The following is a 115343-nucleotide window of genomic DNA, read 5'->3' as shown; positions in this document are numbered from 1 at the left end:
GCCGAAACCCTGGCCGTATTTTTGGTCGAGACGCTGGCGTCGGTCGATGTGATGGTCCATCAGTTGGTGGATCATTTGGAGGGTGAGTCGCGTTATGCCTTGCTGGGCATTTCCAACAGCATCATGGTGGCGGAGATCACGGCGAACCGGGTGCTGGATAAAGTTGAGCCTACCTAGGTAATCGCTGTTCAGTGGAGAGGGAGTTTGTCGGAAGCCCGCATCGACCCGCTTAGCAGCGAAGTGGCCTCAACCTATGGGCCTGCTGCGCAGTCCAACGGGGCGGTGCGGCGGTCCGACAAGCCCCCTCGCCACAGGTTGCTCATCGTTTGATCTATCTATTTTCATAAAAACGGGACGCTCAGCGTCCCTTTTTTTACTGTTGGCCTGGCTCGCACTAGCTTGCCCACGGGATTTATTCCCGAAGCACCTTTTCCATGGATTTGCCTTTGGCAAGTTCATCAACAAGCTTGTCCAACTGGCGGATTCGTTTCATCAGCGGATCTTCAACATCCTCCACACGGATACCGCAGACCACACCTTTGATGAGGCCGCTGTTTGGATGCATCTCTGGCGCCTGAGCGAAGAAGGCTTCGAAGTCGACCTTCAGCGTGAGCTGTTGCAATAGACCCGCCTGGTCGTAGCCCGTGAGCCAGCAAATGACGCGGTCAACTTCCTCTTGTGTACGCCCCTTGCGCTTGGCTTTTTCTACGTACATTGGATAAACCGCCGCAAAGGGTGTCGAGAAGATTCGATGTCCGGACATCTGCGTTTCTCCTGGTGCGGCTCGGTTTGATCTAGCCTTGAGTTAAATCACGCGGGAGAAAAACACCATGCCCCTCGCTCTCAGAAATCTGTCGGCCCTTACTTTGGGTGTCTTTTTTTGCATGGCCGCGTGCGGTCAAGGGGAAGCAGACATCAATCACCCACCGGCAATACTCCCGTTGGAGTCTGAGGCGGTGCCAAAGCTCATCGTCTATCCACCGCTGGCCGAGCCGCTCGCCCGTGGTGTTGTCATTATCCAGTATCGAACAGAGCACGCCAGGATCATGCCGGTATTTGGCAAGACGGCTGCTGATGTATCACCACGCCTCGGTCACCTTCACGTGACCGTCGACGATAGGGAGGGGACATGGGCGCACACCAGTGAAGACCCGATTATCTTGGTTGGACTCAAACCCGGCACGCATAAGGTTCTTCTTGAAGTGGCCGACCCGACTCACAAAATCCTCACCAGTACGATAGTGAGTTTTATAGTTCCGGAGAAGAAACCAACGGACGCCCCCCACATTGACGATAGTCACGCAGTAAAACCATAACTGTTGAGTGTTCATGGCTAACTACTGTGGTGTGATTAGCCCCGGATTTCTTAGACACATCTGACTGACTGCTCTTGGCTGTGGATTCAACCGGCCCGATGCGCTTGGCTATCGGTTCAGGAGAGGTGCCAGCAATGCACACATACCGCGCCAGTGCGAACCCTCCCAGTAAATCCGTTGGCAGGCGTCGCAGCGCAGAAAGCGCGAATAGAGGGCGCCAATGCGTGGCGGCACCTGCGGCCGAGCCAGTTCCGGGCTGATCTCGTGCAGCGGCAGGTTGCAATGAAGGCACAGGCTGAATGGCCTCGCGCTGCGCGCCAGGTCGAGGCGCTCATACAATTCGCGCAACTGCAGCGACGGTTTCAGGGCATGCACGTAACAGCCATGGCTGATGATCCGCCGCTTGAGCAGTTCGCGGTCGCGGGTTAGCACGATGCGTCCTTGCTGTGCAGCGATCTCGGCGATCTCGCTATCCTCGAAGCCATTGTCGTAGAGGGTATCGAAGCCGCTCATGCGCAGCAGACTGGCCAGCCCGCCAAGGTGCGCATCAGCGACAAAGCGCAGCACTCGCAAAGGTTGCGCACGAACCTTCAGCATCGGGCTGATGTCCAGCGTTTCGAACTTGGGATACACCGCCAGCCGGTCACTGTCGAAGATCACCCGCTCGAAGCCCACCGACTCGCCGTTGAGCAGCACCAGTTCGACCTCGGTGTGCGGTATCCCGAGCGCCTCGATCATGTGCTTGACCGTCGCCCCTTGCGCGCACTTGCAGGTAAAGGACTGCCGCCGCCGTTCGGCCGGCAGGAAATCGTTGAGCTCCTCGTAGAAGCGAAAGGTTGCACTGGTCATGTTGAACAGTATAGGCAGGGCTGCAAGTTGAGCGCCTAAAATGGGGGTTGAGTGGAAAGGTGGTCTGTCGCTTCCTGCGATTATCTTGGGGCGCTTGGTTCGGGACTACGCTAAAGCCATGCGGGTCGTCGATCAATGGTGACCCACTGTTCGCGCTGTGTCCGTCCTTGGAGCGCCCAATGCCGCCCATCACCACGCGCCTGGTGGCGCTGTTTGTTCTTTGCCTGACCTTTGAAGTGCCAGCCCAGACCGACGCCTGCCCAGCTGGCGAGACACGAGTATGCCTGGACAGCTGCATCTGCCTCCCAGCCGGGGGACAGCTTGAGGGTCTCTACCAGCTCGCGGCACCTGCCTTGGCGCTGTGGTTGACCCAAGCCCGCGCTGAAGCAGCCAACGCCGACATCCAACCCATTCCACCGCACATCCGGGAGCAACTGCTGCGCTGGTACGACCCCAGCGTCCTCGATACCGCGCGCTACAAAGTCAGCGACAACGGCCAATTCAGCGCCGCCACTGCCATGCTGCAAAACCCCGATATCGGCGCCGTGACGCTGATCGACATCATCCTCTTCCGGGATGCTCAATCCGCAGAAGAGAACGTCATGCTCTGGGCTCACGAATTAAAGCATGTGCAGCAGTATCAGGAATGGGGGGTAGAAGGATTTGCCCGGCGGTATACACAAGATTTCAATGCTGTGGAGGCGCCGGCTTATGCCATACAGGCTGAGGTCAGACGGGTGGTGCGGGAGTGACTGACTGTAAAAAGGTGACGGAAAAATAGATCCGTCCCCTTTTTTAAAGTTCTGTAACGGTCAACTGTGGATGAACGTCCAGAGATCGGTATTCAGTTTGTCGATAGCGGCTTTAAAGTCCTTGGTGGTGATTGACTGCTTGTCGTTCTCTAGCTGAGTGCCAAATACCTTGCGCACCACTTTGGCCATTGTCTGATTGGTTTTCGCGTCAATGAACTCGGCTTCGATGAACAGATTAGTGTCTTGATCCCGGTGACCGGTGGCTGCCTGTGTCGCTCCGACAACGGCCGCGATCGGCATAACTTCATACCACTTCATGCCTTCGTTCGAAGCGCTGACGCCAGTGATTGCCGCACGCAGGATCAGCGGGTGTGACCCGGCCGGTGCAGCGGCCGCGCTAGACGCCCTCCGGTATTTTTGGCCCAGCACGCTTTTGGCCTTCCTGGACATGTAGTTCTGCAAGTCGGCCAGAGTCTGCTGATTGACCTGCTCATTGGGTTTCGGCGCGGGATAAAACTCCAGCGTTCTGAACGCGATGGTGTCATAAGCATTCGGGTTCCACGACGGGCTCACCCAGCGCATTGCCTTCTCACCCGTGGCGGTGGTCACTTCTTCCAGGTTGTTGTAGTTGGACAAGAAACCGGAGTACTGCTCGCGCTCAGTGACTTGGGAGGTGCAACCGCCGAGTACCAGGCTGGCCAGTGCGACGCCGACAAACAACTTATGGGCCAAGGTCATAGTGGCTTCACTCCACGATTAAGTCGGGTTCCGTCAACAGAAAATCAGAAACGCCAGGTCATGTTTCCAGTCACGGCTTGAATCCAGGCGTTGTCGAACTGACCGCAGATTTGATTGCCCGTTGTGGGCTTGGTCTGCTCCACCGGCATGTCGCCGAGCCAGTCATGGCCCAACTGATGTTGATGTCGGTGTCCTTACCCAGAGCATAGGTGGCTCCTGTAGCAATGCGCCAGGTTTGGCCGATGCTGTCCGTTACGAAGGACAGCAATCGACTGTGGATTCAGCACGCGGTGCTAGACTTTCCGGTTGATCAGCCGTGAGAACCCGGTATGAACGATGAAAAAAACGACGCGATTCAAAGGGCGAAACCTGACAGCGGAACTCGTCGCTTGTGTTGAGCGGTTTGAGCCCGATCCTGGACCCGAACCGGGCACGACCGAACACACCAAAGCAGAGTTTGACGCGATGGTGGAGGCACTTTTACGTGAATACAAACCGGAAGATCTTTGGATCTTTGCTTATGGCTCACTGATATGGAATCCGGAGTTCGAATTTGTGGAGAGCCGTGGCGCCACCGCCTATGGGTGGCATCGGTCGTTCTGCCTGAAACTTACTCGCTGGCGCGGCACACGCGAGTTGCCTGCCCTGATGTTGGCCCTCGACCGCGGTGGAAGCTGCAACGGGTTGGCATACCGGCTTCCAGCGCAAGATCACTTCAAACAACTGGGACTGTTAATGTTCCGGGAAATTGACGCAAACCCACCGACCAATGTTCCGCGCTGGATTTCGGTTAAAACCGAGACTGGGATATTGCGTGCATTAGCCTTTGTCGCAGCACGCGACGGAATGGCCTATGCAGGCAAGTTGCCAATGGAAAAGGTTGCACATGTGTTGGCTCGCGCAGCCGGGCATTGGGGCTCGGCAGCCCAATACCTATTCCGGACCGTGACAATGCTGAAAGAGCATGGCATTCGTGACCGTAATATGTGGCGCATACAAAGCCTGGTCGCACAGGAAATCGAAGAGTTGGGAAAGAAAGGGGACGAATTTATTATTCCGTCCCTTTTTGGAAAATAAATCCGTCCATTTTTTACTCCTTTTTTTCTTTTTTACCTTACGTATCTCTCCACCGATCGGCGAGAATTGCTGCGCGAAGACGAGGGTTAGCGCAACGCGCTGGCTCTTCTTTCTACAATCCTGAAACTCAAGCGTACGGATGTTCCCTGTTGTTCATGGCGGGTCAGACTGGCTTCTCCACCAAAACTTTCCATGATCTGCTTCACCATAATCAGCCCTATGCCTAGCCTGCCTTGCTTAGTGGTGTAGAAGGTTTTGAACGCCATCATTTCTTGTTGCCGTGACGTTCCATTCCCGGTGTCACCGATGATGAGATGCAGCCATTGATGGGTTTCATCCACATAAGCCTGGATGGATAATTTTCCCCCGCCCTGCATTGCCTCTATTGCATTGGCAATGACGCTATTGAGAATTTGAGAAAGCAAAAGTGGATTACTGATGATTCGGAGGGCGGGCTCATTCTTGAACTCGACCTGGATTCTTGACTGAGCCAATTGCGCGCTGAAGCCGGCCAAAGTGGCGTGTACCACAATCATCGGTTCCACCAGTTCTGCCTCTCCACGGATCGGTCGCAAGCACAGCAGCAATTCGTGCACCCACTGCGACATCCGATCCACTTGGTTGACAATATCGTCGATATTCTTCTTGGAAGGTTGGCCGTCCATTTCACTCGCCAATTCCGCGCTGGAGCGGATGCAGGCAAGTGGATTACGCAGACTATGAGCGACCGCCGTGGACATTTCGACCAAGCCCACGTAGGTCTTGTTGGCGACGAGCTGGGCTTCCTGTGACGCCAGCTGAATCGATGCCCGTCGAACAATCCAATACAACCCGAAGTAAAGGATCAGACCGCCCGCCGCCGTAGACAGCCAGATTATCCAGTGGCCACGATTGAGTCGTTCGATTAGATCGACCGGTTCCTTGTAAATTTCCACCACTGCCAGAGTATTCCCCAGATCATCTACCAGGGGGATGTAGCTCTCGATGAAGAACATTTTGGGAGCGAGCAAAAATTGCTGTTCTGGACGGCGTTCATCAGCGTTGCTGTATTTGGTGGAAATTCGGCCTTTCGAGTTGAATGCCGCTTCAAGTGGTTCGTCGTTCAGAATTTTTTGTCCGATAAGCTGCGGATTGGTCGACCACATCACTGTCCGAAGAGGGGAGTAGATGCTAATCAGGAGTGAGTCCGGGAGGTACGAAAGGTGGTCGAGGAACTCGGAGCGGGCACGGTGTCTGTTCAGCGACATTTCTTCCGACAACACTCCATTTTGGGTGGCTGCCAAAACGTCGCCCATCCGCATCCCGGCCAACTCGTGGTGACGTATCTCACCCAGGGCGATGGTCTGGATAAATTGCGCTGACAACAGGGCGTCGCGCTCCAGGCTTTCGATGACCAGGAAACGGGTCGACACTGACCCCAGCCCGATGGCTATCGCGCTGATCAGGATGAAGCTGATGATCGAAAACCATCGCAGGAGGTTGGGTGGTTTTGTCGGCGAAATTGAGTCGGCCGCTCCTCGATCAAGGCGTCTGAAAAAAGCTGAATTTGGCTGCATGGGGAGTGTCCTTATTCATGCTGCTCGTCCGGTTGTAGCAGCTCGAACAACTCAATGAGTTCTGGATGAATACCCAGCATTCTCTGTGCCAAAAACCTCAGACGTACATAACGTAGGGTAAGGCAGGCAGTAATCGTTCTGTTTAGTGCCTGAGACGGAGCAGACGGAGTTTTCCAGGCATTCGTCAGCGCGAAAGCAAACGCATTCCTGGGGAAATAGAACCAACTCTGGGGACAATCCCCCTGTGAAGGGTGATGTCAGGGGCGTCTATAGAAACCAGTAAGCTGTTTTGGGGTGAGAGCGACGCTGGTCAGTGCCAGCGTATGGCCGATTGCTGCGTGTTACGAAGGACTTCCTCTCGAGGCACACCCCGTTCCTTGAGGCAGGCCTGAGCATCAGAGCCCGCATGCCGGGCCCTGATCGTCGAGCTGCGTAAAAGATAAACCCCCGAATCATTTAGCCAATCCGTCGCGTTAACGCGTTAGCCAGATTGTGCGCTAGCTTCGGTTCATTCCGGCGTTGTGGCCAGGAGGAGGGATCGGCGTGATTGACGATTCCTCCTCCTGGAGTCCATGCCGATGATCAGGCTTGCGCCGCACTCATCCCGGCAGTGGCCGTGGATTTTTTGCGCACCGCTTGATAAAGCAGGCTGGACACCATGAAGCCCACTATGGCCAGTACGCTCATCAGGCTGAAGACATAGTTGTAACCCTGTTGACCGGGGAAGTGGTCGAGGATCGCGCCATAGATGACGTAGGCAAACATGCCGGGTGCATAACCGATCAGGCAACCGATGCCGAAGGCCGAGCCGGTGATGTGCTGGGGAATGCCGACTTCACCCATGGGGGCCCAGAACACGCCGCGCATGGAGAACACGATCAGGGCGAAGGACAGGGTGGCGGCCATGCCCGCATAGATGAAGCCCGGGCTTTTCGGAATCAGCATGATCACGCCCATCAGCGGCAACAGCGCCAGGAATGCCCACTTCAGGTAGCGGCTGGTGCTCTTGAACTGCTTGTCGGCAATGAAACCGCCGGCAGGCCCGCCGAGGATCTTCAGGAAGTACTGGTTGATGATGCCGTAGGCGCCCACCAACGCCACGGGCAACCCATACATTTCCTTGAGGTAGGGAATGAAATAGGTCAGGCCGCAGTAGACGATGTAGACCATGAACACGTTGAGGCTGACCAGCCAGATGCCTGGAACCTTGATCGCTTCCATCAGGTTCGCCAGACCATTCTTCGGCTTGGCCGCCGACTGCGCGTTGCCGCCCTTGAGCAGGAACCAGGTCAGGGTGCCGGCCAGAATGTCGATGACCGAGTAGAACAGGATCGCCGACTTCAGGCCGGTTTCGCCCGAACCCATGGCGACGAACACGCCCAGGGCGGAAAAGGCCACCAGTGTATCCACCACGCCACGCCCGCCTTCGAGCAGGCCGAACAACCGGCCTTGCTCCTGATCGTCACCCAGGTTGCGGATGGCTTTGAGCAGCGATGGCCAGAACAGGCAGTCGGCACAAATCGCCAACAGACTGAACACGATCAGCAAATTGCTGAAGGGCGGAAAGGTCGCCAGGTACAACCCCAGGCAACCGGTCCCGATCAGGCCGAGGGGGATCAGTTTGCGCGTGTCGTAGCGATCGGCGAGCAGGCCGCCAAGCACAAACAGTGCGGTAGCGATAATCGCGTTGGCACTCAGCAGCATACCGATTTCAGTGTGGCTCAAACCCATGAATTCCTGCATGGGTACATAGAAGGCGTCCTTGAGGTTCGCCAGCTTGTAGATGGTGCCACCACCGAGGATGAGGATCAGGAATCTGAGCCATTTGGCCTTGTTTTGAGTTGTCATTATTGTTCTCCGGGCGTAATCGGGTCGTCAGGTTCAGGCGTTGGAAGGGCTGGCCAGGGTCAGTTCGGCCAAGGTGCGAAATTCGGCCAGCAGGCTTCGGACATAGGCGACCTGGTTGTTCGCCCAGCGGTGTTCATCGGCCAGCATTCGCTCAAGCGAGTAGCCGTTCGGGAGCGGCGTTTCGCTCATCTCCCGGTAAGCAATGAAGGGATCGGCCGCCTCAAGGCTCTGGCGGAAGGCCGGGGCCACGTAGTGGTTTTCCTGCTCGAGAATGAATGCGATCACCTGCGGGGTTGCTTCGCCCAGCATCAACAGTTCGAACAGCATGCGGGCGCTGGGCAGATCGTCCTCGTCGCTGCCCTGCAATACGCCGTAATGGCCGAAGCCGTTTTGTTCGGGGACGATGCGCACACCCTTGAGGTGAGTCTGGCGGATGTGCGGCGCCAGGTTGCGCAGGGCCTGCAGGGGCTGTTCGCAGGCATTGATCATGTTGCCGAAGTCGAACAGGGCATGCAGACGAGGGTGGTTGAGGCGGTTGAGCAGTTGCGCGATTTCGCCGCTCTTGAGTTCCTCATGCTGCTCGAAGTCAAAGTACAGGTTGTGCTCGTCGGCCTGCTGCGCGAGGTAGTGCAGGTCGGTCTCGATCACGTCCATGACCCGCGACAGCGTGCCCTCGTAACGTGAGTAAACACGGATGTTGCGCACCCCCAGAGTCCTGGCGATGGCGATTACCTGATCGACATCCTTTTTCAGCGTACTGCTGATTTCCAGGTGCACATCCAGCCCCAGCGCTTTGGCCTTGGCGGCAAACGCCTGGAGCTGCGCGGGTGACATTTGGCTCAGGCTGTTTTCCTCGCCGTCGAGCAAGTGCAGGCTCAGGCCTTGCAGCTCGTGGCGATAGGCGAAGTCCAGCAGGTCGGCAGGGGTGACACGACCGTGGGTGAGGTTGGTCAGTAGCGGGTAGGCGTGGGCAAACAGGCGCAATTGCCCGAGACGCTCAAGCAACCGCCGGGCCAGTGCGTCCGTCAGCACGGGAACAGCCCCGTCTTCGACCACCTTATGGCTCAGCAAGGCGTTGAATCGTTCCTGGATCTTATTGTTCATTAGAGTCGTTCCTGGTTCAGACACCGGGTCTACCGGCGCAGCCTTTATCGCGCCAGTCAGGAACTCTCGATAGATCCACTATCAGTTATTTGATAAGACCACTTGCCTCGCATTCAGTGGTCGGCGGCAGATAACCCAATGCGCGCAAGGCCCGGGCCAGCGCCTCGACACGCTCCCGGGCCTGGTTTTCAGGCGTGCCGGCAAAGCCGATCAACAGGGCCGGCGGCAGGGCATGCTTGATGCGGTAGTCGCTCAAGGCGTAGGTGTGGATGTTGTGCCGGGCCAATTGCCGGGCGATGTCAGTGTCACTGAGTTCGGGGGGCAGCCAGGCGATCAGGTGCATGCCAGCATCCGCCGGAGTGATCCTGAAGAAGCTGCCAATCTGCTTTTCAAGCTGTTCGATCAATGCCTGCTGGCGCGCCTTGTACAGCGCACGCATGCGGCGGATGTGCCCCAGAAAATGGCCTTCGCCCATGAAGTCCGCCGTTGTCGCCTGAAGCAGTGTGGGCGGACTGCGATCCATGACCGCGCGCAGGGTACAAAAGGGTTCGACCAGGGCCTGCGGCAGAATCACGTAACCCAGTCTCAGTGACGGAAAGAGCACTTTGCTGAACGTTCCGACGTAGATCACCCGGGCCATCTGGTCCATGGCATACAGCGCCGGGAGGAGGCGGCCACTGTAGCGAAACTCACTGTCGCAATCGTCCTCGATGATCCAGCTCTGATGCTGCGCAGCCCAGTCGATGAGTGCCTGGCGCCGCGCATAACTCAGGGTGACACCCAAAGGATGTTGGCGCGAAGGCGTGCAAAACACCAGGCGGGCATCAGGGCACTCGGTCAGGCCTTGCTGGACATCGATCCCCTGTTCATCGATACGCAACGCAACCACCTGAGCCCCCTGGGCCTGCAACGCAATGCGCGCGGCGATGTGCCCCGGGTCCTCCATCCAGACGCTGTCCTGCGGATTGAGCAGCAGCATGCCCAGCAGGTTGAACGCTTGCTGCGCGCCGGAAACAATCACCACTTGCCCGGCATTGCAGTCGATACCACGCGCATCGAATACGTACTCGGCAATCGCTGTGCGAAACGCCTGCAAGCCTTGCAACTCGCCATAACCCAGAATGGCCTTGGTTGGCTTGAGCAGATGACGGTTCATCAGACGCCGCCAGATCGCCTGCGGGAAGGCGTCATAAGTGCTGTGGCTGGGCAGGAAGGAAGTCGGGGTCGCGGGGTCCCAGTCGGCATAGGACACCCCGCGAAAATGATCGCTGCGCAGCGACAACATCGACTGGCTCAGGTCGGACAGGCGCGGTGGCTGGCGCGGTTGCTCGTCTTCGATACCCCGGCTTTCCCACTCAGTGCCGACATACGTACCGGCGCCAGTGCGCGAGGCCAGGAAACCTTCGGCAATCAGCTGATCGAACGCATTGAGAATAGTGATCCGCGACAACCCCAACTCGTTGCTCAAGGTCCGGGTCGACGGCAGGCGCACGCCCCCCTGGATTCTGCCGTTGAGTATCTGTTTGCGAATCTGCAGATACAGTTGACGGTACAGGGGAATGGCACTGGCACGGTCAAGCTCGATAGCCGACAGCAGCAAACCTGCGGGGGATTTCATGACATGCTCGTTTGGGGGAGATGGGGTTTGACCTGGGAACTGTCAGGTTACGGAGAGGGAAGGGTATCGAGTGGTACCTGATAAGTCATCTGTCGGGGGGGATGTCCGGCCAGATGATTCTCAGATTTATTTTTCCGTCCCCCCCGCCTGACTACGGGCTGTTCATGATTTTCAGCGGCGCTGATGAGTAACGGCTGCTCCGTGCTGCTGAAACACTCAGGCTTCATCTACCACGTGATTGCGCAGCAAGCCGATGCCTTCTATTTCGACCTCGCACACGTCTCCTGCTTTCATGTAAAGCGCCGGCTGGCGGGTGAACCCGACTCCCGGCGGTGTGCCGGTCACAATGACGTCGCCTGCCTGGAGCGTGAGCGCTTCGCTCAATAAGGCAATCAACGTGGCGGCATCGAAGATCATGTCGTCGGTGGAAGCGTCTTGCACAATCGTGCCGTTCAACCGGGTCTGTACGCGCAACCCCTTGCCGCCTGCTGGCACCTCGTCAGGGGTGACGAGATAGGGACCGAAAGCGCCCGTGCCGTCGAAGTTCTTCCCAACCGTCCATTGCGCACCCTTCATCTGGTAATCGCGCACGGAGCCATCGTTAAACACCGAAAAACCCGCAATGTGTTCAAGCGCTTTTTCCTGGGCGATGTGGCGTCCCGGCTTGCCGATCACGACGACGAGCTCACCTTCAAAGTCAAATTGTTCCGAGGCTTTTGGCCGCACCAGAGGCGCGCCGCTACCGATCAAACTTGACTGAAAGCGGGCGAAAACAGCTGGATAGGTGGGGGGCTGGAATCCGCCTTCTTTTGCATGCTCCAGATAGTTCAAGCCAATGCAAATGATCTTGCCCGGACGTTGCAACGGCGGCAGCACTTCAATGTCTGCAGCGCTGAATGCGTGCCCATCCAACAGACACCGTCCGGCGGCCTGAAGCAATTCGTCACCTTGCTCGATCAAGGTTTCCAAGGTTCCGGGGTAGGCATTTTCATCCTCCAGACAACCGCGCAACTGTCCTTTTGCATCCACAACTCCCAAACCTTGCTTGCCGCCCGACTTGAATACTTGAAATCGCATGCTTCTTTCCTCAATTTCTTTGCTTGAGTGCTATCAGCGGTCCTCGCGACCTGCTTCACCAATTGACCGCCTTACCTGCCAGCCCAGCTTACGTACCGTTCCCGAGAGAATTACTCCTTGCCCATGACCGCCTTGTAGATGGATCGCTTGGGCGCTCCCATTACTCGTCTCACCATTGGCTCGAAGGTACTCAGCGGATAAATCTCGCCGTCTGGATCGAAGGCCGGGCTGTCGTATTTATCGATAAACTCTACCGTACGCTCATAATGCGGATGGCTCTTGAACCGGTCACGCATGTTGCGATCCATGCCGAGGTAGTGAAAGAAATTGTTCCCCTGAAAAATGCCGTGATGCTCAATCATCCACATGTTAGCTTCGGATACGAAAGGCTTAAGGATCGCCGCCGCGACTTCGGGGTGGTTGTACGAGCCCAGCGTATCGCCGATATCGTGCAGCAGGGCGCACACCACATACTCTTCGTCGCGTCCGTCTTTCAAGGCCAATGTGGCGCTCTGCAGGCAGTGGCTGTAACGGTCGATTGGAAAACCGCTGAAGTCGCCTTCCAGAAGCTTCAGGTGCACCAGCACGCGCTCAGGCAGTCCGCTGAAGAATTTTGCTGCCTGGGGTTTGATGATCTCCCAGTCTTCCTGAGTGCTGTCCTGCATGCGTTTGAATGTCGCCAGTTTCGTCATGAGAACCTTCAATTCTGATGTGCCGTGTGGGATTGCCATCTGGATACGCACCAGATGGCTTACGGTTCATTTCATTTAAATCACAGCCCCGCCATTGGGACTTATCACCTGTCCCACAAAGTAATGGTCTCCCGCCAGGTACGTCGCCATGGATGCATATTCCTCCATCTGGCCAAAACGCCCCGCAGGAATCATCTGCCAAAATCTGTTCCTGGCTTCTTCACCGATGGAATCGAGATATTCCTCGAAGAAGGGCGTCGACACGCCTCCCGGCGCCAGCGCGTTGACGAGTATGTTGGCTCCGGCCACTTCTGCAGCGACCGACTTGGTGAACGCAATAACGGCCCCCTTGGTGGCGCAGTAGTGGGGGCTGTGCAGGCTGATGGTGGAGAAGCCCGCGATGGAGGCCAGGTTAATGATCCTGCCGTACTGCTGCGCTTCCATCAGCTTGAGGGCTTCGCGGGTGCAGTAAAACATGCCATGCACATTGACATCCCAGTAGCGGAGCCAGTCCTCATCGGTGATTTGGCTAGTGAAGCCGAGGGATTGACGAGGCACTGGCGTGGTCATGTAGGCATAGTGCTTGTTGCGTCGCTCCGCGTCGGCTTTTCCGGTGGGTGCGACCGCTGCGTTGTTCACCAGAATATGCAGCGTGCCAAAACGTTCAACGGCGCTGGCAAACATCGCTGCCACCTCACGGCTCGATGTGATGTCGCAGCGCAGCGCCATACAGGCTGCGCCCGTTTCTTCCACTTTTTGCCGGGTTTCTTCCAGGGCAGGCAGGTCAATATCGCAGATAACAATGTCCGCGCCGGCCCTGGCCAAGTCGACCGCGATGGTGCCGCCAAGACCGCGGCCTGCACCGGTGATCAGGGCGATGCGGCCAGCGAGCTTGCCTTGTGTTCTGTCACTTGTCGCATGTTCGGTGTGTTGTGAGTGCTGTGACGACTGCATGGCGTTCTCCTGCGTTTAGGTACGATCAATTCTTCAGCGCGTATTCGCGGCCATGCCTCAGGCAGGGCGGCGCATGAGACTGTAGCTCTGGGCCGTGGGGCCGCCGTCGGGCATGCTCGCCAGGAACAAGGCCATCGGCGTCACCTCTTGGGGAGACTTGAACCACTCCCCGGGGGGGATGGCCGCGTCGCGGGTCATGTCGGTCTTGACCGGGCCAGGAATGAGTTCGTTAACGCTGATGTTGTATTCATGCAGTTCCAGCGCCAGCGATTGAGTGAGCATCCACATGCCGCTCTTGGAACAGGAATAAGCCGAAAATCCAGGCGTAGGGCGATAGCGTTGACCGGAGCCGACCATGATGATCTTGCCGGCGCCACGCTTACGTAGATGCGGGATAGCGGCATGTGCCGTGTAGTAAGCACCGGTCAGATTGATGTCGATCGTCTTGCGCCACAACTCAGGGTCACTGTCTGCGATCCGACGTTGCTCGGTGGCGACACCGGCATTGGCGACCACAATATCGACTCCACCATATTCATCGCTGGCGCGCTGAAATAAAGAGACCAGCGAAGCGTAGTCACCCACGTCAGCGGCATGAGCAAGCGCCTGCCCGCCCGCTTTCTTGATCAGAGTGGCTGTTTCTGCGATTTCCACGTGGCTGCGAGCGCTGCATACCACGGCAGCGCCAGCCTTTGCATAAGCAATGGCAATGCCGCGACCGATGCCACGACCGGCACCGGTAATGATGGCGACCTTACCCTCGAGCGGGTTGGGATTGGTTTGGATCATGGTCTATTCCCTTATTGCCGTTAGGATGAAGATTCAAAAGAATTGCTGCGGGTTATCCGTCTCGAAACGGCGCAGATCGCGCCCGTAGTTGGCCCTCGCGCAAGCAAATGCCAGCGCGGCGGCGATGGAAATCAGCGGAATCCATTGCAAGGCCCCTAGCAAGCCAATCCGATCGGCCAGTACACCGGTCAGGTAGGGGCCTGGCGCACCACCAAGCAGATTGTTGGCCAACACGAGCGTGGCAATGGCCGTCGCATGAATGGATGTGTGCACCAAGTTGGTCACCACGGCGCCAGCGGGACCATAGCTACCGCCTGCGAAAAAGACGCCAACGGCGATCAAGGAGAATTGTGCTGCGCCCGGGGGCAAGCGCATGGCGATCATCAGCAAGACACAGGCTCCCAGACAGAGCTTGATCGCCAGCGTCAGTTGCTTCTCAGGCGCGGCGCGCCCGGATCTGTCGGCGAAGGCTCCGCACACGGCCATGCCGATCCCGGCGACAATCAAAAGCAAAGCCGCTGCCAGTGCCGACTTGTCCAGAACCATCCCGTAGTAGCGGTTAATGTAGCTCGGCATCCAGGCGATGATGGCGTACACGATAAACAGCTGCAGGCCACTGGCGACATAGGTGAAAACCAGCGTAGGAGCGCCAAATAAGGCTTTGGCGATCTTGCGCAGTAGCTTGCGATCCATTTTGCTCAGACGGCCCGCACCACTCACTCCTTCCAACGAATGCGTCTGCACATGTCGGGCAACGCGGGCTTCGGTAATGGTCAATGCGTAGACCAGCACCAGCAGCAATCCGAAGAGGGCCATGGCAATGAAGGCAGCCCGCCAGCCAAAGTGGCTGGCCAACACCCCACCTGCAGCCATGCCCAGCACCGAACCGAACATGCCGGCAGCAGTGAATGCGCCGGTCAGGGTGGCGCGCATGGCCGGGGGGAAAATACTCAGGATGATCGCGAGACCGACGCTTCCGTAACCGGCCTCACCCAGCCCCACGAAAAAACGCGCGGTCAGCATATGGCCATAGTGTTGCGCGAATCCGCACCCCAAGGTGGCGAGGCTCCAGAACAGAACCATTAGCACGACACATCTAACGCGTCCCAAGCGGTCGGCCAGCACTGCAATCGGGACAGCCAACAAACCAACCATCAGGCCGACAATACCGCTGAGCAAACCGAGCTGGGCATCGGTCAGGGCCCATTCGGTTTTCAGCTGGGGAAACACAGCGCTGAGCACTTGCCGTGACATGTAATCTGACAACATCAGGCCGAAGATGATGGCAAATACCAGCCAGGCATAGGCGCGCGAGGGTGAAGCCTCCAACGCGAGGCCTGCTTTGGCAAACGAAGCGACAGATTCTTCTTGCATGGGTGTGCCCTCTTGGTCTGTACAACGGGTACGGGAGATCAGATGGGGCTGATGGTGCCGGGGTGTTTCAGCAGGGCTGATCGCCGATGATGGTGGCGCGGTCCATCTTGCGATGGCAGGGCGGGTAATCCATCACGGCGTAATGCTGGGTCGAGCGGTTATCCCAGATCGCCACGCTGTTTTTCTTCCAGCGCCAGCGCACCTGGTACTCGGGGATGTAAGCCTGGCTGATCAGGTACTGCAAAAGGTCACCGCCGCTCCTGTTGTAATCCTGGCCATAACGCACCCGCGCCTTGGTGTGGTAATTCACGAAGTGCGTTGTGAAAGCATTGACGAACAGGATCTTTTCACCGGTTTCCGGATGCGTGCGCACCACTGGGTGTTCGGCATCTGGAAACTGGGTCTTCAGCGCGTGGCGCTTATCCTTCGGCATGGCGGCACCGAAGCTGGACTCGATGCTATGGCTGGCAATCAAGTCGGCAATCCTCGCCTTGACGTCATCCGGCAGCTTCTCGTAGGCCAGCGCCATGTTGGCCCACAGGGTGTCGCCACCGACCGGGGGGCATTCCACGCAGCGCAGTACGGCACCAAAGGGCGGGGCTTCGCGCCAGGTAGCGTCGGTGTGCCAGCAGTTCTCGTAGCGGTCGATCGGGTGGTCCGGGGTTTTGTAAATTTGCACCAGCCCCGGCACCTCCGCATGAGTGGGGGCCACCGGGTGATCTTCAAGGTGGCCGAAGCGGCGCGCAAAAGCCGCATGTTCGGTGCTAGTGATGTCCTGATCGCGCAGAAAGAGCACGCGATGCTTGATCAAGGCTTCACGGATGGTTGCGAACAAACCATCGTCATGCACCGCGTCACGCAAATTGACATCGATCAGCTCGGCACCGATGGCACAGTTCAATTGTTCGACTCTCATGTGCGCCGCACTCCTTAGATGACGAAGATCGAGGAGCCGGTAGTCTTGCGCGCTTCCAGATCGCGGTGCGCCTGTGCCGCGTCCTCCAGCGTGTAGCGCTGGTTGATCTCGATCTTGATGCGGCCCGCGCCTACATGGCCAAACAGCTCGCCGGCCAGATCCGCCTTCTCGGCCGGGTCGGCAATGTAGTCGGCCAATGCTGGACGCGTCAGATAGGGTGAGCCCTTGGTGGCGAGGATTTGCGGATCGAAATTCGAGATGGTTCCGGAAGTGAAGCCTAGGCAGACCACCAGGCCGCGCCGCTTGACGGAATCGAGAGAGGCACTGAAGGTGCTCTTGCCAACGCTGTCGATGACGACGTTCACGCCAACACCATCGGTCATTTCTCGCACGCGCCTGGCCACATCTTCATGGCTGTAATTGATGGTGTGATCGCACCCATGGGCACGTGCGATGGTCGCCTTTTCATCGGTTGAAACGGTGCCGATGACGGTCAAGCCCAACAGCTTGGCCCACTGCGAGACGATCAGGCCGACGCCGCCGGCGGCAGCATGCAAAAGAATGGTGTCGCCCGGCTTGAAGTCGTAGATGCGACGCATCAGATAGGACGAGGTCAGGCCGCGCATGGTCATGGCGGCAGCGGTTTGACAGCTGATCGCTTCGGGCAACTTGATCAAGGGCGCAGCCGGAATCAAGCGCTCTGTGCTGTAGGCACCCAGCGTGTTCAAAAAGCCAGTGTAGGTAACACGATCGCCTACAGAGACATTGGTCACGCCTTCGCCGACGGCATCGACCACGCCGGCGGCTTCGACACCCATGCCGGCGGGTAGCGGAATCGGGTACAGGCCACTGCGGAAATAGGTGTCGGCGAAATTCAATCCGACCGCTTCATGGCGCAGCCGAACCTGACCAGGACCCGGATCACCGACTTCCACTCTCTCCCAGCGCAGGACTTGCGGGCCGCCTGTTTCATGCATGCGTATGGCGTGGGGCACATTAATTCTCCTTGATTCAATTCGTACGGCGCGCTGACTTCACTTCATCGCAGTGTCATCGCAGTGCAGGAAAAGTATCGGTGAATGAATGTGTGCGAATTTGATATTTTGGGGCGAAGACTTTACATTTTGGGGCACTAGAGGAAATCTCGATGCCGACCTTAATTAGAAGCTCAAGCCTGACAAACTTTATTGAGGTTGCCCGCGCAGCGGGTTTGGACCCTTATCGTCAGTTGCGAAAAGCTGGTCTCAGCACATCAGCGTTACTGGATCCGGACATCAAGATCCCGGCGAAGTCGGTGATGCGCCTGCTGGAGGAATCGGCTCAGGATTCAGGAGTCGAAGACTTCGGCCTGCGCATGGGCGAAACGCGCCAACTGGAAAACCTCGGGCCATTGGCGATTGCCCTGCGCGAGGAAGCCACGCTGCGCGAAGCGTTGGGATCCGTCGCGCGCCACCTTGTGCTGTATAACGAATCGATGGATTTGTGCATCGAGGAATTGGACGGCGTGGCGCTCCTCAGGCTGCAAGTGATACACGGTGCGCGCGGATCTCTACGGCAATCAATCGAGATCGTCATTTGCACGTTGTACCGCATACTCAAACTGTTCCTTGGGGCAAGCTGGAAGCCAAGAAGTGTCTGCTTCGAGCATAAGGCGCCTGCCAGCCTGGCCACGCACAGGCGCGTGTTTGGTACGTCAATCCTGTTCAATCAGGACTTCGACGGTATTGTGGTGACGCAAACCGATTTCGATACAACGATCTCCTCGTATGACCCCGTTCTGGCATGGCATGCCCGCGACTTCTTGAATGCGAAACTGGCGCAGTCTGATGTGACGATGCCAGACAAGGTCAGAAAGCTGGTATTCGCCCTGCTACCGAAAGGAGAGTGTGTTGCCGAGCGCGTGGCCGAACAACTGGGTATGGACCGCAAGACCGTGCACCGCCATCTGGCCAGTCACGGCCAGAATTACTCCTCCATCGTCGACGCAGTTCGTGTCGACCTGGTGATTCAATATGTCGAAAACAGAGAACGGCCGCTGTCTGATATGGCGACGTTGCTGGGCTTTTCGTCCTTGAGTGCCTTTTCTCGATGGTTCTCGAACCGGTTCGGCTGCAGTGTGTCGAGGTGGCGCCGCGAAAAGTGCCAGTCGGTTTGAACCTTATTCAGGACGGGACAGGGGCCGCAAAAAGGGGACAGATTTATTTTCTAAGCCTTTTATAGCGCATAGCGCTTGTGCCTGCCCAAATCGGGGCAGTGGTCATTATTGTTTTCAAAAACCGACATGTAGGTGTCGGTTACAAATAAGTTGTCGTTTATAGACATCTCTCGCGTATGTGCTACGAATGTGCACGACGTCGATGAGCGCAAGCTCAAACTCAAGCGTTTTCCTTATGGCTCCCGCCCTGCAAACCCTCAGCTTAGAGACATTGAGTGATGTCGTTTTTGGATCCACTAAAACTTATGTAATTGGGTATGACCTTTGCAGGTTGAATAGGAACAAACCCACCAACTTTTGGATGGGAGAATAAAAAGAGCCTCTGCCTGAGGCCATTCACACGCTTTGTGTGAGGAGATACCGCGATGACGTCGTTCAACTCCGGGGCCCAACCCCAGAACCGTGCGCCTCAATCCATCGGCTTTCTGCTGCTGGACAATTTCACGCTGATTTCTCTGGCGTCCGCAGTCGAACCCCTGCGCATGGCCAACCAGTTGTCCGGTCGCGAACTGTATCGCTGGACCACCCTCACCGTCGATGGCGGCCAGGTCTGGGCCAGTGATGGCCTGCAAATCACCCCTGACGCTTCCATGCACAAAGCACCGCCAATGGACACGATCATCGTTTGCGGTGGCGTCGGCATTCAGCGCACCGTTACCCGTGAACACGTATCCTGGCTGCAAAGCCAGGCCCGCAAGGCCTGCCGACTCGGTGCGGTCTGCACCGGCAGTTGGGCTCTGGCCTGCGCCGGCCTGCTGGACGGTTTTGATTGCAGCGTGCACTGGGAATGCCTGGCCTCGATGCAGGAAGCCTTCCCGCGTGTGGTCATGAGCACGCGCTTGTTCACCCTGGACCGTAACCGTTTCACCAGTTCCGGCGGCACCGCGCCACTGGACATGATGCTGCACCTGATCAGCCGCGATCACGGCCGTGAACTGTCCGCCGCAATCTCGGAGATGTTTGTCTACGAACGTATCCGCAACGAACAAGATCACCAGCGCGTGCCGCTCAAGCACATGCTCGGGACCAATCAGCCGAAGTTGCAGGAAATCGTTGCGCTGATGGAAGCCAACCTCGAAGAGCCGATCGACCTGGACGAACTGGCGGTGTATGTCACTGTGTCGCGACGTCAGCTGGAGCGACTGTTCCAGAAGTATCTGCACTGCTCGCCGTCGCGTTACTACCTGAAACTGCGTCTGGTCCGTGCGCGACAGTTGCTCAAGCAAACGCCGATGTCGATCATCGAAGTGGCTTCGATCTGTGGCTTCGTGTCCACGCCGCACTTCTCCAAGTGCTACCGCGAATACTTCGGCATTCCGCCGCGTGACGAGCGCGTCGGTTCCAATACCACGCAACAGGTGGCGATGATACCGCTGCCGCAAGCATTGGTGCTCTCGCCGTTGGCCGGTTCGATGTCAGCTTTGAGCCAGGCACGTAACGAGTCAACCTTTGCCAGCGTTCGTCTATAAATCTTCACCCCTATCCTGCGAAAGCGTAACGTTCGCAGGATAGGGGAATGCGCTTCATTTTAGTGTTGCGCTGAGGCAGGACTTACTCGACGGCTTTAACCATGTCCTCGATGACCTTTTTAGCGTCGCCAAACACCATCATGGTCTTGTCCAGGTAGAACAGCTCGTTGTCCAGGCCGGCATAGCCGCTGGCCATCGAGCGCTTGTTGACGATGATGGTCTTGGCCTTGAACGCTTCGAGAATCGGCATGCCGGCAATCGGCGATTTTGGATCGTTCTTCGCGGCCGGGTTGACCACGTCGTTGGCGCCCAATACCAGCACCACGTCGGCCTGGCCGAACTCGGAGTTGATGTCTTCCATCTCGAACACCTGGTCGTAAGGCACTTCGGCCTCGGCGAGCAATACGTTCATGTGCCCCGGCATCCGACCGGCGACCGGGTGGATCGCATACTTCACGGTCACGCCGCGATGGGTCAGCTTCTCGGTCAGCTCTTTCAGCGCGTGCTGTGCCCGTGCGACCGCCAGGCCGTAACCCGGAACGATGATCACGGTGTCGGCGTTGGTCAGCAGGAATGTGGCGTCGTCAGCCGAACCGGATTTTACCGGGCGGGCTTCTTTCGAGCCAGCAGGGCCTGCCGCATCTGCGGTGTTGCCGAAACCACCGAGCAGTACGTTGAAGAACGAACGGTTCATCGCCTTACACATGATGTACGAGAGGATCGCACCGGACGAACCCACCAGCGAACCCGCAATGATCAGCATCGAGTTGTTCAGCGAGAAACCGATGCCGGCCGCTGCCCAGCCGGAGTAGCTGTTGAGCATCGACACCACGACGGGCATGTCCGCGCCGCCGATCGGGATGATGATCAGCACGCCCATGATGAAGGCCAGGGCCAGCATCAAGGCGAAGGCGCTGAGGTCGCCGGTCAGCATGAAGGTAATGCCCAGGCCCAGGGTAGCCACGCCCAGCAGCAGGTTCAGTTTGTGTTGACCGGTGAACTGTACCGGTGCGCCCTGGAACAGGCGGAACTTGTACTTGCCGGAGAGCTTGCCGAAAGCGATAACCGAACCGGAGAAGGTGATTGCACCGATCGCCGCACCGAGGAACAGTTCCAGACGGTTACCGGCCGGGATCGCGTCACCCAGTTGCTGGACGATGCCCAGGGATTGCGGCTCGACCACCGCTGCAATGGCGATGAACACCGCAGCCAGACCGATCATGCTGTGCATGAAGGCGACCAGCTCGGGCATCTTGGTCATTTCAACGCGTTTGGCCATGATCGAACCGACAGTGCCGCCGATCAGCAGGCCGACGATCACGTAGACGATACCGTCGTGGGCCCCGCCTTGTCCAAAAGAGAGCGCGCCGAGCTTGTAGATCAGGCCCACGCTGGTAAGGATCGCCAGGCCCATGCCGAGCATGCCGAACAGGTTGCCGCGACGCGACGTGGTTGGGTGCGAGAGGCCCTTGAGCGCCTGGATGAAGCAGACCGAGGCGATCAAATACAGGGAAGTAACCAGGTTCATGCTCATGCTTGCTGCACCTCAGCCTTGATTGCTTCGGTCTTGGCTGCCGGAGCTTTGGCCGCTTTTTTCTTGAACATTTCCAGCATGCGCCGGGTCACCAGGAAGCCACCAAACACGTTGACCGCGGCCAGGGCCACGGCCAGGGTACCCATGGTCTTGCCCAGCGGGGTCACGGTGAGGGCGGCGGCGAGCATGGCGCCGACGATCACGATGGCCGAGATGGCGTTAGTGACCGCCATCAGCGGTGTGTGTAGCGCAGGTGTCACGTTCCAGACCACGTGGTAGCCGACATAGATGGCCAGCACGAAGATGATCAGGTTGTAGATACCGTGAGAGATCAGCATGTCTTCCATTGTTTTATCCTCAGCCGTTCTTGCGCACGATCTGGCCGTCGCGGCACATCAGGCACGCGGCGACGATATCGTCTTCAAGGTTGATCACCAGTTGTCCTTCTTTATCGAACAACAGTTTCATGAAGTCCAGCAGGTTGCGTGCATACAGTGCCGAAGCGTCTGCCGCGACCGCGCCGGCCAGGTTGGTCGGGCCGCAAATGGTCACGCCATTCTCGACTACCACTTGATCCGCCACGGTCAACGGGCAGTTGCCGCCCTGAGCTGCTGCGAGGTCGATGACCACCGACCCGGCTTCATCTGCGCCACGGTTTCCGCGCTTAGCAGCGTCGGTGCCTTGCGGCCCGGGATCAGTGCAGTAGTGATGACGATGTCAGCCTGCTTGGCGCGTTCGTGCACGGCCAGGGCCTGACGTTGCATCCAGCTGGCCGGCATTGGTCGCGCGTAACCGCCGACACCGACGGCACATTCGCGCTCTTCATCGGTCTCGTAAGGCACGTCGACGAACTTGGCGCCGAGGGATTCGATCTGCTCTTTTACTGCAGGACGCACATCGGACGCTTCGATCACTGCACCCAGACGTTTCGCCGTAGCAATGGCCTGCAACCCAGCCACACCGGCGCCGAGAATCAGCACGCGCGCCGCTTTCACGGTGCCCGCAGCGGTCATCAGCATCGGCATGAAGCGCGGATAGTGGTGAGCGGCCAGCAACACGGCTTTATAACCGGCGATGTTCGCCTGAGAGGACAGCACATCCAGGCTCTGCGCGCGGGAGGTGCGTGGCGCGGCCTCCAGCGCGAAGGCGGTAATGCCGCACTCGGCCAGTTTGGCGATGGTTTCATTGCTGAACGGATTGAGCATGCCCACCACAACGGTGCCGCTTTTAATCAGCGTCAGCTCGCTGTCGCTGGGAGCGACCACCTTGAGAATCAGCTCGGCACCAAACGCATCGTTGGCGCTGCCAATCGTTGCGCCTGCCGCTTCATAAGCACTGTCGACAACGCTGGCATGAATGCCGGCGCCGCTTTGCACAGTGACCTTATGACCCTGGCCGATCAGCTTCTTGATGGTTTCCGGGGTTGCAGCAACCCGTGTTTCACCCGTCTGGGTTTCGAGAGGAACACCAAAGTGCACGTCAAATCTCCTGCGTGATCTTATTGAGTAAACCCAGGCACTTCGGATGAATGGGGCGGCAGGGACGTCCTATCAGCACGATTGCGCCAAATCGGAACGATCAATCATTCGAACACTGGCAAAAGTCGATTCGTTTCGAGCTTGGTCGAGCGCTGTCAGTTGTTTAGTTGATGACTGCTGCGTAGCCGCAAGCGTTGCCGGTTTGCGACTCATTTCAGAGCCGGAACGCTCGTCGCTTGGTGGAACACCAAAGTACTCGCGATAGCATTTGGAAAAGTGTGGTGTGGACACAAAACCGCATACATACGCCAACTCTATGATCGACAATGATGTTTGCTTAAGCAGTTGTCGCGCTCGAATAAGACGTAACCTTAAGTAGTAGCGTGACGGCGTACAGTGAAGGTATTTCTGAAATAGCCGTTCTAGCTGTCGACGTGACAGATCAACGTATTCTGCAAGGTTATCCAGGTCGATCGATTCCTCGAGATTGGCCTCCATCAACGCGACGATCTCTTGCAGCTTAGGCTGATGAGTTCCCAGCACATGCCTAAGCGGAACGCGCTGATGGTCCTGTTCGTTGCGTATGCGCTCGTAAACAAACATCTCAGAGATGGCTGCGGATAATTCACGACCATGATCGCGACCAATCAGGTGCAGCATCATGTCCAGCGGCGCTGTTCCCCCGGAGCTTGTGAATCGGTTTCGGTCGAGGGTGAAGAGACTCGCGCTGATGCTGACTCGTGGAAACGCCTCCTGCATGGCGGCCAAAAATTCCCAATGCACGCTGCACTCGTAGCCGTCGAGCAGCCCGGCTTTTGCGAGCGCCCAGCTACCGGTGCACACACCTCCCAACCGTCTGGATTGACGCGCCAAGGCTTGCAGCCAGGTAATGTGCTCGCGGGTAATCACGCTCTGGATTCCAACACCACCGCACACGATTACAGTGTCCGCCACCAATGGATTGTTCCACGAAGCATCTGGGGTAATCGGCACGCCGTCACTGGCCCAGACAGGCTCTCCATCGGGGCTGAACGTATGCCAGCGATATAGCTCTCGCCCCGACAACTGATTGGCCATGCGCAGTGGCTCTACTGCGGACGCCAGGGAAATAAGTGTGAATTTATCCAACAGCAGGAAACCAACGGATTGAGTCGTACCGTCGGACACGGTGGAGTTCGATGACATCGTGGTCATGTCCTCACAAAGAGCGATTACGGCCTGAGACGCAGGAGCTTGTAATACCCCCCAGCCTTGGCGTAGGGAGTATTAGGTTTGGCGCAAATACCTCCTTGGTTTTATCCCACTGACGTCACACTCGCAGCCTGCGCAGGGTGACGCGACGTCACAAGGCCGATAAAGGAAATCGCCAGCGCCAGTCCAATGGTTGTGCTGACTTCGGTACGGTGCTCTGGTGTGATCATCATGACTGCCAGCGCTGCGCAAATGAACACAATCACCAGCCACGTCAGCCATGGAAACAGCCACATGCGAAAGGTCAGCTCAACGTTCTGCCGATGCAACATCCGGCGCATGCGCAGCTGCGACACTGCAATGGCCAGGTACACCAGCAAGGCAATCGCGCCGGAGCTGGCCAGCAGGAAGTCAAACAGCCCGGCGGGCATGAAGTAGCTCCACACGGTGATCGCCGCGCCCAGCACGGTGCTGGCGATGACCGCTGCCCGCGGCACGCCTTCGGAGGAGGTCGCCTTCAGTGCCTTCGGCGCATCGCCACGACGGCCCAGCGAGTACAGCATGCGCGAAGCAATGTAGATCGAGGAATTCATGCAACTGGCCACGGCGATCAGCACCACCACGTCCACCATGAACTTGGCGTGGGGAATGTTCATGATCTCCAGTGCCCGCTGGTAGGAGCCTACCTGGGCGAGCAGCGGATCGTTCCAGGGCACCACGGAGATAACCACGAAAATCGACAACAGGTAGAACACGCCGATGCGCCAAATCACCGAACGCGTGGCCTTGGCAATGTTCTGCGAGGGATTGTCGGATTCGGCAGCGGCGATGGTCACTGCCTCGGTCCCGATGAAGCTGAACATGATGGTGATGAAGGCGCCCACCACCGCCGACAGGCCGTTGGGGGCGAATCCGCCGTGTTCGGCCATCAGGCCACTCAAGCCGCTGACCTCCCGTTCGGGCACCCAGCCCATCAACACGGCAAAACCCACGCCGATGAAACCGATGATCGCCACCACCTTGGCCATGGCGAACCAGAATTCGAATTCGCCGTACTTGGAGACACTGAACAGATTGGTGATCACTAACGCAATGATCGACACCAGGGCGAACAGCCAGGCATCGATCTGGGGAAACCACTGGTTCAACACATGGCCGGCGGCCAGTGCTTCGATAGGAATCACAAGTACCCAGAACCACCAGTACAGCCAACCGATGGTGAAGCCTGCCCAACGACCTATTGCCTGGTCGGCATAGGTGGAGAACGAGCCTGTGTCCGGGTTGGCCACCGCCATTTCACCGAGCATACGCATGACCAGAACGACGAGCAGGCCTGAGAATAGGTACGCCAACAGGACTGCTGGGCCAGCAGCTGCAATGGCATGTCCTGAGCCAACGAATAAACCGGCGCCGATAATCCCGGCGATTGACAGCATTGTTACGTGACGAGGCTTGAAGCCCTGCGCCAATTGGCCATTCGAATCCTTGGAGCTCGGGCTGATCATTGGTTTTTTTTCTCTGCTGATCGACATTTAAGCGAATTGATGGGGGCAACGGATCATCATCGTTTCCTGCTGCCGCTTCCTAAAAGTGGCACCCTTCAAACGCTGCAGTTCTTATCAAACCCATCGTCGTGATGTGGTTATTTCTATGAAAAGACGCGCCACCTTACCCGGCTTGTTCGACAATTCAGTTGCCTGTTCACGCCGCCTCCTTGCCTGATATCGACACGTGCCAATTTAGCGTTCACAGCGAAAACCAAATGGTCACGAAATGGCCAGGCGCAATCATTTTGTTTTTTGAGGATTCTGCTACAGCAGCAACGGATGGGGATAAGTTGGAAGGTTTAAACGGGCGAGAAGGTTTCGGGACGAGGGCCGCGAGATCTCTCTGGGAAGAGCGGATTGGATGATTGCTGCCTATCGCGACCGGCTGAAAACGACCCACAGCAGACGGTCACGACCGACCGCTTATGGCTGTGGATTCAACCGGTCGACGCAACAGATTGGCTAAATCGTTCAGCGGGCGTTTAGTAATTTAGTGTTTTTCGAGGGCATCTGCCGCCCGCGCGGTTGAGTTCACTGACAGCTAGCCACTTGGTAGCCGATCGACGAGGAAATCCACTAAAGTCTTCACCCTTCGGATCGGCGTGCCAATGGTAGTGACCTAAAGAAGCGACTAAATGTTGTGTTGGATCTCCAGCATCTTGAACGTCACTTTTCCGCCCTCGGTGGGATAGCCGGTGTTGTCCTGCACATACGCACCCGCTTTGAAATACAGTGGTTTGGTCTTCCAGCTCGGGTCGATGGTGGTTCTCCAGTTGTATCCTGCTGCGCTGATGCCCAGAGCGCCCTTCGGGCTGAGGTGGATCTGGTAGGAAAAGTTGCGGTCGAGCGGCACACCCGTCGCAATGGTAATGACCTGGCCCTCTTCATCGTCGGGGCGCATGCGCACCTTGACGACAATGTTTCCAGTCGAAGTCGACGTTTTGTATTGGTATTCCAGCTTCACCATGGGGCTGTTGCTGTCCTTGTTGTGAATCTGACCAATCACGATCTTGCCGGTGCTGGGCACCTGATTGACGGTCAGACTCGCCCGCAGAATGTTATCCGCCGCTGAATACTGCCAGTTGCGCAGCGTTCCATCGCTATAGGTTTCCCGCAACTCAGTGCGCGGGTAAATAGCGTTGGCCGTCCTGGAGCCGGTCACAGGTGCCCAGAAGGAAAGGGTAGCGGCTTCAGAACTGAAATACTGGTCCTTGAAGCCTTGCGCCAGTCGAGGCGTTTCTATGGTAGCCGGTGGGCTGCCTTCAGGGATGCTTAAATTCCAGGTGGCGAGGTCGATCATGTCAATAATCCTGTATGCGGGGAATGTTGCGGCCACAGTTGCGCTCGAACCGACGCTATTGAGCTGTGTCAATTGGGTCTGCTGATTAGGAAACCCGTATGGCGGTAGATTGACGTCAAATGTTCGTCGAGGTGGTTGTTGCAGGCTTTGTGCCTACGGGGGGCACCGTTAGTCGGCTATTTTGGGAGTTGATGGAACTAATCCGGGTTGCTTAACAGCTGCAGCGAAGGGAGCTAAGCCATCAGCGGTGGACGGGTCGGCTAGGATGAGTGCATGCACTGGACGAAGAACACGCTCAGAAGCCGGTTCTGAATAACCGGCACGCCGCGCCATAAAGACAGGAGACTGCTCATGAGCCACCGAAGCAATTTTGCGCTGTTGAGCTTTGATCCGGCGTTTGAGTCGTTGCGCAATGGCCTTTCGGTCGCTCAGCAGATTGACGACACACTCTGGGTGGCGAACGACGAAACCACGAGCCTGGAACGCCTGCAAATCCAGGATGCTGCGCCCGGCGACGTCGTAAGGTGCGATGAGCACCAATCGTTTCAGCTCCTGGAGTATTTGGATCTGCCCCTGACGAAGCAAGACGCCGAGATCGATATAGAGGGGTTGGCCTATACCCATGACAGTGGTTACCTCTGGTTGGTGGGCTCCCATAAGCTGAAGCGAAAGAAGGCCGAGGCCGGCACTCCTGCACAGAAGAATATCAAGCGCCTATCGACGGTAGAGGCGCAGGGCAATCGCTTTCTGCTGGCCCGCATCCCTGTGGTCCGACAGAACGACGGCTATGCACTCGCCAGAAAGGTGGACGCCGATGGACGTACGGCGGCGCAGCTACATGGCAACGAGGTCAGTAACGACCTGACCACGGCCATTGCTGAAGATCCTCAACTACGCGACTTCCTGAGTATCCCGGGTAAAGACAACGGCTTCGATATCGAAGGGTTGGTGGTGATTGGCTCGCGTCTTCTGCTAGGGCTACGTGGACCGGTCCTTCGCGGCTGGGCTGTGTTACTGGAGATAGAACCTGAGCTGAACGACGCCTCGACTGACACGCTGGTGCTTAAGAAGATCGGTCCGGATGGGCGCCGCTATCGCAAGCACTTCTTCGCGCTAAATGGTCTGGGCTTGCGTGACCTGTGCACTAGCGGTGACGATCTGCTGATCCTGGCGGGTCCCACCATGGACCAGGATGGTCCGGTAACGGTCTTCCGCTGGCGCGGCGGTTTCGCGTCCGACGAGGAAAGCGTGGTCTTTACGGATCAATTGGAGAAGGTGCTGGAGGTGCCTTTTGGGCAAGGCAATGATCACGCTGAGGGCATGTGTTTGTTCGAATCGGGCGAGCAGCTTGGGGAGGTCCTGCTGATCCTCTACGACTCTGCGGCGCAGAGTCGTAAACACGGCGATACGGATGTGGAAGGGGACCTGTTCATCCTGAATTAGCCACGCACCTCGACGTCAACGCGGCCTGTAGATCAGTTTGCCTGGGCTGCTGGTCGCCACCCTCGGACTATCAGCACTGGCCCTGCAGTTTGAGTCGGTCTTCATCGCGGTGAAATGGCTCGGCGTTGCCTTTATCCTGTTCATCGCCTGGTACTTATGGTCAAAGAACACCGAACAAATGCAGGCACCTCCAAAGCGCTCAGCAGGCCGGGCCTTCTCGCCGGAGCCGTGCTGACGCTGAGTAATTTAAAGCCGTCGTTTTTTTCGGCGCGGGTTTGCCCCATGCATTTGATCTGACGGCTCTGTCCTGGCCAGAAGTCATCTTCATTACCGCGCTCGGCATCAGGATCGATCTCACCGTCCAATTGACTTACCTCGTTACCTCGTTACCGCGTCGCGAATCTAGCGGGCCATCCAGTCACCGAAGACAATGAAGCGTCTGAATAGAACGTCAGCAGGTGTCATGACGGGCCGCAATTCGGCTCTTGAACCGTTGTGGAACACCATCCACGACACGGTCTGCGGCACGCTGGCGCAGGGTACGGAGCTTGATTTTCGCTTCCTTTTACCCGTTCGCTGTATGCAGAACATCGGTGCTGGCTTCGGCGCTACTTGACCTCCTCAACTTCATAATTCACATAACCGAACTCGTTGCTGCGAGCCGCCATGTATTTGCCGTTTTGCTCGAATACTGTGGCCTCGAAGGGTGTGCCGCCGAGTGTTGTCACTAGATGCCCGTCCTTGATTTCATATTTGGCCGGCACGCCAAACTGGCCGTCATGCAGCATGTTCAGGTATTCCCCTTGCGCAGGCGGCTTGCCATCGATGCTGGTGACCAGGCGTTGGCCTCCGGTGCCATAGACGACCTCGAACGTCTGGCCGGTGACGGTATTGCGCACCTTGATGGTTTTGCCCACCACGTAGGCTTGCAACTGCTCATTAGTGAGCGCTTTGGCGCCTTCGGTTTTCAGCTGATCGATGGTTTTGCCAGCAGCGACAAGCTTGCTGTCCTCAACTGTCGGCGTGTACCAGATCGGCGAAGTCCACGCACGTTCCTGGACGGTGGCAGAGACGTCGGCCGGCGGCGGTACTTGCAACTTGGCCGCGTCATAGGTGCTCCAGCGCGGGGTCGGAATCTGTAGCACGCGAGCGTAGTAGAACGCGTGCTGGGCCGGATCGAAATCCGGATCGAGCCAAACTTTTTTCAGCTCGGTGGCACCAATGGTATTGGTGTAAGTCGCCTTGGAAACATCGACCGTCGAGCCCACTGGCGGGAGCTTGCCGGTGGCCTGGTCCGGTTGGCGATCCCCGGACCAGGCGACGTCGTAGATCTTCTCGAAGGTCTGGCCGTTTTTGGTCCAGCCCTTGATGATCTGGATTCGGTCAAGGTTGCCATCGTCGGCATCCTTGACCGCCCACACCACGAAGGAAGGCGCCTGTTTATCCAGTTTTGCCGGCAAATCGCCGCCCATGGGAACGCCCTTGGCATAGGCAGCATGCACCCAGTCTTTGTCGTTCCACAAACTGCTGTCGAAGCCCCAGCCACCAAACATGCGTACCGGGATGCGCACGCCGCTGGTGCCATAGACTTCTTTACGCTTCATGGCATCGAAGATCGATTCACGGGTGTTTTCTTCAGCCCACACGCCGGCCAAACCGGACGTGCTGGTTTGCAGGGCCACCATGCCCGAGTTCTGTTTACCGGAAATACGCGCTGCTGGGGTGCTGTCGGTAAAACCGTGGGAGCCGAAGTTGTTGTTCTGCGCATAGGGGATCACCCCGTTGTGCGAATCGCTGGCGCCGACCACACCCATTTTGTACGGGTTGTATCCGCGGGCTTCCTGTAAGGCCATGCCGTTTTGCCAGGCTTGCCTGATGTAACTGCCATTGAGTTTCGACGTGCTGTTGTCGATGCCAAGCAGGAAGCTCATGATTTCATAATTGGCAAATTCGTCGGTCGGCGACAGCTCGGGGTGGGTTTCGGAGGTGCCCTTGACCTGGTGAATTTCGGTGAGGGATTCATTACGCATCCGCGTTTGCGCCCAGGCCGCGTCGATGGGGCGGCCACGCTCATCTACGTCCACCGGAAACATCAGACCGTTGCTGAGGTTGGCATTGTGGGAGATTGCCAATACTTCGTTGCCCTTTTTGCGTTGATCGTCCATCCAGCCCCACAAGTCCTCCGGTTTGTCCGAATCGAGAGCCGTGAAGGGCAGGTCTGGCACTTTCTTCGAGTCACGGAAAAACACATTGCGGTGCATGTTTTGATTGTTGGGGGCTGAGGTCCATTCATAGGCGACAAACGTGGTGAACTTGCCGGGCTTGTAGTACTTGTCGGCGATGGCGATGTTCTGCTGCCAGATGTTGCCGGCAACCTTCGGATCAATCAGCTCTTTGATGGGATGGCTCAAGCTGCCCGCGATCCATTTGAACACCCGGTTGAAATCTTCCGGGGTTTTGACAATCAGCTTTTGCGCGATGGGCAGTTTGCTGAAGTCTGACTTTGGATCGTTGGCCAGGGCGATCACGCCCACGTATTCCGAGTGGTCGGTCACGCCATGGAAATCCAGCGGGCGACCCTTGAGTTGCACTTCAAACCCCATTGGATGCTTGACCGGCATTCCAAGTGAGTATTGGTACGCCTGCTCGGGATCGACTTGGTGGTTGCCGATCAGGTAGGCATCAATCGACCAGGAGCTGTGCGAGTGCGTCTGGCCAAAGTAAACCTCGCGATCCGGGTTGCCCTCTGCCAATGCCAGCGCGCTGACAGTTAACGCGGCGCAACCGAGCAGTGTTGGCGTGGTGAAGTGTGTAGGGCTTTTCATATTCCACGTCTCCGGAATACGGCAATGACAGGGTGCAACTCAGGGCAAGAAACTCGAGACTCTTTCGAAAAACCAGAAGGCAGCCAGCGTACCCAACCCGTAAGAAGCAATCGGTCGGGCATACAGGACTGCGGGCCTTGGCAGTCGACAACGCAGCAACAGTGCGCGCAGGCTCAACGCGACGGCGACGAACATCAGTTGGCCGATCTCGACGCCGACATTGAAGGTGAGCAGCGCCAGCGGCAGATCGCGTTGCGGCAAACCGATTTCCGCCAGCGCACCGGCAAAACCGAAGCCATGCAACAAGCCAAAACAGAACGCCACCACCCATGGCCACTGAAGGGTGAAACTGGTTTCGTCACGGTTCTTGCGGGCGATTTCCACTGCCAGCAACAAAATGCTCAGCGCAATCGTCGCTTCCACCGGAGGGCCGGGCAGCCGCACTGCACCCAGTGTAGCGAGTGCCAGGGTGATGGAATGGGCGAGGGTGAATGCGGTGATGGTCTTCACCAGCATCCAGCCATTACCCACCAGCAGCAGGAGACCGAAGACGAACAGCAGGTGATCGAAGCCCCCCAGGATGTGTTGGATGCCATGGACCAGAAATGCACCGGCCACCGAGAATGCTCCCGGCGTAGCCGCGATCTCTATCCAGGGTTGCGCAGGATGGACGAGGGTGGTCGTCAAGCTGCCGTCCAGGCGCGAGACACGCACCAGCACATCGGTGATGCTCGCTTGCAGGCCGATGAATTCAATACGTTGTCCGACCAGGCCTAAGGGACCGGCATCAATGACCCGACGCTCGATCAGTGAATCGTTCAGTTCGCTTTCCACGGGCTCAACGACAATACGCACACCTTCGGCAAACCGGAGCGCAATCGGCAATCGCATGCCTGAAAGCACCGGCGTGCGCCACAGTACGTCATAGCGCCCGGCGGCCGTTTCGTTGAGTTCCAGGTAAGCGGGGCGCGACTCATGGGCGATGGCCGTCAGACTCATGAACCAGAGCACCAACAGCAGCCATACCGTGCGCCCCATCACGGCCGCTCCGTGTGAGTGGCGGCAATCACACCGGCGAAAGCAGGTATCATCACCACGACCTCATAGCGTGCTTTCAGTGCATCGAAATTCGCGCGTTTCGATGCGCTGCGTTGTTCGGACAACCAATCGGATTTGACCTGCTGGGCCACGGTTTCGAAGGGTGGAGGAGGTGATTTGGCCAGCGCATCAATCCACACCAGATGCCAGCCAAAACCCGACTCCACAGGCCCCACCCAACTACCCGGCGTGTGCTTGAACAATGAAATGGCGAACGTTGAACCAAAGACCCGCGCCACCTGATCCTGGGATTGTTCTGAGTAGGCGTTTTTAAACATAAAGGCATCGCCTTCACCACTGTTCTTGTCAGACAGCCCACTTAGTGCGGACTGAGCCTGCGCTTGCGCATCCGCACCACGTTTGTCCAAAGCGAAAAACAAATGATGGAAGGTCAAAAGTGGCAGCGGGGCGTATTGGTCCTGATGCTGGTTGTACCAGGCCTCAAGTACACCGGGTGCCGGTTCGCGAAGTGACGCTACATCCTCGGCGAGGAAATCCATTTTTTGCGCCAGTCGGCGGCGAATAATAGTGTCGTCTTTATCCAGGCCAAGTTTCAGTGCTTCGCGATAGAGGATTTCCTCTTTCACATATTCCTCAATCAGGCCCTGTAACTGTTGCTCCGATGCGGGTCGTTGCCATCGTGCCAGCCAGGAAATCGCGATCCGCTGAACAACTTCAGGGGTGATTTCGATGCGTTGCGGATCTTGATTAAGGGTTGAGCGGTGTAAACCTCCGTACAGCACAAAGAGTGCAAAACCGGCAATTAGAAAGTGTAATAGCGGCTGGCGAAGGCATCGTTTGATTAATGAAAGTCGAGATTCTTTCGCTTCGCAGACGCTTAAGTTCATGACTTCTTGCCCCACGCTATACTGCGAATAGTTTTCGCGGCCGAGTGGAGTATTGCTGCTGCACCGGAACTTTCCACCAAGGCTAATCACGATAAGCACTAAGGCTTAGTAGCAATCGGATTAACCATTTCCCCAGGACCGTCCAGTCTTGCACCTATACAGCCCGGAACGGAGCGCCCATATGATGAAAGGACTGCTTGTTTTCGCCGCGATCATCGAGGCAGCCACTGGCGTGGCGCTGATACTTGTCCCGTCGCTGGTCGGGCAACTTCTGCTTGGCATCGAACTCACGGGCGTCATCGTCCCCCTGGCCGGCATCGCCCTCATCGCATTGGCCATCACCTGCTGGCCCGGACCAGCAATGCTCGGGATGTTGATCTATAACGCAGCCGCTACGCTTTATCTCGCCTACGTTGGTATCTCGGGGGAATCGAGTGGGGTTTTATTGTGGCCAGTGGTCGTCTTGCACGGGATCATGACGATACTTTTGATTCGAGCAATGACAAGCCAGACGAGGAACTCACAGACGTAGTCAACGCTTGGCCATATGTGTTTTCAGACGCCGGCACATCCTGCGGTTTTAAGGGGCAGGCTCATCTACTCCTTGTCGGTTGCAGTACTCCTGATGATTCGAAGCCAGGGCAACAGTTCAACGACTGCTTTTGGCCGATTCTGTTGAAAAAGTCGGTCTGCCCAAACTGCCTGATCATTGACTGGTGAAAACGCCTTTTCTGCACGCTGCTACGTGAAATCCGAGTCCGGAAGCCTCTGCCAAAAGTAAAGATTTCAATCTCGGACGCGTACTTTTCTGATGCGCAAACCATGGCCGACTGTTTTCAACAGAATCGGCCGATAGCAGTCTGTCGTCAGCAGTTATTTATGGCCAGTCTTTCCTGAGAGCCGCGAGGAGCGAAAGACAGTAACGTTCGCAGTACCTCACGGCTGACCTAGGTTGTTTTCAGAAACGGCGCTTAACAAACTTCTCTAATAGCGGTGAGGTCGGGGGCAAAGGTCACGGCACTCATCACTTGGAAGCAAGCGCAGTGTTTCCCCGTACCTGTTGGGTATCCGCGGCCGTCTGGCGACCCACCTTGAACCATGCGGCGTACAACGCCGGGACGAAGAAAATCGTCAGCAGCGTCGCCACAGTGAGGCCACCCATGATCGCGATCGCCATCGGCCCCCAAAAGACGCTACGTGTGAGCGGGACCATTGCGAGCACGGTGGCCAGTGCCGTCAGCATTACCGGTCGCGCTCGGTGAATGGCGGCATCCAGCACAGCATTCCACGGGGCACGCCCCTCGGCGATTTCGATTTGTACCTGATCGATCAGGATCACCGCGTTTCGCATGATCATGCCACCCAGAGCGATGATGCCCAGGATCGCGACGAAGCCCAGCGGCGATTGAAACACCAGAAGCGCGGGCACCACACCGATCAGGCCCAGCGGTGCGGTCAGCAGCACCATCCACATGCGGGAAAAGTTCTGCAATTGCAGCATGAGTAACAGCAGGATGGTGATCAGCATCAGCGGTGCCACCGCGAGTAGCGCCTTGTTGGCCTTGTCGCTTTCCTCAACCGCTCCACCCACATCGATGCGGTAACCGGTCGGCAGCTTGGCTTCGATGTCCTTAAGCAACGGCTGGATTTCCTGCGTCACCGATACACCTTGCTCTCCATCCTTCACGTCGGCACGCACAGTGATCGCCATGTCGCGGTTACGGCGCCACAGTACCGGCTCTTCCAGTTCAGAGCGCACCTGTGCGACTTGCGACAACGGCACCACCGTGCCCTGGCGTGTGTAAAGGTTGATGTTTTTCAGTGTGTCGAGGTTCAAGCGTTCCTCCGGTACGGCACGGGCTACGATGTCGATCAGGTCCTCGCGCTCCCGCAGTTGCGACAGGGTTGCGCCGTTCATCACGGTCTGGGTCGCCAGCGACACGTCGGCCGGGGTGAGGCCAAGCGCGCTCGCCTTGTCCTGATCAAGCTCCACTTTCAGCGTACGTACCGGGTCGTTCCAGTCGAGCTGGAGGTCGCGCACCTTCGGGTTGGACGCAACCACCTTCTCCACATCGCGGGCGATCTTGCGCACCACCTGGGTATCGGGGCCTACCACGCGGAACTGCACCGGGTAGCCGACAGGTGGCCCCAACTCGAGGCGGGTCACGCGCACCCACGCCTGCGGGAATTGTTGGTCGTCCGAGGCCACCAGCCGCGCACGTACCCGCTCGCGTGCATCCAGGTCCTTGGTCATCACAACGAACTGGGCAAATCCCGGATTCGGCAGCTCGGGGTTGAGCGAGAGATAGAAGCGCGGTGCGCCGGCGCCGGTGTAGGCGGTATAGAAACGCACGTCCTCGTCCTTCGCCAGGATCTCCTCCATGCGCTTGACCTGCTCGGTCGTCGCGGAAAACGAGGCGCCTTCCTTGACGCGCAGGTCAATGACCAGTTCAGGACGCGAACTGTTGGGGAAGAATTGCTGCGGCACTAGCTTGATACAGGCCAGAGTAAGCACCAGAGCGCCAAACGTCGCACCGATGACCACCCAGCGGCGCTCGATGGCCGCGTCGATCAGGCGTCGCAGGCTGCGGTAGAACTTCGTGTCGTACATATCACCATGCTGGTGCTTGCCCAAGTCGTTGGGCAGCATCTTGACCGCCAGATATGGCGTGAAGATGCCGGAGCAGATCCACGAGAACAGCACCGCGGCGCCGACGATCCAGAAGATGCCGCCCGCGTACTCGCCGGTGGTGGACTTCGAGAGGCCGATCGGCAGGAAGCCCACGACGGTGATGAGTGCGCCGGTCAGGCGCGGCATGGCGGTGGACTGATAGGAAAAGGCGGCCGCCTTCACGCGGTCCATGCCGGTTTCCATCTTCGCCACCATCATCTCGATGGCGATGATGGCGTCATCCACCAGCAGTCCCAACGCGATAATCAGTGAGCCGAGCGAGATACGCTCCAGGTTCCAGCCCATCGCCAGCATCACCAGCGCCACGCCGCCCAGCACCAGCGGCACCGTGGTTGCGACCACGAGGCCGGCGCGCCAGCCCAGGCTGGCCAGACTTACCGCGATCACGATGATCAGCGCCTCGGCCAGCGCTCGCCCGAAGTCCAGGATTGCATCTTTCACCGTGGTTGGCTGGTCAGCCACCAGCTCCAGCTCCACGCCGTGCGGAAGTTCTGACTGGATCTTGGCGACTGCCGTGTCCATCGCCTTGCCAAGGTCCACGATGTTGCCATCGCTGGTCATTGTGATACCGAGCATCAGCACTGGTTGGCCGTTGTGGCGGACCGTGTAGGTCGGCGGATCCTCGAAGCCACGTGTAACGGTCGCGATGTCGCCGAGCTTGATCAGCCGGCCGCCCGCGGAGATGGGCACATTGCGGATAGCCTCTTCGCTGGCGAATTGGCCACTCACGCGCACCATGACGCGGTCGCCACGGGTGTCAATCTGGCCTGCGGGCAACATCGCGTTCTGGCTCTTGAGACTTTCGGCGATGGCCAGCGGTGTAATGCCCAGTGCTGCCAGGCGCTCGTGCGAGAACTCGACGTAGACCCGCTTGGCTTGCTTGCCGATGAGATCGATCTTCTTGACCATCGGCACCTTCAGCATCTGGCGCTTGATATCCTCGGCCGCGTCCGACAGGTCGGCGTGGCCTATGCCGTCGCCTTCGACAGCGTACATCAGGCCATACACGTCGCCGTACTCGTCGTTCAGGATCGGGCCGATCACGCCGTCAGGCATCTCCAAGCTCAAGTCGTTGAGTTTTTTGCGCGCCTGGTACCAGGCCTCGCGCTGGTCAGCCTTGGAGGTGCCGCCGCGCACGGTGAGCGTCATGCCAGCGTAGCCTTGCCGCGCGTAGGTGACCACTTTCTCGAAGTTGTCGATCTGCTCGAACTTTTTCTCCATGCGGTTGAGGACCTGGTCCTGCAACTGCTGGGCGGTAGCGCCCGGCCAGATGACCATGGCGGTCATGGAGGGCACGGAAAAGTTCGGATCCTCGAGCTGGCCGAGGCGGGTGAAGCTGAAGGCGCCAGCCACCGCGACAATGAGGAGCATGAACAGGACGATGGCGCGATGGCGCAGCGCCCAGTCGGTGAGGTTGAAATTGTTCATCGGGTGGCCTGCTGCGTGGTGTTCGCGTCAACAATCGCTGCGCCGGGAAGCGCGACCTTCAGTCCGGATGCCATCTTCTGCACCCCGGCGGTGACGACCAATACTCCGGCCTGCGGCCCAGAGACGAGCACCTCATCGTTGCGATAGCCCAACACCGCCACAGGCACCAGTTCGACAGTGCCCACCGGATTCTTGCCCTCGGGCGTGACCACCCACAGCGCCGGCTGGCCGCCGGTTTGCGTCAGTGCCGTCGCCGGCACTGCTGCCACCGAGACACTAGTCATCTCGCGCTCGGCCATAACCGTGGCAGTGGCGCCGAGCGGCAGCGCCTGCACCGGCTTGAGCCGGGCGCGATAGGTGCGCGTCTGCGTTGCAGCCTGCGGCGACAGCTCGCGCAGGGTGACATCGAAGGTCTCGTTCGGCGCACTGGCCAGCGAGGCTTTGAAACGCGCCTCCTTGAAGGTGGACAGCTGATCCTCGGGCACATCAATGACGATCTCGGATTCGTCCGGATTCGCAACCGAGATCACTGGCTGACCCTCCGCCACGACCTGTCCCGCTTCGATGCGTACCGCCGTAACCACGCCGCTACGGGAGGCGCGCAGTACGGTGTACTTGAGCCGGTTGCGTGCGAGCTCAAGTTTTCGCGCCTCGGCCTCGGCGGTCGCGCGCGTGGTCTGGGCATTGGTATGCGCACGCTCATCGTCGGCCGCGCTGACTGAGCCATCAGCCTTCAGGGCCGTCAGGCGTTGGCGATCCGATTCCGCCTGACGCGTCTGCTCCACGGCAGCAGCCCACTGCTGTTGCGACGCTTCCTCCGCGAGACGGTAGTCGCTGTCGTCCAGCACAGCCAGTATGTCGCCTTCGTGCACCGTCTGACCTACATCAACTTTGCGCTGGGCAACCTTGCCGCCCACCCGAAAGGACTGCTCGACTTCGTGCCGCGACTGCACGGTGCCCACGTAGCGACTGACGTCGCGGGCATTGTCGTAGTTGATTTCAACGGTACGTACCGCTCTGGGGGCCGGCACGGACGGCTGGTCCGGGCTGCACGCGCAAAGCATCACGGCGACGGCCAAGGCGCCGGCCGCAGTAAGGGAATTCTTCAAGACGGTTCCTCTTTGGAAAACGACAAATACTCAGGAAAGTGGTGGCCGGTCGGTTTTAGCGGACGCGGTTGAGTTGGCGGGTTGTTCGAACACCTGCCAGCCCCCGCCCAGTGCTTTGTAAAGCTGCACGCTGTCGAGCAGCAGTCGGGTGTTGCTTTCGTTGGCACTCAGGCGTGCAGTCAGACGTGCACGCTGCGAATCCAGCAGAGGCAACAGGTCGATCTGCCCGCGGTTATAGAGCGATTGAGCGCGATTCTGTGCCGTCTCCGCAGACGCGGCGGCCAATTGCAGCGACCCGGAACGGCGGCGTTCCTGCGCAAGCGTGACGAGGGCGTTTTCCACATCCTCGAGCGCCCGCACGATGCCGTCTTCGGCGCGCAGCAGCGCCTCTTGTTGAGCACTTTCAGCCGCTTCGTTGATCGCTTGCGTGCGCCCGGCATTGAAGAGCGGCATCGCCAGCAGGCCCGCGACGTTAGTGAAGCGCGCAACGCCAAGATCGGCACCGTTCAGGCTCAGGCCCTGGCGGCCAAAGGACGCGCCGAGGAAGAGTTGCGGGAACCACTCAGCTTTCGCTTGTTGGCGACGTGCATTGGCGGCGTCGAGCTGTGCCATCAGCACCAGTACATCAGGTCGGCGTTGCAGCAACTCGGCGGGCTGCCCGGGCTTGGCCAGGGGTACGTCGGCCAAGTCTGCGATCGAAGGCTGGATGTTTATGGTGTTGAAAGACTGGTCGGCGATCAGCACCGCGATACGGTGGCGTGCCACCGCCACTTGGGTTTCCAGCGGCGGAATCTGCGCCCGCGCCGACAAGGCGTCGGTTTGTGCGCGTTCGACGTCGAATGCGGATGCCAGCCCCACCTGTTGACGCGCGGTAACCAAGCGCAGCGTTTCATCCTGCATCGCCGAGATTGCGCGCAGCGTCGCGACCTGGCGCTGTGCACCGACCAGTGTGAAATAGTTGCTGACGACATCGCTCATCACCAGCAGGCGTACTCCTCGCATGCTGTGTTCCGCGGCTAGCGCATCGGCGTCTGCCGCCGCCGCGCCGGCTCGCAGACGGCCGCTCAGATCGAGTTCCCACGAGACGTCCAGACCCACATTGGCGGTCTTGATATCCGGATAGCCCTGTTTTACGGCCGAGTTGAAGCCGCTGCTGCGGTCGCTGCCGGAGACGGATGCGCCGACGCTCGGGAGCAGCCAGGACTGGCTGACCGTTTCTCCGGCTCGCGCTGCACGCAAGCGTTCGGCGGCAATCTTGACGTCGCGGTTCTCACGCGCGGCTCGGCGCACCAGATCCGTTAGCAACGGGTCGTGGTAGACCTCCCACCAAGCTGCCTCGGGCTCCATCTCGGAGGCCGTACTCGCGGCAAAGTGGCTCGGTACGTCGACCGATGGCTTGACGACCGGCGTGGAGCAACCGGAAAGGACGATCGAAGTGAAAAGAGCTGCCGCCATGGCGAACCCAATCGAGCACTTGGTCCGTTGCAAGGTTATCCCACCGGCATGGCGGGGCAGCGGAGGGGGGGTGGAAAGTTGCGGCATTAGAAATGGACTCGTGTAGTTCGAGGTGGCGTCAGCGTAGGGGGACCGTGTACGCAAAGTCGTCAGCGAACCGTCACCGTTCGGTCGCCATGCGCTCTGTATGTCGTTGCCGGAAAGGATCATTTGCTGTCGCTTTCTATTGCCTGCTCACCGGCTGCTGATGTCAGATCCGCGCCAATTGACTCCAGCAACTCTTCGGCGGACGAGAACTCGCGCTGACGCCCGGTCACCAGGTTTTCGAGCCGGCCCTTCAGGGCGTCCGGCTCGGCATCACTGCGCAACTTGACGACGTATGAACGGCGGCTCGGGTATTTGGATTCAGGGTTAAGGCTCATCGCAGACCTGGGGATCGAGAAAGTTCGATGCCAGCGTAAGCCGCCCCCCGGGAGAAGTCGTAAGCGAAAGGTCAGAGTTTGGTCGGGACAGCACCCACAAAACTGAGACGGTGACCAGCGGAACGCTGGTGGTCACGCGGTTTTAGCCACGCTGAGTGGGCGCGATATCAGTTCACCAGGCGATGAAGGATACGCCGTCGCTTCAAGTCGACTTAGCAGCCAGAAGCAGTGAGTGCGCACGTTTCACCAGTTCGGTTCCGTTAGTTTCGGGCAATTGGTCAATCAGCTTCACCAATGCCAGGTGATCTTCGGTTGTAGCGTCGTGATGCTCACTCAGCTCGACCATTGCGAGCAGCTCCAGCCACGATGCTTCCTGGGCGCGTGCCTCCTCAATCGCACGCCGCACCGCCACACTGCTGGCATCCGACCGACCCTGAGCTCGCGCGATCGCGGCCTCCAGCAGCAACAGCTGCGGCAGGTATACGCGTTCGCCCAATTCCTCTCCCACTCGGAGGGCTCCTTGCAATTCAACGTGCGCAGCGTCGTAATCGCCAGCCAGTAGCAGCGCCTCGGCGGCGTAGCCAAGTACTTCGCTGGCACCGGAGCGCATACCGAGTCCGGTGTGTTCCTCGTAGGCCTCACGGATGTGCCGGTAGCCGTCGTGGGGGGCACCGTTGCGCGCGTCGGCCCAGCCGCGCCACCAGCGGCAAGCCGTGCGCCCGAGCGCGAGCGAATATTCATCGACGAGCTTCTGCATGTCGTCAGCCAGCGCCGCCACCCGCACAGGGTTTCCCAGTCGTACCTCGATCAACACCTCCTGCCAGGTAGCGACCAGCCATGTCATAGGTTGTTCAAGCGTATGCGCGCGGGTTCGTGCTTGCTGCAAATGGGTTCGCCCTTGCTCAATCAGGCCAGACCGCACCAGCTCGATGGCCAGCATACCGTGCAGCATGACCTGGGGATCTGCCGCAAAGATCTCGTTTGTCCCTATGCCCAGCGGCTCGGCGATCGTGAGGGCGCGCTCTAACCAGCTGCGTGTCATTTTCGTGCGACCCTGGAGGTGATGCACCTCGCCTTGAACGATGCACGCTGCCAGCATGAGCTCTTGATCGTTTGCGTTTAGGGAGAGAGCTTCAGCACGCTCTGCCACTTCCAAAGCCTGCGAATAGTCGCCGCGCAGACCGAGCAGATAGCCGAATCCGTGCAGAAGGCGACCGCGCATAGGGTGCTCGGGTACATACGCGAGCAGCGTGTACGCCCGTTCGAAAGCGCCCTTGGCTTCGCTGCCGACACCAAACATGTGGAAGGCCGAAACCCCCTGCAACGTGGCCAAGGTAATTTCGAGCGTATCGCGCTCCGTCCCTTCGGGTGCCTGCATAAGAAGGAGTAGGGCGCGCTCAGTGAGGCCGATGCACAAGTCCGGGCTGAAGTGCTGTAGCGCGGCTTCTGCGGCCTCGGTGTAGTAGCGCAGCGCGATCATCGGCAGCCGAGCACGGTCGAAGTGCATCGCCAGTTCCGAGGCCGCAACCGACACACCGGCCGAGCGCTCGCGTTCGAGGGCAGTGCCAACCTGGCCATGGAGATCGATGCGCAACGAACGCGGCGTGCGGTCATACAGCACCTGGCGAAAAAGGGCGTGTCGGAACGAGTAAGGAGGCTCTACCGCATCGTCAACATTGGGAGCCCGCGATTGTGTGAGCCATACCTGCTGACGCATCAGTTCCTCACAGGCGCCGATCACTGAAGAGAGATTGCGCTCGAGGGCCAGCGAAACCGTCTCAACCCGGAAGTCGGCCCCGCACACCGCAGCCGCCGAAAGGAGCGTACGTTGCTCCGGATCAAGCTTGGCGATGTAGTGATCAATGATGGCGGCTAGGTTGTCGGGAACCGCCAGATCCGCCAGTCGAGCTTCGATGGTGGTTTCGTCTTCTTTTGCATCCATCACTTCACTGATGATTGAGGAAACGAACAACGGCACGCCGTCGGTCCGTTCATGCAGGGCGCGCACGAAGGCTTCATCGCGTGCCAGTGAGGCTGAACGCAGCGCCACATAGTCGGCGACCTCGGTTTCGGAAAACGGGTCGAGCACCACTTCCTCGCACAAGCGTTGCAGACGTAGTTCGTGACGCAATGAGCTGAGCGGATGGTCCAGCGCCACCACTTCGGCAAGGCGCAAGCTTGACAGCCACATGAGCCGTGCGGGGCCACGGCGTCGCGCCATGTAGTTAATCAGCTGAACCGTCGCCCGGTCGCTCCAGTGCAGGTCTTCGGTCACCAGCAACAGCGGGCGCAGCTCTGTGTAGCGGTCCAACAGTTCACCGAATTCCCTCAGCATGCGTTCCGGGCCGACGCCGGCCAGCTCGCGCCGCAATGCGTCTCGCTCCTCCGCGCTACTCAGCCAGGGCAATTGCAGCAGCCAGGTTGGTGCCACTTCGCGCAACAACGCCGGCAGGGGCGGGTCGCTGCGGCACAGTTCGGCCAACGCCTCCAGCACCGGCAGGTACGGTTCGCTGGTGCCGAAGTGTTCCATGCAATGGCCGCGTGCGCAGGCGATGCCGCCAAGGCCGGCGAGGAAATGTTCGATCAACGTGGTCTTGCCGATCCCCGGTTCTCCAGCAAGCCAGACCACGGCCCGCTGGCCCCCACTAGCCCGCTCCCACGCCCGTTGCAGCCTGGAGACCTCGTCAATGCGACCGATGAATGACGGAAACGGATGTGTGTCGGTCGTGGTAACCGCATTGGATGTAGGCGGCATCGAAGCAGCAGGGGGCGACACGGCAATGAAGCGATAGCCGCGCCGCGACACAGTCTCAATAAAACGAGGATGCTTGGGGTCATCGCTCAACACCTTGCGCAGATCGCTGATGGCCGTCTTCAGGACCGAATCGCTGACAAATCGATGCCCCCACACGGCATCCAGCAAGGCGTCTTTGGATACCAGCGACCCCGGCTGGCGTGCGAGCACGCATAACAACAGGAAAGGAGTCGGTGCCACCGCCACCGCTTGCCCATCACGCAACAAGCACGCGTTGGCCTCGTCGAGCTCGAACTCGCCGAAGTCAAGCAGGACGGGTGTCGGATGGGGCTGCGGGCGCGCCACGGTTGATTCCTAAAGACTTAAAACATGGTGGTGCGCTGAAGATTCGCACGTGATTCAGTGTTGAAAAAACAATATTCCTGCCGTCCTGGGCCATTGCACCCATGACAACGCTGATCGACTCTGAAGCCAAGCGTCGTCGGTCGGAAACTGGCACGCGCGCAACTTCAGGCCACGAGCCTTCTTCGCCTTAACGCGGCCACTTACGCCTATATCTCAGCTCGTCCGGTCGGTCACATCGCGGCTTTTCAATGATCTCAAAAATTAATGACAAAAACATCAATATTGAAATATCTCTCAATATTGCATACCTTGATACTGCCTGACGATGAGACCTGCGCGCCTCACGACTTCAATCACAACAAGGGCTCGAGATGAACAACAACAAGAAAGTTTCCGAATTGCCTCCCTCCGTCGTCGACGTGCTGGTCGTCGGTAACGGTCCGGTAGGTGCGACAATCGCGGCGCTGCTCGGCCGCTACGGGGTTACGACCCTGGTGCTGGATAAGCTCCATGAAATCGTACTGATGCCCCGTGCCATCGCTCTGGACAACGAGGCCCTGCGCATCCTGCAACTCGCCGGATTGTCGGAGGACGCTTTCGAGAAGATCGTAATCCCTGAAGTGAAGATGCACTCTCCGGTCCTCGGGCAATTCGGTCGAGCCAATACCGAGGGATGTATCGATGGCCATCCCAAGCTTGTGACGTTCTATCAACCCGACCTCGAACGAGCGATGCGTGGCCAGGTTTCCCGGCTGAAATCAGTGACCAGCCTGGGTGGTTTCGAACTGGAGAGTCTGGTCGAAGAAGCGAAGTGCGTGGTCGCCACCGTACGGGATCAAAATGGGCAATCGCATTCTGTTCGCGCCCAGTACCTGATCGGTGCGGACGGCGCCAGTTCCAGGGTCAGGACGCTGATCGGCCAAGAGTTCGAAGGACAAACCTATGCAGAGGATTGGCTGATTGTCGATGCCAAGAACCGGCATCAGTCAGCCATTGATCACATTGAGTTTATCTGTGATCCGCGGCGGCCCACGCCGCACATGCCGGCCCCCGGTGGAAGGGAACGCTGGGAATTCATGCTGCACCCCGGCGAATCCCGGGAGGAGCTGGAAAGCCCGGAAAGCATCGCCCGACTCATTGCGCCATGGGTCAATCCGTTGGAGTTGGAAATCGAACGCAAGGCGGTGTATCGATTCCACGCGCGTTGCTGCAACAGATTCAGCAAGGGACGTACTTTTCTCGTCGGCGACGCCGCACACATCACCCCGCCCTTTGTGGGACAAGGTCTCGTAGCGGGCCTTCGTGATGGTGCCAACCTGGCCTGGAAGCTGGCTTGGGTTCTTCGTGGCCATGCCGCGCCGGCGATACTCGATACCTATGACGTAGAGCGCCGCCCGCATGCTCAGGCGATGATCAATCTGGCAAAACTCATGGGCCGTCTGGTAATGCCCAAGAACAAGATCGCGGCGTTCTTCATCCACGGCCTGATGCGCATGCTGGCGTTGACTCCCGCGACCAGAAGGTATTTCGAGCAGTTGGACATCAAGCCGAAAAACACTTTTATGCACGGCCTGTTCGTGCCGCATCGTCGGGGTGACAAGCTGGTACGTGGCAGCCTGTTTCCCCAAGCTTGGATTCGCACCCTGCAAAAGCAGATCAAGCTGAGCGACGATGCACTGGGAGACAATCTGACCCTGGTTGGATTCGGTGTTGACCCGTTGTCACTGCTAACCACTGACCAGATCGTTTCCTGGGAAAAGATGGGGGGCCACTTCTTAGAGGTTAGACCCCGCGGTCAACGTTCCGGTGGCAGTTGTGACTTCATCGAAGACATGAACCATGACATCCTGCCGCTGGCTGCGAAAGGAACACTCGTCGCCGTTCGTCCGGACCGTATTATCATGCACCACGCCCCTGGCACAGAGGCAAGCAGACTCCTTCAAGACTGCAGGGGCCTGCTGATGAGTGACAGCGTTTCCATTACCATCAACGAGCCGATTAGATTACGAGCTTAATCATGCATTCCCCCACACCTCCTTTAGAAGCTGCTGCGCCAGAACCTCTCACCAGGGGGCACAAGAAGCGTGAGCGCACCCGTCGCGGCCTGGTGGACGCGGCATTGCGTCTTATCGCGCGTAAGGAGGTGGGGGAGATCGCACTGCTTGAGGTAGCCGCGGAGGCAGCGGTATCCAACGGCACCATCTACAACTATTTTCGGACTCGCGACGAAGTACTCGAGGCGGTGGGCATTGCCATGGCCGCTGAGTTCTCTGACGCCATTTCCGTTTTGAACTCGGACGTGCAGTGCGGTGCGCAGCGGCTTTCGATCGGCGTACGTATGTTTGTATGTCGAGCCGCCGCCGACCACCAGTGGGCGAATGCGCTGCTGCGCATCATCCATTTCGACCAGGCAATGCGCTCGCGTTTGGCTGCCCATGTACTTGGCGATCTGCGAGAGGGATTGCGTGCGGGCACTTTTGCTTACGAGGATGAAGGGGTCGCCCTGGACATCGTTCTGTCGTGCACAACCGGAGCAATGCGCTCAGTTGTCGAGGGGCGTGCGGTGGCGGAGCACGATCTTCGGGTCGCGGAAATGATTCTCCAGGCTCTGGGCGTTACGCCTGCCAGAGCCAGGAAAATCGCCGGAAAGCCGCTACCCGCCTGATCTGGTGTCACCCTCGATCTGCCAGGCTTGATCAATCCATTTCCGATAACGCTTCGCCTGGCGACGAGACTTCAGCTGATTACCTATCAGTGCCATAAGTGGCGACGTCCCAGGCTGTGTCCGTTTCCCTTGGCTCAGCAAGCCAAGCTGCTTCTTGATCACAGACGCCACTGCGAGCGATGCCAGCGCCTTGTTCTTCCAGTGAACAACAATGGGCTCCACTTTGATGTCCCGACCTGCCATCCACTGTCTCGGCAGGGCAGGCTCGATTGCCAGCGCAGTAGCAAGCCCGACCATCGACACCGAGCCGCTCACCACTCGCTCCGCGACCTCCTTTCTACGCACGCCACCAGTGACCATCAGCGGCATGCGCGCTATTTCTCCTATTTTCTGCGCGATCTCGAGAAAATACGCTTCTCGAGCCAAGCGGCTGCCATCGCGGGTTTGCCCCTGCATCGCCGGGCTTTCGTAGCTACCACCAGACAACTCGACCAAGTCGACCGCCTTGGTATTGAGCATTTCCACTACACGAGCCGCATCCTCGGCATCGAAACCACCCCGCTGAAAATCAGCGGAATTGAGCTTCACCGCGACGCAAAAGCTCGGTGCTACTCGCTGACTTATTGCGTCGATGGTTTGCAGCAGAATTTGTGCACGATTTTCCAGGCTGCCGCCCCAGCGGTCGTTTCGCTGGTTGGTCAAGGGCGACAGGAATTGGCTGAATAGATAGCCATGCGCTGCATGAATCTCCACGCCAGTGAATCCGGCGCGCTCTGCCAACACCGCTGATTGGGTATAGCGCTCGATCAGCTCATCGATCTCCTGCTCTTTCAAGGCCCTGGGCGGCACAAAAGCTTTTGACAGTCCGGGGATATCGACCGCAACTGCGGAGGGGCCCCTTGCCGGTTGCCCCATTGAGGCCAATAGCTGCCGTCCGGGATGATTGATTTGCATCCAGGCCTGGGCCCCACGACTGCGACAGGCATCGGCCCATAGCCGGAAATTCACCAGGTTCCGATCGTCCTCAAGCACCACGCCAGCCGGTCCGGTCAAGGCGTGGCGATCAACCATGACGTTACCAGTAATGATCAGACCGGCTCCACCCTCAGCCCAACGCCGATAAAGCTTAACCAACGCTTCCCCTGGAGCGTGATCCTCATTGGCAAGATTCTCCTCCATGGCAGCCTTGGCGATTCGGTTTGGAATCACCGTGCCGTTAGGCAATCGAAGCGGTTTGAAGAGCTTTGAGCCGGTCATGTTCTGTCCTTCAGCTAATGAAAAGTCGGCCAGCCATCGCAGGGCTTGATGTGCCGAGAAGGCAAGCCTGAAACACAACACAATTGAACATGCGTGTTCAATTGTGTCAATGGAGCAGGACTTTAATTGACCTGGCTGCTCGCCGACTTTCAGACGGAAACACCTAAACGTTTAAAAATAGGGTTGACGTAAATTGAACACAGGTGTTCAATCGGTCCATAAGGTAATCCTGGAGAGAGAACCGTGGAATCCCTAAATCCAACACAGCGCCGCATTCATCAAGCCGCCTTTCGCCTGTTCGCTGAACGAGGCACCTCACAAGTGAACATTCTCGACCTCGCACAAGAGGCAGGAGTGGCGCGCGGAACGGTCTATAGCAACATCGATAGCATGGAAAGCCTGTTCGAGGCGGTCGCCAGCCATCTTGCGAGGGAGATGCATGAGCGCGTCAACAAGAGCTTCGATTCACTGTCTGATCCCGCTCAGCGCCTGGCCAATGGCATTCGTCTCTTCATTCGTCGAGCGCACGAAGACTCCCAATGGGGGGCATTCATCCATAAATTCGCCATGAGCAATTCTGCGTTGCGCGAAATGTTTAGCAGCCAAGCGACTACGGATCTTCTGAGCGGGCTTTCCACTGGACGCTACACGTTTGCGCAGGAGCAATTGCTCTCAGTACTGACGCTGATATCGAGCAGCGTTCTTGGCTCAATTTTCCTGGTGCTGGAAGGTCACAGAACGTGGCGCGAGTCGGGCTCTGATACCGCCGAGCTGGTGCTGCGGGCATTGGGTGTGCCGCCAGAGGAGGCTCGTGCGTTGGCGACCATAGAGTTGCCGGCACTTCCATCTCTCGACTGAGCCCTTAACTGAATTGATTAAATAAACCCCTGGTTTTTCAGGGGTTCGGGACAGCTTTGCCCTAAAAACCCGGAAAACAACAACAATGAACAACAAAAACGAATTGCACCGGTTGGCGACACCACATCCCGCGCGGCATCCGCAGCCGACGGTAAAGGCCCAGGATCTGACTCACCTGATTTTCCAACGGCCGGATTTGAATGAGGCGGCGCGTTTCCTGACTGACTTTGGCCTGACGGTAAGTAGGCAGGACGCCGATACGCTCTATCTACGCGCCACCGACGCCACTTCATACTGTTACCGCGTCCAACGGGCCGACTATGCTCGTTTTATAGGATTCGGACTTGCAGTGCAGTCTTTAGAGGACCTGGAAAAACTCACTCGAATCCCAGGGGCGTCATCGGTAGAGAAGTCGGAACATCCTGGCAAAGGGTATTACGTCAGACTGACCGATCCTTCCGGTTTCATTGTGGAAGCCATTTGCGACCAGACTCCAAGTGAAACTCTTGAACATAGAGCTCCTCTTCCTTGGAATCTGGCGCATCAGCAACCGCGAATCAACGCCACGCAGCGCCCACCGATTGCTCCGCCTGAAGTACTCAGGCTTGGCCACATCGTGATTGAAGTGGCCGAATACCAAGCGACCTGTGCCTGGTATACGCGCCATTTCGGGTTTATTCCCAGCGATGTCCAAGTACTCCCCGACGGCACACCTATCGTCGCCTTCATGCGCCTTGACCTCGGTGAAATTCCCGCGGCGCACCATACGCTCGCAATAGCGCAAGGGTTCATGGCGACCTATAGCCATAGCGCCTATGAGGTCGTCGATGCAGACGCGGTGGGAATGGGGCAGCGCGTGCTGCAGGAGCGGGGTTGGGAGCACTCATGGGGCATCGGCCGACACATTCTGGGTAGTCAGATCTTCGATTACTGGCAAGACCCATGGGGCGATAAGCACGAGCATTACTGCGACGGGGATATTTTCACGGCCACTCGGCCTACGGGCATTCATCCGGTGAGCCCCGAGGCAATGGCCCAGTGGGGGCAGCGCATGCCCAAGAGTTTTACAAAACCCAAGATGAGCTTAACCAATCTGCTTCTGTTGATCCGCAACCTGCGACGCAGCCCGGACCTGACAATTCGAAAGTTGGTAACACTCATGCGGATGTTTGGATAGAGCTGCCGCCATGTCGGACAACTCAACCCAGTATGGCCGGCGGGAAGTGCTTAAAGCCGGCGCTTTGATCGCTGGCGGCTCGTTGGTCTGCACCGTTGTCAGCCCCCCTTCAGAACAACACCACAGTTCTCGCGCCCCCGAGCGCGGGACAAACGCCGCTCCAGGAGTACCTTCAATGTCTGCTGTACACGTAGTCCGCTTTGAATTTCAGAACGGTATCCACTGGGGCGTGCTTCGCCAGGGCCGTATCACGATCATCCCCGGTGTTTTTGAAACCACCGGTGACTTCATTCGCCAGAACAGTATCGACGACCTCGCTCAACTGAAAGGCTCGGAGTTGGAGGAGGGCGAAGTGAAACTGCTGTCGCCGGTGACCCGTAACCAGCAGTTCGTCTGCCAGGGCGCCAATTACCGTCAGCACATGATCGAATCAGGCATGGACCCGGACGCGAAGAAATTCAACATGATCTTCACCAAGGCGACGAGTTGCCTGGTGGCGGCTGACAGCGACCTGATCAAGCCGCGCACCGTGCGCTTCCTTGACTACGAGATTGAACTGGGGCTTGTGATGAAACGCGCGATCACCGGTTCCGTGTCTGTCACTGACGCCAATCTGCATGAGTTCATCGCCGGCGTTGTCATTGTCAATGACTATTCGGCCCGCGACATTCAGATTCCCCAGATGCAGTTCTACAAGGGCAAGAGCTTCCGCACTTTCGGCCCGGTCGGTCCCTACCTCTGTCTTCTGGATGCCAAGGACATGCATTACCTCAAAGCACTACAGCTGCGTCTGACAGTCAACGACCAGGTGCGACAGAGCGACAGCACGGCCAACCTGGTTTACGGTCCCGCTGAAACCCTTACCGAACTATCCTCCTTGCAAGACCTCGCCGCTGGAGACTTGATCGCCACCGGTACTCCGGCTGGCTGTGCGCTAACGATTCCTTCGCCTGCCAAACAGCGCATTGCGGCTCTGATGCCAGAAGCTACCAAGTGGAAACTTTTTCTCAAGGCGCAGGAGAGCCGGTCGCAGTATCTCAAGCCGGGTGACGTGGTCGAGGCGCGCATTCGCAGCGCCGATGGTGTGATCGACCTCGGTGTGCAACGCAACCGAGTCGTGGGGGAAGCCTGATGGTGGTGCAGACCCTGAGCGACATTGAAAATCTTGAACGAGTCCCCTTGTCGGAGCGTGGCCTGGCTTCCAGCACATATGAAGCTCTTCGGCAGGTGGCCGAGTGCATCCCCCAGGCACCGGCGCTAAGCTTCTTCACCGATGCCGCCGATTTCAGACGCACCGTTGAGTGGAACTACTCCCAACTCTTCGCGGATATCACCCGCGCGGCAAATGCCTTCCATGACCTGGGCATAAAACCGGGCGAGGTGCTTGCCTTCATCCTGCCCAACCTGCCAGAAACCCATTTCACTATATGGGGCGGGGAGGCGGCGGGCATCGTCATGGCGATCAACCCTCTGCTTGAGGCCAAGCAGATGGCCGGCTTGCTGAATGCCGCGAAGGCATCTGTGGTGGTGACGCTTGCGCCGACTGCGGGCAGCGATCTGTGGCCCAAACTGGCTTCGCAGCTGGATCAGTTACCCACGGTCAGGTCTGTCGTTTGGGTCAGCATGGAGTCCTATGTCGCCGAACCTGTGCGTGGGGCTCTGAAAGCCGTGGCACTGAAGGAGCGAGACTTGCACCGCGGCATCCCGATCCACGATTGGCGGTCGCTGATGAATGCTCAGCCGCACACACACCTGAAGAGCGGTCGGCAAATCCGCCAGGATGAATGCTCTTCCTACATCTGCACGGGCGGCACCACCGGGCTCCCCAAGATCGCCGCGCGTACCCATGGCTCTGAAGTATTCAATGCATGGTCTGTGGCCGCTCACTTGCAGCCACGCAGCTGTGGTCAGGTTATCTTTTGTGGCCTGCCGCTATTTCATGTCAATGGACAACTGGTTACTGGACTGATGCCTTGGACTCAAGGCGACCATGTGATCCTCGGGACGCCTCTTGGGTATCGTGGCGAGGGGGTGATTCCACGATTCTGGGAGATGGTCGAGCACTTCGGTATCAACCTCTTTTCCGGCGTGCCAACTGTCTACGCTGCACTTTTGCAAAATGAATGGCAGGGCCGCGACCTGTCCAGTCTTCGCTTCGCAATGTGTGGCGCCGCACCCATGCCGGCCGAGCTTTTCCGAGAGTTCGAGCGTCGGACCGGGGTAAAGATTCTTGAAGGCTACGGTCTTACTGAGGGCGCCTGCGTCTCCTCAATCAATCCGCCCCATGGCGAGCGTCATATCGGCTCCATTGGAATACGGATCGCCTACCAGAAAATGCGTGCGGTCTTGCTTAATGATTCTGGGGAGTACCTGCGCGACGCCAATGTGGATGAGATCGGTCTCATCACGATCAGTGGTCCGAATCTCTTCGATGGCTATCTGGAGGCGCGTCATAACCAGGGCCTTTGGATCGATATCGACGGTCAGCGCTGGTTGAATACGGGCGATCTGGGTCGCCAGGATGCGCAGGGTTACTTCTGGCTGACCGGACGCAAGAAGGAGTTGATCATTCGCGGCGGCCACAACATCGATCCCAAGCAAATCGAGGAGGCTCTGCAGACGCATCCCGCTGTCGCCTTGGCCGCTGCAATCGGCAGCCCCGATGCCTACTCGGGCGAGGTGCCGGTCGCCTACGTTCAACTGCGCCCCGGGCAAACCTGCAACGCCGAAGAACTTGTGGCATTCGCTCAGATCAACATCAGCGAGCGGGCAGCCGTTCCTAAGCGCATTGAGATTCTCGAAGCGTTGCCACTGACGGCGGTTGGCAAAATCTTCAAGCCCGCCTTGCAGCAGCGCGAGGTAACCCGAGTAGTTCGGCAGGAAGTGGAACGTATGTGTCTGCAGGATGTTGAGGTAGAGGTGTTACAGGATGCACGACGCGGGCTAGTCGCATGCATCCGGGCGGGAGGCAATCAGGAGGCCCTGGCCCTTCAACTAGGACGGTATAGCTTCCAAGTGGAGTGGATAACTGAGAGCGAGTCCGCCTCTATAAGTTAAGCAAACATGCCCTGACATTCATTAGCCAGGGCCATTTTTACAACTTCGATCAACTCCAACTGGCACTGAGATGTGCATGGGAAGGCGAAGCCTTGCCTGTGTGCAACCAACAAAAAGAATAAGGTGTGGACAATGAAAGTGAATAACCGCGCGATCCTGTGTTTCTTTGATCAACAAGGGTTTACTTCCTGGATCAAGTTTGCCGGCGCTGTAGCCATACTCACCGCTTCAACAACTGCGGGCGCCAATGGCATTGCCCTGAACGAACAAAGTGCAAGCAGTGCGGGAACTGCTTATGCGGGAAGGTCGTCTTCCGCGCTGGATGCCAGCACTATCTTTGGAAATCCTGCAGGCTTGACCAAGTTGAAGCGTAGTGAGATTTCCGGCGGCGCCGCGGTCGTCTCGGTGAGCGACGACATTAGCAATGCGCAAAGCAGTGCCCCAGGAACGAATAAGGGCGACTCGGTCCCTTTGGGGGTTGTGCCCTTCGCCTATATGTCGACGCCGCTTGACGATCGTTTTTCGATTGGTCTGGGCCTTTATGCTCCGAGTGGTCTGATCAATGATTACGAGAGCAGTTTTCAGGGCCGTTACCATGGTTCCTATAGCACGACCAAGGAAATAACCCTGCAGCCCACCATTGCCTATCGGATCAATGATTACGTGTCCATTGGTGGCGGACCGACCATAAACCGTTTCAATGCAAAGCTTCAGAATTACCTGGCCACCGGCGCCCTGAACAACGGCCAGGACACACTGGTTACCATCAAAGGCGATGACACGGCACTTGGCTACAACGTCGGCGTCTTGTTTGATTTGAGTGATGCGACCCGTTGGGGGATTAACTATCACTCGAAGGTGAGCTATGAACTCAAAGGGCATACTGAGGTTACCGGCTCCCCGAGCGTTGTACCGCTGGACGGAAATTATGACAACAAGATAGACATCACTATGCCCGAATCCGTGGACACGTCTATCACCCATCATTTCAATAGTCGCTGGACGGGATACGTGGGGACCACCTGGAAACGTTGGAGCCGGATCAAGAAGGTCGAGGCAGTCAACAGCGGTCTTTCCCCCTTGGGTCAGGCGGCTGGTCTGGGAAGTGTGACCGAAGAAATGAACTGGCACGACACTTGGTCCACCGCAGTTGGCGCATCCTGGCAATTGAACCAACAATGGCTGCTGCGTGCAGGCTACGCCTATGATCCGTCGCCGATTAGAAATGCCGATCGCAGCGTGCGCGTTCCGGTTGGGAATCGCCAAGCCGTGACCTTGGGTGGCGCTTATTCGCCGAATGCCGATCTGACGATAGACTTTGCTTATGGTTATCTCTGGGATTCCAAAGTCTCAGTAAAGCAGTCGAACAACACCGGTCTTCAACCTGAATACAGTGCCAGCTACGAAAACAGTGCGAATGGAATTTCAGTGCAGGCAACTTATCGGTATTAATCGAGCTTTCTATTGCGGCTCTCGTGATGGGCGGGAGCACTGTGGGGACATGGGTATGCATTAATTTTTATACCATCTACACTCTTCTATAAGTGTCGGAATCGAAGGGCTCGCTCTCAGAAAAAACGCACATCGCATTAGAGAAATGGCTTTTAGCACTTGCTGTGGTGGCGTTGGAGCGTGGAGACTTAACTCAGGAGCTTAAAAGGTCGACCTTGGAATAAATTATTAGTAACAAAGGAGAAAAATGGAACTGTCTGATGCGATTTCATATTTCCGATACTCCTTAGATCAAGCGCACAAATTTTGGGGTTATTATCAAGCTATCACTGCAGCAGCAGTAGCTTTCGCGTGGGCATCGACTAAACCTCCAACCGAATTACTGATCGGACTTGCTATCGTGTATTTATTATTTTCATTGCTGAACTGTCGGCTGATCATGGCGTCCCAAGTGGCCGCGCTCGAAATCTGGCGCTCATTACAAGATTACAAAAGAAGTCCAACAGAAACAAAGCCAAGCAAATTTCTGTCGCTTCTAGAATTAAACAAACCCGATAATCCGAGACTTGTGGCTGGCATGCAGATTACTCTCAGCATATTCGCAACAATGGCTATATTGGTCAGGATTAAATTTGTTGGCTGTACTTAACAAGAAATCCACATCGTTTATTCACGGGGGTTAGCAAAAACTGCTGTTATTCGAATCAGGTAAATGACTCAATAGACGACGCTGCCAACACACTCGCGACGATCACCCTTATAAATACGACAGTGGCTTCCTGGAGGCTTTCCCAGCTTTCATCGCTTGTAGGACGAGCGTGTCAGCTCATTCAACAACTCTTGAGGGGCGTGTTTAAACGACCTCAAGGTTACGTCCTGAAAGCTACAAGACCTTGCGCGTTTGCCTACGGCTACGCCAGAATCCGCCGGCTTGTGCGCCTTGGTGCTGCTCGGTAACTTGATTCCCGTCACTGCCCATCAGTGATCGGGTTTAGTCGCCCGTGGTTACGTGAGGCGCATTTTGCGGTCCAGACAGTCAGGTATTTTCCATACCTGCGCTTGATGGCAGCTGTGCGCAGGGCGCCTTCGGGCGCGCCGGTTTCGCGTCTCCCCGGTCGACTAACCTGCGTACAGCTGCCACCCCTTGTTTAGTCGCAAGTTGGTGACGGCTCCATTTTTTTGGAGACCACACTATGTTCAAAGTAACGCCCAACCCACCAGACACCGATCCAGTGTCCCCGTACGAATCCGATTCAAAAAAACTCAACGAGGCCGCCGAACGCGCCCTCAACTTCCACTTCCCGTCGAACGCCGACATCAAAGCCACCAAGCGAACGCGCAGTACTCTGTTTTCCGTGGACCCAGAAGCCACTGCCGAAACCCTGGCCGTATTTTTGGTCGAGACGCTGGCATCGGTCGATGTGATGATTCATCAGTTGGTGGATCATCTGGAGGGGGAGTCGCGCTATGCGTTGTTGGGCATTTCCAACAGCATCATGGTGGCGGAGATTACGGCGAACCGGGTGCTGGATAAAGTTGAGCCCTCCGTGTAACCGCTGTCCTGTGGTGAGGGGGCAAGCTCTCTCATGAGTTACGCAATTTCTGTAGCAGCTGGCGAAGCCTGCGTCCGGCTGCAAAGCAGTCGTGAAATCAGACGATGCGGTGTTTCAGGAAGACCGCAAACTCAGGTTTTACGACTGCTACGCCCGAGCGCGGACCGGCCGACGCAGGCTTCGCCAGCTGCTACGGGTTGCGTGCAGCTTCAGCTATCCGCTTCAAGCGCGTTTATCCAACGCCGCCTCAGCCGCTGCGATTTGCGCCTGGCGCTGGACAATCATGTCGCCCACCGGCGGCCCCTGGAAGCGCCGGGCTTCAAAACCGAACCAGACAATCGCCGTCAGCACCAGGAAACCAATGGTGATGTACAGCGCCCAATCATTCGGTGGCTGAATGCCGATGATGAAAATGATCACCATCGAAAGCACTGAGAGCAGGGCGAACACGGTGTACCAGAAGCGCCCCATGTTCCACGGGCCCATGGTTGGCCACTTCGCGGTCCCGAAGGTAAACAGGCCCAGCACGATGGGGATGACGAAGGAGAAGAACAGGAAGATCACTGTGCAGGACACCACGATGGTGTAGACCGGCGTTTCACCGATCGAGATCACCGATGAGCCCCAGACGAACAACACCGCGAGGGTGGCACCGGTCCAGATCGCTGCCACCGGGCTGCGAAAGGTTGGTGAGACCGAGGCCAGCGCTTTGGAGCAGGGCAGGCCGCCGTCACGGGAGAACGCGAAGATCATCCGTGAAACCGAGGTCACGGTCGCCAGCCCGCAGAGAAACTGCGAGATGAAAATCGCCACGTACAGCGCGAGCTTCACGGTTGGGTTGACCTGAGTGTCCATCGCCCAGAAAAACACGGTCCAGCCATGTGACGCGGCTTCATCCATGCTTGGCAGCATCAGCACAAACGAGCTGAGCATCACCCAGCCGAACAGCAACGACCAGACCACCGACATGACCATGCCGCGTGGCACTGACATGGCGGCATTGCGGGTCTCTTCCGAGGTGTGCGCGGAGGCGTCATAGCCGGTGATGGTGTAGATCGGCAACAGCAGGCCGAGCATGAAAATCCAGCCGTTCGACACCTGCGGCCAGACGCTGCCACCCGCCTCGCCGGAGTAGTTGCTGAAGGTCCACAACCGCGCGAATTCATAACTGGGTGCCGAGATCAGGCAGACGATGGTCAGCGCCAGCGCCGTGGCGAAAATCAGGTAGCCGGAGAAGTCGGTGAGCTTGGCGGTCAGGCCGATCCCCAAGTGGTTACACAAGGCCTGAAGACCGGTCAGCACCGCGAGGAAAATCACCCGGACCGTGGTCGTGTCTTCCATGCCCAGCGCCGGTCCGAAGGCACCGAAAAAGAAGTAGTAAGTACCGACGTTGATCGCTCCCAATACTGTGACCAACCCCAACAGGTTGAACCACGCGGTGAGCCAGCCGGTGAAGCGGTTGCCGAGAATCGAACCCCAGTGATACAGACCGCCCGCGGTGGGATACGCCGAGGAAATCTGCGCCATGGCCATGGCGAACACCCCGGAGATCAGGCAGCCGATTGGCCAGCCGATGCCGATGGAGGCGCCGCCTGCGCCGGAGGTGCCCTGGGCGAGGGAGTTGATGCCCCCGGAGAGGATGCAGATGATTGAAAAGGAAATCGCAAAGTTGGAGAAAACGCCCATTCGTCGCGACAGCTGCTGGGCGTAGCCCATGCTGTGCAGCACTTTGACGTCATCGTCATGCGGCGCGTCAGTGCCGGGCTGGATTGCTGGATTCATGTTGTGTGCCCCATCAGGTTTTGATACGCATCCATCCGGAATGCCGGACGGGCTGGCCTTCAACCCCTTGTCGTACTGCTCCTGTCTCCAACCGGTACAACCTGCCCGTGCGCTGCATTCAAATGTTGAGCACAGGCAGTCAACTGCTCTAAAGGCGGCCGTGATACGCCGCGTCGAAAATCTCTGCCGCACCGGCCTTCGTCAATGGCAACGGATTGCCGCTGGCGGAAGGGTCGACAACGGCCATGTCCGCGATCAGGTCGGCCTGTTGGTCATCCACCCCCAACTGCACCAGCGTGTGAGGCACGCCGATGTCTTTGCGCAGTTTGAGGATGAAGGCCAGGAAACTGTCGAAGCCGGGGGAGGGCAGGCGCAAATAGGCAGCCAGGCGCGTGATGCGTTCTTCGATGGCCGGGCGATTGAATTTGAGAACGTAGGGCATGAAGGTCGCATTGGTCATGCCGTGATGGGTGTCATACAGCGCGCCCACCGGATGCGAAAGGGCATGCATCCCGCCCAGTCCTTTCTGGAACGCGGTGGCGCCCATCGCCGCCGCCGCGAGCATGTGCGCGCGCGCATCAAGGTCGGACGGCGTGTGCACGGCGCGCACCAGTGCGTTGGCCACCAGGCGCATGCCTTCCACGGCGATGCCGTCGGCCAGGGGGTGGAAACCGGGGGCGCAGTAGGCTTCCAGGCAATGGGCCAAGGCGTCCATGCCGGTGCCGGCGGTGACTTTTGCTGGCATGCCGACGCTCAGGGCCGGGTCGCTGATGACCACGCGCGGCATCATTTTCGGGTGGAAGATGATGCGTTTGGTGTGGGTGGCCTCGTCGATGATCACCGCTGCACGGCCCACTTCCGACCCCGTGCCCGCCGTGGTCGGCACCGCAATCACCGGGGCGATGCGGCTTTCGTCGGCACGGGTCCAGTAGTCGCCGATGTCTTCGAAATCCCAGACCGGCCGAGTCTGGCCGCTCATGAAGGCGATGAGTTTGCCCATGTCCAGGCCACTGCCGCCACCGAAGGCGATCACGCCATCGTGGTTGCCGGCGCGCCAGGCGTCGAGGCCGCCGGCGAGGTTGGCTTCGACCGGGTTGGGCTTGAGGTCGCAAAATAATTCGACGCCCAGGCCGGCGGTGCGCAGGGCTTCCAGGGTGGCGATGGTCATCGGCGCACGCGCCAGGCCACTGTCGGTGACCAGCAGCGGGCGCTCGATTCCTTGGCTGCGGCAGGTGTCGGCGAGTTCGGCGATGCGGCCGACACCAAAGCGGATGCTTGTGGGGTAATTCCAGTTCGCGGTCAGGCTCATGGCTCAAATCTCGTGGCGCAAATGGAAGGATTTGGCGCGGGTCAGGTGTTCGTAACCGAGGCGCGACAGGGTGACGCCGCGCCCGCTGTTTTTCACCCCGGTCCAGGCCAAGGCCGGGTCTAGGTAGTCGCAGCGGTTCATGAATACGGTGCCAGTGTCGATCTCATTACCCAGGCGTTCAGCGGCGGCAAGGTCCTGGGTCCAGATCGAGGCGCTGAGCCCGAACTCGCTGTCATTCATCAAGGCGATGGCTTCGTCGTCGCCGTCCACCGGCATGATGCCGACCACGGGACCAAAGCTTTCCTCGCGCATGACCGACATGTGGTGAGTGACATCGACCAGGACCTGCGGCGCGAGGTAGGCGCTGCCCGGTACGTCAGCGGGAAATGCTTGGGGTTCAATCAGTGCCTTGGCACCTTGGGCCAGCGCTTCGGCGATCTGACCGCGTACGAAATCAGCGGCTGCCGGGGTGACCAAGGGGCCGAGCGTGGTGGCTTCGTCCAGTGGGTTGCCGAGCACGTATTGGCGGGTCAGGGCAGCGAAACGCTCGATGAAAGCTGGGTAGATTTTCTTGTCGACGTAAATGCGTTCGATGGCGCAGCAGCTCTGACCGGAATTGAAGAAGCTGCCATCCACCAGGTTTTCTACTGCATGGTCGAGATTGGCATCTGCGCGCACGTAGGCCGGGTCTTTGCCGCCGAGCTCCAGGCCGACGCCGAGGAAGCGCCCGGTGGCTGCGGTTTCCATGGCCTTGCCGGCACCGACGGAACCGGTGAAATTGACTTGATGAACACGTCCGGAGCCAATGATTGCGGCGGTCTGGTTGTGATCGAGCAGCAGGTTGTGAAACAGACCGGCGGGCAGGTTGGCGCGGGCCATGGCCTCGGCGAACCGTTCACCCACCAGCAACGTTTGCGACGCGTGTTTGAGGATGACGCTGTTGCCGGCCATCAGCGCTGGAATGATCGTATTCACGGCGGTCAGGTAGGGGTAATTCCACGGTGCGACCACCAGCACCGTACCCAGTGGATCACGTTGGATGTGCCGTCGAAAACCGCTGACCGGGGTGGGCTCAACCGACGCCAAGGCTTCAGGCGCAATGGCGATCATATGCCGGGCGCGCTCTTCAAAACCGCGCAGCTCGCCCGCGCCAAAGTGCACCGGGCGACCCATTTGCCAGGCCAGTTCCGGCACGATGTCAGCCTTCATCGCCAGCATCGCGTCCACCACCGCACTGCAAAAAGCGGCACGTTCGCTCAGTGGCCGGCGTTTCCATTGCGCTTGGGCGGTGGCGGCCACCGTCAGAGCCTGTTCGATTTGCGTCGCGTCGGCGTAGTGGCGTTCGGCGTATACCCGGCCATCGACCGGGGAGATGAGTTGAATGGTTGCCGTCATGGTGACCTCAATAACGTTCAAAGCCGCGCTGCAGTTCCCAGTCGGTGATCCGCCGGTCGTACTCTTTCTGCTCCCATTCGGCGGTGTGCACGTAGTGGTCGATCACCTCGTCCCCGAATGCTTCGCGCAACATGGCGGAGGTCTGGAGTGCGGCGCAGGCTTCGCGCAAGGTCTTGGAGACTTCCGGCAAGTGTTCATCGAGGTAGGCGTCGCCTTCAAAGGGCGGTGTGAGGGTGAGCTTCTCGTCGATCCCGGCCAGGCCCGCTGCGATCAGGGCTGCGAAGGCCAGATACGGGTTGAGGTCGGCGCCGCCGATGCGGCATTCGATGCGGATGGATTTGCTGCTTTCGGCACACAGACGAAAGCCGGCGGTGCGATTGTCCCGACTCCATACCGCCCGCGTCGGCGCAAACGTGCCGGCCTGGAAGCGCTTGTACGAGTTGATGTAGGGCGCGAGAAAACAGGTGATGTCGTTGGCGTACTTGAGTTGCCCTGCGACCCAGGAACGCATCAGTGTCGACATGCCGAATTCGGCCTTGGCATCGAAGAACAACGGCTTTTTACCGTTCTTGTCCCACAGCGAATTATGAATGTGGCTACTGGAACCGGCGGCGTCATAGCGCCACTTGGCCATGAAGGTGATCGCCTTGCCTTGCAGTTGCGCGATCTCTTTGCAGGCGTGTTTGATGATGACGTGGTGGTCGGCCATGGTCAGCGCATCGGCGTAGCGGATGTTGATCTCTTCCTGTCCGGGACCCCATTCACCCTTGGAGTTTTCCACGGGAATGCCGCTGGCCTGCAGATGCTTGCGAATCGCCCGCAGCACCGGCTCTTCGCGGGTGGTCTGCAGGATGTTGTAATCCTCGATGTAATGGCCGGCGGTTTTTGGCTTGTGGTAGTTGCGCTCGTGGATGGCCTCGTAGCTCTCGTCGAACAGATAGAACTCCAGTTCCGAGGCGAACATGCCGGTATAGCCACGCTCGCGCAGGCGTTCGATCTGCTTCTTCAGGATCGCCCGCGGGCTGTGCGGCAAATCGCGTCGATGGTGGTGATCGAGCACGTCGCAGAGCACCAGCGCCGTGCACTCCAGCCACGGCACCCGGCGCAAGGTGGACATGTCGGGCTTGAGCACAAAGTCGCCATAGCCTTTGCTCCAGCTGGCGGCGGCGTAACCCGGCACGGGTTCCATGTCGATGTCGTCGGCCAGCAGGTAGTTGCAGCAGTGGGTTTCTTCATGGCCGCTGTCGATAAAAAACTCGACCTGGAATCGCTTGCCGACCAGGCGTCCCTGCATGTCGACCATGCAGACCAGTACGGTATCGATTTCGCCGGACACGGCGGCACGCTTCAATTCATCAAAGCTGAGGAGGGGCTCGGTCATCACGTCAGTCCTGCGTGAATAGTGTGGGCCAGTCTGAAATAGCTGTTGCAGACGCTCTTCAGAAAAACCCAAACCCTGCCGGAGCGAGCATCGTGCGCAAGAAGCTGATCCTTAGCTTAGCCTACTGTCGATTTGTGCAAGTTTTGATGGAGTTGGCGATACGCGCTCACCAGTTGATCAAGCGTGAATGCAAGATTTCGCCCGCTCGGGTTGGGCAAGACCCATACCTTGGCGTTGCCGAAGGTGTCGGGTTGAAGCCCCCAGGCAATATCTCGCTGGCCGGATAACGCGCAGTACGCGGCTTTGCCGAGAAACGCTACGAAGTGGGGTGCGTAGTGCAGGATCTTTTGTTCAAAGTCCGCAGCGGCGGCGATGAACTCGTGCAACGACAGCTGATCTGCGCGCGCCGTGGGCCGGTCGACCACGGCGGTCAAACCACAGCGGTACTGCAAAATCGTCCGGTCGTTTTCCGGGCGCACTTGCTCGGGCGTAAACCCGGCGAGATGGAGGGTGCGCCAGAAGCGATTGCCCCGGCCCGCAAAGTGATGCCCTTGGGCGGCGGCCGTCATGCCCGGATTGATCCCGCAGAAAATCACGTCGAGCTGATCGGCCAGTATGTCTTCAAGTCCTTCACCTGCCATACCGCCTCTCAACCGCAGATAACGTTGACCGCGTTGCGGGCCAGTTCGGTCAGTTCCTCTCGGGATTTGCCTGCCCGTGCCCGGATCGAAATGCTGTGCAGCAGGGAGGAGGCGAGCACCGCGAGGGCTGCCGGGTCGACGTCGTCTTTGAGTTCGCCAGCAGTAATGGCCGTTCGCAGACGCGCTTCGAGATCGGCGTCGAGTCGACTGAGACGGTCCGACAGGACCTCACGGATTTCCACATCCTCGACGGCTTCAGTGGTTGCCGTGCCGATCGCAAAACAGCCACGGGGTTGGCCGTCTCCCGAAAAATAGATCGATAACTGCCCCTCATAGAAACGCATCAACGCCTCGCTCAAGGTCAGCTGGGTGTCGGTCAGCGCCTCATGCATGTCGGCAGCGGCGAATTCCCAATACTGCTCAAGCGCCTTGATATAGAGCGCGTGTTTGTCACCGAACGCGGCATACAGGCTCGGGCGATTCATGCCCGCTGCCGTGGCGATGCTGTCCAGCGACGCGGCGGAATAGCCGGTACTCCAAAACACCCCAAGCGCTTGCTGCAGCGCGGTCTGTGGGTCATAGGCGCGGGGGCGTCCGCGGCCTTTTCCTTGCGTAATCTTATTTTGTGCCATGGCGTACAAAATCCTTGTGCGAAGGTGGGTCGAGGCATATTCTTACACCATCGCACAAAATTAAGGAATCAGAAGTTCCTGAATTTGAAGTTTGTTGTAGCGGAGCTCGAACTGGGTATAGCGGCGACGAAACAGGGTGCGGCGGAGCGATCCTTCTGACTGCGCACGGTATGGCTGTTTTTTATGGGTATTAGCCCCTGACTTCCCGGTTAAAGGTGTTTTCGATCATGACTAAACAGTTCGATATTCCAGCTTCACAAACCTTTGAGCACCCAGGGACGAACCCGACCGGCACGCCCAGCAAAAAAAACCTTAAAGAGACCGTGCGGCCATTGCTGATGGTGGGTGTACCGACGCTCTTCGCAGCGGTTGGGTACGCACACTATGTCGCCGGTGAGCCTTACATCTCGACCGATAACGCCTACGCCAGAGTGGCTCAGGCATCGATCAATGCACGCACGTCGGGCCAAGTCATCGAAATCGCAGTCGAGGACAACCAGTCGGTTCGCAAGGGCCAGGTGTTGTTCCGCATCGATCCCAAACCGTTGCAGATCGCCGTTGACCGCGCGCAAGCCCAGCTGAGCGTCGCGCGGCTGCGTATCGATGGGCTCAAGGCCAGCTACCGGCAGCAACAGGCTGAACTGCAATCGGCCAAAGAGTCGGCTGATTTCGATCAAAAGGAATTTGGCCGCAAGAAGGCGCTGGTCGCTTCCGAGTTCGTGTCGAAGTCGATTTATGAGCGCGCCGACACCGACCTGAAAGTGTCACGCCAACGAATAGCCTCCATCGAACAACAGATCGCCAGCACGGTGGTTGCCTTGAGCGGCAATCCGAACATCGACGTCGACAGCCACCCGGCCGTTCGTGAGGCCAAGGCGCAGCTTGATGAAGCGCAGCTCTACCTCTCGTACGCCACGGTGTATGCGCCGGACGATGGCATCGTCGCCAAGGTCGATGATTTGCAGGTAGGCAATTTTGTGAACAACGGCGCACCGGCCTTTGCGCTGCTGTCCGATCGCCAGGTGTGGGTAGAAGCCAACTTCCGCGAAACGGAGGTGACGCACATGCACCCGGGTCAGGCCGCGACCATTCACCTCGATACCTACCCTGATCACGAATTCAAAGCCCACGTGGTCAGCATGAGTCCCGGTGCCGGATCGGACTTCGCCTTGCTGCCGCCGGAAAACGCCACCGGCAACTGGGTCAAGGTTGTGCAACGGGTGCCCGTGCGCCTCGAACTCGATGAGCTCGACCCGCAGATGCCGCTCTATTCGGGGATCAGCGCCACGGTCAAGGTCGATACCGGGCACCGCACGCCATGGTGGCATCCGCTCAAAGCGCTGATGACCGCAGGAGCCTTCTGATGAACACCAACCTTGCTGGGCCTGCGGGCTCATTAAGGTTTGCCGCATTGCTCGCGACTTATATGCAATCGGCGAACCTGCCTTTGCCCAATGCCGTCCTCCGTTTGATCCAGGGCAGTATGTCGATGACCGACGACCAGGCCGGATGGATCTTCACCGCGTACCTCGCGGCCAGTGCGATCACGATGCCGATTGCGCAATGGCTGGCCGGGCGTTACGGCTTGAAGCGGGTCTATCAAACCGCGCTGGCCGTGTTCGTCCTGGGCCTGGTGCTCGCCACCCTGGCATCGACGCCGCTGGAGTTTATCGGTGCGCGCATTATCCAGGGCCTGGCGAGTGGCGTGCTGGCGCCGCTGTCGATGGCGATTGCCCTGGAAACGTTGCCACTGGAGAAACGCGCGAAGTTCGGCGCGACGTGGACGGCCATCGTGCTCCTGGGCATCGTCAGCGGCCCGAGCATCGGCGGCTGGGTCGCCGAGCATTTCGGCTGGCGCCCGATCTTCTACATCAGCCTGCCGCTGTCGGCGTACATCTTCCTGGTGATCGCACTGTTGCTGACCGAGAAGAAGGCCGAGAAACGTCCAGCGTTCGACTTCTTTGGTTTCGGCACTTTCACGCTGGGGCTGATCAGCCTGCAAATGATGCTCGATCGCGGTGAACGCCTGGACTGGTTTGCCTCGACCGAAATCTGGCTGGAAGCGATCGGCTGTGCACTTGGGCTGTACCTGTTCGTGGTGCATGTGTTGACCGCGAAGGTGCATTTCCTCAACAAGCGTTTGTTCAACGACCGCAACTTCGTGCTATCGACGGTGATCTTCTTCGCGGTGGGTTTCGTGTTGCTGTCGACCATGGCGCTGACGTCGCCGATGCTCGATGAAATCCTCGGCTACCCGCCTGACACCACCGGTTCGCTGACCATACCGCGCGGTATAGGACTGGTCGGTGCGTTTCTGTTGATGGGCCGTGTTCCGGAGCGTTTCGACCGTCGGCTGTTCGTGGCGACGGGCGTGGCCATCGTGGTGTATGCCAACTGGCTGATGCTCGGCTATTCGCCGCTGATGGACTGGTCGCCGGTGGCAGTGGCTGGCGCAATTCAGGGCATCGGCATCGGCATGTTGATGCCGTCGCTGACCAAGGTCGCGTTCAGCACGCTCGACCCGACGCTGCGCCCGGAAGGCACCGGTCTTTTCAATCTGTCGCGTGTGTACGGCAGCACCCTCGGCGTTGCGATCGTGCAGTTGTATTTCTTCAACAACACCCACGCCATGCACATGGCGCTGGCCAGTAACCTGACGCCCTATGGCGCGGCGGCGCATTCGGCGGCGACGTCCCTGCAAGCCATGGCGGGGCTCAACGAAATGATCACCGGCCAGGCGGCGTTTATCGGTGTGGTCGGCCAATTCAAGATTTTGATGTTCGCGATGCTGGTGGTCAGCCCACTGGTGATCTTTCTTCGCAAGCCCGTTGCGACCAACTAGTTTTCGTGGAGTTTGCCTGATGAAATCCAATGCGCGCTTCCTCAACAGACAGCTGTTCAACACCACGTTCGGTGCGGTGTCGGTGCTTTTGTTCCTGGCCGCTTGTACGGTCGGCCCCGATTACCAAATGCCTGCACCCAGCCAGTCGCAGCACTACGATCAGCAAGCCGAGCAGCGTCTTGGCCAGCGCATCGACCTTGGCAAGAAGGTCAATGGCGATTGGTGGACTGCGTTTCGTTCGCCCAAGCTCGACAACATTGTGCGCCGAGCAATCGATGGCAATCTGGAGCTCGTCGCTGCCGATGCCACGATCCGCCAAGCGGCGTCCTCCGTCGCGGCGGCGCAGGGGGCGCTGTATCCGCAAGTCGATTTTGCCGCTCAGGCCGGCCGAGTGCGTACGCACAACAGTCGTGCCCCCGTCGTTTCCAACTTCTATGCCATCGGGCCACGCGTCGGCTTCGACCTGGACGTATTCGGCGGTAACAAGCGCCAGGTCGAACAACAGGAAGCGCTGACGGCCTTTCAGACACATCGCTACGAAGCGGCGTACCTGACCCTGACGGGGAATGTCGCCAGCCAGGCGTTGTTGATGGCCTCGGCGAACGCACAGATGCACGCCGTGGAAAAACTGCTGGCCATTGACACCAAGAACCTCGAACTGGTGCGCATGGCGCACCTCAATGGCAGCACCACGCAGATCGATGTATCGCTGGCCGAAACCCGGCTTGCGCAGGACCGCACGCTGTTGCCGCCCCTCGCTCAGCAGCGTGATTCGGCACGGCATGCGCTGTCGATCCTGACGGGCAAAGGCCCGGCTGACTGGATCGCGCCGGACTTCGACCTGAGTGAATTTGCGTTGCCGGCCAATGTCCCCGTCAGTCTGCCTTCGGAAATGGCCCACACCCGGCCGGACGTGCTGCAAGCCGAGGCGCAACTGCACATGGCCAGCGCCGCCGTCGGAGTCGCAACCGCCAACCTCTATCCGCATGTGGAGCTTTCTGCGTTTCTCGCACAGTCGGCGGCAGGCAACGGCGGCGCCGCGCTCTGGGGCTTCGCCGTCGGGGTGGCGGGGCCGATCTTCAACGGCGGAACCCTCAAGGCTGAACGCCAGGCTGCGGTCGATGGTTACAACGCATCGCTCGCTGACTACCAGCAGACCGTCATTACATCGTTCGGTCAGGTCGCTGACACGCTGCAAGCCATCAACCATGACGCCGAAGAAAACCTCGCCCAGGAAGACGCATTGCGCGCCGCCGACAGCAGTTTTCGCTTGAACCAGCAAGCGTACGCCCAAGGGGAGAACAGCATTCTCCAGGTGCTGGAAGCGGAGCGCGCCTATGAACAGGCGTTGTTGGGGCAGATCAGGGTGAAGACCGCGCAGTACCTCGACACCGTTCAGCTGTTTGTCGCCCTCGGCGGCAATTCCGTCGGCGTGTTTGAGCAACGAGTGGCCAGTCGCGAAGAATCCAAACGTTCATATCAGTAAAGGCTGCGGCCTCAGAGAGTGGAGTAAAGACATGACCTACGAAGCCTTTCACGATGAACTTCGCGAGACAAAATTTGCGCTGAACCACGGCTCGGCCGAGATGCCGGCCGTTGGCTTTGGCACGTTATTCCGCGACCTCAGCGTCACGACCCAAGCAGTCACACAGGCGCTAGAAACAGGTTTTCGCCATTTCGATTGTGCCGAGCGTTATCGCAACGAAGAGGCGGTGGGCGTGGCGCTCAAGGCCTTCCTCGACACGGGCAAGGCCGGGCGCGAGGACTTGTTCATTACCACCAAACTGTGGAACACCAACCATCGCCCGGAGCGGGTGTTGCCGGCCTTCGAGGCCAGTTGCCGCCGACTTCAGGTGGATTACATTGATTGCTACCTGATCCATACGCCGTTTGCCTTTCAACCCGGCGATGACCAGGAACCAAGAGACCCGTTCGGCCATATGATTTACGACTCGGGCGTGACCTTGCTCGAGACATGGCGGGCGCTTGAACAGCTGGTGGATGAAGGGCGCTGCAAGTCCATCGGCTTGTCGGATATCACCTTGGAGGCGTTGCGGGCGATTGTTGAAGTGGCGCGGATAAAACCTGCCGTGGTGCAGGTGGAATCCCACCCTTATCTGCCGGAATGGGAACTGCTGGAGTTCTGCAAACAGCATGGGATCATCGTCCTCGCCTTTGCACCCCTCGGCCATGGCATGCAGCCTGCGGTGCTGGAAGATCCGGTGCTTACCGGCATCGCGAAACACGTGCAGAGAACCCCGGCGCAAGTCGCCTTGGCCTGGTCGGTGCAGCGTGGTGTGGCGTTTCTGACCACGTCTGCAACACTGAGCCATATTCAGGAAAACTTTGACATTGCCACGCTGCCGCACCGGGCGATGCTTGAGATCAAGGAGGACATCACGACCCGAGTGCGCTTCAACTCGGTGGTGGAAACCGGTATCCCGGGCTTTATCCCGGGCAAAAGGTAACCCATGCTAGCGCGGCGGCCTGATCTCAGGCCGCCGCTTTTTTTTGATGGGTCAATTGTGCGCTGAGGCAAAACCGATGGACGTTTTCCAAACCATGCGTTGTTTCATCGCGGTGGCCCAGAGCGGCAGCTTCACGGCCGCAGCGGTGATGCTGGACACCTCGACCACCAACATTTCCAAAGCGGTTTCCAGCCTGGAGGCACGGCTGCAAACGCGCCTGATCAACCGCACGACCCGGCGCCTGGCCCTGACCGAAGCGGGCCTGCGCTATTTGCAACGCTGCGAGAAGATCATTGAGGAGATGCGTGAAGCCGACGAGGAAGCCGGGACCGCTCAAACCAGGCCCGTGGGCCGGCTGAAAATTCATGCGATGTCAGCCGTTGGCAATCACTACGTGATCAACGCCATCGCCCGGTACAGAGAGACGCATCCTTCGGTCATGTTTGATTTGACCCTGACCAATCGGCTGCCGGACTTGCTGGAAGAAGGCTATGACATGTCGATTGTGTTGGCGCGGGATTTACCCGATTCAGGCTTCGTCGCCCAGCGGCTCGGCGTTACCTACAGCATTCTCTGCGCCTCACCGGCATACCTGAAGAAACGCGGCGTTCCCGACGCGCCAGGTGCACTGGGCGCACATGATTGCCTGAGGATTGTGAACACCGTGATGCCGGCAGAAAACTGGATATTTGAAGGGCCTGAAGGCGTGGAGACGGTGAACACACCGTTGTCGCCGTTTCACGTCAATACCGCCGATGCGATGACGGTCGCGATCAGCAACGGAATGGGCATCGGCATTCAACCGATTGCGTCTGCCGTGGACGGTTTGAGAGCGGGGAGGTTGGTGCGGGTGTTGCCTGAGTATCATTTTGAAGAGCTGAATGTCTTTGCCATCTATCCATCACGCAAGTTCGTCGATGCGAAAATCAAGACCTGGGTGGATTTTCTCAAGGATTACATTCCGGTCTTGCTGGCCTGCGATGAAAAGATCGTGAGCTCAACGAAAAACAGATAATCGCCAGTGCCGCCGGTATGGAGTGTCGACCCTCCATCGTCTGCACGTTGCTCAACCGTTCGAACACCCGGTCCCCATGACTTGATACTCAAGGACGTGTTGCTGACCGTGAGAGTCTTCATACGTCATTTGCGCCGACACCGGACCGCACTGGTCGCCCACGTCTGTCACGCTGATAACGCGTTTGATGTCGAGGTGGGTGTCGTAGGTATAGGTTTCAACCGGGGTCTTGGCGGTTGCGGCCGTTGAGCTGTTATCGTCGGCGAAGGCTGGTGCACCGACACTGGCGAATGCCAGCAGGATCACGATATTCGAAAGTTTCATGGTGTTCACCGTATCGTTTGAGGATGGCTGGGCGACCGGTTTGATCGTCCGTTTTTCACCTTGTGAGTTCGTGCTGAATGCTCACGGGGTAGGGACGATGCTAGGGGGTAGTCCTTGCCTCAAACAGCGGCCAGAAGGACAAACACTGTTGCCGGTTTGTGCATGAATACGGGGCTTGTGGACGCCATCACTGACCTTGTGGCATGGTCGAAAAAAATGCCACGCAGCCAACAGGATCAAATTGATGGAGGAGGGTAATGAGGTCGGCGCCACACCGTCGATGGCGATGCTCAAGGCATTCAATCATTGCGTATTGCACCTCGGGCGACTGGCTCGGGAGCGCGGTGCCTCGCAATTCATCGAAGACGGGCTGCAAGCCTTTCGCCCACTGGTGCCGTTTGCTTCGGCGTGGTGGGGAGAGATGTCCACGTCGGACGCCCATGCGGCGCCGAAAAGCTGGATGCACGGGCGCATCGATCTGCCCGAATCGTTTGCCGCTGAATGGCACAAGAGCGCGGGCAGCGACAAATTCTCCCATGACACCTTGAGCCAACCGGGCGCCGTGGTGCGCGACAGCGGCTTCACCGATCCCCATGAAGAGGTCGACGCATTCGCTCGCCGTCACGACCTCTACCACCCGATGTGCATCACCTTCGAGTTGCCCGAAAGCGGTTTGATGTTCTTTGTCTGCCTCTATCGCGGTGAACAGGCACCGGCATTCAACGACAGTGAGGCCGCTTTGTTTTCCGCGTTCTGCGACCACCTGTTGCAGCTGTGGCGATTCCAGGTGCAAGACATGATCCGAATCGACACCGGTAACGGTGCCAGCGACTTCGGGGTTGCGCGCATGGACGGCACGCTGCTGTACGTGGGCGCCAGCCTGTGCGCGGCGATCCAGCGCGAAGTGCCGGGGTGGAGCGGGTCGATACTGCCGACGCAGGTGATCGGTCAGTTGGAAAAAGCGCCGTGCGTCATACGCCTGGGACGCTGTGCGCTGACCCTCAGCCCGAATGCCAGGCACGTCATTTTGTCCCTTGAAACCCAGTCGCGTGGGGTCGTGCTGGCGCCACGGGAGCGGACGGCGGCGATGTTGTTTGCCGCGGGTCACTCCTATAAGGAAATTGCCAAAATTCTGGGCTTGAGCCCCGCGACCGTGCGCACCTATCTACGCAACTGCTATTTGCAGCTGGGGGTGAAGAGCAAGGTTGAGTTGGGTTCTGTTCTGCGTTCACCGAACTCGCTGGCGGATGTGACGCGCCTCAACTAAGTGTGGGGAGACCCCGATGTATCGGGGGCAACACCTCGGCTTATCGATCGCTATTTTGCGGATCGCGCAAACCTACTTTCTGCAACCTCCTCATCTGTTTTACTGCCCCTCTCGTTAGTTGAAGCAATATTTTGAGTTGCGGAAATCTCTTACGCGTTATGCGGAGTTGTCCGGCATCAATTCATTGCCCCCCGTTGGTACCGTGCGCGCCCATTTCGCGTGCACAGACCATGGACGGTTTGGACATCGCGCTTCATTTCCTCTTTGCTTAAGGATAAGCGTATGTTCGGCTCGGCCAACACGGCGCATTTCGCGCTGCACATCCCCACGGTTCGCAACGATTTCAAAGTCCTCGCCTTCGACGGTGTCGAGGCCATCAGCGCCTTGTACGCGATCCAGGTCGAGTTGGTCAGCGAAAACCCGGATGTCGATCTCGAGAGCCTGCTCAGCCAGCCCGCCTTTCTAGAGTTCGGTCATCACGGCGAAGGTCTTCATGGCCGCATCGAAGGCGTGCTCGTCGGTGAGTCCGGCAAACGCCTGACCCGCTATCAACTGACCCTGGTGCCCGCGCTGCACTATCTGCAGTTCAGCTACGACCAACGGATTTTCCAGCACCTGACCGTGCCGCAAATCATTGCTCAGGTGCTCAAAGGTCACGGCATACAGGCCGATGCGTTTACCTTCCATGTCAGTACCAGCCCCGAGCGCGAGTACTGCACGCAGTATGGGGAAAGTGATTACGAGCTGGTCCAGCGCCTGTGCGCCGAAGACGGCATCGCGTGGCATTACCAGCATTCACCGCAAGGCCATGTGCTGGTGTTCACCGACGACCAGACCTGGTTTCCCAAACTGGGCGAAACCGCTTATCAACCAGACTCCGGCATGGTGGCTGACGAACCGGTCGTCAGCCAGTTCTCGATGCGCTTCAGCACCCGCCCCAGCACCACCACGCGCCGGCACTACGACTTCCAACGCCCGAATCTGCTGCTGGAAAACCGCTTCACGGCCGAGTTCACTCCTGAGCTTGAAGACTACCGTTACCGGGCTTTGATCGATAACGAACAGCGCGGCAAACAGCTCGTGCGCCAGGCCCTGGAGCGGCACCGTGCCGATTACCAGTTGATCGAGGGTCGGAGCGATCAGCCGAGCCTGCGCAGTGGGCACTTTTTTGACCTGACCGATCACCCCCGCAAAGCCTGCAACGACTTGTGGCTGTTGCTCAGCGTGACGCACTGCGGAAAACAGCCTCAGTCACTGGAAGAGGCCATCACCAGCGACGTCCAACCCGCAGACGGCTTTACCCAAGGCTATCGCAACCGCTTCAGCGTCCTGCCATGGGACGTGATTTACCGGCCGCCGATGCGCTCACGCAAAACGCTGCTGGTGAGCCAGACCGCCCGCGTCACCGGACCTGCCGGCGAAGAGATCTACTGTGATGAATATGGTCGCGTGAAGGTCGAACTGCCGTGGGACCGGGCCGAACTCAACAGTGAAAAAAGCAGTTGCTGGCTGCGCGTCTCGACGCACTGGGCGGGTCCACATTTCGGCGCGATGACGATTCCGCGTGTCGGCATGGAAGTCGTCGTCACCTTTCTGGACGGCGATCCCGATCATCCGTTCATTACCGGGTGCGCGCCGAACAAGGTCAATGCGGTGCCATACCCCTTGCCCGAAAACAAAACCAAAACCGTCTTGCGCAGCCAAAGCTCCCCGTACAGCGGTGGTTACAACGAACTGTCGCTTGAAGACCGCGCGGGGCAGGAGAAAATCTACCTGCGCGCCCAACGCGACCTCGAACAACTGATCCTCAACGACAGCGATACCAACATTGGTAACGACCGCCGCGAACAGATCACCCGTGACAGCCACAGCCTGATCAGCAACGACCGCTTCGAACAGGTCGACCATCACAGCGCCAGCCTGATCAAGGGCGACGAGTTGCACACCACCGAAGGTTCGCGCAACACCGTGATTGGCGGCAATGAACTGATCACCATCAGCGGCAACAGCAGCACGACGGCAGAAGGCACGCTGGTGATTCAGGCCGGGCCGCACGCGCATATCACTGCTGCCCATGTGGTGATCAAGGGCGATTCGAGCTTGACGATTGAGTGTGGCGGTCAGCACATCGTGATCAACGCCGCCGGGATTTTCAGCAGCGTGGCCATTGTTCAGGGTGGGGCGCCGGTGGCCGGTGTGTCAGCGCTACCAGCGCTGTCAGCGAATCCCCTTGCAGCCGAAGTCTTGGTCATTAACACCCTTCCCAGCGAAACCCTGCTCAAACAAAACATCGTGTTTCGTGAAGCCAGCACGGGGATTTGTCCGGTGTGTGATGCCGCTCAAGAGACTCAGGACGCCGAGGAGGCTCAAGCATGACCGCCGAAACTATGGAAAAGGGCCTGCTTTTACTGGATGGCGCTCAGTATGACGACGCTATCGATTGGCTTGGCGAACACTACGGCCCGGACACTCCCCAATCGCTGTTCAAAGGTACGGCGTACGAACCGATTGCCGGGGCGGGGCCATTTTTACTGAATGCCTCATTGGGTACTGTCGCCTATACCGCGTGGTGGGGCGGTAGGGATTTGCAGCGAGGAGTGTGGTTGGCCACTTCTAAAAGTGCCCAACAACTGCTTCCGGTTCTGCAACGTCGCTTGCGTATTTTTGATCAACAGCAACGGGAGTTCTGGTTACGTCTGGCCGATGGTCCCGCACTGAACCGTGCCTGGATGGCAGGCGCGCAGTGGCCGGCAGGTTTCTGGTGTGGCGTTGATAGCGTCTGGTTACGGCATTCGGATTCGGCGGTGTGCGCTTGGAAAAACGAAAGGGCTGAATACGACTTGGCGCCGGCCAATAACGGGGTGACCGCACAAATCACCCTGCCCGAGGCGCTTTTGCAGGCCCTCAGCCTGCCAGCCTGCATGGAGCACAATACATGAGCACCCCCGATCCCGCGCGCTTCGGAACCTGCCCGATTTTCGCCGCCGTTTTGCCACTTCGATATGCCCTCGGTCCAACAACCGCTGTCGATACCAGTGCCTATGATTTGCCTGCGCTGGAGGGCCACTTTCCCGAACTCGGGCCCCGTCATCCTGACTTGAGCCAACACTCGCTGAATTACACCTGCCGCTTACTGCGCGATGGTTGGTTGTACGTCTGGGAAAGCAACCCGCCCAGGTTGGTGGAGTTTCAGGTCGAGGCGGCTCAGTTCAAGCAAACGGCCCGTGCTGGCAAGGTCATTGATGATCGGGTCAAACCTCACTTGGTGTTGAGAGCGGGCGATCCTGCCGGATTGGTTTGGTCGCCCATTCGTTGGAGTGAGCCGCAGTATCTGGCCACTAAAACGGACACTGCCGTGCGCCAACGCATCATGCGCAGTTTTGTGCCGGGTGTTGCACCGTTCAGCGGAAAGGTCGACACCCAAGCCAAGCAGATTGGCGAATACACCGATGCGACACTGTATGGCTGGAGCGCTCAGCCTGAAACGGAGCACGCGCCCGACTGGTTGAAAGTACGCAAGCAGATGGCGCGCTGCGAACAACAGACTTACGCGGTCATTGATGATGCCTGGGGCGTGCTGCTCGACCTTGCCGCGTTGATGCGTGCTCGCAAGGCTGGGTTTGACAGTTATCAGGAACATCACGCAGAAAAGTGGGCGATGGCCAGTGTCCTCAAGTCACTGAGCGAAGGCGACCGGCAACTGAGTGCACAACTGCCGTCTATCACTCGCTATGACGAACTCCAGCGGGCATGGAAAGATCAAGACATCCAGAATGATCGGTACACCGCCGACACGCGGCGCCTGGCCCAACTCTGGGTGGCGTGGTTCAACACCCTGCAAATCTTCGGTCCGTCGAGCATGGACACGGCTTGCGGTCATTTCGACATTACTCAGGCGATTGCCCGTGAGGCATTGGAACTGCATTTTGCTGAAGCCTGCCTCGGACCGGCCAGCACCAGTGTCGGGGCCGAGGCCATTACCCTCAGTCTGGATGGTGACAGGGCCGGTAAGCCATGGTTGCTTTGGGCGTTGCTTGGGTTGCCGTTACGGCTGGGTGTTGGAGAAATCAAATACCTTGTGGACTTCAGTGATGTGGCCCGCGATAACCAGGCGGCTGTGCAAGATGGCGCCAGCAAACTCGCCAGAGCGTTCGGTTATGCCGATGCGCTGAACAAAACCGCCGACAAACTGAAGCAACACAAGCCTGCATCCAGTCTCGAAGCGCTATTTCTGGCCATCGCCCCCGTCGCGGCGCTGCAATTGCATCAGGCGGACAATGCCACCAGCGCAGTCGGGCGGGTGTACATGGCGGCAGCCCTTGCCCGCAGCGACCAACGCATCCAGACCTCCGGCGTCACACCGCGCCAAATGGGCGAGTGGTTCAGCGATTTGATGGGGACACGCCAGACATTGCCTGCTGCTTTGAACGTTGCACCGGTGGCCAGCGGGGTGGCTGACGGTATCCCCTTCATGCACCTGGTGCCAGCTAGTACCAAGTTGCCACCGTTGCCGGTGAATCTGGCGGCGAATGTTGAGTTGAGCAGTGTGTTTGAGTTGAAAAGTGCGCTGAGTAAGGCGCCGATCAAGTCCATTGTGACGTTGGTGGCGGGGGTGAATTTTGCTTCGTCCGGTAGTGCATTTGTTGATAAGAAAACGGTAAAAAATGGCTTTGCCGCAGTCGGGGCTGCATTTGGAGTTGGTGCGGCAGGCGCAGCTGTGTGGCAGCGAGTCGGTGAAGTTAATTGGGAAATGGCTGTCCGCCAGACCGGGAAATTTTCAGTCTCATCAAGACTAATGTTGATTAAAACTTTGGGGCGCGCAGCGATTACCGCGGGGGCGCAGGTTGCTGTGTTGGCGTTCGACGTTGTGATCTATGGGATAGAAGCCTTTGAGGCGTACCAAAAAGGCGATTTCGACACCATGGCGACGAATTTGGCTATCGCCAGCGCCGAACTGGCCGGCATCGTGCTCTATGTAAAACTTTTCCGGGCTTACCGTGCCGCACAAGTCGCCGTGATGATCGGTAAGGCTGCAGCCATTGCGGGGGGGATGAATGTTGCACCGCATGTGGCCATAAAAATACTTGGCCTCACCTTGGTGATTGTTACCGGGGTTATTGCCCGGCTCTATACAGCAGACTCGCCTCTGGAACAGTGGGTAAAAAACAGCCGTTTTGGGATTAGTCCAGACGACACTTGGTCGAACAGCTACACCCTGTCCATGGAGAAGCTGTACCCCATTTTGTTTCCGATCAGTTTTGATGCTCGCCGGCTGGCGGAAATGCATCCCTACCAAGGACAGGTCACCTCCACCTATCTGATGCTGAAACTGCCGGGTGAAAACGTACCGTTGCCCGACACGATGATTCACTTCAAGGGCATCGAAGTGTGGGGTGATACGCTCGGCTATCACTCGGAGCAAATTAAAAAGGTCGAATGGACGGGCAAAGACTTTGCTCTACATAGTGGCAGTCGCATTCCTGTACCCGTTGGCATCACTCCTTATCGCCGTGTGTACCATGAGAACGGAGTGCGGGACTTGAAGCGTATCGAAGGCGAGTTGATCTATTCCCCACAAGAAGGGCTGACGCTGCCAGCAGTAAAAATCATGGAACGAGCATGGATATGAATATGCCAGAAGCACCACGTTATAGTTCTACGCCCATCGTCGCGCTTGAAGCGAACAAGTCCACTGGCGAACAGCCGATGGAGCTATTTATTACCGATGAACACACCGAGCATTACTTGGCGTTGCAATCAGGAGGTGATTCTTGCCGAGGGCTGATGACGGGTGTGTTGGGCGGTATTGGTGGGGTCGCAGGAATCGGGCTTGGACTTGTCAGTCTTGTACACAGCGGTGAAGTTGAGGGGCTTTTCATAATGCTTTCAATATGTACTCCGCTATTTGTAGTGCCATTTCTATGGGAAACTCTACGACCGCTACCGCTACCTATTCTGTTTAACCGTCGCACCCGCGAAGTATATTTCGATCACGACGGCGAACTGTTCCACACTCCGTGGGAAGGCATCTCTGCCGTAGCCAATGAGTTTCAACTAGTCGGCCCCCACATCGGCGGCATGCAAAGCGCATCGCTGGAAATTCAGGTTTGGAAATTTCAAACCCCGGATACGGCACTGATGGTCAGCCTCGGCTCACCGCTCGGTAAATCATTGGCGATGCAGAAAGGCTTTTGGGAGTACATCCGCTCCTATATGAACAATGGCCCCTGGTTCGACGAGCACGGTAATCACAGTGAGTCGGATACATTTGTAAAAAGCCAACTATCCGTGCGAACCAAAATGAGCGACAGCTTCAAGCAAACACTGGAACGGATAAAACACGCGAAGCAAGAAAGCGGAGGCAAGAATTTTTTACGTGGCATCGATGTACTGGGCTTAGTACTCGATCTTTGCTTCTATCCCACCTGTCGCATTCAAGAACTCACCTACAGCCTCGCCAAACGCCGCTCCCGCAACTTATGGCCGAAAGTTGTCTCTGAACGTCTGAAAGCCGACGGTCCTACCACGCGCCTAGTTGATCTGGAACGCTAAAGGTACTCGACATGTCGTTGAGCAGCGTCACCATTAAAAAAAGGAAAAATTATGCAGGCTGGTTTTGATTTGGAAGTTGGACTTGGAATTATGAGTTGGTTTTGTGCAAGTGGCATCGTGACGACACTTCTGCTTGTTTTTCCTATTCTCCAGTTTAGTGGTTATTTAGGGCTGTGGCCGATTGGTATCTCAGTGCTGGTGACCATAATACTTGGCGCCACCAGCATCTTCGCAAGGCGTGACCATAAAGTCAGCATATCCATTGTCCCCGAAGGATTGATTTTTCGTGATGAGGCTGTTGGTTTTCATCGTCAAGACCTGATCCTGAACGAAGAAATACGCTCAGTCCGAGTTCGGCGTAATCCATTTTTCAAGACGCTTATCATTGATTTAAAAGAGACGAATCAACGTTTTTCTCTAAGCAATGTAATGCTTCCTGACGATTTCCTTTCGCAAATACAAGCGCGTATTGGTGGTGAAAATTAAGTGATCCTGAATAAATCTAGATAGGCCTGTCTGGCAGGCCAGCTAATCGCCTTACCCCTCCTCATTTGTGGAGGTCCATCCAAAGCCCGCGCGCTATAGGGTATGCCTTGCATATCAGGGGCTTGCGCGCAGGCTGTTCGGGCCTCTTCCAAAACTATAAAAACAGAGGTGAGGCAGTTGAAATTTTCCAGGCTTTTTGTCGCCGTTGCGGCGACAACCGCATTTTCCGGTCTGGCGCTGGTGGGGTGCCAGACGCAGGGTTCGACCCCGGCAGACATGGTCATGCGCAACGGCTATGTCTACACCGTCGATGGCCAGAACTCGGTGCAGCAAGCGATTGCCGTCACGGGTGGGAAGATTGTCTATGTCGGCAATGACGAAGGGGTTGCCTCGTACATCGGTAAGCAAACCCAGCTGATCGATCTGGCGGGGCGCATGCTGATGCCGGGGTTCATCGATGCGCACATGCACCCGGGCGACGGCGGTCGTGCCATGACTTTGTGCGACCTGAAATACCAGACCATGACGCGTAAAGAGTTCCAGAACACCATTCAGGCGTGCCTGGATGCCGACAAGGATAAGGGGCCTGATGTCTGGCTCGAAGTCGGCAGCTGGGACCGGATGGGCATGGACGGACTCGATGGCGACCCCGACAAATCGACGCTGGACGCACTCAAGACCAACCGGCCGATTCAGGTTCGCTCCACCGATTTTCATACCGTGCTGACCAACTCGCGCGGCCTGGCGGTCGCTGGCATCAACAAGCACACGGCCAACCCCAGTGATGGCAAGTATGTGCGCGACAGTGCCGGCAACCTCACCGGCATCTGCGAAGACGGTGCAGCGGACGCAATGGCCGCCGTGGTGCCTCCGGCCACCGATGCCGAAAAACTCAACCAGACCCGCGCTGCGCTCGACGCCATGCGTCAACAGGGCATCACCAGTTTCTTCGATGCCTTGTCGGGGCCGGAAAATGGCAAAGCGTTCACCACCTTGCAGCAGTCGGGTGAGCTGACCGCCCGGGCCTTGCTGGCGATAAAACTGGACCCGGCGGCCGCAGCGGCCGACCCGACGAAGACCATCGCCGAGGCCAAGGCGATGGCCGCGACTTACGACCAGGGCGACGCCAAAGTCGCGCCGGGGGTGAGTATGCGTCACGTCAAATTGTTCATGGATGGCATCATCAATGCGCCGGCGGACACCGGTGCGATGTTGACGCCGTACCTGCACAACGCTGGCACCGATAAGGCGCCAAAATGGGCGCCGGGTAAAAACGTTGGCGAGCTGTATTTCCCGCCGCAAGTGCTCAAACCGTTGCTGTTGCAAGCCGTGCAAGCCGGCCTCGACCCGCACCTGCACGCCACCGGCGACCGCGCCGTGCGTGACTCACTCGATGGCATCGAATACGTGCGCCAGCAATTGCCCGGCAATGGTTTTCGCCCGGCCATCACCCACAACGAGTCTGTGGACCCCGCCGACTATGGACGCTTCAAGTCCCTCGACGTGACTGCCAACATGTCCTTCCAGTGGGCGCAGCAAGCGCCGTCCACGGTCGACGGCACCAGCGATCACCTCGGGCCTGCACGTTTTGCCCGCATGGAACCCTCGGGCAGTATCGCCCGCGCTGGCGGCCGGGTGGCGTATGGCAGCGACTGGCCTGTCGACCCGCTCGACGAGTTCCTGGCGCTGAAGATCGGTGTCACCCGTTCCGGTGATCCGCTGAACCCGCACAGCTATGGCCCCAAGTACGCCGGCCGACTGAATGCCGACCCGGCGCTATCCCGTGCCGAAGTGCTGCGCACCATTACCCTCAACGCCGCCGAGCAACTGAAGCTGGAGAACGTCGTCGGTTCGGTCGAGGTCGGCAAGTTTGCGGATCTGATCGTGCTGGACAAAAACTTCATGCAGGTGCCTGAAGATGAATTGGCTCGCAACGCGGTGCTGATGACGGTGGTCGGTGGCAAAGTCGTGTGGGCCAAAGCGCCGTTCGTGGGACAAGTGGCCATGACCGAACAACAAAAATAACCCCATTCCCACTAATGCCGATCAGTTAAAAAATTTCTGCGTTAACGCAATTTCTGTAGCAGCTGGCGAAGCCTGCGTCCGGCTGCGCAGCAGTCGTAAACCTGAGTTTGCGGTCTACCTGAAACACCGCATCGTCTGATTTCACGACTGCTGCGTAGCCGGACGCAGGCTTCGCCAGCTGCTACGGACCGTGTTGTGGCTTAACTGATCGGCATGACCCATGCCCACCTTGAATTGTGTGAATGCCTTCTACCTTTGAAGAGAATAAAAATAATGACTCAGCTCCACGATAATCAGCAACGAAGTCCCCTGATCGAGACACGCTCGATCGATTTCATCCCCGAGGCCGAGCGTCATGGCAGCCTCTACAGCCAGTTCACCCTGTGGCTGGGTGCCAACCTGCAAATCACCGCGATCGTCACCGGGGCGCTGGCCGTGGTGTTGGGGGGTGATGTGTTCTGGTCATTGATCGGTTTGCTGATCGGCCAGTTGCTCGGCGGCGCCGTCGTCGCCTTGCATGCTGCCCAGGGACCCAAACTCGGGTTGCCGCAGATGATCTCCAGTCGTGTGCAGTTCGGGGTGTACGGCGCGGCCATCCCGATTGTCCTGGTGTGCCTGATGTACCTCGGTTTCAGCGCCACCGGCGCGGTCCTGTCCGGGCAGGCGATTGCCCAGTTGATCAGCGTCAGCGACAGCACCGGCATCCTGATATTTGCCGCGTGCATCGCGTTCCTGACGATCTTCGGCTATCGGGTGATTCACCTGGTGGGAAGGGTGGCCAGCGTGCTGGGCATCATCGCCTTCGCCTACCTGTTCACCCGGTTGATGACTCTCAACGACATCGGCCTGCTCCTGGAAAACCGCCACTTTGGCTGGAGCACGTTCCTGCTGGCGGTGTCGCTGTCGGCGTCGTGGCAGATTGCGTTTGGCCCGTATGTGGCCGACTACTCGCGTTACTTGCCGAGCAAAACCTCGTCCTGGAAAACCTTCACCGCCGTCGGCCTGGGGACTGTGCTAGGCGCCCAGGCGTCCATGGTGCTGGGGGTGTTTGCCGCTGCGTTGGCCGGCACCAACTTTCGCGGTCACGAAGTGGCGACCATCGTCGGCCTGGGCAGTACCGGGGTGATGGCGTCGCTGCTGTACCTGAGCGTGGTGTTCGGCAAGGTCACGGTGTCGACGCTTAACGCCTATGGCAGCTTCATGTGCGTGGCCACCATCATCAGCGGTTTCCGCAGTCGCCTGGAAATCACCGCCCGCCAGCGCATGCTGTTTGTATTGCTGATCGTCGCGGCATCTACCACGCTCGCATTGGTCGGCCAGTACTCGTTCCTGAACTCGTTCAAGTACTTCATCCTGTTTTTGCTGACGTTCTTCACCCCGTGGAGCGCGATCAACCTGGTGGACTACTACTTCATCAACAAGGAGCGCTATGACATCCCGGCCTTGTCCGACCCGGCAGGGCGTTACGGTCGCTGGAACGTGTTGGGTATCAGCGTGTATGTCAGCGGCGTGTTGATCCAGCTGCCTTTTGTCGACACGCACTTCTACTCCGGGCCGATGGTCGCGCAGCTGGGTGGCGTGGATATTTCCTGGATCGTCGGGCTGGTGGTGCCGGGCGTTCTTTACTACCTGTTGGCGAGGAAATCGGCGGTGGTGGTGCCGGTTGCACGAAGTACGAAGGCCTGACCGACAGGGGCGACAGTGCATTGCTCGTCATTGCACTGTCGCGGGTCCTTGATGAAGCACCTATGCTGATTTCGTCACTCCCCCCGTGCAAACCCATCAAGCCCTATCGCCTCGAATAGACCACCCTGACCGGTCTGTCCAAGGAGATGACCATGATCCGACTGACCCTGATCGAAGCCCATGCGTTGGCCGAATCGATCCTGTTGCACAACGGTTTTAACCAGGCCCATGCGCGTGCGGTGGCGGCGACGGTTATCGCCGGCGAGCGTGACGGCTGTGCCTCCCACGGTTTGTACCGGATTCTGGGGTGTGTCAATTCCCTGCGGGCCGGCAAAGTCTCGGCCACCGCCGAACCTGAGGTAATCAATCAGGCGGCGTCGATCGTGCGGGTGGATGCCGGCGGTGGTTTTTCGCAGCTGGCTTTTCAGGCGGGTTTGCCGCTGTTGACGGAGAAAACCCGAGTCAACGGGATCGCGGCGTTGGCGATCAATCACTGTGTGCATTTCTCGGCGCTGTGGGTGGAGATCGAGCAGTTGACTGCTGCCGGCCTGGTGGCGCTGGCGTGTAATCCGAGTCATGCCTGGGTGGCCCCGGCCGGTGGGCGCTTGCCGGTGTTCGGCACCAATCCCATTGCCTTTGGCTGGCCCCGTCAGGGACATGATCCTTTTGTGTTCGACTTCGCCACCAGTGCCATCGCCCGTGGCGACATCGAACTGCACCGCCGTGCCGGCAAAGCGATCCCCGAGGGCTGGGGCGTGGATGCGCAGGGGCAGTCCAGCACCGATGCCAACGTCGTGCTCGACCGCGGCGCGATGCTGACGTTCGGCGGGCACAAGGGCTCGGCGCTGGCGGCCATGGTGGAGCTGATTGCCGGGCCGTTGATCGGTGACCTCACCAGCGCCGAGTCACTGGCTTACGACGCGGGCAGCAAGTCGTCGCCGTACCATGGTGAATTGATCATTGCCCTTGATCCACGGCGTTTTTTGGGGGACTCGACGGAGGCACATTTGGCCAGGGCCGAAGTGTTGTTCCAGGCGATCGAAGGGCAGGGCGCACGCTTGCCATCCCAACGGCGATACGAGGCGCGGGCGCATAGCCTGGTGGAAGGGGTGCAGATTCCCGAGGCGTTGTATAACGACCTAAAAGCGCTGTTGGCTTGATTGATTATTGTAGGAGCTGGCTTGCCAGCGAAGGGGCCGGCATCGTCAACATCCCTGTTGACTGACACACTGCCTTCGCGAGCAAGCTTGCTCCTACAAGGTGTCCGCGTGTTTTTCAGATCGGGTTTCGGTGGCTGTTGCCGTCGACCAGTCGGGCAATGCCCAGTGGATTAGCGTTTTTCAGCGGGTCGGGCAAGAGCGCGTCAGGGCAATTCTGGTAGCACACCGGGCGCAGGAAACGTTCGATGGCCAAGCTGCCGACCGAGGTGCCACGGGCATCGGAAGTGGCCGGGTAGGGACCGCCATGCACCATCGCATCACACACTTCGACGCCCGTGGGGTAACCATTGAACAGCACCCGACCGACCTTTTGTTCCAGCAGGGCCAGCAGCTCTGCGTGCTCATGCAGGTCCTGTGGTTCGCCAATCAGGGTCGCGGTGAGTTGACCGTGCAAACTGTTCAGCGCCTGGCCCAGTTCGGCCTTGTCGGCTACTTCGACGATGAGGGTGGTCGGGCCGAACACTTCCTCTTGTAGCAATGGATCACCTTCGAGCAGCAAACTGACGTCGGCCTTGAACAGATGGGCGCGCGCCTGATTGCCGTGTTGGCCATGACCGGTCAGGTGGGTCACGCCCGGGTGGCTGAGCAATGCCTGCACCCCTTTTTCGTAGCTACCAAGGGTGCCGGCGTTGAGCATGGTTTGCGCCGGTTGTTCAGCCAGCAGCGCAGTTAGGGACTCGGTGAAGGCACTGAATTGCCCCGAGCGCAGGCCGATGACCAATCCCGGGTTGGTGCAGAACTGGCCGCAGCCGAGCACGACAGAGGCGGCCAGTTCGCTGGCAATGTTGTCGCCGCGAACGCTCAGTGCTTCGGGCAACACCACGACCGGATTGATGCTGCTCATTTCGGCGAACACGGGAATCGGTTGTGGTCGTGCGGCAGCCATGTCGCACAGTGCACGGCCACCTTTGAGCGAACCGGTGAAACCGACGGCCTGGATCGATGGGTGTTTGACCAAGGCTTCACCCACACCCGCCCCGTAGATCATGTTGAACACACCCTTGGGCATGCCGGTCTGCTCGGCAGCGCGGATGATTGCATCGGCCACTTGTTCGGCGGTCGCCATATGTCCGCTGTGGGCCTTGAACACCACCGGGCAACCGGCGGCGAGGGCCGCAGCGGTATCGCCGCCGGCCGTGGAGAACGCCAACGGGAAGTTGCTGGCGCCGAACACCGCCACGGGGCCGACGCCGATCCGGTACTGACGCAGGTCGCTGCGTGGAAGCGGTTGACGCTCGGGCAAGGCGCGGTCGATGCGTGCAGCATAAAAGTCACCGCGACGAAGGACCTGGGCGAACAGGCGCATCTGGCCGCTGGTGCGTGCGCGTTCACCCTGTATCCGTGCGTTCGGCAATGCGGTTTCGCGGGTGACCAGGGCGACGAATTCGTTATCCAGGGCATCCAGTTGTGCGGCGATGGCTTCAAGAAAATCCGCACGGCGTGCCGCCGGCATGTTGCGAAACTCAGGGAATGCAGCGGCAGCGGCCTGAGTGGCGGCGTGCACCTCGGCCTCGGTGGCTTGTATGAAAGAGAAGGGCAGCGCCTCGCCGGTGCTGGCGTCATGGCTTTGCAGAGCAATGCTGCCGGCGGCGCTGCGTGTACCGCCGATGTAGTTGTGGCCGAGTATCTGGGGCATGGAAACTCCTGTCGGGTAAAAGGTAATACAACCCTTGTAGGAGCGAGGCTTGCCCGCGAAGGCGGTGTGTCATCCGACATTGATGGTGAATGACACACCGCCTTCGCGGGCAAGCCTCGCTCCTACAGGTTTTGGGTCACGCCAGTGAATCGCTCCGGCGCGGGGCTGCGGGGACGGTGGTGTCCAGCGCAGCAATGCGCGCGGCGGACTCGGCATCCACCGCGTGCAGCGACTTGCCACGGGTTTCCCGGGTCAGCCCTACGGCAACGACGGAAATCAGCGAGGCACCGACCAGGTACCAGGCGATCGGCGTCGAGCTGTGGTACTTGTTGAGCAGAGTGATCGCGATCAGCGGGGCCAGGGAACCGGCAAAAATCGGCGCCACCTGGTAGCACAGCGAGAGGGCGGTGTAGCGCACGTGAGTCGGGAACATCTCAGCCATCAGCGCCGAATACGGTGCATAGGTCATCGATTCGATGGCCAGGCCCAGGGTGATGGCGGCCATGATCAGCCAGTTGTTCCCGGTGTCCATCATCGGGAAGCCGACGAAACCCCAAAATGCGGTGAGCACGGCGCCGACGAGGTAGACCGGTTTGCGCCCGACCAGATCGGACAGGTAACCCATCAGCGGGATCAGGAAGAAGTGCAGCAAGTGAGCACCGAACATCAGAAACAGAATCTCTGAAGTGTCCTTATGCACCACCAACTTGAGGTAGGTGATGGAGAAGGTCACAACGGTGTAGTAGAGAATGTTCTCGGCAAACCGCGCGCCGATGCCCACCAGCACCGAACGCCAGTGGTGACGCAGCACTTCTGTCACGCCCAGTTGTTGCTGCTTGGTTTGCGCCTGACGAGCCTGGGCTTCCTTGAAAATCGGTGCGTCATCGACACTGGTGCGAATCCAGTAGCCGATCAACACCACCACCGCCGAGAACCAGAACGCCACGCGCCAGCCCCAGGCGAGGAATTGCTCTTCAGACAAGTTCGACGACAACAGCAGCAAGGCGACCGTCGCGACCAGATTCCCGGCTGGCACACCGGCTTGCGGCCAACTGGCCCAGAAGCCACGGCGATTGTCCGGGCAGTGTTCGGATACCAGCAGGATCGCGCCACCCCATTCGCCGCCAAAGGCGAAACCCTGGATCAGCCGCAACAGCACCAGCAACACGGGCGCCGCGTAACCGATCTGGTCGAACCCGGGCAGGCAACCCATCAGGAACGTCGTGATGCCGACCACCACCAGGCTCAGTTGCAGCAGGCGCTTGCGGCCAAATTTGTCACCGTAGTGACCGAACACCAGGCCACCCAGCGGGCGGGCGAGAAAGCCCACGGCGTAGAGCGCGAACGCGGCAATGATGCCGTCGACGGGGCTGTCGGTCTGGCGAAAGAACAGTTGGCCAAAAACCAATGCCGAGGCCGTACCGTAGAGAAAGAATTCATACCACTCCGCGACAGTACCGGCCATGGCGGCGGCCACGACGCGTTTGAGTCCGCAGGGGGTGGTTGCGCGTTGAGTGTCTTGAAGGTTGGGCATACTGACGTTTCCTGTAGAGGCGCAAAAACAGGCAGCCGGGTCGGGCCGTGAAGGCCCGCCCGGCAATCACTCAGAGACCGACGTCCGGCAGTTGCGGACGGTTCGCCAGGGCTTTGGCCATGATTTGTTCGACGAACACCCGATCCGCTTCCGGCAAGGCCAGGCGTGGCGGACGGGTCAGCGCGCTGCCGCGACCGGCAATGGCTTCACACAGTTTGATGCACTGCACCAGGTCGGCACGGGCATCCAGGTGCAGGATCGGCATCAGCCATTCGTAGATCGGCATGGCTTCGGCGAAACGCCCGGCCTTGGCCAGACGGAAAATGGTTTCACCCTCTTTCGGGAACACGTTGGACATGCCCGAGACCCAGCCTTCGGCACCGACGGCGATGCTTTCCAGCACCACATCATCCAGGCCCGCAAACAGCACGAAGCGGTCGCCGACTTCATTACGCACGTCGATGAAACGGCGGGTATCGCCGGAGGAATCCTTGAAGCACACCACGTTGTCGCAGTCGGCCAGGGAAATCAGGATGTCCGGGGTGACGTCGTTTTTGTAGATCGGTGGGTTGTTGTAGACCATCAGGGGCACGTCGGCGTTTTTTGCCACGTAGCGATAGTGCTCGGCGGTCTCAAAGGGCTTGGAGCTATAGACCAACGCCGGCATCAGCATCACGCCATCGACGCCGACCTTGCGCACGGCGTTGGCGACTTTGGCCGCTTGCACGCTGGTGAATTCAGCCACGCCACAAATCACCGGTACTCGGCCGCGAGAAGCATCGACAGCGACTTCGGTGACGGCGATTTTTTCTTCGGCGGTCAGCGAGGTGTTTTCGCCTACCGAACCACACACCACCAGGCCCGACACACCATCGCGGATCACGTTGGAAATCACCTGGTGGGTTTTATCCAGGTTGATGGTGAAGTCATCGTTGAATTGAGTGGTCACCGCGGGGAAGACGCCACTCCAGTTAATACGTTTGCTCATTTGTTGCCTCCGGATCGTTAAGTGTATTTCGTATACGATATTTAAAATGAAAAGATTCGGCCAGTGCTTTTTCGGGTTTTTGGGGAGATTTAGTAGCCGTTGGTCTGGGTGTTCAGGGATTAAGCGCTCAAGCACCCGGCCAGGTGTCGGACAGGCGATAGCCCTGTGGCCATGGATCGCTCGGATCGAGCAGCAATTGGTGGGTGCCGGTGATCCAGGCCCGCCCGGAAATGCACGGGTAGATGGCGGGGCGGCCGGCCACTTCGGTCAGCGAGTCAATGCGACAGTGGAACTCGGAACCGATGATCGAACGACCGATAAAACGTTCGCCAACCTGCATCAGGCCCTTGGCCTGCAACACGGCCATGCGCGCCGAGCAGCCGGTGCCGGTGGGTGAACGGTCGATTTTGCCGGGTTGAATCACCACCGCATTGGCGCCGGTGGCAATGCCGTTTTCGTGGACGATGGGCGCCGCGATCTGGCAGAAGGAAATATGCGACCACTCCGGGTTCAGCGGATGCACAAACCCTAATTGCTCATTGGCCGCCCGAGTGATTTTCAGCCCGACGTTCACCAGATCGGCGGCCTCGTCCGGACTGATGGAAAAGCCCAGCCCCTTGGCGTCGGCGATCACGAAACTGTCACCGCCATAGGCGGTATCCACCTTGAGCGAGCCGAGACCTTCGACTTCGATCCACGCATCGAGGCGATCGGCGAAGGACGGCACGTTTTTGATTTCGACCCGTTCGACTTTGCCATCACGGCAATCGGCAACCACCTCAATCAGACCTCCGGGAGCCTCCAGCACCATTCGGGTTTGCGGCTCGGTCATCGGCAGGATGCCGCTGTCGAGCAACACAGTGGCCACGCACAGTGAGTTTGAACCGGACATCGGCGGGGTGTCCGCCGGCTCCATGATGATCCAGGCCATTTGCGCCCGCGGGTCCTTGGCCGGCACCAGCAGGTTGACGTGGCGAAACACGCCACCGCGCGGCTCGTTGAGCACAAAGTTGCGCAGGGTTTGATCCTTGGCGATCCATCGCGACTGTTCCCACACGGTGGCGCCGGGCGGCGGGGCGACACCGCCGACGATCACGTCACCGACTTCGCCTTCGGCGTGGCAGCTGACGACATGGATTACTTTTGATGAACGCATGGTTTCCTCCTTGTGTTGCCTGTTAGAGCCTCTTCGCTGGCAAGCCAGCTCCTACAGGATTTGGTGGTGTACATAAAATGGGTGGTCGACACCGATCACTGTAGGAGCTGGCTTGCCAGCGAAGATTGCAAGGACGACGCGTTTATCCAGACTGCACGCGTCATCGTTGACGACCATCGCTGGCAAGCCAGCTCCTACAGGGTTGAGTTGGCCTTGGGTTATTTCACTGATTTCAAAAACGCCGCAGTCTCCGCATGCACCGGGTTACCAATCACCTGATCCGGCGACCCAATCTCATGCACCAGCCCATTGCGAAAGAACGCCACACGGTCGGACACATCGCGGGCGAAGCGGATCTCGTGGGTCACCAGCACCATGGTCATGCCGTCTTCGGCGAGCATGCGCATGGTGTCCAGAACCTCGCCCACCAGTTGCGGGTCGAGGGCTGAAGTGGCTTCGTCGAACAGCATGTAGTCCGGTGACATCGCCAGGGCGCGGGCGATGGCCATGCGCTGCTGTTGACCGCCGGACAGCTTGCCGGGGAAGGTCTTGAGCTTGTCGCCCAAACCGACGTGGGTCAGTTGTTGCACCGCCAGTTCCTCGGCTTCGGCTTTGCTTTTGCCCAGCACTTTGCGCGGGGCCAACATCACGTTCTCCAGGACCGTCAGGTGCGGAAAGGCGTTCCATTGCTGGAACACGATGCCGATCTTCTGTCGCAGACGGTTGAGGTCGGTGGCGCTGTGATGGACCTCGACACCGTCCACGCGGATGTTGCCTTTCTGGATCGGTTCCAGGCCGTTGATGCACATCAACAGGGTGGATTTGCCGGAGCCGGAGCCGCCGATGATCGACACCACCTCGCCCTTGTTCACGGTCAGGTTTACGCCCTTGACCACTTCGAGGTTGCCGAAGGATTTGTGTACGTTGTCGATTTCAATCATTTTCCTGCCACCTTCTTTCCAGACGAGCGCCGAGGCGTGCAACCACCAGGCTCATGACGTAGTAGATAAGGCCCGCGATGCACAGCACCAGCAACGGCTCCTGGATGCGGGTGACGATGGTTTGCGAGGCGCGCAGCAGTTCGACGATGCCGATCCACATCACCAACGCGGTGTCTTTCATGACACCGAGCACCAGGTTCAGCCAGCCGGGGAAGGCGACTCGCGTGGCCATCGGCAGGACGATCCAGCGCAGGTCCTGCAAGAAACTCAGGCCCAGTGAGCGGCTGGCCCGGCGCACCGTGAAGGGCACCGCTAGCACGCCGCCACGCACGATCTCGGTGAAGTACGCGGCGGTGTACACCCCGAGCACGATGCAACCGACGCTGAAGGCGCTGATGTTCAGGCCGACGATGCTTTTGAGAGAGTTGAACAGCACGAACTGGATCAACAACGGCACGCTGCGAAACACGTCCAGCACCCAGGCCAGCGGCAGGCTGGCCCGTGGCAACAAGGCCCGCAGCAAGCCGAACAGCAACCCGGCGATGGAGCCGAGGATGATCGACCAGAACGTCAATTGCAGCGTGACCCAAGCGCCATTGAGTAGAAACATCAGGTCATTCGAGGAAAAACCGGTGGCAAACATGGACAACTCCTCAGTAACGAAACAACCGCCAGGCAAACAGCCGGGCTGTCGCGACGATCGTCTTGGCAATGGCGTAATACAGCACCGCCGCAATCGCGAAGTACTCGAACGTGCGGAACGTTTTGACGTTGTAGTCCTGGGTCACCCCGGTCAGGTCATTGTTCAGCCCCACAATCACCCCCAGCGACGTCATCAACACCGCCCAGACCATTTGGTTAGTCAGCGGGTAAAACACAATTCGCAGCAGCTGCGGGACGATGATCATGCGGTAGGTCTGAAAGGCGCTCATGCCCAGTGACCGAGCGGCGCGCACCTGGGTCTGCGGCACGGCCTTGAGCCCGCCGCGAAAGTTTTCCGCCAGGTAACCCGCGTTGTTGAACGTGATCCCGGCCAGCAGCGCGAGCCACGAGCTGACATGCAATCCGAGCGAGCCGAGGCCGAAGTAAAGGATGTAGATCTGGAACAGTGATGGCGTGTTGCGGGCAATCGATACCCAGCCATTACCAATACCACTCAGCACCGGGTTTTTGCTTTCGCGCATGACCGTCAGGGCCAGGGCGATGAGTACCCCGAAGATCATCGACAGTGCCGCGGTCTCGAAGGTGACCACGGCGCCGGCGAGCATATCCGGCAAGGCGCGCAGGGCTGAGCGCCATTGGAAGGTGTAGTCAAACATACGCAGGGCTCTCCAGTTGGGCGGCAGGTTGCAGCCAGGCCGGCAGGCGCCCGCTGGCCGTGGCGTTACACGCAGCATCGACGCACTCTGCAAGGCTGGCGAAATGCACCTTGCGACCCACCAGACCGGGTGCGTAGTGGGCGTACTTGCCCGAGTTGGTCATCAGCGTGGTGGCGGCGGTTGGAATCACTGGCTCGCCGAGCATGCACCAGCAGGTGTCGGTGACCAGGGTGGCGCCGAAGGCCTCGATCACCGCGATGTGTCCGGCCTGGCGTGCCTGCTCCAACACTGCGCGACCGCAGGTGATGGCGAGTACGACGTTCGGGTGTTTGTGCCGACCTCGGCACAGCCGCGCCATATGAGCAAATTCACTAAGGGAAAAATGCGGGTTGCCCAGCGACACCACATCCACCCGGTGATCACGGGCACTGTTGAGCTCGCGCCAACTCACCAGCAGGTCTTTCAGGCGGATTTTTTCCACGGGTATGGATGCATCCGCTTCCAGTACCTGTGTCGGGTCGATGGCCTCCGGAGTGACCCCGGCGATATGAAACAGTGGTGCCGCCGAGGTAGTGGCAAACGCTGCGCCGAACGCTTTGAGATCGTCCAGGCTCGGCTTGCGGTTTTCCAGGCCCAATACCAGCGGCACGCGGCTGCCGGCCAGTGCACCGATGTGATATCCGAGCAACGGGTAAAAGGCATCGTCCAGTTCACCGAGTCCGGGCACCTCGATCTGCAAGCGGGCCTTGCGTTGCGCGTCCAGGTGACAGCCGATCAGTGGGGCACGGCCGGTGAGGGCGATGCAAATGTCGAGGTAGTCCGGGTACTTCAGGGTGCGTGCGCCGAGCACGCTGTTGGCGTAAACCACGGCATTGGATTCGGCCCAGACAATCTGCTCGCCAGCCTTGGGCGCACTGTCGAGCAGGTAAGGTGCACAGGTGTAGCTGAGTTGCGCGCCCATCGCCATATAGGCATCGCCCAAGGCACTGGCCGGCTCGCCGAGGGCCGGGTCGATGCCCAATTCGCGCCAGCGGCGCTGGTCCACGGAAATCGAATTGAGGGTAGTGGGCACCCGCACTTTTGCCCCCCACTGCACCAATTGTTGGGCAAAGCGCAGGCTTGCAGGTCCGGTGTAGATGCAACCATCGATGTGCGCCTGGGTGACATCCACCAGACGTCGGGCCCCTTGCAGATCGGCCATGCGCAGAACAATGCGCATGGCCATTTGCGCAGCTTGTCCATGCTGACCGTCGAGCAGCGCCCGATCAAACTCGGTGAGCTCGATTGAAGCGCGGCTATCGGTGTTGGATAAAGGTTTGTCGAGCGCCTGCCAGGCATCGCCGGGCAGGTGCTCGAACAGGCTCAGCATGGCCCCGTCGACCCGGGCGAAGGCCTGATCGTGCAAGGTCGCGAAGGCCTCCCGGCCGATGCAGAGCACCGGCAGAGAACGGGCAAAAATAGTCTGCGCCACCAGCACGCCCAGGGTCAGGATCTCATCCGGTTCGGCCAGCACCAGTGCCGCCGGTGCATGGCCGTTGCTGATCAGTTCCATCAACACACTGCTGCCGGTACACGAACCGCGTCCGCTGGGAATCGCCAGCACACGCCCCGCCAGGTATTCGCCGCTGAGCGGGTGGTGGCGATCGATGACCTCGCCACTGCTGGAGTCAACCCCGCCCCAGAAACTCAGCCCGACATCGGCGAACAGCAGGGCACCTTGAGCGGCGCCCGCGACCAGGCTGCGACCGGTCAGAGAAACGGACCTAGGCATGCCGGACATCTCAGTAGTAGACCTGTGGCACGGTCAGGTTGGCCGGCGAGATATCGGTGCCGACCCATTTGACGAACAGCTCCTTGTAGCGACCGGTGCGCACCTGCTGGTTGACGAACAGGTTGAGGTAGTTGAGAAGGCCATACTCGTTGCGCTTGGCGCCGAGGGAGACGTAGTCGATGACGTAGGGGGCGTTACCGGCGACTTTCAGGTTTTTGTATTTACCCGATTTGAGGGTGGCGGCGGCGACGGTGTTGGTGACCACAGTGGCGTCGATGTGGCCCTGGGCAACGGCCAGCAGGGTGTCGTTCTGCGACTGATAGGCACGGAAGCTACCGGTGCCCCAATTCTTCACGTCTTTTTCCAGGGCGATGGCCTCATAGGTGCCGCTGGTGTTGCCCACGGGTTTGCCTTTGAGGTCGTCGAAGCTGTTGATGCCCGTATCGTCGCGGGTCAGCACCACCATTTGGAAGGCGAAGTAGGGCACGGTGAGGCCAACAGTCTTGGCCCGTTCGAGGGTGTCGGACGTGGAGGCGACGATCACGTCGGCGCGTCCGGAGACCAGCGCCGGAATGCGGTCCGGGAACGGCGTCTCGACCACTTCAGCCTCGACCCCGAGGATCTTCGCCAGGTCGCGGCAGTAGTCCACATCGAAACCGGCCGGGCTGTTGCTGGCATCGCGAAAACCCATGGGCGGGAAGTCCAGGGTGACGGCGCAGCGCAGCTTGCCTGCACCGATGATGTCGTCGAGCTTGTCGGCCTGGGCGTTGGCGACAAAGAGGGTACTGAGAACAGCGCTGAGGGCTACGGCAAATGCGGGGTTTTTCATAGAGGCCTCGTTCGTGTGAAGTGCTGTTGAATATCGTATTGAGGATTTCGTATACGATATTAACAATAGCAAGTGGCGTGCCTATTTCCAGTCCTTGAGGTGAATTAGTTGGTAGACCTTGAGGTAGGGGGCTTGGAGCGACATGACCGGGGTAGTAATGCCCAGGGGGGGGCTCGTGGGCCCCAGTGGCTGGTGTTACGTATGGGAGCAACGGGAAGCAGAGCGCCCCTTTAAGGAACACCGATTGGCGAAAAATGGGTGAGAAGCCCGTAATTCCCTTCCGGCATAACAGTTGCCGGTCCCTCTACAATGGCCTCCCACACATGGGTCAAAAGGTCTTTCCCAGAGAGAACTGGAACACTTGCGTTTCAGCGTTATCGGGAGTTCGAATCGGCAGCGCCAAGCTGAATGACAGCGGCCCCAGTGCGCTGTACCAGGTCACGCCAACCCCCAGCGAGCTTGCCATCTGGTTCAGATCTACGCCGTTGCACCCTTGAGTGGTGCTCAAATAACACTTGTTCGAATAGACACTGCCCGCGTCCCAGAACACCGAAGTGCGTACGGATTTAGTGTCTTTGATGAAGGGCATCGGAAACAGGTATTCCACGCCGCCGGTGATGAGCACATTGCCGCCCAAGGCGTCGGTGTCCCGATCGGAATAATAGGCTTGACCGGCACTGGCATACTTCCCGGTGGCGGGGGTGTTGCGCGGACCCAAGGTGCCGTTTTTGAAACCGCGAACTGACCCTTCGCCACCCGCCGTGTAGTTTTCATAGAAAGGCAAGCCATCGGTTGAGCCGTAGCTGTAGCCATAGCCGAGATTGGTATGGAAACGCAGTGATGTGGCAGTGCTGACCGGCAGATAGGTCTGCCCGGTGTAATCGATCTTGTAGAAGCTCAAGTCGCTTCCCGGCACCGTCACCGTAAGACTCAGGTTCTGTGAATGGCCGCGAGTGGCCAGCACACTTCGGTTCAGGGTCGACTCCGACCAGCCGAGACTCGCCTTGAAATTGGTGAACTCCTTGCCTTCGCGCTGGATAAAGTCGTAGATCTCATCCGCGCTATAGGTGCCAGGCTCGATGCTGTCATGTTGTGCCATCAGGCCAAACGTCACCCGCGAGGTCTCATTGATGGGATAGCCAAGCGAGGTTCCGGCACCAAAGCTGTTGATGGAATAGTACGAGGCGCCGTTACCGTAGTATTTATCGTAGTCGGTGTGGTTGTAGAACAGGTTGTAGCCCAGGCTCACGCCATCCGAAGTGAAATAGGGATCGACAAAGCCGAAGTTGTACTTGCTTTGATATTCACTGCGGGTCAAGCCGATGCTGACCTTGTTACCGGTACCCAGGAAGTTGTTCTGAGTGATCGAACCACCGAGGATCAGGCCGGCACTTTGTGCGAAGCCAATGCTGGCAGTGATCGAACCGGAAGCCTGTTCTTCAACGCGGTAGTTCACGTCAACCTGGTCATCGACACCTGGCACAGCCGGGGTTTCGACGTTCACTTCTTTAAAGAAGCCCAGGCGCTCAAGACGCGTCTTGGATTGATCAATCAGGTAGGTCGAAGCCCAACCACCTTCCATCTGACGCATTTCGCGGCGCAGCACTTCGTCTTCGGACTTGGTGTTGCCACGCAAGTTGATACGGTTAACGTAAGCACGTTTGCCCGGATCCACAGCGAAGGTGATGTCGACCGTGTGGTCTTCATTATGGGGCTGAGGCACGCCGTTGACGTTGGCGAAGGTGTAACCCTCGTTACCCAGACGGCGGGTGATCAATTCCGAGGTGGTGGTCATCAGCTTGCGCGAGAACACCTGGCCTTTCTGAACCAGCAGCAGGGACTTGATCTGATCTTCAGGGACTTTCAGGTCACCGCTCAGCTTGACGTCACGAACGGTGTACTTATCGCCTTCGTTGACGTTGACAGTGATGTAGACGTGCTTCTTGTCCGGGGTGATGGACACCTGGGTCGAAGCGATATCCATATTGATATAGCCACGGTCCAGGTAGTAGGAGCGCAGACGCTCCAGGTCACCGGAAAGCTTTTCACGCGCGTACTTGTCGTCGTTCTTGAAGAACGACAGCCAGTTGGTGGTCTTCAGTTCGAACAGGTCGATCAGGTCTTCTTCAGGGAAAACGGTGTTACCCACCACGTTGATGTGCTGGATAGCCGCGACGGTGCCTTCGTTGATATTGACCTTCAACCCGACACGGTTACGGGGTTGCGGCACTACTTCGGTGTCGACGGTGGCGGAGTAGCGACCCTGGGCGACGTATTGGCGCTGCAGTTCGTTGCGCACACCTTCGAGCGTGGCACGCTGAAAGATCTCGCCTTCAGCCAGACCGGATTGTTTGAGGCCTTTCATCAGGTCTTCAGTAGAGATCGCCTTGTTACCCTCGATCTCGATACTGGCGACCGACGGGCGCTCGACTACCGTGATGACCAGGACGTTGCCATCGCGGCCCAGCTGGATATCTTGAAAGAACCCGGTTTTGAACAACGCACGAGTGGATTCCACCAGGCGACGATCATCCGCCTGTTCACCGACGTTCAACGGCAAAGCACCAAAGACGCTACCCGCGGAGACCCGCTGGAGGCCATTGACGCGAATATCGGAGATTTTGAAGCCTTGGGCGTGCGCAAGTGTGGCATTGAGCAGCAGCGCAACCGAGCAGAGAAGGTGCGAAAAATTCATCAAGTTGTTCCAGGATACATCGACAAGCAGCGCAGGCACGCCTGGATAACTCGCCGTAGACGGGTCACCGCACAGGGGCCAGGCGGGTGGATATCAAGCATAAAAGCGCGGGATGTTTGGTGCGGTTAACCTAGTGTCAAGTTAGGTAAAGGTTGGACTGAAGCGATGACGGTGCGCGGTGCAATAGAGATAATGCGACGATGTTCAATCAAGAGCCCGCCATGATCTCCGTATTGCTAGTCGACGATGACCAGGAACTGACGGCAATGCTCTGCCAATACCTGGAGCGAGAAGGCTTCGAGGCGACTGCCGTGCACACCGGCGAGGAGGGCGAACACCACGCGCTTTCGGGTCGTTATGGCATTGTGGTGCTGGATGTGATGTTGCCGAGACTGTCAGGTATCGAGGTTCTCAGGCGTATCCGGGCCAGCAGCCAGGTGCCCGTAGTTTTGCTCACGGCTCGTGGCGACAATATCGACAGGATCACCGGCCTGGAACTTGGCGCCGATGACTACGTGCCCAAGCCCAGCTCTCCGGGTGAACTGGTGGCGCGCTTGCGGGCGATCATGCGTCGGGTGCGATCGATGAGCCAGCCAGCCATGGAAGTCATCAAGAGCGGCACTCTGACCTTGTGGCCGGGCAAGCGTCAGGCTCAGTGGCATGGGCGCGAGCTGGGCCTGACCAGTACCGAGTTCAGCTTGCTTGAAGAATTGGCCCGACGGGCAGGACAAGTGGTGAGTAAACAGGAGCTGTCGCTCAATGCCTTGGGGCATCCGTTGACCCGCTATGACCGGCGCATCGATGTGCACATCAGCAGCATTCGCCAAAAACTGGGGCCGCGTTCCGACACCAGCGCGTGGATTCAGAGTGTGCGTGGCCTCGGTTATCTGTTGATCGCGGAATGATGAGGCCAAGCCGCTTGTACTGGAAACTGTTCCTGGCGTTCTGGCTGGCTACCAGCCTGACCTTCTTTGTCGGGCTGGGCATTCTGATCCTGGAAAACTTCCGCCCCGGCGATCCTCATCTGGAGGTTGTCCTGGTCAGTGAGGAACAGCTGCTGCAGCAATTTGGCATCGAATCGGGCAAGCAACTCCTGGCGATTTGGCAGCATCCTCCTGGTCAGGCCATTGGCGTATATGACGTTGCTGGCCAGTTGCTGGCCGGCTCACCGGTATCGCAACCGACTTATGAGCGCTCGTTCATCAGTAAAGAGGGGGTCACACTTTCGCTCAGGTCCTCTCGTTTTCCTGGTCGCGACGATAATGGCAGGCCCGGGCGTTTGACTCCGCTGATCGTCGGCACCGTGATGAGTGCGCTGTTTAGCGGGTACCTGGCCTACTATCTGGCTTGGCCGTTGGCCTACTTGCGGCGGGCGATGAGCGATGTCGCGCAGGGGCACTTCGATACCCGGGTCAAACCGATGATGGGCAGGCGCCGCGATGAAATCGTCGACCTGGCCGAGGACTGTGACCGAATGGCCAACCAGTTGAAATTACTGGTGGAGGCTCAGCAGCATCTGTTGCACGACATCTCCCACGAACTACGTTCACCGTTGACGCGCATGCAGGCCGCCATTGGGCTGTTGCATCAGGTCCCGACTCGCCTGGAAATGATCGAGCGCATCGAGCGCGAGTCGGTACGCATGGATACGCTGATCGAGGCCCTGCTGACCCTGGCGCGCTTACAGGGCCGGCCCGAGAGTTTCGAGTGTGAATCACTGGATGTCATCGAGTTGTTGGCGGAAATCGTCGAGGACGCCCAATTCGAGGCGCAGATAAAAAATTGTCGGGTCAGTCTGCAGGCCTGTCCGGCCTTCGTCAGCCGTGTCAACGGCGAGCTGTTGTATCGGTGCTTCGAGAACGTCATTCGCAATGCAGTGCGTCATACCCGGTCGGTGAGTACGGTGCGGGTCTGCGCCGCGGTCGATCTGCCAACACAAAGCCTGACCGTACAAATTATCGATCAGGGGCCAGGAGTCGAAAGCAGCAGGCTGCAGAGCATTTTCCATCCCTTCGAGCGTGGTATCGGCGAGCACAGCGGCGGTTTCGGCCTGGGACTGGCGATCGCCTCCAGGGCGGTAGAGGTGCATGGCGGCACTATTACGGCGTACAACGAGCCGTCTGGTGGGTTGATCATGGATATTCGTTTGCCCCATCGGGCTTGATCTTTACACGAAATTACATTGCCTTGACCGCCCTGTACGCTCTGTCTCAGTAGACTTCTCACTGAAGCTTACTCAACGTTTGCTGATTTTCTGAGTGATGCCATTGAGGGGAGGTGGGCATGTTTCTGGTTCATAAAAAGGGATTTGTATCTGGGCAGAAAATGGTGGACGGGCTGGTACCCTATGATTTCTTCTGCGAAGACAATCCGGATATCAACCTGTTTGTATTCACTGGTTCTGCCACACCGGGCAAGGCGGTCAAGGAACAGACGCTCTGGGGGTTTACCCGCCTGGAACGTTTTGAGGCGCTGAGCCACACCTTGGTGGCGAACAAAAGGAACGACGGCTGGTTTCAAAATGTGAGCGTACTCACCGGACCAACCCGGAACGGTACTCAGGCTGTGATGTTTCAGCGAGTACTGAAAATCATCAAGCATACCGTTGCATTGGGCCAAACTGCGCCCCAAACGGATTATGAGATCCACACCGTTGAAGGTGATACCTACTTCACTCGTCGTCCCACTACATTGGATACTGCACAATCTGTCATCTATGCAGCAGATCAATAACCTGCCCGCGTCAACCATCATCCACGCAGCGTCATAAAAACCGATAGCCTCAGTGCCAGACAGGCTCATGAGAATGTTATAGGTTCAGTGTTGATTGTCGCGATACTGACTCGGCGACAAACTGGTCAACGCCCGAAACTGCCGGCTAAAAGCACTATGGTCGGTATACCCACAACGCAAGGCAATCTCGGTAATCGGCAAATCGCTATGCAACAACAACCGTGAACCCTCTTCCAGCCGTGCCTTGTGAATCATCTGCCGCGGTGTGAGCTGGAATACCCGTTTGCAATGACGCTCCAGTTGCGCCACCGAATACCCGGCAATGTCCGTCAACTCGGCAAGGCTGATAGGTCGGGCAAAGTGATCACGGATATGCGAATCCACCGCGGCGAGCTTTTGATAAGCAGGATGATTCGATTGTGGCGATTGCAAATCGCGGGAAATGCCGGCCAGGCCAACGATGCGACCTTGTTCATCTTTGAGGGCAAGTTTGTGGGTCAGGCACCAGATCGGCTGGTTGCCGAAATACAGGTGCAGTTCCAACTGGTCGGCTAGTACCCGGCCGCTGGAGAGCACCCGTCGATCCTGTTCGGCGTACAGCGGGCCGAACTTTTCCGGGAAGACCATTTCAGCGGTGCGTCCCAGCAGTTCCTCACTGTGTTTGAAACCGCATCGCCGCGCCAGCGTCTGGTTGACGAAGGCGTAACGGGCTTCGCGATCCTTGATGAAAAACACCACGTCCGACAGGGTATCGAGCAGCGGCGCGATCGGCTGAAGACTGTTCAGCAGCGTCGGCAAGTCACAGGGTTTAAACGTGGTGAGCGAGGGGTACATGGCGTAGGGGGCCTGATGTCGACCCCCGGGATCATAGTGGCTCGGCAGCGTGGCCGAAACCCCCGATGCGATCATCACGCGGGCGGGGTGTCGTCCAGGCACATCAACGTCTCGATACGTGCCGGGCTGAACGGTGGGCGCGGCGCTGAGGGTTGCCAGCCAAACAGATGCTGCACCGCACCGCCACACACACGCCCCTGGCAGGCGCCCATGCCGCAGCGACTGGCCAGCTTGGCCTCACGCCAGTCCGTGTGCCCAGCCAATGCTGCGTATGCCACATCTTCGCAACGGCAAACCAAGGTGTCGGGGCGCGCCAGGGATTTGAGTCGCGGGTCGAGGGCGAATGCCTGATTCAGTGCATTGGCGAACCCCTGCCAGCGTGCCCGGCGCAGCCACAGTTGGCGGGCTGCTACAACGTCGCCCACTGCGGCGTGGCCGGCAATCGCACCTTCCACCAAGGCCAGTTCACTGCCACCGAATCCGGTGCATTCACCTGCCGCGTAATGATCGGTGCGGTTGCTGGCCTGCCAGATATCCACCGCCAACGCCTGTCCTTCGATGGCGTAACCCAGTGCCTGACCCAATTGGATATTCGGGATCAGGCCGAACCCACAGGCCAGCCGGTCACATTCCAGCTCGACGATTTTGCCTTGCTGTTGCAAGCGCACGCCTTCGAGTCGTTCGGAGCCAAGGGCTGCCAGTACATGAGTGGCTGCACGGTAATGACGGTTGAACAAGCTGAACGACTGCAACCATTTCGCCGGCCAGCGCGGCAGTTGCGCAGCGAAACCGGCGACCGCCGTGAGCGAAGCTTGCTCGGCGATGCGTAGCACCGATGCTCCGTGTATTTTTGCGGTAGCCGCACTGGCCAATAATAGTGGCCCGCTTCCGGCGATTACCACGCGCTCATCACGCACCGAAAGTCCGGATTTGATCAGTGCCTGCAAACCCCCGGCGCCGGTGACCCCAGGCAGCGTCCATCCGGGGAAGGGCAGCAGCAACTCTCGGGCACCGGTGCACAGAATCAATTTGTCATAGCTGATCAGCCAGCCGTGATCGTCGTCTTCGACCAGCAATTGTTTTAGGCCGGGATTGGCGATCACCCGAGTGCCGCTGTGATGGCGGATATTGCCGTGGGACTGTAACCGCTCACGCAGGTGACGGGCCTGAGCGGGGAGACTGGCTTGAGGGCCGTCGCGCCAGATTTGCCCGCCGGTAAACGGGTTGTCGTCGAGCATGACAATGCGTGCACCACTGGGTGCTGCTGCCAGTGCGGCGGCCATGCCGGCAGGGCCGGCACCGATGATCAACAGATCGGCGTATTCGTTCATGGGTGTGTCTCCACCTGCATGCCGTCACGGCACAGGGTCTGGCACGCCAGGCGACGGCGACCGTCGATGGTCACCCGGCATTCCTGGCAAATGCCCATGCCGCACAGCGGTGCGCGCCGTTGACCGCTGACCGAGGTGCGGCTGCAACCGTTGCCGCCCAACGCCAGGGCTGCGGCGACGCTGGTACCGTCGGCGACCCTCAGGGCATGACCGTCGAGCATCAATTCAGGCATACACAGGTTCTCCGAGGAAACGCTGGGGCAGATAGGGTTGCGCGGCCAGTGGCGGGGTTTCGTTGAACAGTTGCGCGACCAGCAAATCCGCGGTGCCGGGCGCGGTGGTCACCCCCAGTCCTTCATGACCGACCGCCAGCCATAAGCCCTGACGTTGTGGGTGCTGACCCACCAGCGGCAAGCCGTCGGGGCTGGCGGCACGAAAACCGGTCCAGGCGCGGATGCCATTGAGCCGGGCCAACCCCGGCATGTATTCGGCCGCACGCTTGAGCATTTTCGCCAACATCCAGCCTTCGACCTGCGGGTCGGTCGTGCCGAATTGCCGCGAGGCACCAATGAACAATTGCCCGGTCGGACGCGGTTGAATATTGCAGGCCACCGACGGGCCTTTGGCGTTATGGGCGCTGGTGACGTAACCCAGTTCCACCAGGGTGTGGGTGACGGTGGCGGGGTAGCGGTCGGTGATGAGCAAGTGACCTTTTTTCGGCTCGATGGGCAACTCAGGGCACAGTTCATTGGCCTGAACACCGTTGGCCAGCACCACCGCTTCGGCACTCAACCAGTGGCCGTCATCGAGGCGTACCCGATGGCCATCGACCTCCGTGACGTGTGCCCGGCGCTGGCGGATGTTCGGCGTGTCGAGCATCCAGTTGGCCGTGGCCGGCGCATACAGAATGCCGTCACCCTTGATCAGCAGTCCTCCTTCAAGGCCCTCGCGCAGTTCGGGTTCACGCTGGCGCAAGGCACTGGCACCGAGCAGTTCACAGGCGATTCCCTGAGCCTGCAAGTTCAGGCATTTGCTGTGGGCCACTGCCATCTCCTCGGCGTTGGCGGCCAGCCAGAGCGTGCCGTTGTTACGGTAAGCGCAGCCGTCGGGCAAGTCCGGTGCGTGCTCGCGCCAGCGTTGCAGGGAATAATCACTCAGGGCCAGTTCGGCCGGGTTGTCGTCGAGCACCAGTAAGTGGCCCATGCCCGCTGCCGTCGCGTTATGCAGGCCGGCATCGAGTACCAGCACCTGCAAGCCGCGACGCGCCAGCGCCTGGGCGCAAGCCGCGCCGATGATGCCGGCGCCGATGACGATCACATCGGCCACACGGCCCCGGTTCATGGGCGAATGCCCCAGGCGAACGGGTCGTCCTGTTCAATGATCAAACGGGCTTCGGCACTGATGAAGGCACGGCCACGAATGGTCGGCACGATACGCTCACCCTGCCATTCGAAGGAGCCTTCGAACTCGCTGCCAATCACACTGGCCTGGCGCCAGATCTGCCCTGGCTGCAAGGTGTCGTCAGCCGCCATGCACGCCAGTTTCGCGCTGGTACCGGTGCCGCACGGTGAACGATCGTAGGCCTTGCCAGGGCAAAGTACGAAGTTGCGGCTGTCGGCGTGATCGTCATCGGCGAACAGCTCGACATGATCGATCAGGCCGCCGTCTTCACCGCGAATACCCTGGGTTTCCAGTGCCTGCTGCACCGCGTAGGTGTAAGCGGTCAGCGCCTCAAGGTTGTCTCCGGACACCCGCAGGCCGTGATCGGCGATCAGGAAAAACCAGTTGCCGCCCCAAGCGACATCGCCGGTCACCTGACCGATACCCGGCACCTGCAATGCCAAATCTTTGCGATAACGATAGGCGGGGACATTACGTACGCTGACCGAATGGTCGTCGTGCAGGGTGGCTTGTACCGTGCCCACCGGCGTCTCGATGCTGTGCACGCCGGGCCCGATCTTGCCCATGTGCGCCAGAGAAGCCACCAGGCCGATGGTGCCGTGACCGCACATGCCCAGGTAACCGCTGTTGTTGAAGAAAATCACTCCGGCACAGGCGCTCGGGTCTACGGGTTCGCAGAGCAGGGCACCCACCAGCACATCACTACCCCGTGGTTCCAGCACGCACGCCGCACGCCATTGGTCATGCTGTTCGGCGAGGATTTTGCGCCGTTCAGCCATGCTGCCACTGCCCAGATCAGGAAAACCGGCGGTCACCAGACGGGTCGGTTCGCCGCCGGTGTGGGAGTCGATGACGGAGATGTTTTTCATGGGAGGGCCACGTCCATTCGGTTGAGTGAACGCTAGAGTGGCCCGTGCGGTCGGGTGTCGGCTTGATGGATTTAACCTGTGCCGATGACGAAATCAGCACAGTGTCCGCAGCGATCAGTGAGCGTGGGGCAGATGCTCGAAGAGGGTCTTGCAGACCCCGGCAATGTGCTCATCCAACAGCTTCACCGCCAGGTCCACATCCCCGGCACGGCAGGCCGCAAGGATCTCGCGATGCTCGTGATCGGCGCGCTCCTTGCCGGCGGACAGGCTCATCTGCATACGCAGGTAACGCTCCAGCTTGTCGTTGACCGAACGAATCAGACTCACCAGAAACGGCCGCTGCGCCGGTTCGTAAAGACAGGAATGCAATTCCCAGTTGAGCTCGGCCCAGCGCCCGACGTCGTCTTCGCCGATGAATTCCTGGCAGATACGCTCGGCACGCTCGAAGGTCTGTTCGGTCATGTTGGGAATGGCCAGGCGCAACACCTTGTCCTCCAGCAACATGCGCACTTCGAACATCTGCGCCAGTTCCGCATCGGAAATCCGCGTGACCATCGCCCCGCGATTGCGCTGGAACATCACCAGGCCTTCGGCCTCCAGCCGCTTGAGGGCCTCGCGCACCGGGATTTTGCTGACGTTGAACTGGCGGGCAATGTCGTCCTGGCGAATCGGTTCATCCTCGGCAAAATGCCCGGCGACGATCGCGTCCCGCAAATGACGGGTGATGATTTCCGAGGTCGAAGGCGTATTGCCAAGGTCGGGAGCGTTGAGTTTTGGTAGGTTCACGTCGGCGGTCGTTTGGAGTGAGATAGCGCTAGGGTATACGAAATTCTTTAGCCGATCTCCCTCGCCATTCACATGCCATTCAGAAATAACTCCGGGATTGCGCTGCCATGAACTCCTTCAGAAACCTGCTGACGCTGGCCAAGGAACGAAGACTTTGTGCACTGGATTCCTGGCATCGAGCACTCGAAAATATCGCGCTGCGCAGGGAAGATGACGTGCAACGAGCGGTGTTTTGTCCAACGTGACGGGCGTTGCACGGGAACAGCTGACGTTGATGGATCGAGGCGGGTATTGGCGTGGTCTTACCGATGGCGCCGGGTACCGAAGTACCGGCGCAGCGGTTGTTTTACTGCAGGGTCTAGTCTTGATCTGCCGTGACCTCTTTCCAGCTGTCATCCGGGTCAAAGAGCTTCATCGACTGCGCCAACTGTTCACCATCAGGCCCCAGGTCTTTTTCAAATATCTGGCCGTCATGACTGATCATGAAACTCATCACACCGGTATCATCGTATTTCGCCGGCCAGGCGATCAGTGCAAAACCTCGGCTCATCTTGTCACCGATGAGGTAGCTGTAGGCGCCACCCGGTGCCGAAGGGCCTTGGCCAGTAAGGATGCGGAAGTGGTAACCATGCCAGGCTTCTCCGGCAATGGCGTTGCCGAACGTGGGACCCAACGGGCTGATCTGACCGCTATCGTCGTCTGCCCAATAAAGTCCATCGTGCTTGCCGGGGGCGCTGTAGATATTCTGCGCATACTCAAGGGCGCCGTCACCGTCACGATCCACTGACGCATAATCCATCTGGGCGTCGTGATAGGCCTGCGCCGATTGCAACGCGGCGAATTCATTGCGGCCAATTCGACGTGCACGGATTTCGGCACTGCCGGCCTTGATGTCGAAATGCCAACCTTTCGTGCCTTTTACGATGGGGACAGGCAGTGTCCAGTTGTTGGTTCCGACCGACAGGATCGCCTCGCCGTCGCTGGTTTTTTCAATGTGGTTTTGCTCGTGGTACAGCTTCAAAAACGCATCGACATCTTTGCGCTCCGCGCCTGCGCGAGGGATGTAACTGCGCCATTCTTTACCCAGTAACTCTGTCAGGCGTTCATTATTGGCGTGTTGCGTACCCAGTGCTTCGACGAACGCTTGAGCGGCCTTTTCGGGCGTTGGAAATTCCTGTTGTGCCATGACCATGCATGACCACGCAACGCCTGCCGTTATCGCCAAGGACTGACGAAGCAAGCCCATGAGTGTCTTCACTCGAGGATTGTTATTCAACGACGGCCACCCCTTTGACTTTGACGCGCTGGTGGATTGGACGGCCGACTGACCTGTTTGCCGGCTGATCGCGAGGCACTCGGGCGCTGGGCAGATGCCTGGCTGGCCCGGCCACGATTCGCTTGTGCGTTGACTTGGGACGGTGAGCGCGCGCCGGCGAATGCATTGTTGCGTGCTCCGCCCTTATTGGCGGCCTGCGTGGTCGGCCGACTTTTCGTCGTTTGGCGCGCCTGTGCGTTACCCTGTCCGCGCTGTCTGGCATCAGCGGTCTGTTTCCTGGCTTGCTGATTTTCCCGTGTGTTTCTGTCAGTGCCCTGGCCTCTGTTAGAAGCCTGCTGTCTGTCAGACGCACTCTGTCTTTCAGCCGCTCGCTGTCTGTTAGCGGCATTCTGTCTGGCAGCATCTCTGTCTGTACCACCTTGTGCCCGATTGCTGTCCACGCCTCTGGCTTGGGCGTCGCGCGCTTGATCACGGGCTTCGCGGTTGGTGGTGGGAGGTCGTTCGATACCGGCCCTGTCCATCGAGCTACGGGCATTTTCACGCTGCTGGGCTCGCTGAGGCGTGTCGCCTCGATAGGCTTCACGCTGATTGGCACCGTTGAGTTGACGACCGTACTGTTCGCGGCTCCTGCTGTCGCGATAGGGAACGCCATTGCGATGCGCGGAGTTATGCTCCCACTTGCTCTGATTAACGTTGATCCGGTTGTTGCCGTTGATGTTGTTGTAGCGTTCGACGTCGATGTCGACGTCGTTATTACCCCAGTCACATTCACCCCACAACGAACCGACGATAGCCACTCCGGCACCAAACGCCAGCCCGGTCAATAATGCCTGGCCGGGGTAATAGGCGGGCGGTGGTGGGTAGTACGCAGGAGGTGACGCAGGATAAGGCCAGGTCCCATAGGTGGTTGTCGGGTTATAAGTGGGTACGTAGACAACCTGTGGATCGGCGGGCTGGATGATGATGGTGGAGCTGCTGGCTGGGGCCGGCGCCACTTCGGTGGACGTGGATGCCGGTGCCGGTGCTGGAAAATTCTGAACCGTCACGTTCTGATATTGGTTGCTCTGCAGATTGCCTGCTGCCTGCGCCTGATGACGCAAGCGTTGCACCGCAGCCATGAGATCGTCGGGCTGCGCCAGGAAGGCATCACCCAGGCGTTGTACCGCCACAGGATCCTGTCCCAGCGTGGCCAACACCTGCGGGAAGGCGACGAGCGCCTGTACACTCGGATCCCAGGGCTTGTTCTGCACTTGTTTGACTGCATCGTCGCCCTTGGCGTTCGGGTTGGCTTTAGACCAGGCGACTGCTTCGGTGAATTCCCCGGGGTACGTGCTGGCCATCAGTATCTGTGCCAGCAATGGATCCGGGTACAGCGCAATGGGCGCCAGCATTTGATCCAGCTGTTCCTGGGTAAACACGGCATCTTTAAGCGCCGAACTGGCGGGCGCTGGCACGGCAGTGGTCGTGCTTGAGGCCGCTTCGACTGGCTGCGATACGCAGAAAGATCCGCTCAAAATAAGGACAGCTGACAACGTGTAGAGTGATGGAATGCGCATTGCATCTCCATGTGGTCAGGCAGGTTTGGAATGAGTGGATCAATGCCAGGGAGGTGAGGTCCGACTTTGCTAACCCCAGACCTCAGCGTCGATACCGCTCCTTAAGCGTAGCAAACAAAAAAATTCTGCTATTTATTTACGTTCATTCAATTCGCACTAGACGCTCTAACCAGTGCGTCGCCACTGTCATCACCGGGCACTGGCATCGGTTTCGTGCTCGTCTGCAAACGCCACGAGCACATCCAGATCGAGCACATCCAGCTTGATCCGGGCGATAAAGGCTGAGAAGGCGAGGTTGGCGGCGAGCAGGCGCAGATCGCGGGCCCACGCTGGAAGATAGACCGGCCCCTGGAGCCAACCCGACTCGAACAGTGGCGCCAGGCGGACGGTATCCCCCAGGCTGAGGCGCCCGGCGAACAAATGGCCGACCAGTTCCGGCCGGTTATCGCGAATCGCGATGCGCAGCAGGGTATGCACGCCGAGCAAGCCCGTCAGGTAGGCGGCATCCTTGGTAAACGCCGACCCACCGTGCAGGTCGGCACCGCGGAACACCCGTTGGGTGGAGCGAAACGACTCCTCCTGCGACTGACCTGCCGCCAGAAAACCTTCGAATACCTGGATGAAATCGGCGCCCTCCAGCGCCTGCTGGACGGCGAGCACGCGCAAGGCGAGGCGACGCAAGCGGTTGATGTCCATGCTGCCGGTGAACAGCTCGGCCAAGGTGGCAATACCCTCCTGAGTCTGTGTCGTGCGTGGCGCCCCAAGACCGAGGCTTTTGAGGTTGGGTTGGCGCGCGCCGTTTTGTGCCGTGGCGATATGCACGAACGCCTCGTGCTGCAATAGCTGATTCTTGTCCAGTTCAGAGAACATCGCGCTGGCGCGCAGGCGGATGCGGCTCGCCCCGGCGATGGCCTTGGCGGCCAGGGTCGGATCGAGTATCACCGTGACTTGGCCCTCGCCGAAGAAGCGGTCCAGTTCCGGCTGCATCCAGGCAGCAAAGGCTTCGGCCGGGATCTCGGCCGGGCTCGGTGGAATCCGGGCACTGCCCAGAAGGGCGTCGGTGGTGTTGAGGAAGAACCGGGCGGCGTCCAGCATGCTCAAGTTGAGGCGTGGGTAATGGAAATCCGGGCGCCGGTACAGCGCTGATGAATAGTCAGTAAAGGCGGGAGTGCCAATGGCCCCCAGCATGCGTCCGGCCGTGGCATAGCTTCGCGCTGTCATGGCGAGGTAGTTCCCGGCGGGATGTGCCTCATCGCAATGGTCAACAAAGGATTCCAGCGCGGCGATGTCGGCGCTGTGGTCACGCGGACACAGTTCGACGTTTGGCAACTGTGCATGCCCGCTTCGCCAATTCGCCAGGAAGGCTTCTTCGACGCCATCGGGCCACGCCAGGGCATCCAGCACGCGGATCTTGCGGGCCAGACCGGGCAGGGCGGCATCGAGTTCAGACAGGGGCGTGGCGATCATCGGAATCTCCCGGGGAGACGAGGCTTACCAGCAAAAGCTTAGTCGTTGCTGACGCAGTGCGTTGTTACAGGTCAGGGCGCTGCTTGCGGGAGTTTGACGCTGACAGGCAAGGCAGGCATTCGCGTGCTAACCGTTATAGAGGCTGCATCAGGTGCGCTGTTGTAGACATCGCGCTTGATGTCGGCGACAAATTTTTTTGTCACTACAATTAAGTGAAATCGAAAAAGAGCACCGCCTGATAGCGCTGTGCTCTGGCCTATGAAACCTGCACACGTGGGTACCTTTCAGCGAGGTAGGACGCATGCCAAACACCGAAGGACAGAAGCGGGCACGGATCCTCGACCCGGTCGATCGTGTCACAGAGGTCATCTTCGGCCTGCTCATGGCGATGACGTTCACCGGAACGATCAGCGTGGCGACATCGGGCCAGGAGGCTGAACGTACCATGATGTTCGCCGCGCTCGGTTGCAATCTTGCCTGGGGGCTTGCAGACGCGGTGATGTATCTACTGCGCGCGTTGATCGACCGCACGCGCAAAAGCACCTTATACGCAAAACTCGGCGGGGCGGACGCGGCCACCGGCCAGGCGCTAGTGGCGGGGGCCCTGCCGTCGCACCTGGCGGCAGCAGCCAAGCCTGAGACCCTGGAATTGTTACGCAGCCGCTTGGTCGAGTATCCGGCCACGTCAGTACAGTCGCGCCTCGGTTGGGATGATTTCAAAGGTGCACTGGGCGTTTTTCTGTTGGTGGTGGCATCGACCTTTCCACTCGTAGTGCCTTTCCTGTTACTCGAAGAGACGGCGCTCGCCGTTCGTCTTTCTAATTTGGTCGGGCTCGCGGTGCTGTTCATCGCGGGTTGGATACTGGCGCGATACGCCGGCGCAAAACCGTGGCAAGGCGGGGTTGCGTTGGCGGTCACTGGCGCGGTGCTGATCGTCGCGATCGTTGCGCTCGGCGGATGACGAACAAAAGCGGATTCGGCAATTCTGCGGCTGCCTCTAAGCCATTATGCGCTGTACACCAAGGGGTTACAGTTCTATGAGCGATTCGAATTCTGTACCTTCCGCCCCGGAACCGGGCCGTATTGCACATCGGGTAGCCGGCGCCGAACAGAAACACTGGAGCCGCTGGCTGCCTGGACTGAACACGCTACTCACCTATCAAATAGCCTGGTTGCGAAATGACATCGTCGCCGGACTCGTCCTGACCACCATGCTGGTACCAGTGGGTATCGCCTACGCGGTGGCCTCGGGCGTACCCGGCATCTATGGTCTTTACGCGACGATCATTCCGCTGCTCGCTTATGCGTTATTCGGGCCGAGCCGGATTTTGGTGCTGGGGCCGGATTCCTCGCTGGCGGCCGTCATCCTTGCCGTGATCCTGCCACTGTCGGGCGGCGACCCGTACCGCGCCGTCGCCCTGGCGGGAATGATGGCTATTGTGTCGGGGGTGGTCTGCATCCTGGCCGGCATAGCGCGCTTGGGTTTCATCACGGAACTGCTCTCCAAACCGATTCGCTACGGGTACATGAACGGTATCGCGCTGACCGTATTGATCAGCCAATTGCCCAAATTTTTCGGCTTCAAGATCGAGTCCGCCGGGCCGCTGAGAAATATGTGGGCGATCATCACCTCGGTGCTGGACGGAAAAACCAACTGGGTCACGTTTGCCGTCGGTGCCGCCACGTTGGTGGTGATCCTGTTGCTCAAGGGGCACAAACGCATTCCGGGTATTTTGATCGCCGTGGCAGGCGCAACCATCGCCGTCGGTGTGCTGGACCTTGCCTCGAAATACGGAATATCAGTCCTCGGCGAGCTTCCACAAGGCATGCCGGCGTTTGCCATTCCCTGGATCACTCAAGCCGATATGGTCCCGGTCCTGATCGGAGGCATTGCCGTCGCGCTCGTTTCGTTCGCCGACACCAGCGTGCTCTCGCGTGTCTATGCGGCACGTTCGCGTACTTACGTTGATCCGAACCAGGAGATGGTGGGGCTCGGCGTCGCCAATCTGGCGGCCGGTTTTTTCCAGGGTTTTCCAATCAGCAGCAGTTCGTCACGCACACCGGTGGCCGAGGCCGCAGGCGCCAGAACCCAATTGTCCGGTGTCGTCGGAGCGCTGGCGGTTGCCTTGCTGTTGCTGGTGGCGCCGAACCTGTTGCAGGACCTGCCCAACAGCGCGCTGGCGGCGGTCGTGATCGCATCGGCCATCGGCTTGATCGAGGTCACGGATCTGCGACGCATCTATCGCATTCAGCAGTGGGAGTTCTGGCTGTCCATCGCCTGCACCGTCGGCGTCGCTGTGTTTGGTGCAATCGAGGGGATCGCCCTGGCCATTGTGATTGCGGTGATTGAATTCCTGTGGGATGGCTGGCGGCCGTACTCCACGGTGCTGGGACGTGTCGATGACCTTCAGGGCTACCATGACATCAAGCGTTTTCCTGACGCACGACTGCTTCCCGGCCTGGTCCTTTTCCGCTGGGATGCGCCTTTGTTTTTCGCCAACGCCGAGTTGTTCAATGAACGGGTGCTGGACGCGGTGGCCACGTCCCCTACGCCGGTACGCTGGGTGGTCGTTGCGGCGGAACCTATGACCAGTGTGGACGTGACCTCTGCCGACATGTTGGCTGAACTGGACGAAACATTGCGCGCGGCGGGCATCGAGTTGTGCCTGGCCGAGATGAAAGACCCGGTCAAGGACAAACTGAAGCGATTCGGGCTTTTCACCCAGCTTGGCGAAACCGCGTTTTTTCCGACGTTGGGCACTGCGGTCAACAGCTACCTCGCAACGTATCCTGTGGAGGGGGCCAAACGGCAGGATGAGAATCAGTGAGGTGGTAGAGATGCACGAGTTTTGACGACTATCAACGACCGAAGCGCCTTGCACGAATGCCTGGGGAGTCCAATCGTCAGATTTCAGGCGTCACAAAAGTTTTTGTGGAGTATGAGTGAACAATGTAAGTGCAGTTTCCCCTGAACATGCTCGGTGAGCGAACTGGTTGGCAAGCGAGCCGACTGAGCGTTTTTGAAATGGAGGAACATCATGATTCGCAAGCACGTCTTGATGGCCTTGGCGACACTGGTCGTCGCCGCGGGTGTGCAGTGGGTCTCGGTGCCGGCGTATGCGACAGAGCAGGGAGAACAACGGCGTGAAGCGCGGGATACGAGGCAAACAGGGCGCTCCGACGCACGGCAAACCAAGTACGATTGCAGAAAGGCCAGTGACAAGAACAATGCAGAATGTCGCCAGGACAAGCGCAGTACCAAGCAGGACACGCGCCGCACCGCTCGGGACATCAAATATTGATCGTTAATGTAAATCCCGCTTCCATCCGCCAATGGGTCAATCCTTCCAGAAAACGGTCAAGGCAGAACGACTACATCAAGCAATGAAAAGCGGACATATTTATTGTCCGCTCGATTTGCTGGAGCTGCTACTTAGCCGTAAAAAGCGGCTATCACAATGAGCGCGAGAAAACACACCAACTGGACGCAAAAGAAGGTAAACCGAATTGCCACGAACGTATCGGTTTGCACATGGGATACGTGAACCAAAGACTGGCACACGCGAGCGATCAGGACGAGTGTGGACAAGTAGTTCACTGCAGGGCCGCTGACACCAAGGGCTGAAATCACGAACACGATGACAGCAAAGACAGGCAGATTTTCCACGCAGTTGGCGTGTGCTCGTGTCCCGCGCCGATACCAATCTTCGCCTTCGAGCTGATCGCTTCGGAACGAGGCAATCGGAACATTCGAGAACAAGATGGCGACCCAGCGGTACACGCCGACGGTTGCCATCAACAGCAGCAAAGTCCAGGTCGAAAACCCAAGCAGCATCCACATCGGTATGGTCATGGCCGCCATCCTCAATAAATCATTTTCAGCACGTCTTCCCACAGCCGCGCGGCCGACGAGGCGCCGGTCGCGCGCTGTCGATCAATGGCTCATGATGGGTGCCAGTGCGGTCTGAATCCTGGTCATTTGTGCTGGCGTTGTCATGCTCGTAAGCAGCCGGCCAAAGTGTGGATGCAGCACGCCCGAGACAATGTATTGCCAGCGGTAGGCGCTCAGCACGCAGGCTTTGATTTGCGTTGTCTCATCGACACTGAACGGTCGTGAAACATTGTGAATAAAGTAGTCGGCATCGGATGCCGATTGCGCCTGAAGAATTCCGTCGACGGCCGCCACCAGCGCAATCAGATCGTTCACCGCCTGGTCGCACTCGGCTGGCGAGAGTTTCGCGTGCTCCGTCTTCCACTCCAGTTCATCGAGTACGACGTGCCGGCTTTCATCCTTCCAGTGAAATTTGAAGACATCCTTGAACAGTGGGCACAACTCCTCGTGCGGTGCGATGCTCTGTACGTAGTGCGCCTGGACAAACAGCTCGATATGACAGGTCAGCGCCAGCACCGACCACGTGCTGGCCGCCAGTACCGCACGCGCCACATCGTTTGGATCGGCAACTTGACGATACCCCGCTGGCAAGTGCGTACCCATCATCATCTCCATGCGCCGGAACAACTCCTGGTGCTTGATCTCGTCGTTGGAAAAGCGTACCAGCGCTTCGAGTGCGAGCTGATTGTCAAAGACATGGGCCCGACCTTGATCGAGCATTTTGGCACTGATAAAACGCTCGACCAGGCCAAAGATATACGCATAGGTCCGGCCCTGAATCTGACTGAGCAGGCGTGCCTCGGCCTCGGCGAGAAAGGTCAGACGGTCGATTTTGGATAGTCCATCGGGCAAGAACTTGCGCGAGAAGTCGAAACTCCGGTCCTGTAGCAAATCGCGATCGATCTGCCATTCGGCCTTTTTCGATGATCTGACAATTTGAGCATAACGGTCGGCGTTGTCTGACTCTGGGCTGAGTCGGGTAGCGACGCTGTTCATATGGATCTCCTGCTGCCTTGGTCGGTTGAAACGGGGCAATTACGGTTGACGTCGGAGCCAATGACCACAGGTGAAGCATCGGGGGGGATAGTCTCGATCGCTGAGTCCGCGTTGGTGCTAATCTAGGTCTCGCCGTTCAGGCGGTGAATGACCAGTGCGCCGGATTACATGCTCAGGCGTCCGGAAAAGAGGGCAGGCAAGTGTTGGATGCGCTTTCTGATGTCTTGCGTGTGATTCGGCTGTCTGGAGGGGTCTTCCTCGAGGCAGAATTCACTGCGCCCTGGTGCATCAACGGAAAAATCTCGGCGGATGATTGCAAACCGTTCCTGGCGGCACCTCGGCATATCATTGCGTCGCATTTTGTCGCCGCGGGGCACATGCAATTGCGCATCGACGGTGGTGCCACCATCGACGTGGGGGCAGGCGAACTCGTTCTGCTTCCTCGCAATGACCCTCATACTTTTGGCAGCGACCTGAGTATTGCGCCCATGTCGGCGAGCGAAGTTGTTCAGCCGCCAGAAGTCGGCGGCATTTCACGAATCAAGTACGGTGGGGGCGGCGAGGCCACGCAGTTATTGTGCGGATTCCTCGGCTCTGAAACACCCTTCAGTCCGTTGCTTTCGTCGCTGCCATCCGTATTGAAATTAGACATTCGCGCGACGGCTTCGGGAGCCTGGATCGAAAGCTCATTCCGTTTCGCTGTCAGCGAAATCGCGGTAGGACGCGTCGGCTCGGCAACGGTCATTGCCAAGCTGTCCGAACTGCTATTCGTCGAAGCCGTCAGCCAGTATGTCGCAAGCCTTCCCGTTGAGCGGCGCGGGTGGCTGGCGGGTTTGCGAGATCCGCATATCGGGCGCGCACTGGCGCTACTCCATGCTCGCCCAACCGAGGGCTGGACTGCAGAAGCCCTGGCGCTTGAAGTGGGTATGTCGCGCTCGGTATTCGCGGAGCGATTCACGGCATTGGTCGGACAGCCGCCGATGCAATACCTGACGCTCTGGCGTATGCACGTGGCGGCTCAAAACCTGCGCGAAGGTCGCGGCAGTGTGGCGCAAATCGGCTTTGCAGTTGGCTACGAATCCGAAGCCGCGTTCAGTCGCGCCTTCAAACGTCAGTTCGGTACGTCACCCGGCACTTGGCGCAGACAATCAGCTGGAGAGCTGGAGGCCGGTGTGAATGAACATGGACGCGCTTAAGTTTCGCCAGCCAAGCCTTCATCTATGCATGTTTGTGTGTCACATAATTATCGGGGGAAGATGAGCAGGAACGGGCAGAAATAGTGGCCCCCCCGATATCGGAGTGAACTCCCCCATTAATGGGTGGTATTGCTCTGCAGTATTTGCGTCTCCATTAGCACATTGTTTCAATCCGTGGCCAATGTTTGCGGAGCATTCAAGTCATCACACATGTTTTACACAACGCTGGCAGAGTAATTGCTGACTGAGCATATCCCGTTCATGCAAGGTGCAGAGTCGGGAAGCAGTGGCGCTGTAAGTACCCCATTGAGTGATTACCTATCCATCGGTTTGCTTCACGCATTACCCCTGGCCACTCAATAGAAGTGCAGCAGTTATTCACTGCAACCGCCCAGGGGAAACGCTTATGAGCCGCTCTAAGCATACGTATGCGCAGCGCTTTTACCAGATACGCAATAACTCGCCCAGGCCGGGTGAAATACTGGCAGCCTTTGTCCACAACCTGATCTACCTGGTGATCAGACCTGTTGTTCACCGTCTTTTGTTCTTTCTCGCCTGCCTATTTACGGTAACTCTTGTGGCGGCCGACGAACCTCAGGGTAACGACAATCAAAGTAATGAGAAGTGGGTGGAGCCGGCTCGCTCCAGGCTCATGCATGTGATTGGCGGGATGCCGTTCTTTCCGCATCGGGCCAATACCCCCGGCAACCTGGTTTTGAATGTAAAAGACTTCGACAATGCCCAAGTATGTGGCGCATGCCATACGGAGATCTACAAGCAGTGGCGCTCGTCGATGATGTCCCAAGCCTGGGATGAACCCATCTATCGGGCCTTGCTCAAGCGTGCGAGTTCGGCCACCGAGGGGAAGGTCGATAACTTCTGCACCGGCTGCCATACCCCGATAGGGCTCACGACCGGGCAGATCAATTCGCAAGTCAACCGCTCCTCGATTGAAGACAGCGAGAAAAATCATCCGATGCCTGGGGTCGATTGCGAGACCTGCCACAACATCAGCGCTCGCACCGGCCTCGATAACGGCGCTTATGTCTTGAGCCCTCGAGCGCATGGTAGACCGACCAAGTTCGGCCCGCGTAAAGATGCCATTTCGCCTTATCACGACACCGTGTATTCCGCTCTGCACACACGCTCGGACTTTTGCGCCACCTGCCACAACGTCACGCACCCGTTCAGCAGTGTGGCGGTCGAGCGCACCTATGACGAATGGCAGGAGAGCTCCTACAGCTTTAACGATGTAACCTGCCAGAGCTGCCATATGCCA

96 protein-coding genes and 2 pseudogenes (2 of these 98 cut by a window edge) are annotated in these 115343 nt (G+C 58.7%); 40 read left to right on the top strand and 58 right to left on the bottom strand.

Annotated features, from left to right (window positions below):
* Positions 1 to 177, top strand: partial view of a DUF6124 family protein gene (locus ACWGZX_RS02935; RefSeq protein ID WP_452627231.1) — the end only. 180 nt of this gene lie to the left of the window's left edge; 177 of the gene's 357 nt are visible here — the last part of the coding sequence; its start codon lies off the left edge, out of view; its stop codon occupies positions 175 to 177.
* Positions 178 to 412: 235 nt separating this feature from the next.
* On the opposite strand, the gene ACWGZX_RS02930 is transcribed toward ACWGZX_RS02935, so the two are convergent.
* Positions 413 to 763, bottom strand: coding sequence for a DUF2200 domain-containing protein (locus ACWGZX_RS02930; protein WP_452627230.1), 351 nt, complete (start codon positions 761 to 763; stop codon positions 413 to 415).
* A 67-nt stretch (positions 764 to 830) separates the two neighbouring features.
* On the opposite strand from ACWGZX_RS02930, the gene ACWGZX_RS02925 reads away from it, so the two are divergent.
* The gene (locus ACWGZX_RS02925) at positions 831 to 1316 is read left to right on the top strand and encodes a DUF6130 family protein (RefSeq protein ID WP_452627229.1); all 486 of its coding nucleotides are present in this window, start codon (positions 831 to 833) and stop codon (positions 1314 to 1316) included.
* 108 nt (positions 1317 to 1424) lie between these two features.
* Here ACWGZX_RS02925 and ACWGZX_RS02920 read toward each other — a convergent pair whose 3' ends face one another.
* Positions 1425 to 2165: a Mut7-C RNAse domain-containing protein gene (locus tag ACWGZX_RS02920; RefSeq protein WP_452627228.1), complete on the bottom strand. Its 741-nt coding sequence runs from the start codon at positions 2163 to 2165 to the stop codon at positions 1425 to 1427.
* 179 nt (positions 2166 to 2344) lie between these two features.
* On the opposite strand from ACWGZX_RS02920, the gene ACWGZX_RS02915 reads away from it, so the two are divergent.
* The gene (locus tag ACWGZX_RS02915) at positions 2345 to 2917 is read left to right on the top strand and encodes an eCIS core domain-containing protein (protein ID WP_452627227.1); all 573 of its coding nucleotides are present in this window, start codon (positions 2345 to 2347) and stop codon (positions 2915 to 2917) included.
* Between the two features lie 60 nt (positions 2918 to 2977).
* On the opposite strand, the gene ACWGZX_RS02910 is transcribed toward ACWGZX_RS02915, so the two are convergent.
* Together ACWGZX_RS02910 and ACWGZX_RS02905 are read right to left on the bottom strand one after the other, a co-directional pair.
* Positions 2978 to 3655: a DUF3313 domain-containing protein gene (locus ACWGZX_RS02910; protein ID WP_452627226.1), complete on the bottom strand. Its 678-nt coding sequence runs from the start codon at positions 3653 to 3655 to the stop codon at positions 2978 to 2980.
* A 44-nt stretch (positions 3656 to 3699) separates the two neighbouring features.
* Positions 3700 to 3899: pseudogene (locus tag ACWGZX_RS02905) on the bottom strand (transporter); the annotation flags it as partial.
* 92 nt (positions 3900 to 3991) lie between these two features.
* On the opposite strand from ACWGZX_RS02905, the gene ACWGZX_RS02900 reads away from it, so the two are divergent.
* Entirely contained in the window at positions 3992 to 4732 is a 741-nt protein-coding gene (locus ACWGZX_RS02900) for a gamma-glutamylcyclotransferase (RefSeq protein ID WP_452627225.1), read from the top strand.
* Positions 4733 to 4818: 86 nt separating this feature from the next.
* Here the strand turns inward: ACWGZX_RS02900 and ACWGZX_RS02895 are convergent, their stop codons facing one another.
* The 11 genes from ACWGZX_RS02895 to ACWGZX_RS02845 form a co-directional block, all read right to left on the bottom strand.
* Positions 4819 to 6288 (bottom strand): sensor histidine kinase, encoded by a 1470-nt coding sequence (locus ACWGZX_RS02895; RefSeq protein ID WP_452627224.1) that lies wholly within the window; start codon positions 6286 to 6288, stop codon positions 4819 to 4821.
* A gap of 582 nt (positions 6289 to 6870) precedes the next feature.
* Entirely contained in the window at positions 6871 to 8136 is a 1266-nt protein-coding gene (locus ACWGZX_RS02890; RefSeq protein WP_452627223.1) for an MFS transporter, read from the bottom strand.
* 33 nt (positions 8137 to 8169) lie between these two features.
* Positions 8170 to 9240 carry a sugar phosphate isomerase/epimerase family protein gene (locus ACWGZX_RS02885; RefSeq protein ID WP_452627222.1) on the bottom strand — a complete coding sequence of 357 codons (1071 nt, stop codon included), beginning with the start codon at positions 9238 to 9240 and terminating at the stop codon, positions 8170 to 8172.
* 85 nt (positions 9241 to 9325) lie between these two features.
* The gene (pdxR, locus tag ACWGZX_RS02880) at positions 9326 to 10858 is read right to left on the bottom strand and encodes a MocR-like pyridoxine biosynthesis transcription factor PdxR (protein ID WP_452627221.1); all 1533 of its coding nucleotides are present in this window, start codon (positions 10856 to 10858) and stop codon (positions 9326 to 9328) included.
* A gap of 216 nt (positions 10859 to 11074) precedes the next feature.
* Complete coding sequence (locus ACWGZX_RS02875) at positions 11075 to 11935, bottom strand: fumarylacetoacetate hydrolase family protein (protein ID WP_452627220.1); 861 nt, start codon at positions 11933 to 11935, stop codon at positions 11075 to 11077.
* Between the two features lie 110 nt (positions 11936 to 12045).
* The gene (locus ACWGZX_RS02870) at positions 12046 to 12627 is read right to left on the bottom strand and encodes an HD domain-containing protein (RefSeq protein WP_452627219.1); all 582 of its coding nucleotides are present in this window, start codon (positions 12625 to 12627) and stop codon (positions 12046 to 12048) included.
* Positions 12628 to 12702: 75 nt separating this feature from the next.
* A complete protein-coding gene (locus tag ACWGZX_RS02865; protein ID WP_452627218.1) occupies positions 12703 to 13581 on the bottom strand; it encodes an SDR family NAD(P)-dependent oxidoreductase in 879 nt (292 codons plus the stop codon).
* Positions 13582 to 13638: 57 nt separating this feature from the next.
* Complete coding sequence (locus ACWGZX_RS02860; protein ID WP_452627217.1) at positions 13639 to 14370, bottom strand: SDR family NAD(P)-dependent oxidoreductase; 732 nt, start codon at positions 14368 to 14370, stop codon at positions 13639 to 13641.
* A 33-nt stretch (positions 14371 to 14403) separates the two neighbouring features.
* Positions 14404 to 15744, bottom strand: coding sequence for an MFS transporter (locus ACWGZX_RS02855; RefSeq protein WP_452627216.1), 1341 nt, complete (start codon positions 15742 to 15744; stop codon positions 14404 to 14406).
* Positions 15745 to 15811: 67 nt separating this feature from the next.
* The gene (locus ACWGZX_RS02850) at positions 15812 to 16660 is read right to left on the bottom strand and encodes a TauD/TfdA dioxygenase family protein (protein WP_452627215.1); all 849 of its coding nucleotides are present in this window, start codon (positions 16658 to 16660) and stop codon (positions 15812 to 15814) included.
* A 14-nt stretch (positions 16661 to 16674) separates the two neighbouring features.
* Positions 16675 to 17637 carry a quinone oxidoreductase family protein gene (locus tag ACWGZX_RS02845; protein WP_452628957.1) on the bottom strand — a complete coding sequence of 321 codons (963 nt, stop codon included), beginning with the start codon at positions 17635 to 17637 and terminating at the stop codon, positions 16675 to 16677.
* Between the two features lie 170 nt (positions 17638 to 17807).
* On the opposite strand from ACWGZX_RS02845, the gene ACWGZX_RS02840 reads away from it, so the two are divergent.
* On the top strand, positions 17808 to 18815 hold the full coding sequence (locus tag ACWGZX_RS02840; RefSeq protein WP_452627214.1) for an AraC family transcriptional regulator: 1008 nt from the start codon (positions 17808 to 17810) through the stop codon (positions 18813 to 18815).
* Between the two features lie 425 nt (positions 18816 to 19240).
* A complete protein-coding gene (gbdR, locus tag ACWGZX_RS02835; protein WP_452627213.1) occupies positions 19241 to 20344 on the top strand; it encodes a choline metabolism transcriptional regulator GbdR in 1104 nt (367 codons plus the stop codon).
* Between the two features lie 82 nt (positions 20345 to 20426).
* Here gbdR (ACWGZX_RS02835) and ACWGZX_RS02830 read toward each other — a convergent pair whose 3' ends face one another.
* The 6 genes and pseudogenes from ACWGZX_RS02830 to ACWGZX_RS02805 all read right to left on the bottom strand — a co-directional run bounded on the left by ACWGZX_RS02830 (position 20427) and on the right by ACWGZX_RS02805 (position 27394).
* A complete protein-coding gene (locus tag ACWGZX_RS02830) occupies positions 20427 to 21878 on the bottom strand; it encodes an NAD(P)(+) transhydrogenase (Re/Si-specific) subunit beta (RefSeq protein ID WP_452627212.1) in 1452 nt (483 codons plus the stop codon).
* The gene (locus ACWGZX_RS02825; RefSeq protein ID WP_452627211.1) at positions 21875 to 22225 is read right to left on the bottom strand and encodes an NAD(P) transhydrogenase subunit alpha; all 351 of its coding nucleotides are present in this window, start codon (positions 22223 to 22225) and stop codon (positions 21875 to 21877) included. The genes ACWGZX_RS02830 and ACWGZX_RS02825 overlap by 4 nt, the downstream gene beginning before the upstream one ends.
* A 10-nt stretch (positions 22226 to 22235) precedes the next feature.
* Positions 22236 to 23356, bottom strand: a pseudogene (locus tag ACWGZX_RS02820) (Re/Si-specific NAD(P)(+) transhydrogenase subunit alpha).
* Between the two features lie 72 nt (positions 23357 to 23428).
* Positions 23429 to 24541, bottom strand: a complete 1113-nt coding sequence (gene gbdR, locus ACWGZX_RS02815) for a choline metabolism transcriptional regulator GbdR (RefSeq protein WP_452627210.1) — start codon at positions 24539 to 24541, stop codon at positions 23429 to 23431.
* A 110-nt stretch (positions 24542 to 24651) separates the two neighbouring features.
* Positions 24652 to 26052 carry a GABA permease gene (gabP, locus tag ACWGZX_RS02810; RefSeq protein ID WP_452627209.1) on the bottom strand — a complete coding sequence of 467 codons (1401 nt, stop codon included), beginning with the start codon at positions 26050 to 26052 and terminating at the stop codon, positions 24652 to 24654.
* 673 nt (positions 26053 to 26725) lie between these two features.
* The gene (locus tag ACWGZX_RS02805; RefSeq protein ID WP_452627208.1) at positions 26726 to 27394 is read right to left on the bottom strand and encodes a polysaccharide lyase family 7 protein; all 669 of its coding nucleotides are present in this window, start codon (positions 27392 to 27394) and stop codon (positions 26726 to 26728) included.
* Positions 27395 to 27745: 351 nt separating this feature from the next.
* Here ACWGZX_RS02805 and ACWGZX_RS02800 point away from each other — a divergent pair, with 351 nt between their 5' ends.
* Together ACWGZX_RS02800 and ACWGZX_RS02795 are read left to right on the top strand one after the other, a co-directional pair.
* On the top strand, positions 27746 to 28837 hold the full coding sequence (locus tag ACWGZX_RS02800) for a DUF3616 domain-containing protein (RefSeq protein WP_452627207.1): 1092 nt from the start codon (positions 27746 to 27748) through the stop codon (positions 28835 to 28837).
* Between the two features lie 430 nt (positions 28838 to 29267).
* Positions 29268 to 29453 carry a hypothetical protein gene (locus tag ACWGZX_RS02795; protein WP_452627206.1) on the top strand — a complete coding sequence of 62 codons (186 nt, stop codon included), beginning with the start codon at positions 29268 to 29270 and terminating at the stop codon, positions 29451 to 29453.
* On the opposite strand, the gene ACWGZX_RS02790 is transcribed toward ACWGZX_RS02795, so the two are convergent.
* From ACWGZX_RS02790 to ACWGZX_RS02780, 3 genes are read right to left on the bottom strand one after another with little or no spacing between them, the layout of a single operon-like run.
* A complete protein-coding gene (locus tag ACWGZX_RS02790; RefSeq protein WP_452627205.1) occupies positions 29446 to 31662 on the bottom strand; it encodes a DUF3604 domain-containing protein in 2217 nt (738 codons plus the stop codon). The two genes, ACWGZX_RS02795 and ACWGZX_RS02790, sit on opposite strands and share 8 nt — an antisense overlap.
* A gap of 39 nt (positions 31663 to 31701) precedes the next feature.
* Positions 31702 to 32700, bottom strand: a complete 999-nt coding sequence (locus ACWGZX_RS02785) for a HupE/UreJ family protein (RefSeq protein WP_452627204.1) — start codon at positions 32698 to 32700, stop codon at positions 31702 to 31704.
* The gene (locus tag ACWGZX_RS02780; RefSeq protein ID WP_452627203.1) at positions 32700 to 33608 is read right to left on the bottom strand and encodes a peptidylprolyl isomerase; all 909 of its coding nucleotides are present in this window, start codon (positions 33606 to 33608) and stop codon (positions 32700 to 32702) included. Before ACWGZX_RS02780 ends, ACWGZX_RS02785 begins: the two co-directional genes overlap by 1 nt.
* A 181-nt stretch (positions 33609 to 33789) precedes the next feature.
* Between ACWGZX_RS02780 and ACWGZX_RS02775 the strand changes: the two genes are divergently transcribed.
* The gene (locus tag ACWGZX_RS02775; protein WP_452627202.1) at positions 33790 to 34140 is read left to right on the top strand and encodes a hypothetical protein; all 351 of its coding nucleotides are present in this window, start codon (positions 33790 to 33792) and stop codon (positions 34138 to 34140) included.
* Between the two features lie 492 nt (positions 34141 to 34632).
* Here the strand turns inward: ACWGZX_RS02775 and ACWGZX_RS02770 are convergent, their stop codons facing one another.
* The 5 genes from ACWGZX_RS02770 to ACWGZX_RS02750 all read right to left on the bottom strand — a co-directional run bounded on the left by ACWGZX_RS02770 (position 34633) and on the right by ACWGZX_RS02750 (position 43814).
* Positions 34633 to 37728: an efflux RND transporter permease subunit gene (locus ACWGZX_RS02770; protein ID WP_452627201.1), complete on the bottom strand. Its 3096-nt coding sequence runs from the start codon at positions 37726 to 37728 to the stop codon at positions 34633 to 34635.
* A complete protein-coding gene (locus ACWGZX_RS02765; RefSeq protein WP_452627200.1) occupies positions 37725 to 38837 on the bottom strand; it encodes an efflux RND transporter periplasmic adaptor subunit in 1113 nt (370 codons plus the stop codon). The genes ACWGZX_RS02770 and ACWGZX_RS02765 overlap by 4 nt, the downstream gene beginning before the upstream one ends.
* 30 nt (positions 38838 to 38867) lie before the next feature.
* A complete protein-coding gene (locus ACWGZX_RS02760) occupies positions 38868 to 40325 on the bottom strand; it encodes an efflux transporter outer membrane subunit (RefSeq protein WP_452627199.1) in 1458 nt (485 codons plus the stop codon).
* A 173-nt stretch (positions 40326 to 40498) separates the two neighbouring features.
* Positions 40499 to 40714 (bottom strand): hypothetical protein, encoded by a 216-nt coding sequence (locus tag ACWGZX_RS02755; RefSeq protein ID WP_452627198.1) that lies wholly within the window; start codon positions 40712 to 40714, stop codon positions 40499 to 40501.
* A gap of 202 nt (positions 40715 to 40916) precedes the next feature.
* Positions 40917 to 43814: an AAA family ATPase gene (locus tag ACWGZX_RS02750; protein ID WP_452627197.1), complete on the bottom strand. Its 2898-nt coding sequence runs from the start codon at positions 43812 to 43814 to the stop codon at positions 40917 to 40919.
* Positions 43815 to 44185: 371 nt separating this feature from the next.
* On the opposite strand from ACWGZX_RS02750, the gene mhpA reads away from it, so the two are divergent.
* Both mhpA and ACWGZX_RS02740 read left to right on the top strand, forming a co-directional pair.
* Positions 44186 to 45829: a bifunctional 3-(3-hydroxy-phenyl)propionate/3-hydroxycinnamic acid hydroxylase MhpA gene (gene mhpA / locus ACWGZX_RS02745; protein ID WP_452627196.1), complete on the top strand. Its 1644-nt coding sequence runs from the start codon at positions 44186 to 44188 to the stop codon at positions 45827 to 45829.
* A 2-nt stretch (positions 45830 to 45831) separates the two neighbouring features.
* A complete protein-coding gene (locus tag ACWGZX_RS02740; RefSeq protein WP_452627195.1) occupies positions 45832 to 46479 on the top strand; it encodes a TetR/AcrR family transcriptional regulator in 648 nt (215 codons plus the stop codon).
* On the opposite strand, the gene ACWGZX_RS02735 is transcribed toward ACWGZX_RS02740, so the two are convergent.
* On the bottom strand, positions 46468 to 47736 hold the full coding sequence (locus tag ACWGZX_RS02735; RefSeq protein WP_452627194.1) for an NADH:flavin oxidoreductase/NADH oxidase family protein: 1269 nt from the start codon (positions 47734 to 47736) through the stop codon (positions 46468 to 46470). The two genes, ACWGZX_RS02740 and ACWGZX_RS02735, sit on opposite strands and share 12 nt — an antisense overlap.
* Positions 47737 to 47979: 243 nt before the next feature.
* On the opposite strand from ACWGZX_RS02735, the gene ACWGZX_RS02730 reads away from it, so the two are divergent.
* From ACWGZX_RS02730 to ACWGZX_RS02700, 7 genes are all read left to right on the top strand, one after another.
* Positions 47980 to 48594: a TetR/AcrR family transcriptional regulator gene (locus ACWGZX_RS02730; RefSeq protein WP_452627193.1), complete on the top strand. Its 615-nt coding sequence runs from the start codon at positions 47980 to 47982 to the stop codon at positions 48592 to 48594.
* 85 nt (positions 48595 to 48679) lie between these two features.
* Entirely contained in the window at positions 48680 to 49771 is a 1092-nt protein-coding gene (locus tag ACWGZX_RS02725; RefSeq protein ID WP_452627192.1) for a VOC family protein, read from the top strand.
* Positions 49772 to 49946: 175 nt separating this feature from the next.
* Positions 49947 to 50903 carry a fumarylacetoacetate hydrolase family protein gene (locus ACWGZX_RS02720; RefSeq protein ID WP_452627191.1) on the top strand — a complete coding sequence of 319 codons (957 nt, stop codon included), beginning with the start codon at positions 49947 to 49949 and terminating at the stop codon, positions 50901 to 50903.
* Positions 50903 to 52828, top strand: coding sequence for an acyl-CoA synthetase (locus tag ACWGZX_RS02715; RefSeq protein ID WP_452627190.1), 1926 nt, complete (start codon positions 50903 to 50905; stop codon positions 52826 to 52828). Before ACWGZX_RS02720 ends, ACWGZX_RS02715 begins: the two co-directional genes overlap by 1 nt.
* Positions 52829 to 52960: 132 nt before the next feature.
* The gene (locus ACWGZX_RS02710) at positions 52961 to 54280 is read left to right on the top strand and encodes an outer membrane protein transport protein (RefSeq protein ID WP_452627189.1); all 1320 of its coding nucleotides are present in this window, start codon (positions 52961 to 52963) and stop codon (positions 54278 to 54280) included.
* Between the two features lie 247 nt (positions 54281 to 54527).
* On the top strand, positions 54528 to 54929 hold the full coding sequence (locus tag ACWGZX_RS02705; protein ID WP_452627188.1) for a hypothetical protein: 402 nt from the start codon (positions 54528 to 54530) through the stop codon (positions 54927 to 54929).
* Between the two features lie 544 nt (positions 54930 to 55473).
* On the top strand, positions 55474 to 55833 hold the full coding sequence (locus ACWGZX_RS02700) for a DUF6124 family protein (protein WP_452627187.1): 360 nt from the start codon (positions 55474 to 55476) through the stop codon (positions 55831 to 55833).
* Positions 55834 to 56055: 222 nt separating this feature from the next.
* Here the strand turns inward: ACWGZX_RS02700 and ACWGZX_RS02695 are convergent, their stop codons facing one another.
* The 6 genes from ACWGZX_RS02695 to ACWGZX_RS02670 form a co-directional block, all read right to left on the bottom strand.
* Positions 56056 to 57615 (bottom strand): amino acid permease, encoded by a 1560-nt coding sequence (locus ACWGZX_RS02695; protein ID WP_452627186.1) that lies wholly within the window; start codon positions 57613 to 57615, stop codon positions 56056 to 56058.
* 148 nt (positions 57616 to 57763) lie between these two features.
* The gene (locus ACWGZX_RS02690; protein ID WP_223517692.1) at positions 57764 to 58924 is read right to left on the bottom strand and encodes an iron-containing alcohol dehydrogenase; all 1161 of its coding nucleotides are present in this window, start codon (positions 58922 to 58924) and stop codon (positions 57764 to 57766) included.
* 3 nt (positions 58925 to 58927) lie between these two features.
* Positions 58928 to 60319, bottom strand: coding sequence for an aldehyde dehydrogenase family protein (locus ACWGZX_RS02685; RefSeq protein WP_452627185.1), 1392 nt, complete (start codon positions 60317 to 60319; stop codon positions 58928 to 58930).
* Between the two features lie 7 nt (positions 60320 to 60326).
* Positions 60327 to 61700 (bottom strand): glutamine synthetase family protein, encoded by a 1374-nt coding sequence (locus ACWGZX_RS02680; RefSeq protein WP_452627184.1) that lies wholly within the window; start codon positions 61698 to 61700, stop codon positions 60327 to 60329.
* Positions 61701 to 61816: 116 nt separating this feature from the next.
* A complete protein-coding gene (gene mug, locus ACWGZX_RS02675; RefSeq protein ID WP_452627183.1) occupies positions 61817 to 62341 on the bottom strand; it encodes a G/U mismatch-specific DNA glycosylase in 525 nt (174 codons plus the stop codon).
* Positions 62342 to 62349: 8 nt separating this feature from the next.
* The gene (locus ACWGZX_RS02670) at positions 62350 to 62973 is read right to left on the bottom strand and encodes a TetR/AcrR family transcriptional regulator (RefSeq protein ID WP_452627182.1); all 624 of its coding nucleotides are present in this window, start codon (positions 62971 to 62973) and stop codon (positions 62350 to 62352) included.
* Between the two features lie 227 nt (positions 62974 to 63200).
* Here ACWGZX_RS02670 and ACWGZX_RS02665 point away from each other — a divergent pair, with 227 nt between their 5' ends.
* The 5 genes from ACWGZX_RS02665 to ACWGZX_RS02645 all read left to right on the top strand — a co-directional run bounded on the left by ACWGZX_RS02665 (position 63201) and on the right by ACWGZX_RS02645 (position 69298).
* Positions 63201 to 64337: an HlyD family secretion protein gene (locus ACWGZX_RS02665; RefSeq protein WP_452627181.1), complete on the top strand. Its 1137-nt coding sequence runs from the start codon at positions 63201 to 63203 to the stop codon at positions 64335 to 64337.
* Entirely contained in the window at positions 64337 to 65815 is a 1479-nt protein-coding gene (locus ACWGZX_RS02660) for a DHA2 family efflux MFS transporter permease subunit (protein ID WP_452627180.1), read from the top strand. Before ACWGZX_RS02665 ends, ACWGZX_RS02660 begins: the two co-directional genes overlap by 1 nt.
* A gap of 19 nt (positions 65816 to 65834) precedes the next feature.
* Positions 65835 to 67301 carry an efflux transporter outer membrane subunit gene (locus tag ACWGZX_RS02655; RefSeq protein ID WP_452627179.1) on the top strand — a complete coding sequence of 489 codons (1467 nt, stop codon included), beginning with the start codon at positions 65835 to 65837 and terminating at the stop codon, positions 67299 to 67301.
* 31 nt (positions 67302 to 67332) lie between these two features.
* Positions 67333 to 68283: an aldo/keto reductase gene (locus ACWGZX_RS02650; protein ID WP_452627178.1), complete on the top strand. Its 951-nt coding sequence runs from the start codon at positions 67333 to 67335 to the stop codon at positions 68281 to 68283.
* Positions 68284 to 68359: 76 nt separating this feature from the next.
* Entirely contained in the window at positions 68360 to 69298 is a 939-nt protein-coding gene (locus tag ACWGZX_RS02645; RefSeq protein WP_452628956.1) for a LysR family transcriptional regulator, read from the top strand.
* A gap of 51 nt (positions 69299 to 69349) precedes the next feature.
* Here the strand turns inward: ACWGZX_RS02645 and ACWGZX_RS02640 are convergent, their stop codons facing one another.
* A complete protein-coding gene (locus ACWGZX_RS02640) occupies positions 69350 to 69622 on the bottom strand; it encodes a DUF2790 domain-containing protein (protein ID WP_452627177.1) in 273 nt (90 codons plus the stop codon).
* Positions 69623 to 69866: 244 nt separating this feature from the next.
* Between ACWGZX_RS02640 and ACWGZX_RS02635 the strand changes: the two genes are divergently transcribed.
* From ACWGZX_RS02635 to ACWGZX_RS02595, 9 genes are all read left to right on the top strand, one after another.
* Positions 69867 to 70889, top strand: a complete 1023-nt coding sequence (locus tag ACWGZX_RS02635; protein WP_452627176.1) for a helix-turn-helix transcriptional regulator — start codon at positions 69867 to 69869, stop codon at positions 70887 to 70889.
* Positions 70890 to 71171: 282 nt separating this feature from the next.
* Positions 71172 to 73265 carry a type VI secretion system tip protein TssI/VgrG gene (tssI, locus tag ACWGZX_RS02630; protein WP_452627175.1) on the top strand — a complete coding sequence of 698 codons (2094 nt, stop codon included), beginning with the start codon at positions 71172 to 71174 and terminating at the stop codon, positions 73263 to 73265.
* Positions 73262 to 73828 carry a DUF4123 domain-containing protein gene (locus ACWGZX_RS02625; protein WP_452627174.1) on the top strand — a complete coding sequence of 189 codons (567 nt, stop codon included), beginning with the start codon at positions 73262 to 73264 and terminating at the stop codon, positions 73826 to 73828. The genes tssI and ACWGZX_RS02625 overlap by 4 nt, the downstream gene beginning before the upstream one ends.
* Entirely contained in the window at positions 73825 to 76518 is a 2694-nt protein-coding gene (locus ACWGZX_RS02620) for a toxin VasX (protein ID WP_452627173.1), read from the top strand. Before ACWGZX_RS02625 ends, ACWGZX_RS02620 begins: the two co-directional genes overlap by 4 nt.
* Positions 76509 to 77441, top strand: coding sequence for a hypothetical protein (locus tag ACWGZX_RS02615; RefSeq protein ID WP_452627172.1), 933 nt, complete (start codon positions 76509 to 76511; stop codon positions 77439 to 77441). The genes ACWGZX_RS02620 and ACWGZX_RS02615 overlap by 10 nt, the downstream gene beginning before the upstream one ends.
* A gap of 51 nt (positions 77442 to 77492) precedes the next feature.
* Positions 77493 to 77927 carry a hypothetical protein gene (locus tag ACWGZX_RS02610; protein WP_452627171.1) on the top strand — a complete coding sequence of 145 codons (435 nt, stop codon included), beginning with the start codon at positions 77493 to 77495 and terminating at the stop codon, positions 77925 to 77927.
* Between the two features lie 177 nt (positions 77928 to 78104).
* Positions 78105 to 79952: an amidohydrolase gene (locus ACWGZX_RS02605; RefSeq protein ID WP_452627170.1), complete on the top strand. Its 1848-nt coding sequence runs from the start codon at positions 78105 to 78107 to the stop codon at positions 79950 to 79952.
* 273 nt (positions 79953 to 80225) lie between these two features.
* Complete coding sequence (locus ACWGZX_RS02600; RefSeq protein ID WP_452627169.1) at positions 80226 to 81638, top strand: purine-cytosine permease family protein; 1413 nt, start codon at positions 80226 to 80228, stop codon at positions 81636 to 81638.
* A gap of 152 nt (positions 81639 to 81790) precedes the next feature.
* On the top strand, positions 81791 to 82798 hold the full coding sequence (locus ACWGZX_RS02595; protein ID WP_452627168.1) for an Ldh family oxidoreductase: 1008 nt from the start codon (positions 81791 to 81793) through the stop codon (positions 82796 to 82798).
* A gap of 115 nt (positions 82799 to 82913) precedes the next feature.
* Here ACWGZX_RS02595 and ACWGZX_RS02590 read toward each other — a convergent pair whose 3' ends face one another.
* From ACWGZX_RS02590 to bamA, 10 genes are all read right to left on the bottom strand, one after another.
* On the bottom strand, positions 82914 to 84494 hold the full coding sequence (locus ACWGZX_RS02590) for an aldehyde dehydrogenase (NADP(+)) (protein ID WP_452627167.1): 1581 nt from the start codon (positions 84492 to 84494) through the stop codon (positions 82914 to 82916).
* A gap of 136 nt (positions 84495 to 84630) precedes the next feature.
* On the bottom strand, positions 84631 to 86028 hold the full coding sequence (gene abaF, locus ACWGZX_RS02585) for a fosfomycin efflux MFS transporter AbaF (RefSeq protein WP_452627166.1): 1398 nt from the start codon (positions 86026 to 86028) through the stop codon (positions 84631 to 84633).
* Between the two features lie 70 nt (positions 86029 to 86098).
* A complete protein-coding gene (locus ACWGZX_RS02580) occupies positions 86099 to 87016 on the bottom strand; it encodes a dihydrodipicolinate synthase family protein (RefSeq protein WP_223521390.1) in 918 nt (305 codons plus the stop codon).
* A 127-nt stretch (positions 87017 to 87143) separates the two neighbouring features.
* On the bottom strand, positions 87144 to 88172 hold the full coding sequence (locus ACWGZX_RS02575; RefSeq protein WP_452627165.1) for a trans-3-hydroxy-L-proline dehydratase: 1029 nt from the start codon (positions 88170 to 88172) through the stop codon (positions 87144 to 87146).
* Between the two features lie 218 nt (positions 88173 to 88390).
* Positions 88391 to 89113, bottom strand: coding sequence for an amino acid ABC transporter ATP-binding protein (locus tag ACWGZX_RS02570; RefSeq protein ID WP_452627164.1), 723 nt, complete (start codon positions 89111 to 89113; stop codon positions 88391 to 88393).
* Complete coding sequence (locus tag ACWGZX_RS02565; protein WP_027924790.1) at positions 89106 to 89756, bottom strand: amino acid ABC transporter permease; 651 nt, start codon at positions 89754 to 89756, stop codon at positions 89106 to 89108. The genes ACWGZX_RS02570 and ACWGZX_RS02565 overlap by 8 nt, the downstream gene beginning before the upstream one ends.
* A 10-nt stretch (positions 89757 to 89766) precedes the next feature.
* Positions 89767 to 90432 carry an amino acid ABC transporter permease gene (locus ACWGZX_RS02560; RefSeq protein WP_452627163.1) on the bottom strand — a complete coding sequence of 222 codons (666 nt, stop codon included), beginning with the start codon at positions 90430 to 90432 and terminating at the stop codon, positions 89767 to 89769.
* Positions 90425 to 92203 carry a cis-3-hydroxy-L-proline dehydratase gene (gene lhpI, locus ACWGZX_RS02555; RefSeq protein WP_452627162.1) on the bottom strand — a complete coding sequence of 593 codons (1779 nt, stop codon included), beginning with the start codon at positions 92201 to 92203 and terminating at the stop codon, positions 90425 to 90427. Before lhpI ends, ACWGZX_RS02560 begins: the two co-directional genes overlap by 8 nt.
* Positions 92204 to 92213: 10 nt before the next feature.
* Entirely contained in the window at positions 92214 to 93032 is an 819-nt protein-coding gene (locus ACWGZX_RS02550; protein ID WP_452627161.1) for an ABC transporter substrate-binding protein, read from the bottom strand.
* A 328-nt stretch (positions 93033 to 93360) separates the two neighbouring features.
* On the bottom strand, positions 93361 to 95727 hold the full coding sequence (gene bamA / locus ACWGZX_RS02545; protein WP_452627160.1) for an outer membrane protein assembly factor BamA: 2367 nt from the start codon (positions 95725 to 95727) through the stop codon (positions 93361 to 93363).
* 221 nt (positions 95728 to 95948) lie between these two features.
* Here bamA and ACWGZX_RS02540 point away from each other — a divergent pair, with 221 nt between their 5' ends.
* The 3 genes from ACWGZX_RS02540 (at position 95949) to ACWGZX_RS02530 (ending at position 98460) form a co-directional block, all read left to right on the top strand.
* On the top strand, positions 95949 to 96632 hold the full coding sequence (locus tag ACWGZX_RS02540; protein WP_452627159.1) for a response regulator: 684 nt from the start codon (positions 95949 to 95951) through the stop codon (positions 96630 to 96632).
* Complete coding sequence (locus tag ACWGZX_RS02535; protein ID WP_452627158.1) at positions 96629 to 97891, top strand: ATP-binding protein; 1263 nt, start codon at positions 96629 to 96631, stop codon at positions 97889 to 97891. The genes ACWGZX_RS02540 and ACWGZX_RS02535 overlap by 4 nt, the downstream gene beginning before the upstream one ends.
* 119 nt (positions 97892 to 98010) lie before the next feature.
* Positions 98011 to 98460 (top strand): hypothetical protein, encoded by a 450-nt coding sequence (locus ACWGZX_RS02530; protein WP_452627157.1) that lies wholly within the window; start codon positions 98011 to 98013, stop codon positions 98458 to 98460.
* Between the two features lie 84 nt (positions 98461 to 98544).
* On the opposite strand, the gene ACWGZX_RS02525 is transcribed toward ACWGZX_RS02530, so the two are convergent.
* The 9 genes from ACWGZX_RS02525 to ACWGZX_RS02485 form a co-directional block, all read right to left on the bottom strand.
* Positions 98545 to 99294: a helix-turn-helix domain-containing protein gene (locus ACWGZX_RS02525; protein ID WP_452627156.1), complete on the bottom strand. Its 750-nt coding sequence runs from the start codon at positions 99292 to 99294 to the stop codon at positions 98545 to 98547.
* A gap of 74 nt (positions 99295 to 99368) precedes the next feature.
* Complete coding sequence (locus tag ACWGZX_RS02520) at positions 99369 to 100625, bottom strand: FAD-dependent oxidoreductase (RefSeq protein ID WP_452627155.1); 1257 nt, start codon at positions 100623 to 100625, stop codon at positions 99369 to 99371.
* Positions 100622 to 100858, bottom strand: coding sequence for a (2Fe-2S)-binding protein (locus tag ACWGZX_RS02515; protein ID WP_223520211.1), 237 nt, complete (start codon positions 100856 to 100858; stop codon positions 100622 to 100624). The genes ACWGZX_RS02520 and ACWGZX_RS02515 overlap by 4 nt, the downstream gene beginning before the upstream one ends.
* Complete coding sequence (locus tag ACWGZX_RS02510) at positions 100851 to 101966, bottom strand: NAD(P)/FAD-dependent oxidoreductase (protein ID WP_452627154.1); 1116 nt, start codon at positions 101964 to 101966, stop codon at positions 100851 to 100853. The genes ACWGZX_RS02515 and ACWGZX_RS02510 overlap by 8 nt, the downstream gene beginning before the upstream one ends.
* Complete coding sequence (locus ACWGZX_RS02505; protein ID WP_452627153.1) at positions 101963 to 102895, bottom strand: 4-hydroxyproline epimerase; 933 nt, start codon at positions 102893 to 102895, stop codon at positions 101963 to 101965. The genes ACWGZX_RS02510 and ACWGZX_RS02505 overlap by 4 nt, the downstream gene beginning before the upstream one ends.
* Positions 102896 to 103009: 114 nt before the next feature.
* Entirely contained in the window at positions 103010 to 103681 is a 672-nt protein-coding gene (locus ACWGZX_RS02500; RefSeq protein ID WP_452627152.1) for a GntR family transcriptional regulator, read from the bottom strand.
* Between the two features lie 358 nt (positions 103682 to 104039).
* Complete coding sequence (locus tag ACWGZX_RS02495; protein ID WP_452627151.1) at positions 104040 to 104927, bottom strand: DUF2950 domain-containing protein; 888 nt, start codon at positions 104925 to 104927, stop codon at positions 104040 to 104042.
* Between the two features lie 26 nt (positions 104928 to 104953).
* The gene (locus ACWGZX_RS02490) at positions 104954 to 106513 is read right to left on the bottom strand and encodes a DUF3300 domain-containing protein (protein ID WP_452627150.1); all 1560 of its coding nucleotides are present in this window, start codon (positions 106511 to 106513) and stop codon (positions 104954 to 104956) included.
* A 189-nt stretch (positions 106514 to 106702) separates the two neighbouring features.
* Positions 106703 to 107980, bottom strand: a complete 1278-nt coding sequence (locus ACWGZX_RS02485) for a flavohemoglobin expression-modulating QEGLA motif protein (protein ID WP_452627149.1) — start codon at positions 107978 to 107980, stop codon at positions 106703 to 106705.
* A gap of 301 nt (positions 107981 to 108281) precedes the next feature.
* Here ACWGZX_RS02485 and ACWGZX_RS02480 point away from each other — a divergent pair, with 301 nt between their 5' ends.
* From ACWGZX_RS02480 to ACWGZX_RS02470, 3 genes are all read left to right on the top strand, one after another.
* A complete protein-coding gene (locus ACWGZX_RS02480; RefSeq protein ID WP_452627148.1) occupies positions 108282 to 108941 on the top strand; it encodes a hypothetical protein in 660 nt (219 codons plus the stop codon).
* A 76-nt stretch (positions 108942 to 109017) separates the two neighbouring features.
* On the top strand, positions 109018 to 110808 hold the full coding sequence (locus ACWGZX_RS02475) for a SulP family inorganic anion transporter (RefSeq protein ID WP_452627147.1): 1791 nt from the start codon (positions 109018 to 109020) through the stop codon (positions 110806 to 110808).
* 210 nt (positions 110809 to 111018) lie between these two features.
* Entirely contained in the window at positions 111019 to 111282 is a 264-nt protein-coding gene (locus ACWGZX_RS02470) for a hypothetical protein (RefSeq protein ID WP_452627146.1), read from the top strand.
* A gap of 131 nt (positions 111283 to 111413) precedes the next feature.
* On the opposite strand, the gene ACWGZX_RS02465 is transcribed toward ACWGZX_RS02470, so the two are convergent.
* Both ACWGZX_RS02465 and ACWGZX_RS02460 read right to left on the bottom strand, forming a co-directional pair.
* Positions 111414 to 111833, bottom strand: a complete 420-nt coding sequence (locus ACWGZX_RS02465) for an MAPEG family protein (RefSeq protein WP_223520230.1) — start codon at positions 111831 to 111833, stop codon at positions 111414 to 111416.
* An 81-nt stretch (positions 111834 to 111914) separates the two neighbouring features.
* On the bottom strand, positions 111915 to 112868 hold the full coding sequence (locus ACWGZX_RS02460; RefSeq protein ID WP_452627145.1) for a hypothetical protein: 954 nt from the start codon (positions 112866 to 112868) through the stop codon (positions 111915 to 111917).
* 200 nt (positions 112869 to 113068) lie between these two features.
* On the opposite strand from ACWGZX_RS02460, the gene ACWGZX_RS02455 reads away from it, so the two are divergent.
* Entirely contained in the window at positions 113069 to 114064 is a 996-nt protein-coding gene (locus tag ACWGZX_RS02455) for an AraC family transcriptional regulator (RefSeq protein ID WP_452627144.1), read from the top strand.
* A 406-nt stretch (positions 114065 to 114470) separates the two neighbouring features.
* Positions 114471 to 115343, top strand: the 5' portion of a protein-coding gene (locus ACWGZX_RS02450; protein WP_452627143.1) for a multiheme c-type cytochrome. 687 nt of this gene lie beyond the right edge of the window; the window shows 873 of its 1560 coding nt (coding positions 1-873); the start codon lies at positions 114471 to 114473; its stop codon lies beyond the right edge, outside the window.

The sequence above is a fragment of the Pseudomonas sp. CLCA07 genome, from assembly GCF_053615335.1.
Note: the sequence above shows the minus strand (reverse complement) of the source record. Positions and strands in the feature narration are given on the sequence as shown.

Excerpts from the sequence above, each read along its gene's own strand:
- ACWGZX_RS02930 (WP_452627230.1), bottom strand. The coding sequence starts at position 763 with ATGTCCGGACATCGAATCTTCTCGACACCCTTTGCGGCGGTTTATCCA.
- ACWGZX_RS02925 (WP_452627229.1), top strand. The coding sequence starts at position 831 with ATGCCCCTCGCTCTCAGAAATCTGTCGGCCCTTACTTTGGGTGTCTTT.
- ACWGZX_RS02920 (WP_452627228.1), bottom strand. The coding sequence starts at position 2,165 with ATGACCAGTGCAACCTTTCGCTTCTACGAGGAGCTCAACGATTTCCTG.
- ACWGZX_RS02915 (WP_452627227.1), top strand. The coding sequence starts at position 2,345 with ATGCCGCCCATCACCACGCGCCTGGTGGCGCTGTTTGTTCTTTGCCTG.
- ACWGZX_RS02910 (WP_452627226.1), bottom strand. The coding sequence starts at position 3,655 with ATGACCTTGGCCCATAAGTTGTTTGTCGGCGTCGCACTGGCCAGCCTG.
- ACWGZX_RS02900 (WP_452627225.1), top strand. The coding sequence starts at position 3,992 with ATGAAAAAAACGACGCGATTCAAAGGGCGAAACCTGACAGCGGAACTC.
- ACWGZX_RS02895 (WP_452627224.1), bottom strand. The coding sequence starts at position 6,288 with ATGCAGCCAAATTCAGCTTTTTTCAGACGCCTTGATCGAGGAGCGGCC.
- ACWGZX_RS02890 (WP_452627223.1), bottom strand. The coding sequence starts at position 8,136 with ATGACAACTCAAAACAAGGCCAAATGGCTCAGATTCCTGATCCTCATC.
- ACWGZX_RS02885 (WP_452627222.1), bottom strand. The coding sequence starts at position 9,240 with ATGAACAATAAGATCCAGGAACGATTCAACGCCTTGCTGAGCCATAAG.
- pdxR (WP_452627221.1), bottom strand. The coding sequence starts at position 10,858 with ATGAAATCCCCCGCAGGTTTGCTGCTGTCGGCTATCGAGCTTGACCGT.
- ACWGZX_RS02875 (WP_452627220.1), bottom strand. The coding sequence starts at position 11,935 with ATGCGATTTCAAGTATTCAAGTCGGGCGGCAAGCAAGGTTTGGGAGTT.
- ACWGZX_RS02870 (WP_452627219.1), bottom strand. The coding sequence starts at position 12,627 with ATGACGAAACTGGCGACATTCAAACGCATGCAGGACAGCACTCAGGAA.
- ACWGZX_RS02865 (WP_452627218.1), bottom strand. The coding sequence starts at position 13,581 with ATGCAGTCGTCACAGCACTCACAACACACCGAACATGCGACAAGTGAC.
- ACWGZX_RS02860 (WP_452627217.1), bottom strand. The coding sequence starts at position 14,370 with ATGATCCAAACCAATCCCAACCCGCTCGAGGGTAAGGTCGCCATCATT.
- ACWGZX_RS02855 (WP_452627216.1), bottom strand. The coding sequence starts at position 15,744 with ATGCAAGAAGAATCTGTCGCTTCGTTTGCCAAAGCAGGCCTCGCGTTG.
- ACWGZX_RS02850 (WP_452627215.1), bottom strand. The coding sequence starts at position 16,660 with ATGAGAGTCGAACAATTGAACTGTGCCATCGGTGCCGAGCTGATCGAT.
- ACWGZX_RS02845 (WP_452628957.1), bottom strand. The coding sequence starts at position 17,637 with ATGCATGAAACAGGCGGCCCGCAAGTCCTGCGCTGGGAGAGAGTGGAA.
- ACWGZX_RS02840 (WP_452627214.1), top strand. The coding sequence starts at position 17,808 with ATGCCGACCTTAATTAGAAGCTCAAGCCTGACAAACTTTATTGAGGTT.
- gbdR (WP_452627213.1), top strand. The coding sequence starts at position 19,241 with ATGACGTCGTTCAACTCCGGGGCCCAACCCCAGAACCGTGCGCCTCAA.
- ACWGZX_RS02830 (WP_452627212.1), bottom strand. The coding sequence starts at position 21,878 with ATGAGCATGAACCTGGTTACTTCCCTGTATTTGATCGCCTCGGTCTGC.
- ACWGZX_RS02825 (WP_452627211.1), bottom strand. The coding sequence starts at position 22,225 with ATGGAAGACATGCTGATCTCTCACGGTATCTACAACCTGATCATCTTC.
- gbdR (WP_452627210.1), bottom strand. The coding sequence starts at position 24,541 with ATGTCATCGAACTCCACCGTGTCCGACGGTACGACTCAATCCGTTGGT.
- gabP (WP_452627209.1), bottom strand. The coding sequence starts at position 26,052 with ATGATCAGCCCGAGCTCCAAGGATTCGAATGGCCAATTGGCGCAGGGC.
- ACWGZX_RS02805 (WP_452627208.1), bottom strand. The coding sequence starts at position 27,394 with ATGATCGACCTCGCCACCTGGAATTTAAGCATCCCTGAAGGCAGCCCA.
- ACWGZX_RS02800 (WP_452627207.1), top strand. The coding sequence starts at position 27,746 with ATGAGCCACCGAAGCAATTTTGCGCTGTTGAGCTTTGATCCGGCGTTT.
- ACWGZX_RS02795 (WP_452627206.1), top strand. The coding sequence starts at position 29,268 with ATGAAGCGTCTGAATAGAACGTCAGCAGGTGTCATGACGGGCCGCAAT.
- ACWGZX_RS02790 (WP_452627205.1), bottom strand. The coding sequence starts at position 31,662 with ATGAAAAGCCCTACACACTTCACCACGCCAACACTGCTCGGTTGCGCC.
- ACWGZX_RS02785 (WP_452627204.1), bottom strand. The coding sequence starts at position 32,700 with ATGGGGCGCACGGTATGGCTGCTGTTGGTGCTCTGGTTCATGAGTCTG.
- ACWGZX_RS02780 (WP_452627203.1), bottom strand. The coding sequence starts at position 33,608 with ATGAACTTAAGCGTCTGCGAAGCGAAAGAATCTCGACTTTCATTAATC.
- ACWGZX_RS02775 (WP_452627202.1), top strand. The coding sequence starts at position 33,790 with ATGATGAAAGGACTGCTTGTTTTCGCCGCGATCATCGAGGCAGCCACT.
- ACWGZX_RS02770 (WP_452627201.1), bottom strand. The coding sequence starts at position 37,728 with ATGAACAATTTCAACCTCACCGACTGGGCGCTGCGCCATCGCGCCATC.
- ACWGZX_RS02755 (WP_452627198.1), bottom strand. The coding sequence starts at position 40,714 with ATGAGCCTTAACCCTGAATCCAAATACCCGAGCCGCCGTTCATACGTC.
- mhpA (WP_452627196.1), top strand. The coding sequence starts at position 44,186 with ATGAACAACAACAAGAAAGTTTCCGAATTGCCTCCCTCCGTCGTCGAC.
- ACWGZX_RS02740 (WP_452627195.1), top strand. The coding sequence starts at position 45,832 with ATGCATTCCCCCACACCTCCTTTAGAAGCTGCTGCGCCAGAACCTCTC.
- ACWGZX_RS02735 (WP_452627194.1), bottom strand. The coding sequence starts at position 47,736 with ATGACCGGCTCAAAGCTCTTCAAACCGCTTCGATTGCCTAACGGCACG.
- ACWGZX_RS02725 (WP_452627192.1), top strand. The coding sequence starts at position 48,680 with ATGAACAACAAAAACGAATTGCACCGGTTGGCGACACCACATCCCGCG.
- ACWGZX_RS02720 (WP_452627191.1), top strand. The coding sequence starts at position 49,947 with ATGTCTGCTGTACACGTAGTCCGCTTTGAATTTCAGAACGGTATCCAC.
- ACWGZX_RS02715 (WP_452627190.1), top strand. The coding sequence starts at position 50,903 with ATGGTGGTGCAGACCCTGAGCGACATTGAAAATCTTGAACGAGTCCCC.
- ACWGZX_RS02710 (WP_452627189.1), top strand. The coding sequence starts at position 52,961 with ATGAAAGTGAATAACCGCGCGATCCTGTGTTTCTTTGATCAACAAGGG.
- ACWGZX_RS02705 (WP_452627188.1), top strand. The coding sequence starts at position 54,528 with ATGGAACTGTCTGATGCGATTTCATATTTCCGATACTCCTTAGATCAA.
- ACWGZX_RS02700 (WP_452627187.1), top strand. The coding sequence starts at position 55,474 with ATGTTCAAAGTAACGCCCAACCCACCAGACACCGATCCAGTGTCCCCG.
- ACWGZX_RS02695 (WP_452627186.1), bottom strand. The coding sequence starts at position 57,615 with ATGAATCCAGCAATCCAGCCCGGCACTGACGCGCCGCATGACGATGAC.
- ACWGZX_RS02690 (WP_223517692.1), bottom strand. The coding sequence starts at position 58,924 with ATGAGCCTGACCGCGAACTGGAATTACCCCACAAGCATCCGCTTTGGT.
- ACWGZX_RS02685 (WP_452627185.1), bottom strand. The coding sequence starts at position 60,319 with ATGACGGCAACCATTCAACTCATCTCCCCGGTCGATGGCCGGGTATAC.
- ACWGZX_RS02680 (WP_452627184.1), bottom strand. The coding sequence starts at position 61,700 with ATGACCGAGCCCCTCCTCAGCTTTGATGAATTGAAGCGTGCCGCCGTG.
- mug (WP_452627183.1), bottom strand. The coding sequence starts at position 62,341 with ATGGCAGGTGAAGGACTTGAAGACATACTGGCCGATCAGCTCGACGTG.
- ACWGZX_RS02670 (WP_452627182.1), bottom strand. The coding sequence starts at position 62,973 with ATGGCACAAAATAAGATTACGCAAGGAAAAGGCCGCGGACGCCCCCGC.
- ACWGZX_RS02665 (WP_452627181.1), top strand. The coding sequence starts at position 63,201 with ATGACTAAACAGTTCGATATTCCAGCTTCACAAACCTTTGAGCACCCA.
- ACWGZX_RS02660 (WP_452627180.1), top strand. The coding sequence starts at position 64,337 with ATGAACACCAACCTTGCTGGGCCTGCGGGCTCATTAAGGTTTGCCGCA.
- ACWGZX_RS02655 (WP_452627179.1), top strand. The coding sequence starts at position 65,835 with ATGAAATCCAATGCGCGCTTCCTCAACAGACAGCTGTTCAACACCACG.
- ACWGZX_RS02650 (WP_452627178.1), top strand. The coding sequence starts at position 67,333 with ATGACCTACGAAGCCTTTCACGATGAACTTCGCGAGACAAAATTTGCG.
- ACWGZX_RS02645 (WP_452628956.1), top strand. The coding sequence starts at position 68,360 with ATGGACGTTTTCCAAACCATGCGTTGTTTCATCGCGGTGGCCCAGAGC.
- ACWGZX_RS02640 (WP_452627177.1), bottom strand. The coding sequence starts at position 69,622 with ATGAAACTTTCGAATATCGTGATCCTGCTGGCATTCGCCAGTGTCGGT.
- ACWGZX_RS02635 (WP_452627176.1), top strand. The coding sequence starts at position 69,867 with ATGGAGGAGGGTAATGAGGTCGGCGCCACACCGTCGATGGCGATGCTC.
- tssI (WP_452627175.1), top strand. The coding sequence starts at position 71,172 with ATGTTCGGCTCGGCCAACACGGCGCATTTCGCGCTGCACATCCCCACG.
- ACWGZX_RS02625 (WP_452627174.1), top strand. The coding sequence starts at position 73,262 with ATGACCGCCGAAACTATGGAAAAGGGCCTGCTTTTACTGGATGGCGCT.
- ACWGZX_RS02620 (WP_452627173.1), top strand. The coding sequence starts at position 73,825 with ATGAGCACCCCCGATCCCGCGCGCTTCGGAACCTGCCCGATTTTCGCC.
- ACWGZX_RS02615 (WP_452627172.1), top strand. The coding sequence starts at position 76,509 with ATGGATATGAATATGCCAGAAGCACCACGTTATAGTTCTACGCCCATC.
- ACWGZX_RS02610 (WP_452627171.1), top strand. The coding sequence starts at position 77,493 with ATGCAGGCTGGTTTTGATTTGGAAGTTGGACTTGGAATTATGAGTTGG.
- ACWGZX_RS02600 (WP_452627169.1), top strand. The coding sequence starts at position 80,226 with ATGACTCAGCTCCACGATAATCAGCAACGAAGTCCCCTGATCGAGACA.
- ACWGZX_RS02595 (WP_452627168.1), top strand. The coding sequence starts at position 81,791 with ATGATCCGACTGACCCTGATCGAAGCCCATGCGTTGGCCGAATCGATC.
- ACWGZX_RS02590 (WP_452627167.1), bottom strand. The coding sequence starts at position 84,494 with ATGCCCCAGATACTCGGCCACAACTACATCGGCGGTACACGCAGCGCC.
- abaF (WP_452627166.1), bottom strand. The coding sequence starts at position 86,028 with ATGCCCAACCTTCAAGACACTCAACGCGCAACCACCCCCTGCGGACTC.
- ACWGZX_RS02580 (WP_223521390.1), bottom strand. The coding sequence starts at position 87,016 with ATGAGCAAACGTATTAACTGGAGTGGCGTCTTCCCCGCGGTGACCACT.
- ACWGZX_RS02575 (WP_452627165.1), bottom strand. The coding sequence starts at position 88,172 with ATGCGTTCATCAAAAGTAATCCATGTCGTCAGCTGCCACGCCGAAGGC.
- ACWGZX_RS02570 (WP_452627164.1), bottom strand. The coding sequence starts at position 89,113 with ATGATTGAAATCGACAACGTACACAAATCCTTCGGCAACCTCGAAGTG.
- ACWGZX_RS02565 (WP_027924790.1), bottom strand. The coding sequence starts at position 89,756 with ATGTTTGCCACCGGTTTTTCCTCGAATGACCTGATGTTTCTACTCAAT.
- ACWGZX_RS02560 (WP_452627163.1), bottom strand. The coding sequence starts at position 90,432 with ATGTTTGACTACACCTTCCAATGGCGCTCAGCCCTGCGCGCCTTGCCG.
- lhpI (WP_452627162.1), bottom strand. The coding sequence starts at position 92,203 with ATGCCTAGGTCCGTTTCTCTGACCGGTCGCAGCCTGGTCGCGGGCGCC.
- ACWGZX_RS02550 (WP_452627161.1), bottom strand. The coding sequence starts at position 93,032 with ATGAAAAACCCCGCATTTGCCGTAGCCCTCAGCGCTGTTCTCAGTACC.
- bamA (WP_452627160.1), bottom strand. The coding sequence starts at position 95,727 with ATGAATTTTTCGCACCTTCTCTGCTCGGTTGCGCTGCTGCTCAATGCC.
- ACWGZX_RS02540 (WP_452627159.1), top strand. The coding sequence starts at position 95,949 with ATGATCTCCGTATTGCTAGTCGACGATGACCAGGAACTGACGGCAATG.
- ACWGZX_RS02535 (WP_452627158.1), top strand. The coding sequence starts at position 96,629 with ATGATGAGGCCAAGCCGCTTGTACTGGAAACTGTTCCTGGCGTTCTGG.
- ACWGZX_RS02530 (WP_452627157.1), top strand. The coding sequence starts at position 98,011 with ATGTTTCTGGTTCATAAAAAGGGATTTGTATCTGGGCAGAAAATGGTG.
- ACWGZX_RS02525 (WP_452627156.1), bottom strand. The coding sequence starts at position 99,294 with ATGTACCCCTCGCTCACCACGTTTAAACCCTGTGACTTGCCGACGCTG.
- ACWGZX_RS02520 (WP_452627155.1), bottom strand. The coding sequence starts at position 100,625 with ATGAACGAATACGCCGATCTGTTGATCATCGGTGCCGGCCCTGCCGGC.
- ACWGZX_RS02515 (WP_223520211.1), bottom strand. The coding sequence starts at position 100,858 with ATGCCTGAATTGATGCTCGACGGTCATGCCCTGAGGGTCGCCGACGGT.
- ACWGZX_RS02510 (WP_452627154.1), bottom strand. The coding sequence starts at position 101,966 with ATGAACCGGGGCCGTGTGGCCGATGTGATCGTCATCGGCGCCGGCATC.
- ACWGZX_RS02505 (WP_452627153.1), bottom strand. The coding sequence starts at position 102,895 with ATGAAAAACATCTCCGTCATCGACTCCCACACCGGCGGCGAACCGACC.
- ACWGZX_RS02495 (WP_452627151.1), bottom strand. The coding sequence starts at position 104,927 with ATGGGCTTGCTTCGTCAGTCCTTGGCGATAACGGCAGGCGTTGCGTGG.
- ACWGZX_RS02490 (WP_452627150.1), bottom strand. The coding sequence starts at position 106,513 with ATGCGCATTCCATCACTCTACACGTTGTCAGCTGTCCTTATTTTGAGC.
- ACWGZX_RS02485 (WP_452627149.1), bottom strand. The coding sequence starts at position 107,980 with ATGATCGCCACGCCCCTGTCTGAACTCGATGCCGCCCTGCCCGGTCTG.
- ACWGZX_RS02480 (WP_452627148.1), top strand. The coding sequence starts at position 108,282 with ATGCCAAACACCGAAGGACAGAAGCGGGCACGGATCCTCGACCCGGTC.
- ACWGZX_RS02475 (WP_452627147.1), top strand. The coding sequence starts at position 109,018 with ATGAGCGATTCGAATTCTGTACCTTCCGCCCCGGAACCGGGCCGTATT.
- ACWGZX_RS02470 (WP_452627146.1), top strand. The coding sequence starts at position 111,019 with ATGATTCGCAAGCACGTCTTGATGGCCTTGGCGACACTGGTCGTCGCC.
- ACWGZX_RS02465 (WP_223520230.1), bottom strand. The coding sequence starts at position 111,833 with ATGACCATACCGATGTGGATGCTGCTTGGGTTTTCGACCTGGACTTTG.
- ACWGZX_RS02460 (WP_452627145.1), bottom strand. The coding sequence starts at position 112,868 with ATGAACAGCGTCGCTACCCGACTCAGCCCAGAGTCAGACAACGCCGAC.